The sequence below is a fragment of the Maribacter ulvicola genome (genome assembly GCF_900155985.1).
In the GTDB taxonomy this organism is placed as follows: Bacteria; Bacteroidota; Bacteroidia; order Flavobacteriales; family Flavobacteriaceae; genus Maribacter; species Maribacter ulvicola.
The window spans coordinates 1-115343 of sequence record NZ_FTMA01000009.1; the positions used below are offsets into that span (position 1 = coordinate 1).

General features: G+C 35.3%; 94 protein-coding genes (1 of these 94 running past the window's edge). 33 read left to right on the top strand and 61 right to left on the bottom strand.

The genetic code is table 11. The features are described from left to right. Positions 1 to 161 precede the first annotated feature (161 nt). The 17 genes from BW936_RS16990 to xerA form a co-directional block, all read right to left on the bottom strand. Positions 162 to 776: a hypothetical protein gene (locus tag BW936_RS16990; protein ID WP_076550594.1), complete on the bottom strand. Its 615-nt coding sequence runs from the start codon at positions 774 to 776 to the stop codon at positions 162 to 164. A 224-nt stretch (positions 777 to 1000) separates the two neighbouring features. Further along, positions 1001 to 1480 (bottom strand): hypothetical protein, encoded by a 480-nt coding sequence (locus BW936_RS16995; protein WP_143744211.1) that lies wholly within the window; start codon positions 1478 to 1480, stop codon positions 1001 to 1003. A gap of 159 nt (positions 1481 to 1639) precedes the next feature. Then, complete coding sequence (locus tag BW936_RS17000) at positions 1640 to 2251, bottom strand: hypothetical protein (protein ID WP_076550599.1); 612 nt, start codon at positions 2249 to 2251, stop codon at positions 1640 to 1642. 765 nt (positions 2252 to 3016) lie between these two features. Further along, positions 3017 to 3712, bottom strand: coding sequence for a hypothetical protein (locus BW936_RS17010; protein ID WP_076550603.1), 696 nt, complete (start codon positions 3710 to 3712; stop codon positions 3017 to 3019). Positions 3713 to 3886: 174 nt separating this feature from the next. Beyond that, entirely contained in the window at positions 3887 to 4384 is a 498-nt protein-coding gene (locus BW936_RS17015; RefSeq protein ID WP_076550605.1) for a hypothetical protein, read from the bottom strand. A gap of 574 nt (positions 4385 to 4958) precedes the next feature. Beyond that, positions 4959 to 5147 carry a hypothetical protein gene (locus tag BW936_RS19520; protein WP_143744212.1) on the bottom strand — a complete coding sequence of 63 codons (189 nt, stop codon included), beginning with the start codon at positions 5145 to 5147 and terminating at the stop codon, positions 4959 to 4961. 116 nt (positions 5148 to 5263) lie between these two features. Continuing rightward, entirely contained in the window at positions 5264 to 5608 is a 345-nt protein-coding gene (locus BW936_RS17030; RefSeq protein ID WP_076550611.1) for an immunity protein Imm33 domain-containing protein, read from the bottom strand. A gap of 3 nt (positions 5609 to 5611) precedes the next feature. Then, positions 5612 to 5839, bottom strand: a complete 228-nt coding sequence (locus tag BW936_RS17035; RefSeq protein ID WP_076550614.1) for a hypothetical protein — start codon at positions 5837 to 5839, stop codon at positions 5612 to 5614. A gap of 153 nt (positions 5840 to 5992) precedes the next feature. Then, positions 5993 to 6454, bottom strand: coding sequence for a lipocalin-like domain-containing protein (locus BW936_RS17040; protein ID WP_076550616.1), 462 nt, complete (start codon positions 6452 to 6454; stop codon positions 5993 to 5995). Between the two features lie 183 nt (positions 6455 to 6637). Beyond that, positions 6638 to 7159 (bottom strand): hypothetical protein, encoded by a 522-nt coding sequence (locus BW936_RS17045; protein ID WP_076550619.1) that lies wholly within the window; start codon positions 7157 to 7159, stop codon positions 6638 to 6640. A 163-nt stretch (positions 7160 to 7322) separates the two neighbouring features. After that, entirely contained in the window at positions 7323 to 7931 is a 609-nt protein-coding gene (locus BW936_RS17050) for a DUF2971 domain-containing protein (protein WP_076550620.1), read from the bottom strand. A gap of 149 nt (positions 7932 to 8080) precedes the next feature. After that, positions 8081 to 8935 carry a retropepsin-like aspartic protease family protein gene (locus BW936_RS17055; RefSeq protein ID WP_076550622.1) on the bottom strand — a complete coding sequence of 285 codons (855 nt, stop codon included), beginning with the start codon at positions 8933 to 8935 and terminating at the stop codon, positions 8081 to 8083. After that, the gene (locus BW936_RS17060; RefSeq protein ID WP_076550623.1) at positions 8936 to 9430 is read right to left on the bottom strand and encodes a hypothetical protein; all 495 of its coding nucleotides are present in this window, start codon (positions 9428 to 9430) and stop codon (positions 8936 to 8938) included. A 358-nt stretch (positions 9431 to 9788) separates the two neighbouring features. After that, positions 9789 to 14612: an AAA domain-containing protein gene (locus BW936_RS17065; protein ID WP_076550625.1), complete on the bottom strand. Its 4824-nt coding sequence runs from the start codon at positions 14610 to 14612 to the stop codon at positions 9789 to 9791. Positions 14613 to 14965: 353 nt separating this feature from the next. Next, positions 14966 to 15229: a DUF1871 family protein gene (locus tag BW936_RS17070; protein ID WP_076550627.1), complete on the bottom strand. Its 264-nt coding sequence runs from the start codon at positions 15227 to 15229 to the stop codon at positions 14966 to 14968. After that, a complete protein-coding gene (locus BW936_RS17075; RefSeq protein WP_076550628.1) occupies positions 15226 to 15483 on the bottom strand; it encodes a hypothetical protein in 258 nt (85 codons plus the stop codon). The genes BW936_RS17070 and BW936_RS17075 overlap by 4 nt, the downstream gene beginning before the upstream one ends. 82 nt (positions 15484 to 15565) lie before the next feature. After that, positions 15566 to 16693 carry a site-specific tyrosine recombinase/integron integrase gene (xerA, locus tag BW936_RS17080; RefSeq protein WP_244156255.1) on the bottom strand — a complete coding sequence of 376 codons (1128 nt, stop codon included), beginning with the start codon at positions 16691 to 16693 and terminating at the stop codon, positions 15566 to 15568. A gap of 83 nt (positions 16694 to 16776) precedes the next feature. Here xerA and BW936_RS17085 point away from each other — a divergent pair, with 83 nt between their 5' ends. Beyond that, positions 16777 to 17148 (top strand): hypothetical protein, encoded by a 372-nt coding sequence (locus BW936_RS17085; protein WP_076550630.1) that lies wholly within the window; start codon positions 16777 to 16779, stop codon positions 17146 to 17148. Positions 17149 to 17221: 73 nt separating this feature from the next. On the opposite strand, the gene BW936_RS17090 is transcribed toward BW936_RS17085, so the two are convergent. Both BW936_RS17090 and BW936_RS17095 read right to left on the bottom strand, forming a co-directional pair. Next, positions 17222 to 17848 (bottom strand): HmuY family protein, encoded by a 627-nt coding sequence (locus BW936_RS17090; RefSeq protein WP_076550632.1) that lies wholly within the window; start codon positions 17846 to 17848, stop codon positions 17222 to 17224. A 37-nt stretch (positions 17849 to 17885) separates the two neighbouring features. Beyond that, a complete protein-coding gene (locus tag BW936_RS17095; protein WP_076550634.1) occupies positions 17886 to 20000 on the bottom strand; it encodes a TonB-dependent receptor plug domain-containing protein in 2115 nt (704 codons plus the stop codon). Positions 20001 to 20116: 116 nt separating this feature from the next. Here BW936_RS17095 and BW936_RS17100 point away from each other — a divergent pair, with 116 nt between their 5' ends. The 4 genes from BW936_RS17100 (at position 20117) to BW936_RS17115 (ending at position 25520) form a co-directional block, all read left to right on the top strand. Next, on the top strand, positions 20117 to 21022 hold the full coding sequence (locus tag BW936_RS17100; protein ID WP_076550636.1) for a DUF6607 family protein: 906 nt from the start codon (positions 20117 to 20119) through the stop codon (positions 21020 to 21022). A gap of 4 nt (positions 21023 to 21026) precedes the next feature. Next, positions 21027 to 22529 carry an ankyrin repeat domain-containing protein gene (locus BW936_RS17105; RefSeq protein WP_076550805.1) on the top strand — a complete coding sequence of 501 codons (1503 nt, stop codon included), beginning with the start codon at positions 21027 to 21029 and terminating at the stop codon, positions 22527 to 22529. Positions 22530 to 22550: 21 nt separating this feature from the next. Further along, positions 22551 to 23036 (top strand): DUF2271 domain-containing protein, encoded by a 486-nt coding sequence (locus BW936_RS17110; protein ID WP_143744213.1) that lies wholly within the window; start codon positions 22551 to 22553, stop codon positions 23034 to 23036. Between the two features lie 288 nt (positions 23037 to 23324). After that, positions 23325 to 25520 carry a PepSY domain-containing protein gene (locus BW936_RS17115; protein ID WP_076550639.1) on the top strand — a complete coding sequence of 732 codons (2196 nt, stop codon included), beginning with the start codon at positions 23325 to 23327 and terminating at the stop codon, positions 25518 to 25520. A 108-nt stretch (positions 25521 to 25628) separates the two neighbouring features. Here the strand turns inward: BW936_RS17115 and BW936_RS17120 are convergent, their stop codons facing one another. From BW936_RS17120 to BW936_RS17130, 3 genes are all read right to left on the bottom strand, one after another. Beyond that, positions 25629 to 27596: a heavy metal translocating P-type ATPase gene (locus BW936_RS17120; RefSeq protein ID WP_076550640.1), complete on the bottom strand. Its 1968-nt coding sequence runs from the start codon at positions 27594 to 27596 to the stop codon at positions 25629 to 25631. 44 nt (positions 27597 to 27640) lie between these two features. Further along, positions 27641 to 28057, bottom strand: coding sequence for a Fur family transcriptional regulator (locus BW936_RS17125; protein ID WP_076550642.1), 417 nt, complete (start codon positions 28055 to 28057; stop codon positions 27641 to 27643). A 397-nt stretch (positions 28058 to 28454) separates the two neighbouring features. Continuing rightward, complete coding sequence (locus BW936_RS17130) at positions 28455 to 29426, bottom strand: succinylglutamate desuccinylase/aspartoacylase family protein (protein WP_076550643.1); 972 nt, start codon at positions 29424 to 29426, stop codon at positions 28455 to 28457. 258 nt (positions 29427 to 29684) lie between these two features. Here BW936_RS17130 and BW936_RS17135 point away from each other — a divergent pair, with 258 nt between their 5' ends. Further along, positions 29685 to 31811, top strand: coding sequence for a thioredoxin domain-containing protein (locus tag BW936_RS17135; protein WP_076550645.1), 2127 nt, complete (start codon positions 29685 to 29687; stop codon positions 31809 to 31811). 102 nt (positions 31812 to 31913) lie between these two features. Then, positions 31914 to 33107: a DegT/DnrJ/EryC1/StrS family aminotransferase gene (locus tag BW936_RS17140; protein WP_076550646.1), complete on the top strand. Its 1194-nt coding sequence runs from the start codon at positions 31914 to 31916 to the stop codon at positions 33105 to 33107. 11 nt (positions 33108 to 33118) lie between these two features. Here the strand turns inward: BW936_RS17140 and ribB are convergent, their stop codons facing one another. From ribB to BW936_RS17195, 11 genes are all read right to left on the bottom strand, one after another. After that, the gene (gene ribB, locus BW936_RS17145; RefSeq protein WP_076550648.1) at positions 33119 to 34255 is read right to left on the bottom strand and encodes a 3,4-dihydroxy-2-butanone-4-phosphate synthase; all 1137 of its coding nucleotides are present in this window, start codon (positions 34253 to 34255) and stop codon (positions 33119 to 33121) included. Between the two features lie 2 nt (positions 34256 to 34257). Continuing rightward, positions 34258 to 35697 (bottom strand): LptF/LptG family permease, encoded by a 1440-nt coding sequence (locus BW936_RS17150; RefSeq protein WP_244156256.1) that lies wholly within the window; start codon positions 35695 to 35697, stop codon positions 34258 to 34260. A gap of 74 nt (positions 35698 to 35771) precedes the next feature. Further along, positions 35772 to 36416 (bottom strand): outer membrane lipoprotein periplasmic chaperone LolA1, encoded by a 645-nt coding sequence (locus BW936_RS17155; RefSeq protein ID WP_076550650.1) that lies wholly within the window; start codon positions 36414 to 36416, stop codon positions 35772 to 35774. Positions 36417 to 36430: 14 nt separating this feature from the next. Continuing rightward, positions 36431 to 38818, bottom strand: a complete 2388-nt coding sequence (locus tag BW936_RS17160; protein WP_076550651.1) for an FtsK/SpoIIIE family DNA translocase — start codon at positions 38816 to 38818, stop codon at positions 36431 to 36433. A 63-nt stretch (positions 38819 to 38881) separates the two neighbouring features. Continuing rightward, entirely contained in the window at positions 38882 to 39247 is a 366-nt protein-coding gene (locus BW936_RS17165) for a diacylglycerol kinase family protein (RefSeq protein WP_076550653.1), read from the bottom strand. Positions 39248 to 39263: 16 nt separating this feature from the next. Further along, complete coding sequence (gene tpx / locus BW936_RS17170) at positions 39264 to 39767, bottom strand: thiol peroxidase (protein ID WP_076550654.1); 504 nt, start codon at positions 39765 to 39767, stop codon at positions 39264 to 39266. Between the two features lie 116 nt (positions 39768 to 39883). Beyond that, positions 39884 to 40144, bottom strand: coding sequence for a DUF6952 family protein (locus BW936_RS17175; RefSeq protein ID WP_076550656.1), 261 nt, complete (start codon positions 40142 to 40144; stop codon positions 39884 to 39886). After that, complete coding sequence (locus BW936_RS17180) at positions 40125 to 40439, bottom strand: thioredoxin family protein (RefSeq protein ID WP_076550657.1); 315 nt, start codon at positions 40437 to 40439, stop codon at positions 40125 to 40127. Before BW936_RS17180 ends, BW936_RS17175 begins: the two co-directional genes overlap by 20 nt. A gap of 73 nt (positions 40440 to 40512) precedes the next feature. Next, on the bottom strand, positions 40513 to 41157 hold the full coding sequence (locus BW936_RS17185) for a peroxiredoxin (protein WP_076550659.1): 645 nt from the start codon (positions 41155 to 41157) through the stop codon (positions 40513 to 40515). Between the two features lie 222 nt (positions 41158 to 41379). Continuing rightward, entirely contained in the window at positions 41380 to 42858 is a 1479-nt protein-coding gene (gene nhaC, locus BW936_RS17190) for a Na+/H+ antiporter NhaC (protein WP_076550660.1), read from the bottom strand. 75 nt (positions 42859 to 42933) lie between these two features. Continuing rightward, positions 42934 to 44154 carry an aminotransferase class I/II-fold pyridoxal phosphate-dependent enzyme gene (locus BW936_RS17195; protein ID WP_076550662.1) on the bottom strand — a complete coding sequence of 407 codons (1221 nt, stop codon included), beginning with the start codon at positions 44152 to 44154 and terminating at the stop codon, positions 42934 to 42936. 246 nt (positions 44155 to 44400) lie between these two features. Here BW936_RS17195 and BW936_RS17200 point away from each other — a divergent pair, with 246 nt between their 5' ends. Together BW936_RS17200 and lpdA are read left to right on the top strand one after the other, a co-directional pair. Beyond that, positions 44401 to 44862, top strand: coding sequence for an Lrp/AsnC family transcriptional regulator (locus BW936_RS17200; protein ID WP_076550663.1), 462 nt, complete (start codon positions 44401 to 44403; stop codon positions 44860 to 44862). Between the two features lie 201 nt (positions 44863 to 45063). Then, complete coding sequence (gene lpdA, locus BW936_RS17205; protein WP_076550665.1) at positions 45064 to 46470, top strand: dihydrolipoyl dehydrogenase; 1407 nt, start codon at positions 45064 to 45066, stop codon at positions 46468 to 46470. 84 nt (positions 46471 to 46554) lie between these two features. Here lpdA and BW936_RS17210 read toward each other — a convergent pair whose 3' ends face one another. Further along, the gene (locus BW936_RS17210) at positions 46555 to 47739 is read right to left on the bottom strand and encodes a heparan-alpha-glucosaminide N-acetyltransferase domain-containing protein (protein WP_076550667.1); all 1185 of its coding nucleotides are present in this window, start codon (positions 47737 to 47739) and stop codon (positions 46555 to 46557) included. A gap of 128 nt (positions 47740 to 47867) precedes the next feature. Between BW936_RS17210 and BW936_RS17215 the strand changes: the two genes are divergently transcribed. The 5 genes from BW936_RS17215 (at position 47868) to BW936_RS17235 (ending at position 55786) form a co-directional block, all read left to right on the top strand. Continuing rightward, complete coding sequence (locus BW936_RS17215; RefSeq protein ID WP_076550669.1) at positions 47868 to 48404, top strand: NADPH-dependent FMN reductase; 537 nt, start codon at positions 47868 to 47870, stop codon at positions 48402 to 48404. A 75-nt stretch (positions 48405 to 48479) separates the two neighbouring features. Then, positions 48480 to 49790, top strand: coding sequence for a tRNA lysidine(34) synthetase TilS (gene tilS / locus BW936_RS17220; RefSeq protein WP_076550671.1), 1311 nt, complete (start codon positions 48480 to 48482; stop codon positions 49788 to 49790). Then, the gene (locus BW936_RS17225) at positions 49787 to 51745 is read left to right on the top strand and encodes a protein-disulfide reductase DsbD family protein (protein ID WP_076550673.1); all 1959 of its coding nucleotides are present in this window, start codon (positions 49787 to 49789) and stop codon (positions 51743 to 51745) included. The genes tilS and BW936_RS17225 overlap by 4 nt, the downstream gene beginning before the upstream one ends. Before the next feature lie 109 nt (positions 51746 to 51854). Further along, positions 51855 to 54248, top strand: a complete 2394-nt coding sequence (locus tag BW936_RS17230; RefSeq protein WP_076550675.1) for a penicillin acylase family protein — start codon at positions 51855 to 51857, stop codon at positions 54246 to 54248. 2 nt (positions 54249 to 54250) lie between these two features. Then, complete coding sequence (locus BW936_RS17235) at positions 54251 to 55786, top strand: YifB family Mg chelatase-like AAA ATPase (RefSeq protein ID WP_076550677.1); 1536 nt, start codon at positions 54251 to 54253, stop codon at positions 55784 to 55786. 28 nt (positions 55787 to 55814) lie between these two features. Here BW936_RS17235 and BW936_RS17240 read toward each other — a convergent pair whose 3' ends face one another. Next, positions 55815 to 56378 (bottom strand): hypothetical protein, encoded by a 564-nt coding sequence (locus BW936_RS17240; RefSeq protein ID WP_076550679.1) that lies wholly within the window; start codon positions 56376 to 56378, stop codon positions 55815 to 55817. An 11-nt stretch (positions 56379 to 56389) separates the two neighbouring features. Beyond that, positions 56390 to 56836, bottom strand: coding sequence for a hypothetical protein (locus BW936_RS17245; RefSeq protein ID WP_076550681.1), 447 nt, complete (start codon positions 56834 to 56836; stop codon positions 56390 to 56392). A gap of 214 nt (positions 56837 to 57050) precedes the next feature. On the opposite strand from BW936_RS17245, the gene BW936_RS17250 reads away from it, so the two are divergent. From BW936_RS17250 to BW936_RS17300, 11 genes are all read left to right on the top strand, one after another. Next, the gene (locus tag BW936_RS17250) at positions 57051 to 58244 is read left to right on the top strand and encodes an Nramp family divalent metal transporter (RefSeq protein WP_076550683.1); all 1194 of its coding nucleotides are present in this window, start codon (positions 57051 to 57053) and stop codon (positions 58242 to 58244) included. A 3-nt stretch (positions 58245 to 58247) separates the two neighbouring features. Continuing rightward, positions 58248 to 58988 carry a 5-oxoprolinase subunit PxpA gene (pxpA, locus tag BW936_RS17255; RefSeq protein ID WP_076550685.1) on the top strand — a complete coding sequence of 247 codons (741 nt, stop codon included), beginning with the start codon at positions 58248 to 58250 and terminating at the stop codon, positions 58986 to 58988. Then, positions 58985 to 59722 carry a 5-oxoprolinase subunit PxpB gene (pxpB, locus tag BW936_RS17260; protein WP_076550687.1) on the top strand — a complete coding sequence of 246 codons (738 nt, stop codon included), beginning with the start codon at positions 58985 to 58987 and terminating at the stop codon, positions 59720 to 59722. Before pxpA ends, pxpB begins: the two co-directional genes overlap by 4 nt. Beyond that, on the top strand, positions 59715 to 60554 hold the full coding sequence (locus BW936_RS17265) for a 5-oxoprolinase subunit C family protein (protein WP_076550688.1): 840 nt from the start codon (positions 59715 to 59717) through the stop codon (positions 60552 to 60554). Before pxpB ends, BW936_RS17265 begins: the two co-directional genes overlap by 8 nt. 393 nt (positions 60555 to 60947) lie before the next feature. Further along, positions 60948 to 62624 carry a dihydroxy-acid dehydratase gene (gene ilvD, locus BW936_RS17270; protein ID WP_076550690.1) on the top strand — a complete coding sequence of 559 codons (1677 nt, stop codon included), beginning with the start codon at positions 60948 to 60950 and terminating at the stop codon, positions 62622 to 62624. Positions 62625 to 62715: 91 nt separating this feature from the next. Next, a complete protein-coding gene (gene ilvB / locus BW936_RS17275) occupies positions 62716 to 64449 on the top strand; it encodes a biosynthetic-type acetolactate synthase large subunit (protein WP_076550692.1) in 1734 nt (577 codons plus the stop codon). A gap of 16 nt (positions 64450 to 64465) precedes the next feature. Next, positions 64466 to 65044: an O-methyltransferase gene (locus BW936_RS17280; RefSeq protein ID WP_076550694.1), complete on the top strand. Its 579-nt coding sequence runs from the start codon at positions 64466 to 64468 to the stop codon at positions 65042 to 65044. Between the two features lie 62 nt (positions 65045 to 65106). Beyond that, a complete protein-coding gene (ilvN, locus tag BW936_RS17285; protein WP_076550696.1) occupies positions 65107 to 65625 on the top strand; it encodes an acetolactate synthase small subunit in 519 nt (172 codons plus the stop codon). Positions 65626 to 65665: 40 nt separating this feature from the next. Then, positions 65666 to 67141: a ketol-acid reductoisomerase gene (gene ilvC, locus BW936_RS17290; RefSeq protein ID WP_076550698.1), complete on the top strand. Its 1476-nt coding sequence runs from the start codon at positions 65666 to 65668 to the stop codon at positions 67139 to 67141. Between the two features lie 153 nt (positions 67142 to 67294). After that, on the top strand, positions 67295 to 68560 hold the full coding sequence (gene ilvA, locus BW936_RS17295) for a threonine ammonia-lyase (RefSeq protein WP_076550700.1): 1266 nt from the start codon (positions 67295 to 67297) through the stop codon (positions 68558 to 68560). A gap of 92 nt (positions 68561 to 68652) precedes the next feature. Then, on the top strand, positions 68653 to 70239 hold the full coding sequence (locus BW936_RS17300; RefSeq protein WP_076550702.1) for an NADP-dependent glyceraldehyde-3-phosphate dehydrogenase: 1587 nt from the start codon (positions 68653 to 68655) through the stop codon (positions 70237 to 70239). A gap of 32 nt (positions 70240 to 70271) precedes the next feature. On the opposite strand, the gene BW936_RS17305 is transcribed toward BW936_RS17300, so the two are convergent. Beyond that, positions 70272 to 70913, bottom strand: a complete 642-nt coding sequence (locus BW936_RS17305; protein WP_076550704.1) for a tetratricopeptide repeat protein — start codon at positions 70911 to 70913, stop codon at positions 70272 to 70274. Between the two features lie 110 nt (positions 70914 to 71023). Continuing rightward, the gene (locus BW936_RS17310; protein WP_076550706.1) at positions 71024 to 73177 is read right to left on the bottom strand and encodes a TonB-dependent receptor; all 2154 of its coding nucleotides are present in this window, start codon (positions 73175 to 73177) and stop codon (positions 71024 to 71026) included. Positions 73178 to 73424: 247 nt separating this feature from the next. Between BW936_RS17310 and BW936_RS17315 the strand changes: the two genes are divergently transcribed. Together BW936_RS17315 and BW936_RS17320 are read left to right on the top strand one after the other, a co-directional pair. Continuing rightward, a complete protein-coding gene (locus tag BW936_RS17315; protein ID WP_076550708.1) occupies positions 73425 to 74624 on the top strand; it encodes an MFS transporter in 1200 nt (399 codons plus the stop codon). Between the two features lie 204 nt (positions 74625 to 74828). Then, positions 74829 to 76097 (top strand): serine hydrolase domain-containing protein, encoded by a 1269-nt coding sequence (locus BW936_RS17320; RefSeq protein ID WP_244156257.1) that lies wholly within the window; start codon positions 74829 to 74831, stop codon positions 76095 to 76097. 75 nt (positions 76098 to 76172) lie between these two features. On the opposite strand, the gene leuB is transcribed toward BW936_RS17320, so the two are convergent. The 5 genes from leuB to recG form a co-directional block, all read right to left on the bottom strand. Further along, positions 76173 to 77228: a 3-isopropylmalate dehydrogenase gene (gene leuB, locus BW936_RS17325; protein WP_076550712.1), complete on the bottom strand. Its 1056-nt coding sequence runs from the start codon at positions 77226 to 77228 to the stop codon at positions 76173 to 76175. 158 nt (positions 77229 to 77386) lie between these two features. Next, positions 77387 to 78904, bottom strand: a complete 1518-nt coding sequence (locus BW936_RS17330) for an alpha-isopropylmalate synthase regulatory domain-containing protein (protein WP_076550714.1) — start codon at positions 78902 to 78904, stop codon at positions 77387 to 77389. 76 nt (positions 78905 to 78980) lie between these two features. Further along, positions 78981 to 79577, bottom strand: a complete 597-nt coding sequence (leuD, locus tag BW936_RS17335) for a 3-isopropylmalate dehydratase small subunit (protein WP_076550716.1) — start codon at positions 79575 to 79577, stop codon at positions 78981 to 78983. Positions 79578 to 79660: 83 nt separating this feature from the next. Further along, positions 79661 to 81079: a 3-isopropylmalate dehydratase large subunit gene (leuC, locus tag BW936_RS17340; protein WP_076550718.1), complete on the bottom strand. Its 1419-nt coding sequence runs from the start codon at positions 81077 to 81079 to the stop codon at positions 79661 to 79663. 105 nt (positions 81080 to 81184) lie between these two features. Then, complete coding sequence (gene recG / locus BW936_RS17345; RefSeq protein WP_076550720.1) at positions 81185 to 83290, bottom strand: ATP-dependent DNA helicase RecG; 2106 nt, start codon at positions 83288 to 83290, stop codon at positions 81185 to 81187. A 185-nt stretch (positions 83291 to 83475) separates the two neighbouring features. Here recG and BW936_RS17350 point away from each other — a divergent pair, with 185 nt between their 5' ends. Both BW936_RS17350 and BW936_RS17355 read left to right on the top strand, forming a co-directional pair. Further along, positions 83476 to 85572, top strand: coding sequence for a M1 family metallopeptidase (locus BW936_RS17350; RefSeq protein ID WP_076550722.1), 2097 nt, complete (start codon positions 83476 to 83478; stop codon positions 85570 to 85572). After that, entirely contained in the window at positions 85572 to 86486 is a 915-nt protein-coding gene (locus BW936_RS17355; protein ID WP_076550724.1) for a patatin-like phospholipase family protein, read from the top strand. Before BW936_RS17350 ends, BW936_RS17355 begins: the two co-directional genes overlap by 1 nt. 97 nt (positions 86487 to 86583) lie before the next feature. Here the strand turns inward: BW936_RS17355 and BW936_RS17360 are convergent, their stop codons facing one another. From BW936_RS17360 to BW936_RS17375, 4 genes are all read right to left on the bottom strand, one after another. Further along, on the bottom strand, positions 86584 to 87102 hold the full coding sequence (locus BW936_RS17360) for a DUF7935 family protein (RefSeq protein WP_076550726.1): 519 nt from the start codon (positions 87100 to 87102) through the stop codon (positions 86584 to 86586). Between the two features lie 83 nt (positions 87103 to 87185). Further along, a complete protein-coding gene (locus tag BW936_RS17365) occupies positions 87186 to 87956 on the bottom strand; it encodes a hypothetical protein (RefSeq protein WP_076550728.1) in 771 nt (256 codons plus the stop codon). 24 nt (positions 87957 to 87980) lie between these two features. Further along, positions 87981 to 89537 carry an FMN-binding glutamate synthase family protein gene (locus tag BW936_RS17370; protein ID WP_076550730.1) on the bottom strand — a complete coding sequence of 519 codons (1557 nt, stop codon included), beginning with the start codon at positions 89535 to 89537 and terminating at the stop codon, positions 87981 to 87983. A 5-nt stretch (positions 89538 to 89542) separates the two neighbouring features. Further along, positions 89543 to 90853: an amidohydrolase gene (locus BW936_RS17375; protein ID WP_076550732.1), complete on the bottom strand. Its 1311-nt coding sequence runs from the start codon at positions 90851 to 90853 to the stop codon at positions 89543 to 89545. 207 nt (positions 90854 to 91060) lie between these two features. Here BW936_RS17375 and BW936_RS17380 point away from each other — a divergent pair, with 207 nt between their 5' ends. After that, complete coding sequence (locus BW936_RS17380) at positions 91061 to 93388, top strand: ATP-dependent helicase (RefSeq protein ID WP_076550734.1); 2328 nt, start codon at positions 91061 to 91063, stop codon at positions 93386 to 93388. A gap of 46 nt (positions 93389 to 93434) precedes the next feature. Continuing rightward, positions 93435 to 94058 (top strand): L-threonylcarbamoyladenylate synthase, encoded by a 624-nt coding sequence (locus tag BW936_RS17385; RefSeq protein ID WP_076550736.1) that lies wholly within the window; start codon positions 93435 to 93437, stop codon positions 94056 to 94058. Between the two features lie 76 nt (positions 94059 to 94134). On the opposite strand, the gene BW936_RS17390 is transcribed toward BW936_RS17385, so the two are convergent. From BW936_RS17390 to BW936_RS17400, 3 genes are all read right to left on the bottom strand, one after another. Further along, positions 94135 to 94989: an OmpA family protein gene (locus BW936_RS17390; protein ID WP_076550738.1), complete on the bottom strand. Its 855-nt coding sequence runs from the start codon at positions 94987 to 94989 to the stop codon at positions 94135 to 94137. Between the two features lie 98 nt (positions 94990 to 95087). Next, the gene (locus BW936_RS17395; RefSeq protein ID WP_076550740.1) at positions 95088 to 96089 is read right to left on the bottom strand and encodes a glycosyltransferase family 2 protein; all 1002 of its coding nucleotides are present in this window, start codon (positions 96087 to 96089) and stop codon (positions 95088 to 95090) included. 12 nt (positions 96090 to 96101) lie between these two features. Next, complete coding sequence (locus BW936_RS17400; RefSeq protein ID WP_076550742.1) at positions 96102 to 96548, bottom strand: type I restriction enzyme HsdR N-terminal domain-containing protein; 447 nt, start codon at positions 96546 to 96548, stop codon at positions 96102 to 96104. 26 nt (positions 96549 to 96574) lie between these two features. Between BW936_RS17400 and holA the strand changes: the two genes are divergently transcribed. Beyond that, positions 96575 to 97576, top strand: a complete 1002-nt coding sequence (gene holA, locus BW936_RS17405; protein WP_076550744.1) for a DNA polymerase III subunit delta — start codon at positions 96575 to 96577, stop codon at positions 97574 to 97576. 3 nt (positions 97577 to 97579) lie between these two features. Here holA and BW936_RS17410 read toward each other — a convergent pair whose 3' ends face one another. From BW936_RS17410 to BW936_RS17445, 8 genes are all read right to left on the bottom strand, one after another. Further along, positions 97580 to 97957, bottom strand: a complete 378-nt coding sequence (locus BW936_RS17410; protein WP_076550746.1) for a DoxX family protein — start codon at positions 97955 to 97957, stop codon at positions 97580 to 97582. Between the two features lie 410 nt (positions 97958 to 98367). Next, positions 98368 to 100779, bottom strand: coding sequence for an alpha-ketoacid dehydrogenase subunit alpha/beta (locus tag BW936_RS17415; RefSeq protein WP_076550748.1), 2412 nt, complete (start codon positions 100777 to 100779; stop codon positions 98368 to 98370). A gap of 157 nt (positions 100780 to 100936) precedes the next feature. After that, positions 100937 to 103786, bottom strand: a complete 2850-nt coding sequence (locus tag BW936_RS17420; RefSeq protein WP_244156258.1) for a M1 family aminopeptidase — start codon at positions 103784 to 103786, stop codon at positions 100937 to 100939. A gap of 8 nt (positions 103787 to 103794) precedes the next feature. Beyond that, positions 103795 to 104481 (bottom strand): LOG family protein, encoded by a 687-nt coding sequence (locus tag BW936_RS17425; RefSeq protein ID WP_076550751.1) that lies wholly within the window; start codon positions 104479 to 104481, stop codon positions 103795 to 103797. 41 nt (positions 104482 to 104522) lie between these two features. Next, complete coding sequence (uvrA, locus tag BW936_RS17430) at positions 104523 to 107354, bottom strand: excinuclease ABC subunit UvrA (RefSeq protein WP_076550754.1); 2832 nt, start codon at positions 107352 to 107354, stop codon at positions 104523 to 104525. 117 nt (positions 107355 to 107471) lie between these two features. Then, positions 107472 to 108308 (bottom strand): universal stress protein, encoded by an 837-nt coding sequence (locus tag BW936_RS17435; protein ID WP_076550756.1) that lies wholly within the window; start codon positions 108306 to 108308, stop codon positions 107472 to 107474. A 68-nt stretch (positions 108309 to 108376) separates the two neighbouring features. Then, complete coding sequence (locus BW936_RS17440) at positions 108377 to 109429, bottom strand: response regulator (protein ID WP_076550758.1); 1053 nt, start codon at positions 109427 to 109429, stop codon at positions 108377 to 108379. Positions 109430 to 109432: 3 nt separating this feature from the next. Continuing rightward, on the bottom strand, positions 109433 to 110944 hold the full coding sequence (locus tag BW936_RS17445; RefSeq protein ID WP_076550760.1) for a sensor histidine kinase: 1512 nt from the start codon (positions 110942 to 110944) through the stop codon (positions 109433 to 109435). 96 nt (positions 110945 to 111040) lie between these two features. Between BW936_RS17445 and BW936_RS17450 the strand changes: the two genes are divergently transcribed. Beyond that, a complete protein-coding gene (locus BW936_RS17450) occupies positions 111041 to 111442 on the top strand; it encodes a hypothetical protein (RefSeq protein WP_076550762.1) in 402 nt (133 codons plus the stop codon). Here the strand turns inward: BW936_RS17450 and BW936_RS17455 are convergent. From BW936_RS17455 to BW936_RS17465, 3 genes are all read right to left on the bottom strand, one after another. Beyond that, positions 111439 to 112920 (bottom strand): mannitol dehydrogenase family protein, encoded by a 1482-nt coding sequence (locus BW936_RS17455; RefSeq protein WP_076550764.1) that lies wholly within the window; start codon positions 112918 to 112920, stop codon positions 111439 to 111441. The genes BW936_RS17450 and BW936_RS17455 overlap by 4 nt on opposite strands. Before the next feature lie 2 nt (positions 112921 to 112922). After that, complete coding sequence (locus BW936_RS17460) at positions 112923 to 114641, bottom strand: purine-cytosine permease family protein (RefSeq protein WP_076550766.1); 1719 nt, start codon at positions 114639 to 114641, stop codon at positions 112923 to 112925. 280 nt (positions 114642 to 114921) lie between these two features. After that, a protein-coding gene (locus BW936_RS17465) for a hypothetical protein (RefSeq protein WP_076550768.1) crosses the window boundary here: on the bottom strand, positions 114922 to 115343 show its 3' portion. Its footprint extends 394 nt past the window's final position; the window shows 422 of its 816 coding nt (coding positions 395-816); its start codon lies beyond the right edge, outside the window — the gene reads right to left on this strand; the stop codon is at positions 114922 to 114924.

A 115343-nucleotide genomic window follows, 5' to 3' on the forward strand; every position in this document is an offset into this window, starting at 1 on the left:
GAAACTTACGTTTCCGTATTGCCTAGATAAATAGCGGATAAATTGAATAAAAAAAAGCTCAAGAATCTGTTTTTTGAATCTATGAGCCTAGAATACTATTGTCTCAGATTAAGGAAGAATTTGTTTGTTTTTTACCTCAGTTCTTTGTTAGCAGCTGCTTTTTAATCAAACTCAATTTGTTCTTTATTCTGTTCAGCCCAGTCAGTAATCAAATCCTTAATTCTTGACTTGTCTTCTTTTTTTAATTCCGATTTGGTAGGTAAGCACCAATGAGTTTCAGCCTCAAACCATAATCTTATACCTCCAACTTCTAATTCCCATTCGAACTCTATTAGCTTGCCATTTTCTACATAATAGATATATCCATTTCTTCCTTTATTCGAGAAATGAATTCCGTTTTTTGTCAGTAGTTTTTCAATTCCGTCTTTTTTTCTTCGTTCCGTTTTCCATTCTCCATTTAGTTTTTCAGAAATATGTACTTGAAAATTATTCTCACTTATTTTATAGGTTGTCCAACCAAGAGGTAATTTATAATCCAAATCTTTTAAATTTTTTTTCGACTGCTTTTTACAATAAGAAGCTACTTTATCCATTTCCATCATATTGGCGGATTTAGCTAATTCAGTCCAAAATTCTTCTGAAAAATAATGTTCGGTTTCATCTGCTAATTCAACAAGGCTTTCCAAAGCAAGTCCAAATTCATTTTTCTCGTAAAATTCAATGCTGTTTTGAAATTGTCTTTGGTTTTTATAGAATTCTGGAATATAGTCAATCATTCGCTTTATTATCTTTTTAGGCGATGATTCTACTCGTTTTTTCTTTATGAAACTAAATATTCCCAATGTTCGTTTTAAGTTGCTGCTAACGTTTATGTATAAGGAAAGTTGCGTGTTTGTGTGCGAGGATTTTCCGAAGGAAAATCAGATGCCAGCAAACGAGCAACTAACTTTGGTTTAGCTAAAACTAGCAATTTTTTTTATACTGTGTTGTAACACGTTTTTTATTCATTCAGTGCAGTTAATATTTGTTCAGTAAATTCGTTGTCTTCTTTGTTCAAAAAAATCAATGTCGGTCCGTAATCATTATTTATGGCGAGTAGACCATAATCCGAATTAAATAAGATTGGTCCAGTTCCATCCGTAACAAGGTTTTCTAATACGTAAAATTCAAATCCTAAATCACTTAGTTTTTTATTCCGATACGATTCCTTATCCGCTTTTAAAAACTTTTCAAATCCGAATAGAAGAGAGTCAGATTGAATAATTTTTCTAATCAAAATAGTTTTTGATGTGTCTATTTGATTGACATATTTATAATTCAGAGAATTGTCCGTTTTATCGAAAGTCAAATTGAACTTTTCATTTTTCGATTTTGCACCAAAGAATATAGTTGCATTTATTTCAGATTTCCGTTTCGTGTTTTTTTCAGAACATCCGAGACAAAAAGTGAATATCAATATGTATGTTAATAGTTTTCTCAAAATGTGTTACAACGTTTATGTATAAGAATAGTTGCGTGTTTGTGTGCGAGGATTTTCCGAAGGAAAATCAGAAGCTAGCAAACGAGCAACTAACTTTGGTTTAGCTAAAATTAGCAATTTTTTTTATACGGTGTTGTAAGTAGTGCTTTTTTCATTATACTATTCTAAATAATTATTTTCTTTCAAGTATTTCAACAATTCACTCAGTATCTTAAAAGACTCAATACTTTTTTTATCTACTTCTGGATATGCTTCTTTCGTTTTCTTTACTTCAACTTCATTTCGTTTATCAGGTGTGTATGATGTGTTATTATCCGAATAAAGTATTCTTGATGCTTTTTCGTGAAATTCGTCTAAACTTAATCTCAACTCCTGTATGTAATTATTCAGCTTTTCGTCCGCTGTTTTATAATTTATTAAACGAGCTTTTTCGCAAAAGTCAAAGGTATTCTGCATTGCAGTTTTTTCATAGCCATACCAAGAGCTTTGTTCACTAATTTTATCTTGAAATGAAATTACGTCTAAAGTTTTGAGAAGATTTTTAATTATTTTTTTGTCACTTTCTTTAGGAATTGAGTTCAGTCTTTTATTCTCTTTTTTTAGTATTATGAATTCATAAATGGCAATGAAGTTGGTAATAATTAAAGTTCCAATAATTGTAAAATTCCAATTCTTTAACAGAATAGGTAAATCAAGTTTTGCTGTCGTTAAATTCATAATTATTGGAAGTAGTATTAATCCAATATACCATCTATCTAATACTTTTTTCATTTCTTCTTCTGTTCAATTTGGAATTCGGTTTTTGCATTACTTACAACGCCAAAGCTATGAGTAGTGCGTTTGAGAAATCCGACGGATTTCCGGAAACGCTCTGAGCTAAAGCTTTTGGTTTTGATTTGTTTTTTGTTTTGTCCAAAGCTAAATCCAACAGATTTAGCGACCTTATAAATATAGCCAAACCATTTTATAAAACCCCAAGCCACGCATTACTTATAGGTCATGTTAGCGGCATTAAGCAGCGCAAACCAAACCCCAAAGACATGTGAAACGGACAATACCCGTAGTTTTGCCGCTTTTTCCATCCACCGACAGACTTTGGCAGACATAGATATAGTTTAGAAGGCTTATTGAACTTAAACAAATAGTGACAATACATTAGTCCGACTACATAACGATTGCGCAGAGATTGCGTGCTGGCGGCAAAAGGAAATGCCCCGAAAGCTGCTCTTTTTTTAAGCCCGAGCCACAAGAATTTGACTTACTTAAAATACAAGAACCGTAGATTTTTTGCTTTTCAGATAAACGTTACTACTTACGAACCGAGAAGAAAATATAGGGTAAAAAGCAAAAAATGGGAAAGTCCCGAAGCTGCTTTATTTTTTTAAGAGCTTATTGCCGTTAACGTGTTTGTGTATGATTTCGTTGCGTATTTAAGCACTAAAGTTAGCAAATAAATCACAGATAGAAAGTCCGCGAGGACTTCCGTATGTAAGCTATAACTAGCAATGAATTATACACGGTGTTAGGTAGCGTATTTTATTCTTCTCCTATGAAGTTTTCATACTCATTGGTTGTCATAGTTGTCGATTGATATGGTGCTATTTCTTCAATGTCTTTTTCGTTATATTCTTCAAACATTTTATCTATTAAATCTACTTTTATTGCATTCGGTTTTTGATCTGCGAAATAATAGAGTTTCCTTTTGTCAGCAATAATAATTAGATTGCTTTTCTGTTTTTTAGAATAGTAATTAACGAATTGGGTTGATTGTTCAACAAGTTCAAATGTTCCGTTCTCTAATATGTCATTTTCAATTCCGCAACCGTGCTCTTTTAGATTAAAATCAATTTTTTTTGGAAATTCAAATGGATTTTTTACAGGAATATTAAATTTAATATCAGTAGAGTAGCAGTCAGGTGCTCCGCAATCAAACCCGTGAAGATTGAAAGGAAGTTTAAACTTAAATTTATCATCTTCTTGATTTACAAGTCCTCTAATATATAATTCTTGTAAAATACTCGATTTTAGATTATTGTTCGTTTTAGATTTTAAAAGTTGTTTTCGTAAAGAATCTTGAATTTCTTCAAAAGTCAATTCCAGATTAGTTAATTCGTTATTCTTTGTAATTTTTTTTTCAATTATGATTTCAGTCGGTTCATTAATTTTCTTCTTTTTTTCTTTAGAAGAACAAGAGATAATTAATAGACTAAAAATAAAAAATGTAAGTTTCATAGTTCTGTTTTCGATGGTTTTGTCATATGCTACCTAACGTGATTGTATAAGAATAGTTGCGGGTTTGTATACGAGGATTTTCCGAAGGAAAATCAGACGTTACAAACCCGCAACGACCTTTTGATTAAGCACTAAACCGCAATTATTTTTATGCGGTGTTGGCAACTGGCTTTTTTATTCCGTTAAATGACTAATATCAGAAGTCGCATAAAAATAGGCTAATCCAGTTCCATCTCCGCCCATTGATTCACTATCGGCTATCGTTATTTTTAATTTTGATAAAAAATAATTTCCTTTTTCTGTTTCCGAGTATTCAGTTCCAGTTTTTTTAAACTGTTTAATTAAGTCAGTAATTTCTGTTCCAAAATCAAGTCGGATATTGTCAATTAATATGTCAAAACCATAATGGACTTCTAAATCTCTTAATCGATTATCCTTGTCGTAATTCAGAAACAGCATATCTTTTTTCGAATACAGATTTTCATAAACATCTCTCTTTTGATGAATATTCATACTTTCATCTCCATCAAAAAATTCAGCGACGTCAATTATTTTGTCTTCTTCCTTATGTTTCATTCCTAATTTTTCTCTAACCGAATTTCGTTCGTTATTCCATTCAAATTTGAGAGAATTAAGTATAAAACCTTTATTTGGTAAATATTCTATGTCCATTTTTCAGCTTGTTGCCAACGCCAAAGCTATGAGTAGTGCGTTTGAGAAATCCGACGGATTTCCGGAAACGCTCTGAGCTAAAGCTTTTGGTTTTGATTTGTTTTTTGTTTTGTCCAAAGCTAAATCCAACAGATTTAGCGACCTTATAAATATAGCCAAACCATTTTATAAAACCCCAAGCCACGCATTACTTATAGGTCATGTTAGCGGCATTAAGCAGCGCAAACCAAACCCCAAAGACATGTGAAACGGACAATACCCGTAGTTTTGCCGCTTTTTCCATCCACCGACAGACTTTGGCAGACATAGATATAGTTTAGAAGGCTTATTGAACTTAAACAAATAGTGACAATACATTAGTCCGACTACATAACGATTGCGCAGAGATTGCGTGCTGGCGGCAAAAGGAAATGCCCCGAAAGCTGCTCTTTTTTTAAGCCCGAGCCACAAGAATTTGACTTACTTAAAATACAAGAACCGTAGATTTTTTGCTTTTCAGATAAACGTTACTACTTACGAACCGAGAAGAAAATATAGGGTAAAAAGCAAAAAATGGGAAAGTCCCGAAGCTGCTTTATTTTTTTAAGAGCTTATTGCCGTTAACGTCTCGGCTATGGCAAGTAGGGCGGTAAGGAAACTTTTCGTTTCCGTCTGCGCTCGTAGCCAGAGCTTTTTGTTTTGTAATTATTTTTTCTTTTTTAATTGCCAAATCCAAAAGATTTGGCGGACTTTGCAAACACGCCCAAGCCTTTAAATTTCGCACTTTTCGCCCTATTTGCTATAGCCATTGTTACCCAACGTTTTTTCCGTCCGAGTAAGCTTTTCCGTTTGAGTTTTAAGTCCATCTGCGCAACAGTTGCTTCTGAGTAAGAAGTCCATTTATTCCAAACGAGTAATTTTTTCGTCAAACCAAACATCTTCATAGCCCTTACTATCAATTTGAAATCTAAATCCGATATCAAGACCTAGATATTTTGATATTTCAGGTTGCATTTCAATTAAATGCTCAATACAAATCGGTTTAAAGAAATCATCAGAATCAGACCATTCTCCACTCCAAATATACCACCCATTCATTGTTCCGTGTTCAGGATGGCGTAATCCATTTATTGGTTCAAACTCTAAATCGGTTCCTATTCCAATAAATAGTTGGTCATCTAAAGGTTTAAATTCCGAATTATATTTTTTACAAATTGATTTTTGAGATTCGATATTATTTTTCAATTTTCAACTCTTTTTAGTGAATTCTTCAAAATCATTAAATCCGAATTCGGAAGTTTTGATTTGGAAAGCATCAGCTTGATTTTCAATTAAATCAATAATAGAATGATAACCAAATTCTATTCCACTATGAAAATCATCATTTTTATTTTCTGCTTTTAATTCGGCTTGCTGCTCCTTTATTATGTAGACCAAATCTCTTAAATAATGTTGAAATTTTTCTTGATTTTTCATTTTTTGCAAAATGTTGGGTAACGTGTTTGTATATGGTTTGTTGCGTGGTTAAGCACGTAATTTAGCAAATAAAAACCGAATAGAAAATCCGCGAGGATTTTCGTAAGTAGGCTAGAACTAGCAATAAATTATATACGGTGTTGTAAACAGTTATTATTCAACTCTTACTAATTCCGTATAATAATGTGAAGGTAAATTTCCACCATCACAAGGGTCATTTGGGTCGGCATCATAATATCCAATTCGTAGTACATTATTACTCAATTCAAAGAATGTCGGATTATTAGTTTCTCCTTCTGTTGTTACCGTCAAATTATTACCACTCAATGACCAAGTTCCAATTGCACTATAATATTGTTCGCAATTTCCATTTTCTAAATCATATTCGGTAATACTTAAAGTTCCATTTTCAGAAAATATTGTTCTTCCAGTTTGTTCACAAGAGTCAAAGTCATAAACATCTTCGTTTCCTGTTGAACAAACATCAACTTCTTTTATAGCTTTCCACGTTCCAACAATTGAGTTAGAATCAGAGTTTGAATCATCGTCGTTCGAGCAAGATGAGAAAATCATAAGTCCGATTAAAATTCCGCAAAATAATTTCATTTTTTTCATTCGTAATAATTGTTTTTAAAGTTCAAATTGGTTTTTTTAATTGTTTACAACGGTTTCGTATAAGAATAGTTGCGGGTTTGCATGCGAAGAATTTCCGAAGGAAATTCAGACGTAGCAAACACGCAACGACCTTTGATTAAGCACTAAACCGCAATTATTTTTATACATTGTTGTACACAGTTATTATTTGTAGTAGTCTTTTTTACCTAATCCAACTGTCCAAAAATACTTTGCTTTTTCTTTGTCAGCCAAAACCCATTCTTCATTTTCAGAATATTCTCCGTTTTCTTTTAATTCAGTTATCATTTCGTCAATATCCGATTCACAAGAATCTCTGTAAATTCCAATTGAAGATTCTAGAAAAGCGAAACAATAAGGTTCTTCGCTCAAATCTATTTCTCCATTATTGTTTTCAGTCAGTAATTCAATTAAGTCAGAACTGTTCGTTTTGAAAGGGTCAATTCCATAAAGTTCGATTTCCGTTTTTTCAGGAAAAGGTCCATAAATGAATTCAATAAATTCTATATTTTCAGAATTATCAAGGTCAATTCTTAATTCCAAATCGTCATAAAACATTTGCTTGTCATTTCCGCTTGATGGCTTACCTAAACTCTTGATTATTTCAATTTTAGAAGTCCCAAATTCCAACGTTGCTTTGGTTTCAAGTTCGATTCCTTTTAATGGATGTAAAATAATTTTCTTCATTTTCTCTGCGTCTCGCTAATTGTGTACAACGTTTATGTATAAGAATAGTTGCGGGTTTGTATGCGAGGATTTTCCGAAGGAAAATCAGACGTTACAAACACGCAACGACCTTTGATTAAGCACTAAACCGCAATTATTTTTATACGGTGTTGGCATTAGTTTTTTATGTCAGAATTGGGTCTAACATTGTAATTCCTTTTACTTGATTTAAAATATCTTCTCCAAATTTTTCTTTTAATTGATTATAATTACTTCCGTGAGGCATAATTATTATTGCTTCTCCGATGTCAAATTCAAAATCATTCTTAATCCTCCATTCTCTTTCGTGAGTCCAGTCGATTATTGAGTTTTGATTTGATAAGTCATAATTTACAATTCTCCACCATTCATTTTCGGGTAAAACACCTTTAGCTATATTTTTTTGTTCATACAAGACAGGTCGTCCACCTTTCCGAAATATATACTCTTTCTCAAATGTTAATCCAATTGGTCGGTACCTTAAGGAACCTCCTAATTCAGCTCTATTTACTTGCTCGTGAAATGTGTTTTGACAAACTCCATACAAAGGAATATCTTGAAAGCATACTGCTCGGTCATTTCCAATCACATAACCATTTTGATTACTTCCGATTATTTTTCTTTCGGTTAAAATTTTTCTTAAAACCTGAAACACACTTAATCCTCCATTTTCTTTTGTGAGATGTGTTATATATAATGAAATATCAGACCTATTTCTATGTCTTTTTTTCCAAATTTCTTTCGTGTACGCCATTTTCTTAAATTAATGCCAACGGTTTTGTGTATGGCGCGTTGCGGGAAATCCGCGAGGATTTTCCGCCGTAAACCGAAGATAGCAAATAGCAATGAATTCCGATAAGGAATTCAGCCGCAATGAGCTATACACGTTGTTGCCACACGTTTTTATTGTTTAATTAATATCTCTTCGAATTTTTCTTTACTTGGATTATTGCCTATGTCAATTAGTTTTTTTGATGCGATTGCATAAATTAATTTTGTTTCTTTTCTCGCCAATATAAAATCGTACATAAAAGCAATAATTTCAATACCAGAACTTTCTATTCTTTTGAGGAAAACTTGATTGTTTTGATTAATTATTTTGGTTTGCAGAAATGCATAATCCTTGCTCATTTGCTCATATTCCTCAATTGTCGGTTCAAAATAATCGTAATTAGGTTCTTTTAAGCTGACTATTGTATGAAGTCCCAAAAAATTTTCTTTAAAAATGCAGTTTGCAATTGTTGTTGAATCTTTAAAATTTAAGGCTTTTGTTAAAATAGCTTTAGTATTTTCAAATATCTTTTCTTTGCTTAAATGATTTGAATTAGGATAAATTTTTAAAATTTTATTTTCTAAAACTACTTTTCCAATCTTATTTAAAGCTGAAAGACCTAATAAGAGTGGGGCACCTTGTTCATAAACAATTTGTGCGGTTACATTTTTGATAATGTAACCTTCAATTTCAATTTCTTTTAAGTTAATTTTAGTCCCTTCCTTGACTTCTCCATTGGCAATTTGATACCTAACAGTTTCTTTTATGTCTGTTTTATCCAACAATCCGTTTTTAAGTAAAAATTTGGCTTCTGTAATTGAAATTGAAACATTTGTAGCTCCTGTATCGAAGATGAATTCTAAAGGAACACCATTTACTTTACAAGGAATTAGATAAACTCCGTAATCTTCATTAATGCTAAACTCTATCTGCGAAAATGACGACAAGCTTATTAGAAAAATAAAAAAGGTAAGAGTTTTTCTCATTTACTTCTTTTTTAAAATTCTGTAAAAACCATTTTTGTTCATATTTGAAGATAAGTCTTTGAGAGCTTTAACGTCAATTGAAAAATTATGTTTTATATATTTATAATCTTTAGTTTTTGTGATAAAGTTTAGATTTATGTTTTCATATTTTGCTTTATCGCTTATGGTTTCCATTAAGTCACTTTGTGAAATTTCCGATATTATTGTGAATGCAAATTCTTTTGATTTTTCAACAAGTATTTGAGGTTCATTTATCTCATTTATTTCTGTCATTGTGAGGTCTATATTGAACTCTAAATCGAGGTTTAAATCTTTGTTATCATTATATGCATTAAAAGTTTTTTCATTATCATCTAAATAGTAAGAATTTAAAGATTGTTTTACTACATTTTTATATACTGTCTGTGGTAAATCTTGAGAAAATAAATTTGTTGAAAATAAAACAGTTGAAAGTAGCAATATTCTCTTTAGATTTTTGAAGTGGGTTATTTCCATAGTTTTTGTTTAAATGTGTGGCTAACGTCTCCGTATATGAAACGTAGCGTGTAAATAAACACTTTCGTTTCGGATTAAATACAAGCCGAATTTTTAATTTTTATGTTTATTTTTTTTATAAATATAACCAAATTAAAAATTTGGCGGACTCAATTAATAAGCAAAAACCTTTGGGGAAGCCTATATTAGCTATGTTTTATATACATTGTTGTGCATAGTGCTTTTCACGTTCAGCTTGGTTTTCCGATGTTTGTTTTTTAGTTCGGAACTGAGCGTTGGCAAGACATACTCTTTTGCAATTTTGGGCTTGTGTGTCGGCTGTAGCGAATTGCAAATGTGTATGGCTTTGTGCGTTGGCTTAATTCAATATCTCAAGTATTTCTACATAATTATCTAAATTCCCAATCTTTACGGTTTCTCCCTTTACTTTGCCTAACAATGAAACTCCTAAAGGTGATTTTATATTAATTTTTTGTACTCCGTTCGTTTTTTGATTTACCGAAACTTGGCTGTCAATTAAGTGAACTTTTATATCTTTTCCGTTATTCAAATATTTAACTTTTACCTTACTATTAAGCTTTATCTCATCTTTAAAAAGTTCAGTTTGGTCATTTTTTGGTTTACTTATAGCTTTAATTGTTTCCTCCAATGCAGTTTCTGTAATTGGCGATTCTCTTACAATTTCATTCTTAGCAACTATAATGTTATCAGTAAATGCTTTTCCAGTATTTGATTTATCCTCAAAAATTGAAGGATTACTGTTCTCTATACTTTTTATGAAGTTCACAAGATTTTCAGTTTCCTTTTTTGGATTTCTCCACCAATTTGTGCTCCAAATACGATGAAACACAAAACCGTGTCCTTCTAATATCTTTTGTCGATGTCTATCGTGTAAATATGCTTCTCTGCTCGAATGATAAGCAGCTCCATCACATTCTATTGCAATTTTAGGAAGTCCAATATGCTTTGTGTCATAAACCATATCAATTCTAAAACCAGCAAATTGTAATTGTGGTATAATTTTATCTTCGCTGAAATGTTCTGCTAAAGCTTGATAAACTTCTTCTTCAAATGGCGATTCTAAATCTTCATTCAAAATATCGATTGTTTCCGATTTAATTGAATTTTCGGCAAGAGCATTTAAAACAGCTAAACGAGATTCATCATCTTGTTCACTCACAGCTTTACAGTATGCTAAATATGAAAAGAAAGCTGCTCTACGATTGTTTGAGCCTTCAATTCTCAAATGTTCTCGATAGTTTAAAAATACTTCCTCAGGAATTGACGAACACACATAAACCTTGTATTTTGCTCTTGTTACGATAACATTTAAAAGTTTATAGCCTTTCTTATGATTTATTGGTCCAAATCTTTGAGCAAATTTGCCATCTTTTGTGTAACCATAAGTTGTTGATAGAATTATAACGTCTCTTTCATCTCCTTGAATATTCTCTAAATTTTTGACAAACAATCCATTTTCTTCGAGTTCAAGTATTTTTTCGTTGAAGTCAGAATATCTATCGAATTTCCTACGTTCAATTATTTTACTCTTTATCAAATTACGTTGTGCAATATTAAAAGTAGCAATACCAACAGTAGGATATTTTCCATTTGGTAAACGACTTATATTTTTATCAATAATAGAAAGTATTGTTTCTGCTTCTGTGTCGTTTGTATGGTCTGAATACGTTCCGTTTGTTGGTATATACTTTATAGGTACATAATCAAATTCATTTGGAAGTGGTTTTAGCCTTTGATTGTAGAAAGCATAATTAGAAAAGTCAATTAAATACGGATGTCTTGACCTGTAATGAAAATCTAAATGTTTTTTCTCGAAACTAAGTTCTGATGCAAAATCAAGAAGTGATTCACAAGATAAAAGTATGTTATCTCTATCAACTCTTATTTCGTCTTCATCTTCAAAATCATCTTCATCCTCAATATCTCCATCAAATATTTTGCTGAAATAGTTTGAAGGTGGCATTTGGTGTTCATCGCCTGCTATAACGATTTGTTTACCTTTAAGAAGAGCAGGTAAATTATCCTCTAATTTTAACTGACTTGCTTCATCAAACATTACAATATCAAAATATTGGTTTTTGCCTTTAAAAAGATTACTGCAAACATCTGGTGTTGTCAAAATTATCGGAAACATTGTTGTGAATAAATCAATATCGAATTTCACAATTTGCCTTAGAGATAATCGCTTGTGTCTATTACTACTTCTTTTATTATAAAGGTTCTCAACTGAAAGATTTGAGTTCTGCTGGTCAAACTGACGAGTTGCATCTATTTGTTTAGAAAACCAATATTCTCTAATATATTTTATTTGTTCCCTTTCTATTTCTGAAAGTGATTTACCTAATTCTATGTGGTCATTATCATCAGTTGGTAAATCCATATCAGCAGAGTTGACCAACATTGAATTTAAATAATAAATCAAAAATGTTTTCTTCCAATCATCCTTGTTTTTCAGTTCATCAATAACGTTTTGATGTAATTTACTCAGCGAATTATAATATTGAAACCATTTGAATTCAATTGAAAATAAATCTTCTTCATTTTCGTAAAAGTTATCGTAGCTTTCAAAAAGGTTATTAAATTTCTCGTAAAATTCTTTTTCTGTTTTGAATGATATTTTTTTTCTTGTCCAATTATGTTGGTCAAATTTTGCTTTTAATGAACCAATTGCTTTTTGAGCATTTACTAAACTTTCAGTTCTATAAATTGGCTCAATATCATTTAATACATCAATGTTTTTAGTTTCTTCATTTAACTTTAAAATTAACTCGTCAGCCATTTTTGAAAAGCTGTCTTCAAGGTTTAATAATTCATTTTTTCTTAAATTTAAACTCGATGAAAAGTTAAGTGATTTTAAATCTTTTGCTTTATTTGAAAACTTTGATAAATCATTGAATTCATTCAAAATCTTTTTCTCAATATTAATGAGGTCATTTTGACTTTGCTTTAAAAATCCCTTATAAGTTGTTGAAATTTGTTTGCTATTAACATTTAATCCAATTTCGGTTATACAGCTTTGAGAGTTAATTTCTCCATCTAAAAATGTCTCTAATTTGAGTGATTTTAGTTCATTATCATTTATGTTTGAGAAACTTGATTTAGTGTCTTCCAGATATTCTAAAAAATTGTAAAAATCTCTTTTCTTTTCTGTTAGATTTGAATTAAACTGATAATTGTTAAGGTCATTACATTCAAAAAGAAGTGATTCAATTTTAGAAACTTTATTGGTAATGGTTTGACTTGCTTTTTTTAGCTCTTTTAAATTTTTTGAAAAAACCGATTTTAGCTTAAAAGAAAATGAATTTAGTTCTTCTTCGTTAAGTAAAGTTTGGTTATCACTAAACTCTTTGTATAAATTTTTTACTTCTGAAGTCTCTTTCTCGATGATTTTTATTTGATTATCAAAATCTTCTTTTCTTATTCTTAAATGATTTTTCTTAATGTTGGAAATTAATAAATCAATATCTGGATATGTTTTATTTATTTGACCTACCAATACACCATATTCCTCAATTTGGTCAGCAATTTCATTTTTTCTAATATCAAAATATGATTCGTGATATTTAGAAACCTTTTCTTGTATCTCTGCTAAATCACTTCTATATTTTTCAAAATCTGATTTAATCTCTTGTTCTATAGAAAAAGGATTATTACCCAAATATTTTTGAGAATTGAATATTGATAAAGCACGATGTGGTTTATAATCACTATATAGATTTTGGGCTTTTCGGATTATTTCAAGAAACTCATTTAATTCAGAAGATTCATAGGTAAACTCTTTGTTTTTTAAATCAAGATTATATGGTTCTGAAGTGTTTTTTAATTCAGATAACAACCAACCAACTGTATGTGTCCAATTCTTGTTACCTACTATTTTTTCACTTAGTTTTTTATGTTTTTTGTTTATTGAATCGATAAAACCTTTTGATTGCTCAATTATATTGTCAAGTGTTTCTTTTGAGTGATTGTATCTATATCTTTTATAAGAGGAATTATCTACTCTATCTCTTACAGAATCAACAGCAGCTCTTCTGTCTTTTACAATGTCTTTTAATAATACACATTGATAGTTAAGACCTTTTTCATTTAAAGAATTATGTAAAACTTCTAAAGCAGTTCTTTTTTCACAAACAACTATTGTTTTCTTTTTGTTTTCTAAAGCATTTACTAAAACAGCAGTTAAGGATTGGCTCTTCCCTGTTCCTGGCGGTCCTTGAATCAATATATTTCTTGAACTTTCTAAAGAATGTAGGATACTTTGTTGTGATGGGTCAGTTTCAACAGAAGAGATTGGTTGAAATGTATGTTCATCCATATCTGAAAGGTCAATGTCCGTACCTTCAAGGTCAAGCAAATTTCCGTAATCGTGAATTATATTTTGTTTTTGAACTTCAAATATTGAAAACAAACCTCCAAAGTCAATAAATGAGTTGTTAGAATTTAAAGGAAGTTTTTCGTAATGCTTTTTACTTGGGATTGGCTTTACTTCTTGAATTTTTTTCTCAAAAGTATCTCTTAAATCGTTTGGTGTTTTACTATTTATAGATGTTATAAGATTTACACAAATATCTAAAAGTTCATCTTTGTCTATAAGTCCATCATCGAGAAATTCTGACGAAATTTGTTCGATTTCTATTTTAGAATCACTCTGCAAGTGATTTATTAAAACCTCATTTATATAAATTGGGTCATCTTCTCCTCTTAGAATTTCCCAAGTATTAAATTCTTTAGTTCGTCTTATTCTTAATGACCAAATTAGAATTGGTGCGACTGTTAATTTATTATCTGATTGGTCTCGTCTTGCGAGAATCGGATATCCAAATCCAAATGTATTTATACCTTTCTCGGATTCAATTGCATCTGTTTGATTAATAAGGTTTTCAAATGATTTAGTGATTTTGACAAGTTGTGCTTGGTCTTCTTCAAATAATGAGTTCAAGTCAGGTACGTTGTCTTTCCAACTAATTTTGAATTTTAGCGGTTGGTCAGTCAATAAGGCGTTTATGAAATTTATCGGTAAATTTTCCTCAATGTGAGACAACCGAGTCAAATCAAATTTATATCGTGAGCGTGCAGGAATTGCATTTAAGTGAACTCCACGACGATTTCCTACTTTTAGTCGGTTTTGAAGTTCAAGCAGTAGTTTTTCGGTTATCTGCATAAATTTTGGTCAGTTATTTTGGCATATAAAATACGTACATTTTTTTAATTCGTATTCTGGTTTTCCTCATTCGTTGAGCGCGAAGGCAAAAAACAGCTCTTTTGGTTTTTTCAGCGTTGGCTTATGTGTCGGCAAAAAACCAAATGTGCTGCTTGTGCGGCTGGCTTTTTTATTTCAAATGTTGAATTTCAGCACGATTTTCGCATTATGCACAACGTTTATGTATATGGAAAGTTGCGTGCTTGTGTGCGAGGATTTTCCGAAGGAAAATCAGAAGCTAACAAGCAAAGCAACTAACATTGGTTAAGCACAAAACAGCAATTTTTTATATACGGTGTTGTGCTTTCGTGCTTTTATTTTTCGTTTAAAATTGAATGTATTTGTTCCCCAATAATTTTACATTTAATAGGATCCACATGTATTCCGAAAGCTTGACTCAAAACAGTATTTGTTATTTTATTTATCTGGTCAACTGTATTGGTCTCTTTTACATGCCATAGAATATCCGTCGCTTCAGTTTCATAGTTATTCAAGTCGGTTATCTGAACGGACAGTTTTCCTAGAGGATTCCATTCAGTTAATAAAACTTGTACTTTGTTTATATGTTCTTTATTCATTTTATGTTAGATACGAACTGTGATCGAGCTTTTCCGTCAATTTTTAAATTCCTATTGGAACAGTATATTTTTAATTTATCCAAATCTACTATAAAATTGTTTACAATAAAACCTTTGGAAATCAAACTGTGCTTTGTTTTTAAAAATGATTTGTGCCAATCATTCCAAGAGCCATGCATTGAATCTTTATCGTCAATCAATTTTAAGAATTTTTTCCAATCTTTTCTGCGATAATATGCCAAATTTACTTCCATAATAAATTTTTATCTCGTTTTTAGGCATGAAGCACAACAATTGTGTATGTGCACAATTGCACATATTTCTACTTTAATTACACTAATCTAGTAGATTTTTTATTGACTTAAAAGTATTTGTTGCAACATGAGTGTATATTTCTGTTGTTTTGCTGGAGCCATGACCTAATAATACCTGAATTTGTCTAAGGTCTACATTAGATTCTAATAAATGTGTCGCAAAACTATGACGAAGCGTATGTGGCGTTACCTTTTGTAGAATTCCTGCTTTATCGGCGGCTTGCTTAACTATTTGTATTACACTTGCTGCACTGTATTTGCTACCTTTACGACCTTCAAACAAAAACTCCTTAGGATTCCATTCTTTAAAATAAAGCCGTAAATCTTTTAGTACTGTTTCAGATAAGAGGGTTAACCGGTCCTTATTCCCTTTGCCACATTTTATGTAAATGAGCATACGCTTGCTGTCTATATCCTTAATCTTTAGGTTTAAAAGTTCGCTTCTACGTAAACCGGCACTGTATAATAAGGCTAAAATACATTTATGTTTTAGGTTTGTTGTACAATTGAGCATGGCAATAACCTCTTCTTTTGAGATTACGGTAGGTAGCTTATGTACCTTTCTTGGTCTTTCAAGGTCATAAAAACGATTGGGCATGCCAAGTACGGTCTCATAATAGAATTTAATAGCATTTATAGTTTGATTTAAATACGAGTTGGATACGTTTCTTCGTATTAACTTTTGCAGATATGACCTTACATCACTTTCGTTAAGCGTTGTAATATCTTTATTCTTGAAATGATTAATGAACATTTCAAAAAAGTTGACATATGTTTTTACGGTGCTATTTGCGTATTTTTTTAGTTCAAGTTTTAACAGGTATTCTTCAGGACAGACCCTATAGTCTTTAGGTGTCTTTCTTTCTCTGAACCACTGTACATCTACAATTTCGTTATTTGTATTGATGGGTCTGTTGCTTAAAAATTTATTATAGTTGATCCAGACAACTCCTTTAAATGTGTTGAATATAATACCTAGGTTTTTCTTTGTATTGTTAATATAAGCCATATGGTACTTACTGCTCCACCTAGGGTCGGGAAGCCCTTTAATCAGGTTCTGTATAAGCTTATCTTGGGTAAATTGTATGCCAATCATCTTTTGATCTTTTATCATTAGATGATGTAGTGTAATGGATTTTGGTGTGTTCATGATGTCAAGTGTAGTAATAAATAAAACAATTAGTCGAATATTATACGTATATTATTCGCATAATATTCGATTAATTAGTTTACATGAAAAAAACATGTCCAGAATGTAATAGTGAGGTTATTGGTAGAACAGATAAAATGTTCTGCTCTGTAAAATGTAAGTCTATACATCAATATGAAAAAAGTCAGAAAGAAAATACCTTCTATTTTTCCGTAGACAAACAGTTGAAAAAAAATAGAAAAATATTAAAGCGCTATAATAAGTCTGGATTTACCACTGTAAGACACACCATACTTTTAGAGGAAGGTTTTAATCCAAAATTTTTTACTCATTATTGGAAGAATCAAAAAAAAGATGTTTACCTGTTCTGTTATGATTTTGGATTTTTAAAAATTACTAAAAATGGTACAACTAAATATTTAATTGTACAGTGGCAAGATTATATGAACGCGTAGCTTTTGGTTTAAGGACAACGGAAAAGGGCAACCCTAAAGTTGCCCTTTTCTCTGTTTTGTACTTAAAATACATCTACTCAAAAGAAGTTTCACCTTCGTTAGGGTTATATATGTAATTAAAAGTGTAGTATGGTGTAGCATCTGTAAGTATATCTGGCTCCGCAGGGGCATCTTCATAGTAGCTAATTAGCTCTACTTTGGCGTAGTTGCCTGTTGTGGTTCTAAAAACGAAAACTTTGCCCGGTATAGGCGTAATTAAATGTGTTGGTGATCCTGCGTAGTTGTACCAGCCGTTATCACTACCGGTTGCAATGGCAAAGGCAGCATCTGCATCTTGTTTAAAGGTGAGCCCGTCTGCCGTGGTTACACTTGCCAAGGTTCCTGTTACTTCTGCTACACCAACATTTCCGTTTCTTTCCGGCTCATCTGCAGTACCTGTTTTTACACCCCCGTTAATGGCAATGGTACTACCCCTAAAGGCTATGTCCCAGTCAGTTTCGCTCGTTGTTATGGCGCCTGTTTCAAAATCGAACTTGGCAAACTCTCCACCTACGGGCTGTCCTTGACCTCCTGTTTGTGGTGCATATAGATTACTTATGGTTTCTGCCTGCACTGGATCTAATGGTGTACTGTCATCATCGTTGCTACAAGAGGCAAATGCCACTGCTAAAAATACTACTGTTAAAATGTTCTTTGTCATGGTTTTTGTAATTAAAACCTGCGCGTTGTCAGGTGGGTTAAAATTGATAATTAAGTTTTACGTATCCTTGAATTCCGGGCATTGTGGGGATATTGTTATCGGTATAGTCCAATAGGTTATTGGCACCTACCTGTAAAGTGAAATCAGAATAAAAGGTTTTGCTCACTGCCGCATTTACGGTAACGAAACCATCTATGAAACTGGTGTCAAAACTATCTATGAGTCCGTTACCATTGGTATCATATTGCGCATATTTACTTCTATAAAGTACACGCATATTTATATGGGTATTGGCAGACGGTATATCATAATACACCTTAAAGTTTGCGTTGTGGCGTGAACGGTTTACCAAACCGAAATAGGCTGATTGTGCTAGTGCTACGGACTGCCCATTTTCAGCATCGCGTACAAATACTTGGTTGTCCTTTACATCTTGTTTGTTCTGTTTGTCAAAAGCAAATAACAATTGGTATCCGGCACTAATGTTCAGGTGATCTGTAAGCTTGTAGTCTGAATTTATTTCAAAACCAGTGGTATATATCTCATCAAAATTCATGTAACTGAATACGTTTTGCCCATTGGTCTTGCTCGCAATAATACGTGTATCGATCAGGTTCTTAAAATCGTTTCTAAAGAAATTGACATCCGTAGTACCTCTGCCATGTTTTAAGTTGAAACCTAGGTTGTAGCCAACAGAGCTTTCCGCTTCCAATGGTTTACTTAGGTCATCTTCAGAAACTACAACATTCAATATCTGCCTTTGTTCTTCTAATTCTTGCAACTTGTCTAAGGCCACATTGTAGCCAAGTACGGTATAGCCAACGGCAGAGTTGGTAAAGTCAAAATACAACTGCCTAAAATCTGGTGCTTTAAAGCCGTATCCTACCGATCCTTTTATAGCTAGGTTCTCGTTTAACTGGTAGCGTAATGCCAATTTAGGGCTGAATTGATTGTTGTATTCAGAGTGATTGTCAAAGCGGGCACCTGCAATAACATTCAGTTTTTCAAGAGGGTTAAAATCATACTGCGCATAAACATATTGAGAGGTGAAATTTATGGTTTCATCAAAATAGGTCCTGTCCAATTCATCTACCTGTAAGCCGGCACCGGCAGTTAAGGTTCCGTTTTGTAACCCTATGTTCTCGTTATTGTTTTGTGCAAATGTATAGCTGCCTCGTATCTCTGGCCTAAATAGCTTTTGGTCAAAATCGCTATCGCTTAAAACATCGGTAGAAATGGGGTCTGCCAATAATTCCTTTGCCAGGTAATTGGTATAATACAGTTCATAGGACATGGTAAGATTTGGGGTCCATTTATGGTCTAATCTGGTATGTGCGTTCCATTCACGTTCCTTGGTGTCTCCTTCATACTGAATATCGTTTAGGGTAAAACCGGCATCTTGATTCTGATCATAAAACCGTCCGGATGTAAAAAGGCTTAGTTTGTCATTAAAATCATAGTATACCCTACCATTTAAAGTGTAGTTGGTGAACGGATTTACAGTTTGCCCTTCCACATCTTCATTAAGGTCATATCCGTTGGATGAAAATCGGTTTACGAAAAATCCGTAGCGAAACTTTTTAAACCCTTGTTTTAAATCTAGATTAATGTCCTGCTGTGTATAGCTTCCTATACGGTAAGATGCATTACCGATCAATTCTTTGGTCGTTGGTTTTTCTGTGATGATGTTTATAACACCACCTAAGGCTTCAGATCCATATAAACTGCTTGCAGGACCCTTTACTACTTCAATTTGTTTAATGTTTCCTACGGTAAGTCTGCTTAAATCAAAATTTCCGGCACTTCTACCTACTAACGGAACCCCATCAATTAAAATAAGGATATAGTCTGATGCTATACCTTGTATCTGTACGCCTTGAAATCCGCTTTCATCCGTTACTGTTATAATACCTGTTTGCTCGTTCAGTATTTCATTTAAACGAACGGTGCCAGAGGTTATGATCTGTTTCCTGTCTACCAATGTAACGGGTAGCGGTAGAGATGACAACTGGCGCTCTGTTCTGGTTGCGGTAACAATTACCTCATCTAATTGTTGAGACAAAATTGTGTCCTTAGTGTTTTTTACCTGACCTTGTGCATAAAGTAATTGGCCGGTAATAAGAAGTAGTATAGGAGCAGATTTCAATCTCATTATATTTATTTAGACTAATTATGAATAAGAAAACAAATATATAAACAATTCTTATTTAGAATAAATAAAAATAGTTATTTTTGTCGTCGAACTATAAAAATCCATATACCTGTAAAATGAAGACAGTAATACCTACCATAATGGCACTGCTGATATCTATAAGTGCTACCTCACAGAGAGCCAAAAAGAAAAATGACCAAGAAGCTATTAAAAGCATGTGCGGTTGTTTTGAAGTAACATTTAATTTCACGGAGACTTTTAATTTTAGTACAGACTCATTATATAAACCATCTAAAACTAAAGTAGATAAAGGTTTGGAGTGGGCAACGTTAATAACTGATGAGAACAATAAAATCTCTATTCAACATTTATTGCAAGTAGGTAACCCTGCAGAGCCACATATTGTAAAGCACTGGAGACAAGATTGGTTGTATGAGAATACGGATCTATACGCTTACAATGCAGATAATACATGGACATTTTCAAAATTACCTGCCAATCAGGTAAAAGGACAGTGGACGCAAAAAGTATATCAAGTAGATGATAGTCCACGGTACGAGGGGTCTTCTACGTGGGTACATGTAGATGGTAAGAGTTTCTGGGAAAACACTGCAGATGCACCGTTACCTAGAAGGGAATATACTACAAGAAGTGATTATAATTTAACCGTTCGTGGTAACCGTCATGAGGTAACGGATTATGGATGGTTACATGATCAGGATAATACCAAGATAATTCGTGAAAAGGGTAAAGAAGATAGTATCATTGCAAAAGAAAAAGGCTATAATACTTATGTAAAGGTAGATGATAGCAGGTGTGCCGCAGCAGCTGCATGGTGGAAAACCCATACCGATAAATGGGCTTTAATACGTACTAAGTGGGATGATGTTTATGGTAGAGACCAAGACCTTTCTTTGGAAGAAAAGGTAAATAATAAAGTATTGTATAAATATCTTTTTGATGATGCATATGATCAAGAAGAGGAAATTGAAGAAGTAATTGAATCATTTGTTAAAAAATAAGAATATGAAAACCGTAAAACAAATAGCCTTAACCGCTTTATTGTTTGTAAGCTTTACTGGTATTGCACAACAGAAGAATGAACTTTTAGACCGTAATTTCTGGAAAACTAACCCAGATGTTGCCACCGTTAAGCAGAAAATTGCTAAGGGTAATAGTCCCACGGAAACTTCTGATAATGGCTTTGATGCTACTACATTGGCTATCACCAGTAAGTCTAATATAGAAGTTACCAAATACTTATTGTCGTTAGAGGGTAATCCTGTACATAAGAAAACTCATGACAGCCGTATTTATTTGCATTGGGCAAGTTATGCCGGTAACGTTGAGTTGGTTCAGTTTTTATTGGATAAAGGTTCATCGGTTACGGCATTGGATAGTCACCGTTACACGCCACTTGCATTTGGAGCAAATGCGGGGCTTACAGATCCAGCAGTTTATAATGCTTTTGAGGCCAAAGGCGTGAATTTGGTTGAAGAGAAAAATGAACATGGTGCCAACCTTTTGTTATTGGCCGCACCTTCTCTAAAGAATAAAGCAGATTTAAAATTTTTCTTGGATAAAGGTTTGGCTTTAGATAGTAAAGATGAAGACGGTAACGGAATTTTTAATTATGCTTCTAAAAAAGGTAATATAGATTTTCTAAAATTGTTGGTTAAAAAAGGGGTTGATTATAAGTCGTTGAACAATAACGGAGGTAATGCTTTTATGTTCGCGGCGCAAGGCGGTCGCGGATTCAGCAATGGCCTACCGGTCTATATTTACTTAAAAGGTCTAGGTTTGGAACCTAATGTTGTTGAGAAAAATGGTAGTACGCCATTGCACCGTTTGGCTTTTGGTAACAAAGATGTTGCTATTTTTAACTTGTTCTTAAAAGCAGGTGCAGATGTAAACCAGGCAGATGAAAAAGGGAATACACCGTTCTTAAATGCTGCAGCTAGAAATGAATTGAAAATAGTACAGCTATTGGCTAAGGATGTGAAAGATGTTAATAACGCAAATAAAGATGGGGAAACGGCTTTAATGCGTGCCGCTCATGGTAATAAAGCAGCTGTTGTTGATTTTTTAATTAAAAAAGGTGCTGATATCAACGCTGAAGATGTTGACGGGAATACTGCCGCTTTCTTCTTGGCAGATGCTTATAGTAGTAGAAATGCAGCTGATTTTGATGCTAAGTTGGCTTTGTTAAAGTCTAAAGGTTTAAAATTGAATGCCGTTCAAGGGGAAGGTAATACCTTGTACCATGTTGCTGCTAAAAAGAACGATCTTCAATTATTGCAAAAAATAGCAGACTTTAATATTGATGTAAACGCTAAAAATGATGAGGGTATGACTGCTTTACACGTAGCGGCCATGAAAGCGGAAAATGATAAACTACTTAAATTCTTAATAGCTAAAGGTGCCGATACCAATAGCACAACAGATTTTGAAGAAACAGTATATGATTTGGCTAGTGAAAATGAAAAGTTACAGCAAGAGAATACATCACTGAATTTTTTAAAAAAATAAAAGATCAAACCAAGTATAGAGATGAAAAGATTTTTAAAACTAATGCCGGCATTAGTATTGATCGGGTTATTGTTATCAGCATTTACCATAGTAGATAGAACTGCGGTAAAGTGTTTAATTCAATTAACGAACTATTCTGGTGAAGGTGCTTATTTAATAGTGTCTATTGTTGATGCGGATAATGAATATGTAGAGACCTTATATGTTCAAGGGAAAGATAGTGAGTGGTACAGTGAAATTACCGAGTGGTGGAAATTCTATGGAAAAAACCGCCCAAATATAGATGCTATTTCAGGAGAAACGATCAGCGGAGGAGAACGTGCAATAAATGTTTTGCAAATACCTAATGATAAAATAGATAAAGGATACCACCTTAGGTTTGAAACCTCTGTGGAAGATCAAGGGTACTTTGCAGATGATATTCAGTTTCCATTGACTACAGCAAACTTAAAAACAAAAGTAGAAGGTAAGGGATTTATACGTTACGTACGTATGCTTCCTCAATAAGGAATATTTAAAGGCCTTTACAAGAAGCCATTTGCAATAAGGCAATCTGCTGCATAGTGCAGGTGATTTCATTTTTTTCGTAATGACATTTTATTTAATTACGTTTATTTTACAATCAAACTTCCAGAATTCATTTTATTGATATTCTGGAAGTTTTTAAATAGTAAAAGATTACAAAACTACTCGATCATCGAGATTTAAATGCTCTGACGCTTGCGTCAACATATTAATTATGTTTTCAATTCAATGTCTCGCAGGTTTGTCCCGAGATTATTTATTTTTCATAGTATGACAATTTCTATTTGGCGCTATAGTCACCTTACGCTTGCCCTAGTTTCTTCGTTATTTTTGATAGTAGCTTCGGTTACAGGAATTATTTTGGCTATTGAGCCTATGTCATATCAAGCAAAAGGATATGCAGTAGAGAATCTAGAAGAAGTTTCTTTGGCTACTACCATTGAGGTCTTAAAGAATTCATATGATGAAGTTTTAGGATTGGAAGTAGAAGCATCAGAGTTTGTGAAAGCTTCGGTACTGACCATGGAGATGGAAACTTTAGATATGTATATTAACCCCATAACAGGCGAGCAACTTGGAACGGTTGAAGAGCGGCCGTATATATATACTTTTGCCACCAATCTACATCGTTCCTTATTTCTAAAAAGTATAGGTCGTTTTATGGTGGGGCTTATTTCCTTACTCTTATTGATCATTGCTTTTACGGGTTTACTTTTGTTGGCCAAGCGCCAAGGCGGATTTTTTAAGGTATTCTCAAAGGTTCAAAAAGATTATTTTGAGCTACGTTACCATGTGGTATTAAGCCGTTGGTTCTTTGTACCTATTGTAATTTTAGCATTTACGGGAGTCTATTTATCCGCAGAAAAATTCAATTTGCTGCCAGAAGCTGAAGTTCAACAAAAGGAACAGGCTGTAAACAAAACCGCTCAGCACTATGAAAATATAACCGATATTCCGTTTTTTAGGGAAACTACATTGGCGGATGTACGCCAGGTAGAATTTCCATTTTCAGATGATCCGGAAGAATACTATCTCATTGCTTTGCAGCATAGGGAAGTAGAGGTAAATCAACAAACGGGTGAGATCGTACGTAGTGGCAATTATCCTTTTGTCACCTTAGCTTCTCGTCTTAGTTTGGAATTGCACACAGGAGAAGGAAATGTTTTGTGGTCCATTGTGCTCTTGCTTGCCAGTGCCTCTATGTTGTTTTTTATGTATTCGGGCTTTGTGATGACCCTTAAGCGAAGAAAGAAAGGAAAGCGCATTGCCCAAATGGCAGATAAAGAGGAGTGTGAGTTTATCATATTGGTAGGATCGGAAAATGGTGCCACATTTGATTTTGCTCAACGGTTCTATAACGGATTAACACAGGTGGGTAAAAAGGTCTATTTAACAGAGCTTAATAAGTATACAGCCTATGCAAATGCAAAACAAATAATCGTATTCACATCTACTTACGGTAAAGGAGAGCCACCTACCAATGCACGTAAATTTTTAACCTTGTTCTCAAGTATACAACAACCAAATACTATTAATTTTTCTGTGGTTGGTTTTGGTTCTTTAGATTATCCGGATTATTGCGAGTTCGCCATTGAATTAGATGGTCTAATGAAATTGGCAACGGGCTTTAAGCAACAACTCCCCCTTTTTAAAATTAATAAGTCCGATTTTGATTCTTTTGAACTATGGATAAATCAGTTTGCAGAAGAAGTCCAATGCAATATTCCGGTAGAAAGACCACTAATTAAAAAAAGGAAGTATAAGAAAGTGGCATTTGATGTTGTTGAGCGAACGGATTTAAATGTGGATGATACGTTTTTATTGCGTTTACAGCCTACAGCGCATATTGAATTTACTTCTGGAGATTTGTTGGCAATTTTTCCAACCAATGCTGATACCGTTCGTCAATACTCTATAGCAAAAATTAATAACGATGTTTTGCTAAGTGTAAAAAAACATGAAATGGGAAGGGGTTCTAACTATCTCTTTAATTTAAATGTTGGAGATACAATTAAGGCCGCCATAGATAGCAATATGCATTTTCATTTGCCTGAAAATTCAAAAAATACAATTTTCATCTCAAATGGAACCGGTATAGCACCTTTCCTAGGGATGATCTCAGAGAACACAACTCAGAATATTGCTATGTTCTGGGGAGGAAGGGAAAAGGCTTCTATGGAGATTTATAATTCGGTTTTGGAAAGAGAGATTTTAAATCGCAAAAATATACATGTATTTACTTCTTTCTCAAGAGAGGGAAAAAAGCAATATGTCCAAGATGCTGTTTTAGCACAAAAGGATTTGGTTTTAGAAACTATCAATTTAGGTGGTACCATCATGATTTGTGGTTCACTTGCTATGCAACATAATGTGTTAGATGTCATAGAGAAATTGTTAGTAGGCAACCAAACCATTTCTTTTGAAGCTTTTGAGCAAAGTGAGCAACTAAAAACAGATTGTTATTAAACGAATTGCGATGAGCTTTTCGCGGCCGGACAATCTGCTTAAATTACTAAATTAATGGAGATTTAGGTTGCTAATAAACGGGAGACTTCACTTTGTTGGTAATGAAAGTTAATCCCACTGCATCTTTTGCAAACGCACTGCATTCAAAATTGCTAAAAGTGCCACGCCTACATCTGCAAAAACAGCTTCCCACATGGTAGCTAATCCGCCGGCACCCATGGCAAGGACTATAAGCTTTACTCCAAAAGCCAATAAGATATTCTGCCATACAATTTTACGTGTAGAATTGCCAATCTTAATAGCTGTAGCAATTTTAGAAGGCTGGTCATTCTGTATGATGACATCTGCGGTTTCTATGGCAACATCACTACCTAATCCGCCCATGGCAATACCTACATCACTAATTGCAAGAACGGGAGCATCATTAATTCCGTCGCCCACAAAGGCTATTTTCATGTTCGGGTTCTTTTTAAGTTTCTCAACTTCTTCCAGTTTTTGCTCCGGTAGTAATCCGCCTTTTGCCCAATCAATACCCAATTCATTAGCTATTTGTTGGGTGATGGAATCTTTATCTCCGGATAGCATTATAATGTTCTCTATTCCCGCTTTGCGCATATTTGCAATGGCAGTTAACGCATCGTCTTTTAATTCATCGGATATGGTAACATAGCCGGCGAATTTTCCGTCTATGGCCATCATAACTATAGATGCTACAATAGCCTCGGTTTCTGTTGGAACTTCAATTTTGTTTGCAATCATCAAAGCTTTATTTCCTACTAAAACCAATTTTCCGTTGACTGTTCCTTTTATTCCTTTACCGGCAATTTCGGAGACATTCTTTGCTTTATATGGAGTGTATTCAATCTTGTATTCCAAAATTGCCTTTGCAATTGGGTGTGTAGATTGTGTTTCGATCGCGATCAAGTTCTTCATGAATTCCTCTTCGGTAAAATGCTGATCTTTAACGAGATTATTAATTTTAAAAACCCCTTTGGTAAGCGTGCCCGTTTTGTCCATAACTGCCGTATTTACTTTAGTTATAGTATCTAAAAATGAGGCCCCTTTAAATAATATTCCGTTACGTGATGCAGCTCCTAGTCCGCCAAAATAGCCTAGTGGAATGGAAATCACCAAAGCACATGGGCAAGAAATTACCAGGAATATTAAGGCACGATATAGCCAATCTTGAAAAATATAGTTCTCAACAAAAAAGTAAGGCAAAAAAGTCATTGCTATTGCCAGATAAGTAACGATGGGTGTATATACCTTTGCGAATTTTCGGATAAACAATTCGGTCTTGGATTTTCTGGCTGTGGCATTTTGGACCATATCTAGAATACGGGCAATAGAGCTATCCTTGAAAACCTTGGTGGTTTTTATTTCAATAACCCCGTCTAAGTTAATGCTACCTGCATAAACTGCATCTCCTTTTTTAAGGGTATCCGGCTTGCTTTCTCCAGTTAACGCAGCCGTGTTAAAAGAACCTTTGTTGGAGTGTAAAATGCCGTCTAGTGGTACTTTTTCCCCAACTCTAACTTGAATGATTTCCCCTATTTTGACCTCTTCTGGTGAAACTGGAACAACATTATGATCACGGAAAACCATCGCTTGATCCGGTCGTAGATCAAGTAATGCTTTAATACTGCCTTTAGCTCGTTGAACCGCAGCACTTTGAAAAAGTTCGCCCACAGCATAGAACACCATAACTGCTACACCTTCAGGATATTCGCCAATACCGAATGCGCCAATTGTGGCAACGCCCATCAAAAAAAACTCAGTAAAGAAATTCCCTTTTTTAATGCTTTCCCAGCCTTCTTTTAGTACAGGTAAACCAACAGGTATATAGGCAATTATGTACCACGCCAATCTCACGTAACCTTTAAAGAGTGGCGTAGCGTTAACATGGTCTATCACCATACCAATGACCAGCATGCTGAAACTGATAATGGCAGGTAGGTATATTTTAATATTCAATGAATGTTCTGGTGCTTCATGCGTATGTTCGTCACCACAGCAATGACCACATGAACTTTGCGGAGCTGTAGCTGTCTGGAGATCTGTTTTCTTCTTTTTCATAATACCTGCAAGGTCTGAAAAGAGACCATGCAACAGAAGTGCATTTAATGGGCGCTACATGAATCGCAAACTCCTTTAATGACCAAATTGGCATCTTCGGCAATGTAACCGTGGGGTAAATTGATGTGCGGAATTTTATGCTCTGTTAAACAAACAGTTTTGTCGCAATGACTACAATGAAAGTGTAGATGAAGGTCTTGGTCTATTTCGCAGTTGCAACCAGGTTGGCACAATGCAAACTTTGAAATATTGGTTCCATCATCAATTTGATGAACAATGCCTTTTTCTTCAAATGTTTTTAAGGTTCTGTATAATGTGGTACGCTCGGCTTTCTCAAAGGCATTCTCAATATCGGTCAATGCAACGGCCGTATTTTTGCTGGCCATAAATTTGTAGATAAGTATGCGCATTGCGGTTGGTCTTACACTTTTGTTATCTAATGTTCTTTCTACTTCTGTCATGCAAATACGGGGTTTGTAGATACGCTTAATACTAATGTAATCAATGTTTTAAAAGATTTCAATTCTAGGTGATCTTTAACTTTAAATTGGCTATTTGGTTAATGAAAATGAATTGCTATTTTTTATTGTAATAGGTTGAAAATTATAACTTTAGTCTGTTATGGCTTTAATTATCAAAAGTTTACCGTTCTATAAAAGATATGCAATATTAGTGTAGGCATTTTTAGGATAGTAAACATATTTCAGCGTTATTTTTTGTAGCTGATTTTTAGTTTTTTAGGTGGATTTGTGTGAGTGTGCTAAGGATCCTTAAATCAGTGTTATAGCTGTATTTAATTGTAGGTGATCTTTAACTTGTTTAGGTCTAGGGAATGATGGAGTGCGCTTGTAAAAATAGTTATTCTACATCGTAGGCAATATGGAAAATTGCGTCGCCTTGGTTTACAATTGGTGATTGGTTGATGCAAATAATAAATCCGCTCTCTTTGGCTTTAATCTTCCTTTCAAAATAGCCAAACGGTCCAGAAATACTTCCTATTTCATCACCCTTTTTTATAGCTTGTCCTACCTTGGTCTCTGGATGAAACATACCGGAGTGTTTTGCCCGTACCCATTTAGAGGCGTGCACCAATTTTGGAACGGTTTCTTTTAAAGCATATTCCCCTAGTTCTTTTTCAAAATTGCGTATACCTAAATGATGCATGATACGTAAGGCGCCAACAACACCGTTATCTGTTATTTCGCTGTTTATATGAAGTGATTTTCCACCCTCGTATAATAATACTTTCTTATCTAATTGATGCAAGGTTTCACGGAACGATTTTTCACGTCCTGCAGATTTTACAATGAATTCTGCTCCAAAAACCTTCGCTAAGGCCAAACCGTCCATATCATTCTTGTCAATTCTAATCTGTGGGGCGTTAAAACGACTGTCACCGCCGGTATGGTAATCTATACAATAATCTATTACCGGGGCAATATCTTTTACCAAGTGGTAGGCAAACCTACTTGCTAGTGAGCCCCGTAGGCTTCCTGGGAATACTCTATTTAAGTCCCTGCCATCGGGAAATTGACGTGTCTGGTTCAAAAATCCGAATATGTTTACGACAGGAATGCAAATAACCATACCGCATTCTGGCTTATTATATTTTTTGGAGACTATTTGTCTCACAATTTCAACACCGTTAATTTCATTACCGTGAATACCACCGGTAATCAACAGGGTGGGACCGTCCTTTTTACCACGTTGTACAATTACCGGAACCTCTATTTTAGTTCTGGTATGTAATTTTGCAATATCTAAATTCAATTGGGCGTCTTTTCCTTTTTGAATGGTTTCTCCTAAAAGAGTATATTTTTTATTGAACATTATGCCTGTCTGTACATTAATTTCTACAATTACCTAAAACTTTATCATCTGGTAAATTATAATCGGTAAAATTAGTGTTTAATAATACATGTGTTATTTAAAAAGAAGTTTGCTAGATAGACTTGACCGAGGCAATCATATTTTTATTTTAATGATACTGATTTTTAATTCGTTAGCTAGTGTTATATCGGTGCAGCAAATCGTTAAAATAAAATTTATCTTTGAATGGTTAATTTTATCACAATTTTTAATAATCATATGAAGGTTAATAGCTTAGTTTTTGTTCTTGTTAGTATATTGATTTTAGGTTCTTGTAAAGAAAAAAATAAGAATGAAAGTGATGGTGTAGCTCAAGATAGCCCTGAGTTCACCAATGACTTAATTAATGAAACCAGTCCGTACCTTTTGCAACATGCACACAACCCGGTAGAGTGGAAACCATGGTCAGATGCTGCTTTTAAAAAAGCAGCTGATGAAAATAAATTAGTGGTGTTAAGTGTAGGGTATTCTACTTGCCACTGGTGTCATGTAATGGAAGAAGAATCTTTTGAGGACGCTGAAGTTGCCAAGTTGATGAACGATAAATTTGTCAGCATTAAAGTGGATAGGGAAGAACGACCAGATCTGGATATGGTGTATCAAACCGCTTTGCAATTGGTGAATGGTACCGGTGGATGGCCAATGAACGCAATTATTATGCCTGATGGTAGTCCTGTTTTCCTTGGTACCTATCATGAAAAAGAGGAATGGAAAAATATTCTTTTAAAATTTAGCACAGAATATGAAGAGAATGCTAAAAAAATGAAGGAATATGCTAGGATGTTGGCAGATGGTGTACAAGAAGTGTATGCGGAACCTGCAAAACAAAAAGCGAATGCCATTACTCCTGATAAAATTGAAAACGGTATAGCAACGTGGTCTACCATGTGGGATTTAGAATGGGGAGGCAATACCGGTCAGCAGAAGTTTATACTACCTGCAAATTTGACGATGCTTTTAGATTATGCGGTATTGCAGCAAAATACAGCATCAAAAAATCATGTATTACATACCTTGGATAAAGTGATTAATGGTGGGATTTATGATCACATAGATGGCGGATTCTTTAGGTATAGTACGGACAATTCATGGAAAGTACCGCATTTTGAAAAGATGTTATATGACAATGCGCAACTTGTAAGTTTACTTTCTAAAGCATATAAACTAACGGGTAAAAAAGAATATAAAAATAAAGTAGCCGAAACCTTGGCATTTTTAAAATCAGAAATGAGAAATGAGGATGGGGGCTATTTTAGTGCTATGGATGCCGATACCAACGGAGAAGAAGGCGTCTATTATGTTTGGAAGACGGCAGAATTGAAATCATTGCTAACCGATGATTTTACAATGTTCGCCAAATATTTCAATATTGAAGATGGTCAAGTTTGGGAAGATGAAAATTTTGTACTGAACAACACGGTTTCCAAAAACGATATTTTAAAAGATTTCAATGTAAGTGAAGAACAATTGGATGAGAAGATGGCGCACTGGAAATCTACCTTATATCAAGCGCGTCAAAAAAGAGAAAAACCGACCAAAGATTATAAGATTTTAACATCCTGGAATGCACTTCTTGTAGACGGGTTGCTGGAAGCTTACAAAGCCTTTGGCGATGATCAGTATTTAAGAGAAGCAATAGCTGTGTTTAATTATTTAAAGCAGCATAATTATGCCAACGGTGAATTGGTACATTCGTATACTAAGGATAGTAAACAGAAAGAAGTGTTTTTAGAAGATTATGCTTTTTTGGCTAAAAGTGCATTCGCGCTTTTTGAGGTTACCTTAGATACGGCCTATTTAGATATTTCTAAGAACCTGATGAACATTGCAGCAGAAAAATACAAGAGTAATTCTGAGTTGTACTATTATAACGTATCAAGCGAATTAGTGCCAAGAATTATTAATACTTCTGATGGTGTAGTGCCTTCTGCAAATGCTATAATGGCGCAGAATTATCTTCGTATCGGTCATCTGGAATACAATACGGAATTTTTAAAAAAAGCTGAGGTTATGGGCTCTTTGATTACTTCAGATTTCCAAAATCATGCGGTAAGTTATGGAGCATGGGGAACTTTATTGTTAGCACAGGCATTTCCTTTTTATGAGGTTGTTGTTGTAGGTAAAGATGCTAAAGAACTTATAAACGAAATACATAAGACCTTTTTAGTAAATTCCATAGTAGTAGGTGCTACTGCAGAAAGTGATCTTTCACTTTTTAAAGATCGCTTTATTGAAGATGATACCTATATTTATGTTTGCCAGGACAATACGTGTAAATTACCTGTAAAAACCGTAAGGGATGGTTTTGAGCAAATGAAGTCTTTTGGTTATCAAGGTTTTAGGTAGAATTATTGACGGTTGATCTTTAATGGTTTCAATACAGGCTATAAAACCTTGGTTTTACCAATAAATTAAATAAGATTTGTAGTATAATATAAAATAGTTAGCATGCCAGGTTTTGAGTTGTTCGGTGAGAGTGAAAAAAGTCAAGTTCAAGATGTTTTGGATTCCGGTGTTTTAATGCGGTATGGTTTTGACGGAATGCGTAATAACCATTGGAAGGCATTGGAACTAGAAGAAGCTTTGACCAAACGAATGAACACAAAATATGCACAATTAGTAAGTAGTGGCACGGCTGCTTTAACGGTGGCTTTAGCTAGTGCAGGCATTGGAGCAGGGGACGAGGTAATTATGCCGACCTTTACTTTTGTAGCTAGTTTTGAATCTATTTTGGCAATTGGTGCAATACCTATTTTGGTTGATGTAGATGAAACGTTGACCTTGAATCCAGCAGCTGTAGAAAACGCTATAACCGATAAAACAAAAGTAGTGATGCCGGTGCATATGTGCGGTTCTATGGCAGATTTAAAAGCATTGAAGGCTATATGTGATAAGTATAACTTACTGTTGTTAGAAGATGCTTGCCAGGCTATAGGTGGTAGTTTTGAAGGAAAGCCGTTAGGAAGCTATGGAGACCTAGGTTGTTTTTCTTTTGATTATGTGAAAACGATTACCTGTGGTGAAGGTGGGGCAATTATTACCAATAATGAAGAATACAAAACAAATGCCGATCATTACTCTGATCATGGGCATGATCATGTTGGTGATAATAGAGGGGCGGAAAGGCATCCGTTTCTAGGTTATAATTTTAGAATATCAGAATTACATGCAGCAGTTGGGTGTGCTCAAATAGAACGGTTAGATGATTTCTTAACTATCCAAAAAAAGAATTATACCGTTTTAAGAAATGCCTTATCGCCACTTTCAAATATTACCTTTAGAAAGGTACCTAATGGCGGAGTAGAGAATTATTCATTTTTATCTTTCTTTTTACCTACACAAGAAATAGCCAAGAAAGCACACACGGCGTTAGGTGATGCGGGTGTGGATGCCTGTTTTTATTGGTTTGATAACAACTGGCATTACTACAAAGAATGGGAGCATCTAACTTCTAAGAAATCTTTAGGTAAATTACCACAAGAGGTTGTTGATCAGTTGCCCGACTATGCTAAATCTGACTTCTCAAAATCTGATGCATGGATCGGTAGAACCGTTTCTTGCCTCATAAAACTAAGCTGGACAGAAGAACAGGTTGCTGAACGTGCTGCAAAAATGAAAGAAGTACTTGCTAAATTTTCTTAAATATAGGTTGGTTAGTAGGACACGTATTCAACAATTTCTAATCCGTAACCTATAATTCCTACGCGTTTTCCTTGGGTGCTATTGGTCATTAGTTTCATTTTGTGAATACCTAAGTCATGTAGTATCTGTGCTCCAATTCCGAAGTCACGTTGGTCCATTTCAATTTTAGGGGCTTTGTGTATGCCTTGTTTTTGTAGTTCTTTCAGCTCTTTTAATCTAGAAAGTAGGTTCAATGATTCTGAATCTTGATTAATGAACACAATGGCTCCCTTGCCTTCTTCATTGATTTTCCTGAACATATCCTCTAATTGCTCATCTGGGTTATGGGTCAAGGTTCCTAAAATATCATTGTTGATTAAAGTAGAGTTGATTCTGGTTAGAATTTTATCCTCTGATGACCATGAACCTTTAGTCAAAGCAATATGGATATGATTATTAGTAGTTTGTTTGTAGGCTCTAAGTCTAAAAGCACCAAAACGTGTGGTAATTTCAAAATCAGTTTCCTTATCAATTAAGCTATCATGCTCCATTCTATAGGCAACAAGAGACTCTATTGATACAATTTTTAAATCGAACTTTTTAGCTACTTCTACCAGTTGGGGTAATCGGGCCATAGTACCATCCTCGTTCATGATTTCAACGATGATACCTGCAGGTTGCAATCCTGCTAAACGAGCAAAATCAATGGCAGCCTCGGTATGTCCAGTTCTTCTTAAAACGCCACCTTCCTTGGCTACTAAAGGAAATATATGTCCTGGTCTTGCCAAGTCATGAGGTTTAGTATCGTTCTCAGTTAACGCAATTACAGTTTTAGACCTGTCACCGGCAGAAATACCAGTGGTAACTCCTTTCCCTCTTAAATCTACGGATACGGTAAATGCTGTTTCTAAAGGATCGGTATTGGTACTGACCATCATATGTAAGCCAAGATCTTTACAGCGACCTTCGGTCAAAGGGGCGCAAATAAGACCTTTGCCATGGGTAGCCATAAAATTGACCGTTTCTGGTGTTGCGAGTTCTGCCGCTGCCAAAAAATCCCCCTCATTTTCACGATTTTCATCATCAACCACAATAATTACTTTACCGGCGCGAATATCTTCGATAGCCTCTTCTATGGTATTCAGTTGTATAGTACTAAGATCTGTCATGGTTATGAATCAGCTTTATCTTTTTTCTTAAATAGTTTTTTGAAGAAATCGGCTATAAAACCAAAATCCATCATTCCCTTGTCTTCCGTAGCTCTCTTTGTTAATATAACCCCTAGAGGTAGCATGATAAGCGTTGCTAGCCAAGCACCTAACATTGGGTGTATATTACCTTCTTTGGCATAGTTTCCTGCAAAAACGCCTATGAAATAATAAATGAGGAACAGTACTATGGCGATTACCATAGGCAAGCCTAATCCGCCTTTTCTAATAATGGCACCTAGCGGAGCACCCACAAAGAAAAGAATGATACAGGAAAATGCTAAAGCATATTTCTTATGTAAAGAAAGAATGTGCATATTGTATATTTTATACCGCTTCTGCATTTCTTCTTTCTTTCCACTAACGGTACCAAGAATACTTTTAGTAGCATTTTTGGCACTGTTTAAAATTTGTATTTGTTGCCAGTCTGGAAATAGGACAAGAAAATTCTTGTTTATAGAGTCTTGAAGGGCCGTATTTTGCTTAGCTAAAACTGCCTTTGACGCTATAATAGAATCTTTTTTAGTTACCATATTCGCCTTGGTAGTATCTTTATTTTTGATTACCAATGGGATAAATAAACCTGTTCTTCCTTCAATATTCTTAGAAAAAGCACGAACAATACGGTAATTGTCGCCTCGTAAAGAATCAATATCTTTTGTAAGACGAGATATGTTCTTCATTTTATCCGTACTAATATTTCTTTCTTCTTCTAATTCATCATTGTTGATTTCAGGAATTTCGATATTCATCGTATACGTATCAAAATCAGCCTGAGCAAAGGGGAACTTCATTTTTTTGTCATTGCTCTTCGTTTCCACATCTTGGTACATGTGTCCGTCCTTCAAGACTAATTGTATTACGTCGGAATCTTTACTGCTGATCAGTTCACCAGACTCAGATTTGATAACCCTAGTGTTAATATTGTTGGCTGATTTTGTATGGATGATAACGTTTTTAAGGAAACGATCGTTTTCTCCATATTTCTCATCCACTTTAATATTCATACCTTCAAAATCACTAAAAACACCCTCAGAAACTACAGCAGCGGGTTTAACCTTAGCAATATTTCTACGTAAATTGTAAATTTTACGTTGAGATAAGGGAATGACGTTGTTGGCAAAGAAGAAAGTGACTCCGCCTAAAATGGTAACAAATATGATCAAACTCAACATGGAACGCTGTAAAGAAATGCCTGAAGCCTTCATTGCGGCAAATTCGTAATTCTCCGCTATGGATCCAAAGGTGAGAATGGAAGATAATAGCACTGTCAAAGGGAGTACTTTTTCAGTAAGGTCTGGCATTAGATAGAACAGAAACTTACCAATGATGACGATATCAAGACCTTTGCCCGCGAGATCATCAATAAAAAGCCAAATCGTTTGGAATATGAAGATGAACATCAATATTACAAACGAACTGACAAAATTAAAGACGAACCTTGATAGGATATATCGGTCTAGTATTCTCAATAGTTCTAATTTCTTAGAATGAAATAATCTTCATTCTTGTATTTGGCTTCATCAAAAGTAAATAAGGTTTTGGACAAAGTTTGATCTGTTTTAAAAGAATTAACAGTGATCGTAGTTTTTGTTCCGTTCTTACCTGTCTCAATAAGCTTATAAATATGTTTTGTACCCATATCTATACCTAATAATCTTGATTTTATTTCGGTATCAGAATCTATAGGGGTCAATTTAACGTATTGTATTTTTCTGCCCTGTACATCTTGTAATATGTCCCAGGCATAATTGTGTCCTTCTTTGTAAAAAGTCAACATCTTTGAAGGTGTCATGGCATTTTCATCGTCTGACTTATCTTCAATGGTTACTTCTTCATTTTCGGGAACTATGGTATATACTTTGTTACCGTCAAATATTTGTTGAGAACCTAGGTAATTGAACATATACTTGTTTCCTGCTAACGTAACATCTCCTCTTGTTTCTTGGTTTATTCCTGCTTCAGTATTTTTTAAATCAAATTTAAAGTCTACAAATATGTTGTCATAACTTTGCACTTTGTTATAAACCTCATCTAATAAGCTTTTTGCTTTTTCAGAACCTTGTGCGTTGGCAAAGGCTGTAGTAAGCATAATGGTCATTACAATAATAATCTTCTTCATCTCTTTTTTTAATATTATTCGTTATCCAATATTTGCTGAAGGGCAACCATATCTGCCACATATACTTGTCTGGCCTTACTGCCCTCAAACGGACCTACAATTCCTGCTGCTTCTAATTGGTCTATAATTCTACCGGCTCTATTATAGCCTAATTTCAATTTTCGTTGAATTAATGAGGCTGAACCTTGTTGTGCAATTACAATAACTTCAGCAGCTTCACGGAACTTAGCGTCTCTCTCAGACACGTTATTATCAAGACTCGTGCCAGAATCTTCACCAACATATTCAGGTAATTCGTGAGCATCTGGATAAGCTCTCTGACTACCAATGAATTCTACTATTTTGGCTACTTCTGGCGTGTCTACAAAGGCACATTGAATACGGGTGACATCATTACCTTGTGTAAATAACATATCTCCTCTACCGATTAATTGATCTGCGCCTGCGGTATCTAAAATGGTTCTTGAATCTATTTTAGAAGTTACCCTAAATGCCAACCTTGCAGGGAAGTTGGCTTTAATGATACCTGTAATAACGTTTACAGAAGGTCTTTGCGTGGCAATGATCAAATGTATACCAATAGCTCTTGCCAATTGTGCCAGTCTGGCAACAGGCGTTTCTACTTCTTTACCGGCCGTCATGATTAAATCTGCAAACTCATCAATAACCAATACAATGTACGGTAAGAATTTATGACCGTCGTTCGGATTCAGTTTTCTGGCCTTGAACTTGGTGTTGTATTCTTTTAGGTTACGTACCATTGCCAATTTTAGCAACTCGTATCTATTATCCATTTCAATACAAAGGGAATTCAGTGTGTGAATAACTTTGGTATTGTCGGTAATAATGGCTTCGTCAGAGTCTGGAAGTTTTGCCAAGAAATGACGTTCTATTTTATTATAAAGCGTAAGTTCCACTTTCTTAGGATCCACCAAAATGAATTTTACTTCTGCCGGATGTCTTTTGTATAGTAATGAGGTTAATACCGCATTTAAACCTACAGATTTACCTTGACCGGTAGCGCCAGCCATTAATAAGTGAGGCATTTTTGCTAGATCTACCACAAAGGTTTCGTTACTAATAGTTTTACCAAAAGCAATTGGTAATTCCATTTCCGCTTTCTGAAACTTACTTGAAGCAATTACCGAACGCATAGAAACTATTGAAGAATTCTTGTTAGGTACTTCAATACCTATGGTTCCTTTGCCAGGAATAGGAGCAATGATGCGTATACCTAAGGCTGCCAATGACAAGGCAATATCATCTTCAAGGTTTTTGATCTTTGATATTCTAACGCCCGCTTCCGGTACTATTTCGTATAAGGTTACCGTTGGGCCAATGGTTGCCTTAATTTGGGCAATACCAATTTTATAGTTTTTTAGAGTTTCAACAATCTTATTTTTGTTTTCCTCTAATTCTTCTTGGTTAATAGTGATACCACCCGTTGTGCCGTGCTGATCTAAGAGGTCTATGTGTGGGAATTTGTAATTTCCTAACTCTAAGGTTGGGTCAAATTCACCAAAATCATCTACCAGTTTGTTGGCAAGAACATCAACTTCTTCTGGTTCTTCAATAACCGACTCTACCTCCATAGCCAATGTTTCTTCAGGCTCAGGTTCAGGAACGGTAACCTCAAAATCCTTTGTTTTATCTTCTTTTTCTAAATGAGGGATTTCTGCTTTATGAGTGTAAGTATCTAAAATAACCGGCGTTTCTTCCTCTAGGGAAGTGGTAGGCATTTCTTCTTGCTCTTTTTGTTCTTTCTTTTTGCTGGCCTTACGTTCTTGGTTGGCCTTGAATTCTGTGGATATCGCCTCTTTTCTAGATTTAAAAAAGGAAGAGATTCCCTCAGGAGTAACATCGAACAATCGTACTAGAATAAATATAAGTCCGAACACCAATAATAGCAATACCCCAATTTTACCGGTGTAATCTTGTAAGAAGTCGTTCATTTCAAATCCTACCAATCCTCCTAATAGTGGGCTAGAGGTGGCAAAAAAGCCTAAGGCTATAGAAATCCAAATTATAAACAACAAACCCCAAATCCATTTTTTGAACAACGCCTTTAGAGGCATTCCCAAAAAGAGATATATTCCTGTAATGCATACAAGAAACGGAATGATCAAAGAAGCAAGACCGAAGCCCTTGTACATAAAAAAGTGGCTTATGCTTGCTCCAAATTTGTTCAGTAGGTTTTTTGCTAGTTCATTACGATTCTTAAACTCGGTCAGTAGACTTTGGTCGTCTTGCCAATTAAAGTAAAACGATATAAAAGAAAAGAACAACGCAATACTAAAAAGCATTAACAAACTACCCAAAATGATTTTATTTTGTTTGGATAATTTAAACGGTACTCGTTTTTTAGTAGGTTTTGGCTTTGATTTAGATGCCTTTTTTGCCATTAATGCTTAATTCTGATGCTAAATTACAAATTTACGATAAGCTAGGGAAAACTACCGACTATACTATAAAACCTTTGGTAAGTAAATGATAAGACCAATAATGGTAGATGCGATAGAAACCAGCATAACGGCACCAGCAGATATATCCTTTATGAATCCGATTTTGACATCAAATTCTGGCTGAATATAATCTGCAATTTTTTCTACCGCCGTATTCATTCCTTCAATTCCTAAAACAAGTGCAATTGCAAAAATTTGTAGAATCCATTCGGTACTTGAAATGTCAAAGTAGAAACCTGCGGCAGTCATTATTATAGTAATGAAAACCTGAATTTTTATACTTGCTTCGGTCCGTATTAAAAGGAAGGCACCTTTTAGGGCAAAGCCAACACTTTTAATACGATTTACCAAAAAGGATTCTTGCGGCATAATGAGTCGTTTGTTTTTAGTTCATTAACGCCTCTAACGCTGCTTTGTAGTTTGGTTCTTCTGTAGTTTCTGCAACCTGTTCCGTATACAATACATTACCTTTTTCGTCTACAACAACAACGGCTCTTGAAAGTAGCGGGGCTAAAGGACCGTCTGAAAATGCTACGTGGTAACCTTTTCCAAAATTACCATCTTTAAAATCTGAAAGCATTTCAACATTCTCTATGCCTTCAGCACCACAAAACCTAGCTTGTGCAAATGGTAAATCTTTAGAAATGCAAAGTACAATAGTGTTGTCCAATTCAGCAGCCTCTTGGTTAAACTGGCGAACAGACTGTGCACAAGTGCCTGTATCAACACTTGGGAAAATATTTAGTACTACTCTAGAACCTTCATAGTCTGAAAGTTTTACGGTAGATAAGTCATTCTTAGTTAATTGAAATTCTGGAGCTTTTTCGCCATTTGCAGGTAAAGATCCTATTGTGTGTATTTCGTTTCCTTTTAGTGTAACCGAAGCCATAACTTTTTCTTTTTATAATTGAGATTGTGAAATTATAAAATATATAGCTGAAACGAGCGGGAATATGATAAAAAAAAAGTCCTTTCAAAACTGAAAGGACTTTGTATTTTTTAAAGCTATGATTTGTCTATGGAGCCTAAAACCCGCTGCATAAACTGATTCATAGCATCCTTCTTTGGTGTGCCTTGTTCTATGCTGTTCGCAACTTCAATGGCACCGTACATGTTAGAGATGAGTTCGCCGATGACATCAAGCTCCTCATCTTTTAATGAAGGTAGTTCTGTAAGCGCTTCTAAAGTTTCTATGGTCTCTAGAACAAAATCGCTATCTTTTTCTTCAATGAACTCTGTCAGTAATTTAATTATGGGTAATCTCACTGATCAAATCTTTTAATAGGTCATACTTATTAGTCTGAACCTGGTTTTTAATTTTCCCTTTCTCGAAAGAAGCGAAGGTAGGTAAATTGCTTACGTCTGCTAGCTTTCTGGATTCAGGAAATTTCTCTGCATCTGCCAATACAAATGTAATGTTCTCATTTTGTGAAGCTTCTTTTTTGAATTTAGGCTTCATAATCCTACAGTTACCACACCATGTTGCAGAATATTGAACTACAACATTTGCATTATTATCTATGATTTCCTGTAAATTATCTTGTTCTAATTCTAATAACATAATTAAGTTATTTAAAGATTAATAAAATGAACATGAAGCAATTTTACTTCATGTTCACTATAGTTTGTTCTACTTAGTTAGCGTGTGCAGAAAGGTAGCTGGCAACACCATCTCTATTTGCAGACATAGCTTCTTTACCTTCTTCCCAGTTTGCAGGGCAAACTTCACCTTTTTCTTGAACGTGGGTTAGGGCATCTACTAAACGTAAATATTCGCCAACGTTTCTACCTAAAGGCATGTTATTAATGCTTTCGTGTTGTACAACACCTTCTTCATCAATAATATAGGTTGCTCTGTAAGTAACATTGTCACCTTCAACCTGAACAGTTTCAGTTTCTTCGTCGTACACTTCGTTTTGGATATCCAAAATACCTAAAACGCTAGATAGGTTACGGTTGCTATCTGCTAGTATTGGATAAGTAACACCTTCAATACCACCGTTGTCCTTATCTGTGCTTAACCATGCAAAGTGTACTTCTGGAGTGTCACAAGAAGCACCGATTACTATGGTGTTTCTTTTTTCGAACTCACCAATGGCCGCTTGAAAAGCGTGCAGTTCTGTTGGGCATACAAAAGTGAAATCTTTTGGGTACCAGAAAAGAACCACTTTTTTATTATTCTTTTGAGCTTCTTCTAATACATTAACTTTAAAAGTATCGCCCATGTCGTTCATTGCGTTTACACTAATATTTGGGAATTTTTTTCCTACAAATGCCATAATATGTTTTCGTTTTATAATTTATTGAAACACAAAATTAAGACTTGAAAGAAGGATTAGAGACTTTCTAAATTAGAAATTTCAATGCAAGAATAACTATTTTGAATAGCTAAAGAAACAGTGTTGTTTTGGTGAGAATAATCTAGATGTTACACTTTAAAATTGTGAAATTAGCAGTATTATATCAATATAATGGTGATATGTTGAAACTGTTATTTGGCTTTATTTTGAAGTTAGCCTTTTGATCTTGATATTGAATCCGGCAAATATGAACGTCATTATAGGACTTAGCCAATTAAAGATCGCATAGACAAAGTATTCTGCTACACCAACCCCTAAAACGCCACTGTGATAGGCTCCGCAAGTGTTGTAAGGAATTAATACCGATGTTACCGTACCGGTGTCTTCCAATGTTCTGCTTAAATTTTCTGGAGCTAGACCTCTATCCTTAAACGCTTTGGAAAACATTTTTCCTGGTACAACAATTGCTAAATATTGATCAGAAGCAGTACCGTTTAAGACGATACAGCTAATACCCGTACTAAAGAATAGACCAAATGTTGATTTTGCCATTTTAAGCAAAGACTTTGTTATTCTTGACAAGGCACCTATGCCGTCCATTATTCCGCCAAAAAACATAGCACAGATAATTAACCAAATGGTACCTAACATACCTGTCATTCCTTTAGAAGAAAATAAATCGCTCAATGCTTTGTTATCTGTAGGTACGTCTGTACTAACGGTGATAGCTTTTAATATTCCTTGATAGCCAGATTGAAACGTTAATTCTGATGCGCCGGTAATACCAGCAACTACGTTAGGTTGAAAGATTAAAGCAAAAAAAGCAGCTAGTAAAGTACCTATTAATAAGGCCGCTAACGGAGGCGTTTTTTTGACTATTAATGCTATAACCGCAATTGGTACAAGAAACAACCAGCCGTTTATGTTGAAAGAAGAATCTATAGATGCTAAGATGGCATCCACGTCAGCATTTCCATTAGTCTCTAGGCTAAAACCTATAATTAGAAATACTATTAAAGTAACCGTTATAGTTGGCACGGTTGTCCACATCATGTATTTAATATGTGAGAACAATTCTCCTCCTGCCATGGCGGGTGCTAGATTTGTGGTATCGCTTAAAGGAGATAGTTTGTCGCCAAAATATGCGCCAGATAAAACGGCACCGGCGGTCATGCCCAAAGAAATTCCCAATGCTTCTCCAATACCTATTAAAGCAATACCTACGGTAGCAGAGGTTGTCCAGCTGCTCCCTGTTGCCACGGAAATGATCGCGCAAATAATTACACATGCCGCTAAGAATATTGTTGGATTAAGAATTTGTAGCCCGTAGTAAATCATTGCGGGAATGATCCCGCTAACCAACCAAGTACCCGCCAAAGCGCCTACCATTAAAAGTATAAGAAGCGCGCCTGTGGTAGATTTAATATTTTCTTCTACTTCGGCGATCATTTGCTTATAGGAAATCTTGTTCATAAAGCCAACAATCACGGCAACTGCGCCACCTAATAAAAGTATGAACTGATTAGAACCACTTAAAGCGTCATCACCAAAGACATAAACATTGTATGCCAACATAGCAATCAGGGCTATAACGGGGATTAAAGCGGCTAAAATACTTAATTCTTTATTGTCAACGATATGCTCGTTTTCCCGGTGTTCATTGGTATTTTGGTCTGACATTAAAAAAGAGTTTGGTTTCTACGTAATATTACGATTTCTGTTACGGATGTGCAAACCCATTTTAAAATTGAAAGATTAAGGCTTTATGTTTTTAATAGACAGTATGTTAAGGTCTTCTAGGCATTTTTTCATTAACAGGTAGGTTCTTTGGATATCATCATCTAAACCTATAGAAAATCTAATGAGTCCGTTGCCAAGTCCCATTTTCTCTTGTTCCTCTAAGGGAATTTCAGAAGATGTAGAGCTTCCAGGTGCACTGAATAATGTTTTGTAAAATCCAAGGCTTACTGCCAAATATCCTAATTTTCTTTCTTGCATTAATTCCATAAGAGCATTGGCATTGTCTAAGTTTCCTACGTCCATGGTTAGTAGTCCTCCATAACCGTACTCCGGATTCATCTGACCTTTCATTATCAGATGTCCGCTATGTGTAAGTAATCCTGGGTATACCACTCTTAGACCATCTTTTTCAAATTTTTCAGCTAAGAACTGGGCATTCTCACTATGTTTTTTCATGCGAATATGTAACGTGCGCATATTTTTTAGAATGGATGCTGCACGTAGACTATCTAAAGTGCTACCTAATAGCATTCCGGCACCGTTATTTACATCTTTAAGACTTAGGCAAAATTCCGTTGTCCCACAAACAACACCTGCAACGCAATCACTAGTTCCGTTAATGAATTTTGTAAGACTATGAATAACGATGTCCGCTCCTAATTTTGCCGGTGAAATGGTTAATGGTGAAAATGTATTATCAACGACTAGGGGTAATTCGTTTTTTTTGGCAATACATGAAAGTGCAGAAATGTCAGCAACTTCTAAAAGCGGATTACTTACACTTTCACAATAAATCATTTTAGTGTTTGGTGTAATAGCTGCGGCTACCGCGTCAAGATCTGTAATGTCTAGAAAGGTAGTTTTAATTCCGAATTTGATTAAGAAGTTTTTCATGAAGGCATATGTGCCTCCATAAATAGTTCTACTGCTGATAATATGATCGCCGGCGTTACATAATTGTAGAATTACCGCTGTAATTGCGCCCATACCGCTTGCGGTCACATTCGCACTTTCGGTACCTTCTAATGCAGCTAATGCCTCACCTAAATATAAATTGGAAGGTGAAGAATGTCTGCTATACAAATAACAACCTTCTGTATTACCTTCAAAGGTATCGAACATTGTTTTTGCCGAAATGAAGGTGTATGTTGATGCATCTGAAATGGAAGGGTTTACACCGCCGTATTCTCCAAAATATTGTAAATCCTGTAAATTATTGCTGTTTTTATGGCTCATGGTATATTAAATTAAGTGAACAGCCTGGGGGAAAACTAGCAAGGCATTGAACTGAAAATCTAATTTTGATCCAGGCGCAGGCGTTCATTGTGCTTTTAAAAATAGTATCTAGTAAATATAATTTTTGACTGTAAGATTGTCAATAAGAAGTTGATTAATCAGCATCTAAAACTAATAAAAACTATATTTTAGATTTTAATTCTATTATTTTGTAATTTTAATGTAACTGTTAGAATATCAATCATTATGAAATTAGATCAGACGGATAATAGGCTTTTAGAGCTGTTGCAGACAGATAGTAAAAAGACGACCAAGGAATATGCTTTAAAATTAGGACTTTCAACTACCGCTATCTATGAACGTATTAAAAGGTTAGAAAGGGTGGGGGCCATTAGAAGTTATGTGGCTTTGGTTGATAAGGGCGTTGTTGATAGAAATTTTACCGTATTCTGTCATGTAAAGCTAGTACAGCATGTAAAGAATAATATTGCACAGTTTGAGGCACAGGTGATGCGTTTGCAAGAAGTGGTTGAATGTCACCATTTAAGTGGCGACAATGACTACCTATTAAAGATACACGTTAAAGATATGGAGGCCTACCGAAATTTTATGGTCAACAAATTAACGACTATGAGTCATATAGGTAGTACCCAAAGTTCTCTTACCATAAAAGAGGTGAAACATTCTACGGCTATACCGCTGTTGTAACTTGTTTCAATTTAATTGAGAATTAGCGTTGTAGTATTTTATGAAAGTATTTAGGTTTTTGATGCAAATGCCTTAATAAAAGATTAAAAACGGTAATAAACTGTTATAAAAGCTAACATTTTAGCTTCTAAACAATATATGAAAATGAGTTCTAAAACTAAAAATAGTATTAATTTTGTAAGACATTAGAAAATAAAATTTATGGATCAATATGATGTAGCCATTATTGGCTCAGGACCTGGAGGATATGTGGCAGCTATACGTTGTGCGCAACTAGGAATGAAAACTGCAATAATTGAAAAATATTCCACTTTAGGCGGAACATGTTTAAATGTTGGGTGTATTCCTTCTAAGGCGATGTTAGATTCTTCTCATCATTATGAAGATGCTATTAAACATTTTGATCAGCACGGTATTGAAATTCCTGGTGAGATAAAAGTGAACTTGGAAAAAATGATTGCCCGTAAGCAAGGCGTTGTTGATCAGACCACTAAGGGCATTGAGTTCTTAATGGATAAGAATAAAATTACCGTTTATGAAGGTGTGGGTAGCTTTAAAGATGCTACGCATGTGAATATTAAAAAGAACGATGGTAAAACAGAAGAAATTGAAGCAAAAAATATCATTATCGCTACAGGTTCTAAACCTTCAACATTACCTTTTATAAAATTAGATAAAGAACGCATCATTACTTCTACCGAAGCTTTAGAGCTTAAAGAAGTGCCAAAACATATGATTGTTATTGGTGGCGGTGTAATTGGTCTTGAATTGGGTCAAGTATACAAAAGACTTGGTGCAGATGTTACTGTAGTAGAGTTTATGGATCGCATAATTCCAGGAATGGATGCTGCACTTTCTAAGGAACTTACCAAGGTGTTGAAGAAGCAAAAAGTAAAATTTGCCTTGTCGCACAAAGTAAAGTCTGTTGAAAGAAAAGGAGATCAGGTAATTGTAAAGGCAGATAACAAAAAAGGAGAAGAGGTTGTTTTTGAAGGTGACTATTGTTTAGTTGCTGTGGGTAGAAAACCATATACTGACGGATTAAATGCTGATGCCGCGGGTGTTAAGCTTGATGAAAGAGGTAAGGTAATTGTTGATGGGCATTTGAAAACAAATGTTGATAATATTTATGCTATTGGTGATGTAATCAAAGGTGCTATGTTAGCTCACAAAGCTGAAGAAGAAGGTACTTTGGTTGCTGAGATATTAGCAGGTCAAAAACCACATATAGATTATAACTTAATACCTGGTGTAGTTTATACTTGGCCAGAGGTTGCTGCTGTTGGTAAAACAGAAGAAGAATTAAAAGAAGCAGGTGTTGAATATAAGGTTGGTCAATTCCCAATGCGTGCATTAGGTCGTGCTAGGGCAAGTATGGATACCGACGGATTTGTAAAGATTCTTGCAGATAAAAAGACAGATGAAGTTTTAGGTGTACACATGGTAGGTGCACGTTGTGCCGATTTAATTGCTGAAGCGGTAACTGCGATGGAGTTTAGGGCGTCTGCCGAAGATATCTCTAGAATGAGCCATGCTCACCCAACGTATGCAGAAGCCATTAAAGAAGCGGCATTAGCGGCTACTGATAATCGTGCATTACATATATAGGTAGAGAAGAAAGTACTATTGATAAAGGCAGCCAAATGGCTGCCTTTTTATTTTGTAATAAGCTAAAATTTTAAGGAGTATTGGTTAATTTTTGATCAATCCTAGCACACGCAATACTTTTTCTGTCGCTGTCCTTAATACTACAAAAGCAATAATTGCAAATTGCTCTAAGTAAATTCTTGTAGTGGATAAAACTGAGCGTATGTTAAATTTGATTTCTACTTTATGGTCTTCATATTTTAAAGCTAAATAGGTGCTCGAAAACATGAAAAGTATTGCGCCTAAAACCACAAAGTACGGATTCAGTGAATGATGAAAGAATCGGTATAGGCCTACACCGGTAAAACTACCATATAAAATAATAAAATGTATAATGTATATAGATAGGGTGCTTTGGCCAATTCTAAGCCAAGTAGCATTCATCAAGAATTTTCTTAAAACTATAAATATGGAGAAAACTATGAACACATCACCTAAGCGAATGAATAAATAGTTGTTGCTGAAGATGGATTTAAACAATTGAATTCCCGTGGTATCATAAACAGAAAGGAAAAAATCTGAAGAAAGGAATATTAATGTTAGTCCGGTTGCTATGTACGCAGGTACAATATAATTATATAAGTTTTTATTGTCCTGATACTTAGAAAATAACACCGACATAAAACTACCTATAGTTGCATAGCCTAACCAAGGTATGATCGTAAATACAGAACCATTTGTTTTCGTAAAATAGTTAGCCAATATTTGTGGTAAAAACTCAAAGCTAGATGCTTTATAAATGGGTTCTAAAACAAATAGCAAAAGGGTCGTAGCTGCCAGTATAGTAGGGAAAATCCATTTTTGTTTTGCAAAAGTTAGCATATAACCCCCAATAATAAACAGCAGTGAAAGTCCTATGCAGTGCAACACATCCACCACATAAAACGAATCATAAATTTCACCTTTGAACAGCCCAAAAATATTGATACGTAAAAGGTAGGCGATGACCAATAATTCTAGTCCGCGTTTAATACCTTTTTTAACACTTGGGTTTGACCAACCCGTTTGCTTTGATCGAATTAGTAAGTATGTAAATATGAATCCTGATACGGTAAAGAATACCGGCGCAGTAATTCCTCTAAAATATTTCCATGTACTGAACAGTATGTTAGAGTTGTCTCTGAAGGCATTATCCAACAAGCCATCAATGAAATGACCCTGAAGCATCATTAAAATTGCCCAAGCTCTTATGGCATCTAAAAAAAACAATCTTGACGTAGCTTTGCTCATTATCACAATTATATCCTATATACCTATAAAACAGTATGTTTAGATGTTTAAAGGCGCAAAATTAGATAAAATATTCTAAGGTTCGCTGTAATTAAATTAAATTCGCAATTACACATTAAAATAGGTCTATGAGTTATGTTTTAGCATTTGCAGGTAGCAATTCTTCCGTATCCATTAATTATAAATTGGTAAAGTTTACTGCTAGTTTAATAAAGGAAAGAGAAGTGAAGTTGAGGGATATGTCCAAGTATCCATTTCCTATGTATAGTCAAGATATAGAAAATGAAAACGGATTTTCCAATTCATTGGTAGAATTTAAGAATGAAATAACCCATGCAAAAGGATTGATTGTCGCTGTAAATGAGCACAATAGCTACCCTTCTGCATATTTTAAGAATACGATGGATTGGTTATCTAGGTTAGATGTTAAGTTTTTGGCGGATAAGAAAATACTATTAATGGCTACCTCATACGGTGGTCGTGGAGCAAGTGGAGCGTTAGAAATTGCGGAAAAGATGCTTGCTAGATTTCAGGGTACCGTAATTGAATCTTTCTCATTACCTCGTTATAGTGAGAACTTCAATGAGCAAAAAGGTATAATTAATGACGAGTTGTCCAAAGTTCATGCAGAGAAAGTCATCTCTTTTGTAAAAGCTATTTCGTAAGTTGGCCCCTATGTTTTAAGTTAAATTATTCTTAGCCTCCCTGTTTAAATTATAGGACTTCGTTACCTTTGGTTTGTGTTAAAGGCTTTTAAAAAACATATTGAAGATTCTTTTCCAGAATTGCTAGATGTTCACTTCATCATTGCTTGTAGTGGAGGTCTTGATAGCGCCGTGCTGGTAGAATTATGCCATAGAACAAACTTAAAATTTTCTATAGCACATTGTAACTTTAGGTTACGAGGAAAAGCCAGTGATGGTGATGAACGTTTTGTACGTAAGTATGCTCAAAAGATAGATAAAGCGTTTTTTGTAACTCATTTTGATACCCTTGGTTATGTAAATAAGCATAAGGTCTCTGTGCAAATGGCAGCACGTGAATTGCGTTATGCTTGGTTTTCTCAGTTACTTAAAGAGCATAGCAGTTCTTTTCTATTAACGGCACATCATGCAAATGATAATTTAGAAACTTTTTTAATCAATTTATCCAGAGGTACCGGTATTGATGGTTTAACGGGGATTCCCGCTAAAATAAATGATATACGAAGACCATTGTTGCCATTTACAAGGCAAGAATTAGAGTTGTTCGCAAAAGGGCAAAAAATGGAATGGCGCGAAGATGCCAGTAATGCAGATGCCAAGTATTTGCGCAATAAAATTAGGTTGGAGATAATTCCTAAATTGCATGAACTCCATCCTACTTTTACAGCTAATTTTAAAAATACGCAGGACTATTTACAGCAAACGGAAACCATTGCCTCGGCATATCTTCAGCACTTGAAAGAAGAACTGTTTGTAGAAAAAGATGGCAGAATAGAAGTGGAAATTTCAAAATTGAAAAAATTACAGCCTTTATCCACTTATTTGCATGGTTTATTTAGAGTTTACGGATTCAAGGAAATGGATAATCTTAAAGCACTGTTAGATGGTCTTAGTGGCAAACAATTGGTGTCTAATTCTCATGTTTTGGTCAAAAACAGAGATGTATTGATTTTGTCCAAAATCATGGAAAATGAATTGAATACTCAAGAGTATCTGATTACGGAAGAAAAGGTACCTTTGAACCTTCCGGTGGACATAAAGTTTTCTGAGGTTTCTGAGCGTCATGATAATACGGATACAGTAATTTTTGTTCAAAAGAAAGCATTAAAATATCCGTTGACAGTAAGAAAATGGAAAACGGGCGACTATTTTTATCCGATTGGATTAAACCGTAAAAAGAAATTATCAAAGTTTTTTAAAGATGAGAAAATAGATGTCTTGTCTAAAGAAGCAACTTGGTTGTTGTGCTCAGGTGAGCAAATTATTTGGGTTATTGGTATGCGTGCGGATCATCGTTTTAGGGTTACGGATACCGCTCAAGAGATTTTAAAAATAGAATTTACATGATTAGATTTTTTACTTTATTACTTTTAATTGTTTTGCCGCTTGGTACTTTCGCACAAACAGAAGATAATCCCGTAGTATGGGAGCAACAAATCAACAAGATTTCAGAATTGGAATATGAATTGGTGATGCAGGCTACAATCTTAGATGGTTGGCATATGTACTCTCAATTTACATCAGAATTTGGTTCCCTGCCAAGTGAGTTTACTTATAATGGAAATGGAACTGTTTATGAATTGATTGGTGGGACTACGGAGAGTGAGACAATAAAAGAGTATAGTGAAATTTTTGAGGTAGAGGAAACTTACTTCAAAGAAAACGCAACATTTACGCAGCGAATTAAAATATTGGATCCGGCAATTAATCAGATAGATGTTGACTTGTTTTTTCAGGTATGTGAAGAGGTTTGCATCCCTATGGATAAGAAATTCATCTTTACTTTAGATGGTACAAAAGCTGAGGTCATAACTACCGTTGATGATAGAAGTCTAGCGCTAGGGCAAGAGTTACGATTAGATTTAAAGAATAAAGAATTACTTACTCATGGCCAAGATACTATTGCGGAGACAACTAATATCTGGGTAATTTTTGGATTAGGTTTTCTTGGAGGTTTAATTGCACTATTGACTCCGTGTGTATTTCCTATGATTCCTTTAACGGTGTCATTCTTTACAAAGCATTCTCAAAACAAATCTAAAGGAATTTTAAACGCCTTGTTATACGGGTTCTTTATTATTCTTATTTATTTTTTACTAAGTCTGCCATTTCATTTATTCGATTCTGTTGATTCTCAAATTCTAAATTCCATCGCTACTAACGTCTGGTTGAATTTATTATTCTTTGTGATCTTCATATTTTTTGCCTTTTCCTTTTTTGGATATTATGAGCTAACATTACCAAGCTCTTGGGCAAATAAAATGGATGATGCATCCTCTAAGGTTGGCGGTGTGTTAGGCATCTTTTTTATGGCTATAACCTTGGCAATTGTGTCTTTCTCTTGTACAGGACCTATTTTAGGTGGTTTATTAGGAGGCACTACTTTGGCAGAGGGAGAAGTAGCTTCTAACCTTACCGCCGGTATGACCGGTTTTGGTGTAGCCTTGGCATTGCCGTTTGCGCTGTTTGCGCTTTTTCCGGCATGGTTAAATTCTCTTCCAAAATCTGGTGGGTGGATGACCACGGTAAAAGTAGTATTAGGCTTTTTGGAAATAGGTTTGGCGTTAAAATTCTTATCCAATGCAGATTTGGTTGGGCATTGGGGAATATTGAAGCGTGAGATATTTTTAGGTATTTGGATCGTGCTAGGTATAGCCATGACTTTATACTTATTTGGCTTATATAAGTTTCCACATGACGGTCCAATAAAAAAACTATCATTAAGTAGAAAAGTAGCTGCTTTTGTAAGTGGTGCATTTACTATATACATGATTTTGGGTGTTACCAATATCACCAATTTGAAATTGTTAAGTGGATTTCCACCACCTGAGTTTTATAGTGTTTTTGAACAAGAGACTGATTGTCCTTTAGGGATAGATTGCTATAAGGATTTTGATGAAGGTTTGGCTTATGCAAAAAAAGTTAACAAGCCAATCCTTTTAGATTTTACAGGTTGGGCATGTGTAAACTGTAGAAAAATGGAGGAAAATGTTTGGAGCGATCCAGAGGTTTTCCCAATCATAAAAGAAAACTATATACTTATCTCATTATATACAGATGATAGGGAAGAGCTACCTGAAGCTGAACAATTTAATTTTCAATTTGACAGTGGCCGCGTAAAGGAAATTAGCAATATTGCCCAAAAATGGGGCACTTTTCAAGATGTGAATTTTGGTTCTATTTCGCAGCCTTTTTACGTGTTACTTTCGCCAGATTTGAAAGTGCTGAATACATCTATTCAAAATTCTGATGTTCCTACCTATAAAAACTGGTTGTTAGAAGGATTGCGTAACAATAATTAATTTAAAGTTTTGTAAGATGTGGACTACTTGTCAATAAAAAGCAGATCTACGAAGTGTTTATTGTGAAAAATAGTTTTAACTTGGGGAAACAATACCTCCAAACCAAACTATGAGAACATTAAAAAGAATAGGAGTTTTCCTATTGGTTGTTATTACCCTTTTGATCGTTGTTGGCGGAATATTCGCATACACTTTACAGCCAGATTATTCAGGTGAAAAAGAACTTACGGACCTAACAAATGAGGTAAATGTCTTTTATGATGAATACGGTATTCCACATATTTATGGAGAGACCGAAAAAGATGCCTTTAGAACTTTAGGGTATGTTCATGCGCAAGATCGCCTATGGCAAATGGAGCTTCTTAGAAGAATTGCCAGTGGCGGTTTGTCAGAAGTTTTTGGTGCAGATTTAATTGGTACTGATAAATTCTTTTTGTCGCTAGGTATTGCAGATGCTTCTAAAGTGACAGCTGCTAATGCAGATGAGAACAATGAAGGGGTTGTTTTGGCTAAAGCCTATTTAGATGGTATCAATCAATTTATAAAGGAAGGACCAACACCGGTAGAGTTTTATCTAACGGGTATAGATAAGAAAGAATTTGTTTTGGAAGATATGTATAATACTATTGGCTATATGGCTTTTAGTTTTGCTATGGCCCATAAAACAGATCCTCTATTAACTACCATATATACCAAATTAGGACCTGAATATTTAAATGACCTACATGTAGGGTCTAGTATAGATACGGAATGGATTAAGAACTACAACCCTACGGCAACAGACACTATTCAAAACAACCTTACGGCTTCGGTAAACAAAGCTTTAGGTGCGTTAGATATTCCGTTGTTCGAAGGGAGTAATAGTTGGGTGATTGCCCCTGAGAAAACAAAGAACGGAAAGGTCATTTTTGCCAATGACCCTCATATAGGTTTTGCCCAGCCTTCGGTTTGGTTTGAAGCTCATATAGAAACCCCTACCTATTCTAAATACGGATACCACATTGCAGGTATACCATTTCCATTGTTAGGACATAATAGAAAAGTTGCATACGGATTAACCATGTTCGAGAATGATGATGTTGATTTCTATTTTGAAGAGAATAATCCTGCTAACGAGAATCAATACCTATCTGAAAATGGGTATGTGGACTATGAAATTATAACGAAGTCTTTTAAGGTTAAAGATTCATCTGAAGTTGAGTTTACCTATAAAAAATCGAACCATGGTCCAATTTTAAATGGAATAGCTGATCAACTACAGGGAGAAAGACCCATTGCTATGTCTTGGCTATACACGCAAATGGACAATAAGGTCATAGACGCACTTTTTGGTTTAAGTCACTCTAATGATCTTAAGGAGTTCAAGAAAGCCTTACCAAAAATTCATGCTCCGGGATTAAATATTATGTACGGTGATAGTGAAGGAAATGTGGCTTGGTTTGCCACAGCACAACTTTATAATATTCCTGATTCTGTGAATACCAAATTAATTTTTGAAGTAGGGGAGGGGCTTCCGGTAGAAAAAGAATGGATACCTTTTAATAAGAATCCGCAGGCTATAAATCCGCCAAGCAACTATGTTTATTCTGCCAATAACCAGCCAGATTCTATTGCTGGTATGCTTTACCCAGGCTATTATTTGCCAGAAAATAGAGGAAAGCGGATAGTTCAGTTGTTAGAGCCTAAAAATGATTGGGATTTAGATACGGCAAGTGACATGATTACGGACGTTATTTCTTCTGTAGACCCAGAAATAGTCACCAATTTGTCTCAGTATATTGATGTCTCTTTATTGAGTGAAAACGGATTGAAAGCAATTGATAGTTTAAAAATGTGGACCGGAGATTACAAGTTGTCTTCCATAGAAGCCACTATTTATAATAGATGGGCGTATTATTTTTTGGAGAACACGTTTGAAGATGAATTGGAAGAAGATTTATTCAATCAATTTATAAGTACCCATTTTGTAAAACGATTGATAGCACCGCTCTCTAAAGACGAAGAATCTGTATGGTTAGATGACGTAAATACTGCCGATATTCAAGAAAATATAACAAATATAGTAAATACATCTTTTATGGATGCCGTAGCTTCTTTAGAAAAGGATTTTGGTAATGATATGAGTAATTGGAAATGGGAAAAAGTGCATAGCATTGAACATCCACACCCTATTGGCCAGATAGCATCTTTACGTTCCTTTTTTAATGTAGGCCCATTTCCTGTTCATGGTGCAAGGGAAGTAATTAATAATATGGCATTTTCATATGATAAAACCGGATTTTATAAAACCACATCCGGACCATCTACCAGAAGAATTATAGATTTTTCCGATGTTGAAAACAGTATTAGTATTCTGCCAACCGGGCAATCTGGTAACCCGTTGAGTAAGCACTATCGGGACCAGGCAGAAATGTTTGTGAAAGGAGAATTCCGGAAAATGATGATGAACAAGGCTGATATTCAAAAGAGTAAAGAAATCCTTACTTTTAAGCCAAAGGATTGAAAATGCTTACAAAAGTTTATGGAAGTGCGGTATTTGGGGTTGAGGCTACAACAATCATTGTTGAAGTAAATATCAATAAGGGAATTGGTTATCATTTGGTAGGGTTGCCGGATAATGCCATTAAAGAAAGTAATTACAGAATAGCAGCTGCATTACAGAATAACGGATATAAAATTCCGGGTAAAAAAATTACCATAAATATGGCTCCTGCCGACCTTCGTAAAGAAGGCTCCGCTTATGATCTTACTTTGGCTATTGGGATATTAGCAGCATCCAGTCAAATAAAATCTGAAGATATAGAGAAGTATATTATCATGGGGGAATTGTCTTTAGATGGTAGCCTACAACCCATAAAAGGAGCTTTGCCAATTGCTATAAAAGCGCAAGAAGAAGGATTTACTGGTTTTATTCTACCTACTGCCAATGCTAAAGAGGCGGCAATTGTTGGAGATTTAAAGGTGTACGGAATTGATAATATCAAACAAGTTTTGGATTTCTTTGATCAAGGTACTCCACTTGAGCAAACCATCATAGATACTAGAGAAGAGTTCTATAAAAATCTAGATTTTCCAGAGTTTGATTTTTCTGATGTAAAAGGACAAGAGAGTATTAAGCGCTGCATGGAAATTGCCGCTGCAGGCGGACATAATATTATTTTAATAGGTCCTCCAGGTGCTGGTAAGACTATGTTAGCAAAAAGATTACCCTCAATTTTGCCACCAATGACCTTACATGAAGCTTTGGAAACTACCAAAATTCATAGTGTGGTAGGGAAGATTAAGAATATGGGTTTAATGAGTCAAAGACCATTTAGAAGCCCACATCACACCATTTCGGATGTCGCACTTGTAGGCGGTGGTGCATACCCGCAACCGGGAGAAATATCCCTTTCTCATAATGGGGTGTTGTTCTTAGATGAATTACCAGAATTTAAACGTGGCGTTTTAGAGGTAATGCGTCAGCCATTAGAAGATAGGGAAGTAACAATCTCTAGAGCTAGGTTTACCGTTACCTACCCAAGTAGTTTTATGTTGGTGGCAAGTATGAATCCTAGCCCGGGAGGGTATTTCAATGATCCAGATGCGCCGGTGACCTCGTCACCTGCAGAAATGCAACGGTATTTAAGTAAAATATCAGGTCCGCTTTTAGATCGTATAGATATTCATATTGAGGTTACTCCCGTACCGTTTGAGAAATTATCCGAGGAACGAAAAGGAGAGGGGAGTGTAGATATCAGAAAACGGGTGACCGCAGCAAGAGAATTGCAAACTGTCAGATTTAAAGATTTGGATAATGTGCATTACAATGCTCAAATGAATACGAAACAGATTCGCGAATATTGTAAGCTGGATGAGAAGTCTAAAGCCTTGTTGAAAAATGCTATGGAACGATTGAATCTTTCTGCCAGGGCTTATGACAGAATTTTGAAGGTGGCAAGAACTATTGCGGATCTAGGTGGTGCCGTGGATTTGGATGGGATTCATATCTCTGAAGCCATTCAATACCGCTCATTAGATAGAGAGGGTTGGTTGGGGTAAATTTATCAGTATTGATGGAGGATGTATTTTAAGAAAATAGTTCTTCATTATTAGCATCGTCTTCATTATTCTTGGGTGCAGTGAAAATATCTTTAAGTATGTAACTTGTAATAATGGTTAGTCCAAGGGTAAGTACAGGTATGGAGTAATCCCAACTTAACAAATGCATGAGTCCACCACAAATAAGCGTAATCACACCTATGCTCATGACAAAATTCCATATAATTTCAGTCATACTATTGTTTAGACTTCCATCTTTAGACATGAAATATGAAGTACCTTCCATTGCAAACCATATGATGAAGGTGAATGCCGTACCTATTTGAAAAAACAGTGTATGGGTAAAATCCAATATTGTCAATATGCCGTTGGTCGTCCAAAAAAGAACCAAAGCCATTTTAATTAAATCAACGATTTTTTTCTCTTTTTTCTTTAAAAAACGAAAAGCGTATAATACGAGTATGGCAGCAAAGGATATGAAAATGATTCCTTCAGAATAAGCCCAGTGAAGTATTTGCATTGCCATTCCAATTAAAAGGGTTGCAATTGCAGCTCTAATGGGGTTTCTAAATGCTTTTTTAGAATTTTCCATACCTGTTTTTTTTAGTTGATCACTTTTATATTGGCTTTAAGGCCTTGCATAATACCAATAATGTTATTTACAGTTTCATTTAAATAATAACGTACTACAATATGGGGAATTCTAATGGTGGTAAATCCATTTTTAAAAGAATGCATTGCTTCTTCTAAATTATTAATAGCTTCGTGTTCAGTGAGTTTTTCATATTCAGAATCAATTTCAATATTAAGTTTTACACGCGAAATGGCAATGTCTATAGACTTTTTACCATCCCACCATTCTAGCATTGAACTTACTCCTGCTGCTTTAAGGGCATAGTAAAGCTGAATGGCTTCTAAGGAAGTATTGTGTTTATTGATCAATAATTTTATTCGCTCATGATGTTTGGCACAAAGCTCTACACCTGCACTTTCCATTGCATTTTTGTGATCTAAATAACCGAGTTCTTTTTTACATTCTAAACAAATCATTAATAGGTTAAGTTTAAGGTTTGGGGATAGTTATAACCAAGTTATTTAAGGATTAGTATGTTTCCTCGGTGAATTACATATAAGTTTTAGATGAACTACACTATTTTAGATTAACTGCATTTTAAAATGTTAAAATTGTGGTAAAAATGATACAGCGGATAGTGAGCCATGTCATATTTACCAATTATATTTACATGAATGATAATTTTACTAAATGTTTAAGAAATTAGGTCCTGGTGTGCTAGTAGCTGCAGCGTTTATAGGTCCAGGTACGGTTACGGCGTGTACCTTGGCAGGAGTTGATTTTGGATTTAGTTTGTTGTGGGCCATGTTGTTATCAATTGTAGCAACTTATGTTTTACAGGAAATGTCTGCGCGGCTGGGGATAGTTACACAGAAGGGATTGGCAGATGTAATTAAGCAAGAGCTAAATAATCCATGGATTCGTAATAGTGTCATTGGTCTTATCTTTTCTGCCATTATAATAGGGAATGCTGCGTATGAAGCAGGTAATCTAGGAGGTGCCACCTTAGGTTTAGAAGCTTTGTTTGGTATGGAATATAGCAGTCTGTACCCCTTTATATTAGCAGGTTTAGCGTTTCTTTTGTTGTATCTTGGTAGTTACAAGGCTTTAGAGAAAGTGTTTATTGTTCTAGTATTTATCATGAGTCTTTCTTTTGTGATGACGGCTATATTGACCAAACCAGATGTGTGGGAACTGTTTAAAGGTCTTTTTGTACCTATAATACCTGAAAAAGGTATTCTCGTTATAATTGCTTTAGTGGGTACAACCGTTGTTCCATATAATCTCTTTTTACATGCAGCTTTGGTAAGTGAGAAATGGAAATCTAAAGAGGATTTAAAATTAGTAAAAAGAGATACCTTGGTTTCTATTATTTTAGGAGGTCTTGTTTCTGTTAGCATTATAATTTCTGCTTCTGCTATAAATTCATCTGAAGTAAACAATGTAATAGATATGGCAAAAGCTTTAGAGCCATTGTACGGTTCCGCAGCGTTATATTTTTTAGGAATAGGAATGTGTGCGGCTGGTATTACTTCGGCTATAACGGCGCCCTTGGCTGCAGCTTATGTCGCAAATAGTTGCTTTGGGTGGAAAGCAGGATTTAAAGATGCTAAGTTTAGAATGATATGGATGATTATTTTAGGGCTAGGTGTTTTCTTTTTATCCTTCGGAATTAAACCTATTGAGATTATTAAATTCGCCCAGATAACCAATGGATTGTTATTGCCTGTTATTGCGGTGTTCTTATTGTGGGTTGTCAATAGAACGGGAGTCATGGGGAAATATAAAAACTCTTTGTCGCAGAATATTTTCGGCGGACTAATTATTCTCCTTTCCGTTTTATTGGGTGCTAAAAGTATACTAACCGTTTTAGGTATTTTGTAGCAGATGAATAGAAGTATAGATATTAATTGTGATGTTGGAGAAGGTGTAGGTAATGAAAAAGACCTTTTTCCAATGATAAGCTCTTGCAATATTGCTTGCGGTGGTCACGCAGGTTCTAAAGAGACCATTCAGCTGTGTTTAGAACTGGCAAAGAAATATCAGGTAAAGGTTGGTGCCCATCCTTCATATCCAGATAAAGAGAACTTTGGTCGTGTAAGTATGTCAATTCTTAATGATGAGCTTGTTAAAAGTATTCAAACTCAAATGCAATTATTTGAAGCTGCGGGTAAAGAAATGAGTATACCGCTGCATCATATTAAAGCACATGGAGCTTTGTATAATGATATAGCAAAAGATGTACAATTGGCAGAAATCTTTTTAACTGCCATATTAGCGTATAAAAAAAGTGTGGTGTTGTATGTTCCTTTTGATAGTATTATTCAGAAAATAGCAATGAATAACGGATTTAAAGTTATGGTGGAAGCTTTTGCGGATAGAAATTATAATGATGATTTAAGTTTGGTGCCACGAAAAAAGCAAAATGCCTTAATCAACTCTGATCAAGAGGTATTGGATCACATTCTAAGGATGTATAAGGATAAGGAGGTAAAAACGATAACGGGCAAGCATATGCCTATTGAAGCTGATACCTATTGTATTCATGGAGATACTCCAGCTGCATTGCAAATTTTGACGTATCTTACAAATGAATTACCTCATCATAATCTACAAGTGAAATCGTGAATTCCCCCAAAATAAATATTAAACCTTTTGGAGTACACTCTGTCTTAATTGAATGGCCAAATGAGGTCAGCGAAATTATATTGGAAAAAATTTTACATTTCGAAAGATTTTTGACTAAAGAAGTATATACGAATAAAGAATGGGAGCTAGTTCCTTCTTACAACTCTCTTCTCATCATAAACAGGACAAAACAAATTGATTTCCAAAAGTTATCTTCTGATATTCATGATTGGTACAGGCAATTAAAAGAATCTCCTAAGCCAGCTAGGTATTTATGGCGACTACCTGTGTCGTATGATTCGGAGTTCGGTCTTGATTTAGAGGAAGTAGCAAATCAACTACATAAAACTAAAGAAGAGATTATCGCTCTACATACTGGTGCTACATATACCGTTTTTGGTATTGGGTTTTTACCTGGATTTATGTATTTAGGCGGAATTGATGCAGAACTGGAATTACCGCGTAAAGCTGTACCAAGAGCTAAAGTGATAAAGGGAGCTGTTGGTATCGCAGGAAAGCAAGCAGGTATCTATCCGCAAGAATCTCCTGGAGGTTGGAATATTATAGGAAACTGTGCGATACCTATTTTTGATGCATCCAAAGAAAATCCTTGCTTTGTAAGTGTAGGTGATAAAATTGAATTTTATAAAATATCTAGAGCGGAGCACAATCTTCGTAAAATAGAAGCTGAAGTTGGTATATATAAACCTGAAAAAATTAATATAGATGCTTAAAGTTCTAAAAGCAGGTTTTTATACCACGGTACAAGACGCAGGTAGATTTCATTATAGAAATAAAGGTGTGCCGGTGTCTGGTGTTATGGATGAGATGTCTGTATTTAAAGTAAATTCTTTACTTGAGAATGAAGAATCTGCTGCCGTGTTAGAAATTACCATGACAGGGCCAACGCTTTTATTCGAAAAAGAAACGTACATAGCTCTTGGTGGTGCAGAAATGTCTGCAACCCTAAACAATGCACCCATACAGAATAATAAAGTTTATAGGGTTAATGAAGAGGACCTTTTATCTTTTGGTAGATTAGAAAAAGGTTTTAGGGCGTACCTTGCTTTAAAAGGTGGCTTTACTTCTAAAGAAATATTGGGCAGTAGATCCTTTTACAAGCCAATTACGAAATTTAATAGATTGAACGAAAATGACGTTATTCCATTTTCAATACAAGAAAATTTTCAACCTAAAATTTCAGAGATCAAAGCTGCTTCATTTTTAGATAATACTGTACTAGAGGTGTATAAAGCGCCTGAGTTTGATTTGTTGAATGATAAGCAATTAGAAGAAATTTTCTCTAAAACGTTTACTGTTTCACATGAGAACAATAGAATGGCATATCAATTGTCCGAAACGGTATCGTCACATACTATTTCTATGCTTACCTCTGCAACAATACCAGGTACAGTACAGTTGACACCTGCCGGTAAGATGATTGTGCTGATGAAAGACGGACAAACTACTGGTGGTTACCCAAGGACTGTTCAATTAACCGACAAGGCAATTTGTATATTGGCACAAAAGAAAGGTGGGGATACTATTAGATTTAAATTGGTGTAATTTATTACTTTTTAAACTGATTTTGTTAAGGTGTTATTTATAACTAATTTTTTGCGTACTATTGTAGTATGAATTTATCAAAATTAAATAATGAACTAGTCATTGTCATTCCTAATAGGGGGTGATATAGCTTTTCTTTCATTTGGAAAAACCTGTATCGGATTTATTTGATACAGGTTTTTTTTATGATTATATGATAATAATAGATCAGTTTTGAAGTATTGAATATGATATAAATTAACTAGTTAAAATACTGGTTTTTAGTTTATTAAGTGGTTTTTTGATAGAATGAATTTGTATTGTCAATTATAGTTAAAAATAGAAATTTTTATAAACTTTTATCTTTGGTTTAACGGTATTAAGAAATCAAGATAAGCATACGAGAATTATATTATGGAGTTGAACAAACATAGTAAGAATGTAACCCAAGATCCAACACAACCAGCAGCACAAGCAATGCTTTATGCAATTGGTTTAACTGAAGAAGATTTAAAGAAGCCATTAATTGGTATTGGTAGTACAGGTTATGAGGGGAACCCTTGTAATATGCACTTAAATGATTTAGCGCAAGAGGTCAAGGTTGGTGTCAACGGTACTGGCTTGGTTGGACTAGTATTTAATACGATCGGTGTAAGTGATGGTATATCTATGGGTACATATGGTATGCGTTATTCTTTGCCTTCAAGAGATATTATTGCAGATTCTATGGAAACTGTGGTGCAGGCAATGAATTATGACGGGTTGGTTACTGTCGTTGGTTGTGATAAGAATATGCCCGGTGCACTAATGGCAATGATCCGTTTAAACAGACCTTCTGTTTTGGTTTATGGTGGTACAATTGCTTCGGGTTGTTTTAAGGACAAGACATTAGATATTGTTTCAGCTTTTGAGGCATGGGGAGAAAAAGTTGCCGGTACCATGAATGAAGATGACTACAAAGGTGTCATTCAAAATGCATGTCCTGGGGCAGGTGCCTGTGGTGGTATGTATACGGCCAATACTATGGCCTCGGCTATTGAGGCGTTAGGTATGGCAATGCCCTATAACTCTTCTAACCCTGCTATTGGTAAGGACAAGCAGAACGATGCTATAAATTCAGGTAAAGCATTAAGAACACTTTTAGAGAAGGATATTAAACCTAGTGATATCATTACCCGTAAATCTATGGAAAATGCTATTCGCTTACTAACCCTTTTAGGGGGTTCTACAAATGCAGTGCTTCACTTCTTAGCAATTGCAAAAGCTGCCGATGTTGATTTTACATTAGATGATTTTCAAAAAATTAGTGATACTACTCCGTTCCTAGCGGATCTAAAACCAAGCGGAAAATTTTTAATGGAAGATGTGCACCGTGTTGGTGGCGTACCTGCGGTTATGAAGTTTATGCTTGATAACGGAATGTTACATGGCGATTGTCTTACGGTTACCGGTAAAACTATTGCTGAAAACTTAGAAGAGGTACCTGGTTTATTAGAGCATCAGCAGGTTATTAAGCCGTTGAACAATCCTATAAAACCAACGGGTCATTTACGTATTCTTTATGGTAATCTGGCAACAGAAGGTGCCGTTGCTAAAATTACAGGAAAAGAAGGACTGTATTTCTCTGGTCCCGCTAAAGTATATAATGATGAGTTTCTAGCCAATGCCGGTATTGGTAGAGGTGAAGTGAAAAAAGGCGATGTTGTAGTTATTCGTTATGAAGGTCCTAAAGGTGGACCCGGTATGCCAGAAATGTTGAAACCTACTGCAGCTATTATGGGTGCAGGTCTTGGTAAAGATGTTGCTTTGATTACTGATGGACGTTTCTCAGGGGGTACACATGGGTTTGTTGTAGGTCACGTTGCACCAGAAGCACAAGATGGTGGTACAATAGGTCTGTTGGAAGATGGGGATATTATTACTATTGATGCCGAAAAGAATGAAATATCAGTAGATCTTACCGACGAACAATTAGCGGAAAGAAAAAAGAACTGGAAACAACCGGAACTAAAAGTAAAAAGAGGAAGCTTATATAAATACGCCCGTATGGTATCTTCTGCATCCAAAGGTTGTGTTACCGATGAATTTTAAATAAAACCGACTAGATTTTAAACAATTCTAGGTGGAATAATATCAGGTTGTTGTATCGCTTATATGCAATACTTGATTTAGATTATTAATTATGGAAACAGTAAAAGAGAAGAAAAAAAGTACGGATTCCAAGAAAACTATAAAAGTTTCTGGAGCAGAGGCATTAATTCATTGTTTATTGGCCGAAGGGGTAGAAACAATGTATGGCTACCCTGGCGGTGCTATTATGCCCGTCTATGACGAATTATATAAGTTTCAAGATAAATTAACACATATACTTACCAGGCATGAACAGGGAGCAACACACGCAGCTCAGGGGTATGCTCGTGTTTCAGGTAAAGTGGGTGTAGCTATAGCAACTTCTGGTCCCGGTGCTACTAATTTAGTAACCGGACTTGCAGATGCGCAGATAGATTCTACGCCTATGGTATGTATCACTGGGCAGGTAACAAGACAATTATTAGGTACAGATGCTTTTCAAGAAACTGATATTATTGGTATTTCTACTCCTGTTACCAAATGGAATTACCAAATAACCGAAGCTTCTGAAATTCCGGAGGTAATGGCGAAAGCTTTTTATATTGCAAAATCTGGTAGACCAGGTCCGGTATTGGTAGATATTACCAAAAATGCACAAATAGAAGCCTTTGACTTCTCATATGAGAAATGTACAGCGGTAAGAAGCTATAAGCCGGTGTCAAAACCGGACACCAATGCTATACAGGCGGCAGCTGATTTAATCAATAGTGCTAAAAAACCTTTTATTGTTTGGGGACAGGGTGTTATACTTGGAAAGGCAGAGGAAGAATTGAAAGCATTAGTTGAAAAAGCCGGTATTCCTGCTGCTTGGACAATTATGGGTGCGTCTGCCCTGGATACTGCTCATCCTCTAAATGTTGGTATGGTGGGTATGCACGGTAATTACGGACCTAACCTTATGACCAATGAATGCGATTTGTTAATTGCCATTGGTATGCGTTTTGATGATCGTGTAACGGGTAGGTTAGAAGATTATGCAAAACAGGCAAAGGTTATTCATTTTGAAATTGATCCTGCCGAGATAAATAAGAACGTTCATGCAGATGTTGCTGTTTTAGGAAACTCAAAAGAAACTTTAGGCTTGGTGCTACCTTTGATTAATGAGAATAGCCACCAGGCTTGGCATAATGGTTTTAAAGAAAAATATAAAATTGAGTTCGATACTATTATAAAGAACGATATTCACCCAACTAAGGATGGCCTGACCATGGGTGAGGTTATTGAAGAAATCAATTTAGCTTCAAATAATAAGGCAGTTATTGTGTCTGACGTTGGTCAACATCAAATGATCGCTTGTAGGTATGCTAAATTCTCACAATCTAAAAGTAATATTACGTCTGGCGGATTAGGAACTATGGGCTTTGCTTTACCAGCAGCTATTGGTGCAAAAATGGGTGCTATGGATAGGGAAGTGGTAGCTATAATTGGTGATGGTGGTTATCAAATGACCATTCAGGAATTGGGTGTTATTTTTCAACATAAAGTTCCTGTAAAAATTGTGGTGTTGAACAATGAACACTTAGGTATGGTACGCCAATGGCAAGAGTTGTTCTTTGAGAGACGATATGCATCAACGGTAATGGTGAATCCTGATTTTGTGAAAATTGCTGAAGGATATAGTATTGAAGCAAAAAGAATTTCTGAACGTAAAGATTTAAAAGCTACCATTCAGGAAATGATGGCTTCTAAAGAACCTTATTTCTTGGAAGTAAAGGTAGAGCAAGAAGATAACGTTTTTCCAATGATACCTTCTGGAGCTTCGGTTTCTGAAGTTAGATTGAAATAATAGCAATAATAACCTCATGAACGATACGAACATACAGGACATTCCTAAAATACATACGGAGATAGCCCGTAAATCTGAGGAAATAGGATTTACGATGCCGTCAGACCTGTACGTTGGTAGTTTTCTCAAAACATTGATCGCTTCAAAACCAAACGGAAGGTTTTTAGAAATAGGAACTGGTATTGGTCTTAGCCTTTCTTGGATGATAGAAGGCATGGATGCTAATTCTACATTGCTATCCGTAGATAATGATGAAGAACTCATTTCTATCGCTACCAGTTATTTTGGTAATGATGATAGGATAGAGGTGATTTGTAAGGATGGTACGGAATGGATCAAGGAATATTCTGGAACAAAGTTCGATTTAATTTTTGCCGATGCCTGGCCAGGAAAATACAGTGAGATCGATGAGGTTTTAGAATTGTTAAAAGTTGGCGGCTTTTACATAATAGATGATATGACAAAACAGCCCAATTGGCCAGAAGGTCATGAGGACAATGTAATAGCTCTTACAGCATATTTGGATCAACGTGAAGATTTACAATTGACCAAAATGAATTGGTCAACCGGTTTAATAATGGCCGTAAAAAAATAGTATAGATTAATTATAATGACACCATAAAGTCCTTTTGTTAAAGGAATAGGTAATTAAAGCTTATGGAAAATAAATGGTTTACAATATCGGTTTATTCAGAGAATAACGTAGGGTTACTGAATAGAATATCAGGTATATTTTTAAAGAGACATATAAATATAGAGAGTCTTAATGTCTCTAAATCAGAGATTGAAGATGTTTCTAAATTTACGATTGTAGCACATACAACAGAGAAATGGGTACATAATATCGTTGGGCAGATCGAGAAACAAATTGAAGTAATTAAAGCATATTACCATACTGATGATGAAACTATTTATCAAGAATCTGCTTTGTTCAAAATAGCATCGGGACTGCTGTTTGACGAGCGTCAAATACAGAACATCATTAAAGATAACAATGCACAGATCGTCACCGTATCAAGAGATTTTTTTGTCATCGCCAAAAGCGGTAGAAGAAATGAAATTGATGAAATGCACGATCAACTAAAACCGTACGGCATTATGCAGTTTGTACGTTCTGGCCGTATATCGGTTACTAAAGATGAAATGAAAATTTCAGCGATACTAAAAGAATTTTAAATAAAGAGTCTAAACAATAATCAAATAAAGTAAATACAAAATGGCCAATTATTTTAATACGCTATCATTAAGAGATAAATTAACGCAACTTGGAAAATGTCGCTTCATGGATTCGTCTGAGTTTGCAGATGGTGTAAATGCTTTAAAAGGCAAAAAAATTGTAATCGTAGGTTGTGGTGCACAAGGGTTGAACCAAGGTTTAAACATGAGAGATTCTGGATTGGATATCTCATACACACTGCGTGATGCTGCTATAAAAGAAAAAAGACAATCTTTTGTAAATGCATCTGAAAACGGATTTACAGTAGGTACCTACCAAGAATTAATTCCTACTGCCGATATTGTAATTAACCTTACCCCAGACAAGCAACATACTGCTGTAGTTAGTGCGGTTATGCCATTAATGAAAAAAGGTGCTACACTTTCGTATTCTCACGGTTTTAATATCGTTGAAGAAGGTATGCAGATTCGTGAAGATATTACCGTAATTATGGTTGCTCCAAAATGTCCGGGATCAGAAGTACGTGAAGAATATAAAAGAGGTTTTGGTGTACCAACATTAATTGCGGTTCACCCAGATAACGATCCTCAAGGTAAAGGATTAGAGCAGGCCAAAGCTTATGCTGTTGGTACCGGTGGTGATAGAGCAGGTGTATTAATGTCTTCTTTTGTTGCTGAGGTAAAATCAGATTTAATGGGTGAGCAAACTATTCTTTGTGGTTTGTTACAAACAGGTTCTATTCTTTGTTTCGATAAAATGATCGAAAAAGGAATTGATGCCGGATACGCTTCTAAATTAATTCAATACGGGTGGGAAACCATCACTGAAGGAATGAAATATGGTGGTATTACGCACATGATGGATCGTCTTTCAAATCCTGCTAAAGTAAAGGCATTTGAGTTATCGGAAGAATTAAAAGATATTATGCGTCCGTTGTTCCAAAAGCATATGGATGATATTATGACCGGTCATTTCTCAAAAACCATGATGGAAGATTGGGCAAATGATGATAAGAATTTATTGACTTGGAGAGCTGCCACAGGTGAAACTGCTTTTGAAAAAACGCCTGCTGGTAATCAAGAGATTACGGAACAGGAATTTTATGACAACGGTGTTTTAATGGTTGCTATGGTAAGAGCTGGTGTTGAATTGGCTTTTGAGGCCATGACAGAATCTGGTATTATCGCTGAGTCTGCATACTACGAGTCTTTACACGAAACTCCGTTAATTGCAAACACTATTGCACGTAAGAAATTGTTTGAAATGAACCGTGTAATTTCTGATACTGCTGAATATGGTTGTTATCTTTTTGATCATGCATGTAAGCCTTTATTAACTGATTTCATGAAGGGTATAGATACAGACGTTATTGGTACAAACTTCTCTGGAGATATTGATAATGATGTTGACAATGCACAGTTAATCGCTATTAACAAAGCATTGCGTACGCATCCGGTAGAAATTGTTGGTACACGTTTACGTGAATCAATGACAGCTATGAAGCCTATCGTATAGATTTATAATCTTTTATAGATATACCGATTGTCCGGTTAAGTGCACCCATAGAATTGCAATCCATTGTGGAATAACAGTTTTAAAGAGTTGCCCTTAAGCGGACAATTTAGGTTTTATACTAGTTTTAAAAAACAATAGCAGAATACAAAACATATGAAAGGGATAAAGCCGGCATATTTTCCAAAATTAGATGATGTTTTAAAAGCTGCACAGACCATTTCTGAAATTTCAGAGGTAACTCCGTTAACAGAAAGTATTCGTTTGTCTAAGCAGTATAATTGTCAAGTTCGTTTAAAGCGTGAAGATTTACAACGCGTACGTTCTTATAAAATTAGAGGAGCTTTTAACAAAATAAGCTCTTTAACCGATGAGGAACGGGAGAAAGGTGTTATTTGTGCCAGTGCCGGTAATCATGCACAAGGTGTTGCTTTTGCATGCTTTCACTTAAAAATTAGGGGTACTATCTATATGCCATCGGTGACGCCAAAGCAAAAGGTAGAGCAAACAAAATTGTTTGGTGGTGAATGGGTAGAAATTGTGTTGGAAGGCGATACTTTCGACGATGCTTCTTTAGCCGCTAAAACTTTCGGAGATCAAACAGGTAAAATCTTTGTACATCCATTTGATGATCCTAAAATAATTGAAGGTCAAGCTACCGTAGGTCTAGAGTTAATAGAACAGGCAAAAAAGTCTATAGATTATCTTTTTGTGTGTATTGGTGGTGGTGGTCTAGCATCTGGACTCATTAGTGTTTTTAGTCAGCTTTCGCCTACTACCAAGATTATAGGAGTAGAGCCAAAAGGTGCTCCTTCCATGAAAACGGCTATTGAATCTGGGGAAGTAGTTGCGCTTGATCATATTGATAAATTTATTGATGGTGCAGCGGTCAAAAAAGTAGGTAGCTTAACCTATGCCATCTGTAATTATTATTTAGATAATATGATTACGGTCGACGAAGGCAAAGCGTGCCAAACTATTCTAGATCTTTACAATAGAGATGCTATTGTGGTGGAGCCTGCAGGTGCTCTATCCATTGCTGCTTTAGATGATTATAAAGAGGAAATTGAGGGTAAAAATGTAGTATGTATTATTGGCGGAAGTAATAATGACATTACTAGAACGGCAGAGATAAAGGAAAGAGCGTTGCTATATGGAAAACTTAAGCATTACTTTATCATTCGATTCCCTCAAAGACCGGGAGCTCTAAAAGAATTTGTGGTTGATATTTTGGGACCTACGGATGACATTACCCATTTTGAATATTCTAAGAAATCCAGCAGGGAAAATGCACCTGCAGTAGTAGGTATTGAGCTGAAACATCCAGAAGATTTAAAGCCCTTGATCGAACGTATGAAAACTAACAATTTTTATGGCGATTATATAAATGACAAACCAGATTTGTTTGAATATTTGGTTTAACCTACTTTTAATATATCAGATTCAATTTCTAGTTAATTTTTAGAAATCAATCCTAAGTACAATTATCAATCATAGTGTAAAATAAAAAAGTAATGAGTGATATTAAAATTCCAGAAGAATTTCAGATTACCGCAACTATAGATCAAAAACAATATCTGGTCAACGGAGAACTAAAAGAGTGGAAAGGGAAAACTACCCAAGTATTCTCCACCATTTCTTCAACAGAAGAATACAAACCAACATTATTAGGTAGTATTCCAGATTTGCAGGAGGCAGAAGCATTAGATGCCTTAGATGGTGCATTAAAAGCATATGATAAGGGGCAAGGAGTGTGGCCTACAATGCACGTTAAGGACCGTATTGAATGTATGGAGGTCTTTGTTTCAAAAATGAAGACCAAAAGAGAAGAAGTAGTTAAATTGTTGATGTGGGAAATTGGTAAATCCTTACCAGATTCACAAAAAGAATTTGACCGTACGGTTGAATATATTGAAGATACTATTGAAGATTATAAACAGTTGGATCGTGATGCCGCAAAATTTCAAAAAAATGCCGGTGTATACGCTCATATTAAAAGAGGACCATTAGGTGTTGTTTTGTGCTTGGGTCCTTACAACTATCCGTTGAACGAGACTTTTGCATTGCTTATTCCTGCCATTATTATGGGGAATACCACCATCTTTAAACCGGCAAAACATGGTGTTTTATTGATTACGCCACTTTTAGAGGCTTTTCAAACGAGTTTCCCTAAGGGTGTGGTAAATGTGTTATTTGGTCGTGGTAGAACGGTTGCCGCACCAATTATGCAAACAGGTAAAGTGGATGTACTGGCTTTAATAGGTAATAGTAAATCTGCTAATGCGCTACAAGAACAACATCCAAAGAGTAATAGATTGCGTTTGGTATTGGGTCTAGAAGCTAAAAATCCAGCTATTATTTTGCCTGATGCCGATTTAGATTTAACCATAAACGAATGCTTGGCAGGTACCTTGTCCTTCAACGGTCAACGTTGTACTGCATTAAAAGTGGTGTATGTTCATGAAGAAATTAGTGCTGAGTTCAATAAGAATTTTGCGAATAAAGTAGATGAATTAAAATTTGGAAATCCGTGGGAAGACGGAGTAAAATTAACACCGTTACCTGAACCTGACAAAGCTGCCTATATTCAAGGTTTAATTGATGATGCGCTTTCAAAAGGTGCAAAAATCATCAACAAAAAAGGAGGTAAGCATTTTGATAATTACATATGGCCTGCAGTTTTGTACCCTGTAACTAAAGACATGCGCGTGTATCAAGAAGAGCAGTTCGGTCCAATAATCCCAATTGTGCCTTTTGCTGATATTGAGGAGCCTTTAGATGATATGGCAGAAAGTAACTATGGCCAACAAGTAAGTTTGTTCGGTAAGGATGTATATGCACTTTCTCCATTAATAGATACTTTGGTGAATTTGGTTTGTCGTGTTAATCTAAACAGTTCTTGCCAGAGAGGACCAGATGTGTATCCGTTTACCGGAAGAAAAGATTCTGCACAAGCAACTTTAAGTGTTCATGATGCGTTGCGTTCGTTTTCAATTAGAACATTTGTAGCCTTCAAGGACAATGAATTGAATACTGAAATCATTGAGAATTTATTAGAAGCTAAACTTTCTAATTTTGTGAGTACAGATTATATATTATAATAGTCTATCATTTAAACTATAAAAAACCTCTCCTATTTATTAGGGGAGGTTTCTTTTTTGCAGTTGGCGCTAATTTCCTGAGCTCTTTCTAAACCTGAGTACGGATAGAAAGGTATGGTTTGTTCTTCTGCTTTAAACAAAACAATTGCGCGGTCTATATCTTCGCAATAGGGAGCTGTAGATTTACCAAAGAATTTTGCGGTGCCCATATCCCATTCGGTTTTGTTCAATAAAACTCTAGGGTTATTCGGGGCGATCGCTAACGCTTTTTTATAGATGGCTACGTTTTCTCCAGAAAGTGTCATACCATATTTTGCGCCATCGAAAGCTATATAAGCTGTATTCAAAAGTGCGTAAGTAATTATTATTTCAGGATTGTTTTCTGAAATTGTAGATGCTTTGTCTAGAAAACCTTTTGCTCTGGTTAGTTTGGTAGTTAATAGTGCTTCATCTTTTAATCCAAAACTGCTTACTATTTCAATTAGTCCTGCATAATAGGGCGGTAACCAATTGTTGGTTTCTACAGAAGCTATTCTTTCAAATAGTTGTACGGCTTCTGTATTCTTTTGTTGCTCCCATAAGGCAAATGCCTCATTCATCCCTTTTTCATAAGGTGTTTGCGCAGTTAAGCTAAGTGTAAAAATGAAGGTGGCAATTAATAGTAGTGATTTCATGATGTATAGTTTTTTGATGTTATTTATTGTTATTCAAATATCTTTCTATTCCATTGTTTTTTATAAAATAGATGACCGAGTTGTAGGTTTTTTGTATTGAATTGTAATTTCTATAGGTTATCTAATTGATTGTCATTTTTGTTATCGCTGATCGTCCAAAAGAAACCAATAAAAAAGAAGCGGTCTGCTGCAGGTGTAATTGTTCTTCTATTAAACATTCCATCTGTATTGGCTTGGTTGGCGTATTGATATCCGTTTACATTTTTAGTTCCTAATACGTTACTTACGGATAGATATACTATTTTCTGCGGACTGATTAAATATGCATAGTTTGCATTTAACGAATTGAAGTTTTTTGCCTCTTCCGTTAAGAATCCTCCTTTGTTAGGGTTGGTATAGCTGCGACCAGATGCATAATTATAACTCAAACCTACTTGACTTTTCCAATTTTCTACCCAACGCTTTACAACTAATGATGCATTGTGTTTTGATGCAAAATCTGGGGTGGCATTTGTTGGATAGTTTTGATAATCTCTTTCAGTATCTAAATAGGAGTAAGACATCCAATATTCCGTGTTTTTAATGGTGTTATTATCTCTCCAGAATATATCCAAACCTTTGGCATATCCTTTTCCGTTACTGGTATAGGTAGAAGTACGTAGTGCGAACGGAGTATCATACTTCACTAAATTTCCATAATCTTTATAATACGCTTCGGCCCTAAATATCTGTTTATTTTTTACATATTGATAGTTGGCAATATAATGGCTAGTATTCTCGGCAGTGAAATCAGAATTATATTTTAAATAATCGTTCTTCGGATTTTGAAAAAACTCCCCGTATGCCAATGAAAATTGAGAGTTTGCCCCCGCTTTGTATGCTAATGATAATCTTGGTGAAATAGTAAACTCTTGTAATAGTTCAGCGTATTCTCCTCTAATTCCAATCTTAGTGGCGAATTTTTTGGAGAAGAAAATATCTGTTTCTACGAAACTGCTGAAAATATTATTATCGAATTCAAAATCATTTTCAAAGCTAACATCTTGGTAGTCTTCTGTAAAATTGGTTATGAAATATTCTGCACCAAAGTTGAGTTTGTAGCGACTAGAGAAGAACTTCTTAAAAGCGATTTTTAGATGTGCTGAGTTTTCAACATCTGTAATGTCAGAATCATTAAATTTCATTTCAGAACGGTCATTGGCAAAACTTACCCCTGTTGCTATGCTCCAGTCCTTTTCTAAGAAATCATGGTAAGAGGAGTTGATGTATAGATTTCTATTTTTTAATCCAAAACGAATGCCATCTGCTTCATTAATATCTTCCTGCGTCAAGTCAAAATTTACGGAACTGTAGGCACCATAAACCTTAAGTAATCCGTCGTTATTGAACTTATATCTATAGACGGCTTCACCTGCTACAGATTCTATGGGCTTGTGCCATTCGTTATTATCTGGATACAGTTTTTGATATGGTGCTAGATTAATATAAGATGTATTTAAACTTAAAGAACTTTTTTTCCATTTTTGGGTATTCCCTAATCCAAATCCAACGGTCATAATAGAAATTTCCGTTTTCTCTTCCTGTGGTTCACTTATACTATTTAAAAGTAAAACGCTTGATAGTGCCTGCCCGTATTCTGCTGAATAGCCACCTGTGGAAAATGTTATGCCTTTGAATAGAAATGGAGATAATCTTCCTCTTGAAGGAATATTGTTGGCAGAAGGGGAGTAGGGGGTAAATACACGCATACCATCAACAAAAATCTGAGTTTCTTCGGCATCACCACCTCTAACAAATAGCCTTCCGTCTTCGGCAACATTAGAGGTTCCAGGTAATGTTTGTAACGCTCCTACGAAATCTCCAAGTGCTCCTGCAGTAGTTACAATATCTAGCGGTTTTAATGCTGTCACCTTAGCATTGTCACCAGCTTTGAACGTACCTGCATTTACAGTAACGGCATCTAAGGTATTTACATCATCTTTTAGTTTGATGGTGATATTTTTGAAATTGGTAATATCGTCTGATTTTGAATAGGTTTCAAATGAAATGAAAGATGCTATTAATGTTTGTACAGCAGTTGTAGTTGTTTCAAAGGTGAATGTACCCTCTTCATTTGTAGCAGTTCCATTATAAGTGCCTTTTAAATAGACGTTTGCACCCATAATTGGTGTTCCCTGTTGGTCAATAACCTTACCGGAAATTGTTGATTGAGAAAGAAGATTAATATGTAAAAATGTGAGTAATAAAATAAATAACGTCTTCATTGTTGATTATAATTTGATTGATACCGCAAATATGAATCGTAATAGAAGATTTAAGTAAAATGTTTTTCTCAGTTGTCGAGTTTTTAAACTGAATTGTAATATTAACTTGTTAAGTTATTTAACAGAGTTAATTTATCACAGAAATGTGGTAATTAATGAGCGTTGTTAACGACATATGCGTTCTAACTTTGCCGTTTTAATTATGTGGGTTATATAAAAGGCTATAGAGAGAAATAAAACTTAAAGTATGGAGAACTTAAAATCAAATAAGAAAGCATTATTTGCTTTAGCCATCGGTGGTTTTGGAATAGGACTTACCGAGTTTGTTATCATGGGAATTTTGACTGAAGTTTCTGGAGCATTAGAGATAACCATTCCCCAGGCTGGTCACTTTATTGCGGCCTATGCTTTAGGAGTTGTAGTGGGAGCACCGTTGTTAACGGGTTTTGGTTCAAAACTTAGTCCCAAGAAAATGTTATTTCTTTTAATGATATGGTTTACGGTATTTAATACCTTATCTGGACTTGCCTCCGGATATAACAGTTTATTGTTTATGAGATTTTTATCAGGTATTCCTCACGGTGCATTTTTCGGTATAGGTGCTGTAGTGGCTACCAAACTAGCTAAAAAGGGAAAAGCGGCCCAAGCAATTTCAATTATGTTTTCTGGTCTTACGGTTGCCAATGTAATTGGAGTACCCATTGGTACCTATTTAGGACAACAGTTTAGCTGGAGCGTTTCGTTTTACCTTGTTGGCTTTGTTGGCCTGTTGGCTTTGGGAAGCATTTATTTATGGATGCCAAAAATTGAAGTAGAAGAACCGGAACAGCGGGTTAGTGTTGTGCAAGGGTTGAAGAATACAGAGCTTTGGGCTTTAATAGCATTGACTACCATCGGTACCGGCGGATTCTTTGCTTGGTACAGTTATGTTGCCCCGTTAATTACAGATGTTGCCGGGTTGCCAAACCATTTTGTTGGTTATGCTATGATGTTAGCAGGTCTTGGTATGGTAGTAGGTAATTTTTTAGGTGCAAAGATGGCAGAGCTGTTTTCCCCTTTAAAAGCGGTGATTATTAGTTTGTCCGTTATGTGCGGTATTTTACTGCTTAATATGGTAATTGCAACTAATCCGTATTTATTAATGGTATTGACTTTTGTTATTGGTGTAATATCCTTCACCGTAGCAACTCCAATTCAGATGGCAATAATTAATACCTCTAAAGGTTCTGAAATGTTAGGCTCTTCAATGAACCAAAGTGCCTTTAACATGGGTAATGCTTCTGGTGCATATTTAGCAGGTTTGCCTATTGCGTTTGGTTATGGTATTGTTTATTCTAGTTTGGTAGGTGCTATACTTGCTTTTTCTGGTGTAATCATTGCAGTTGCTATTTTAATAGTTAGAAAGAGAAAGGAAATCAAATATAAAAAAATGGCGATGAGCTGTTAGTCCTTATAAGCTATACAATGTCAAAAAGGAACTTGCGTGTCAAGTTCCTTTTTTTTGTATTAAATATTTAGGAGTCCCTAATATACTGATGTTGTTTTGTGCTAGTAATCAGCTTGTTTGGATGTTAAAATTTTTAAATTGTGCAGTTCATCGATAATTTTATCTGTTTTATCACGTTGTAACCAAAACTAAACCTACAATGTTGTGTTACGTGCCAAATTTTTCTTTGGAGCCATAATAATGGTTCTGTTACTATTTGTTCTTACGGCTTCTTCATTTAAGCCAGAACATTCAAAAGCAATGATTTCAAATTCCAATCCGATAAAAAATTTAGCGGAAAAAAAGGAAATCAAACTGTATAATACTCGTCAAAAAGCATTGAATGATGCCTTGACAAATTATTTCAATAAGGCAATATCTTCTGGTGATATTGTTGGCGCAGGAGTAAGTATTGTGAGCGGTGATTCTATTATTCTTTCTGATGGATATGGTAAAAGAAGTTATAAGGGAAGTAAATCTGTTGACGGAAAAACCTTATTTAGATTGGGGTCTATATCAAAAGGATTTACAGGCATATTAGCAGCCAACTTAGAGAGTGAAGGCAAATTACATCTAAATGATAAGGTGGTGGATTATTTACCAAATTTTCATTTTGGAAATCAACAGAATACACAGAAAATTGAGGTAGCGCATTTACTTTCGCACACAACCGGTACGCCGTATCATAGTTATACGGATTTAGTGGAGGCGGGACTTTCTATATCTACTATAAGCGAAAAATTTAATGCTGTGCATCCAATAGCTGCACCTGGTGCTCAATATAGCTATCAGAATGCAATGTTTTCTGTATCACAAGAAGTGATGCTAAAAGCAACCGGAAAAGATATTCAGACCTTATTGACAGATAGATTCTTTAAGCCTTTAGGTATGAATGCTGTTTCTATGGATCATGAAACGCTTATAAATACAAAAAATATTGCCTTACCACATGTTAGAAAAGGGCATAGTTGGCGAACTGATTTACCAAGAGATAATTATTATAATGCCATTGCGGCTGGTGGAATTAATGCCAATTCTGAAGATATGGCAAAGTGGATGCGTTTTTTGTTAGGTCATAATCCTGAGGTGATGTCCAAAGATGATATGGCTCAGGTATTTAAACCTTTTGTTGCATTAAAAGGTCATCGCAAGTACTATCAAAAATGGCCGGGTCACGTAAGTTCTAGTTACGGATTTGGGTGGCGAATACATACCGTTAAAGAGAATGATAATGCAGCTGAAGAAACGATTTGGCATCATGGTGGTAGTGTGAACAACTACAGAAATGAAATTGCTCTTTTTCCGGATGCTGATATAGGAATTTGTGTGTTGATCAACGGACCGTCTAAATTGGTGAAAACCGTAATACCAGATTTGCGTGCCATTGTAAAAAGTATTTATGAGCAAGAAATTGCAATAGCTACGAGTATATAAGATTACTGTAATTATTAGATATAAAAAATCCCTTTAATCATTGATTAAAGGGATTCTCATTTTTAAGTAACGTTCTTAAATGTTGCTAGCTAACCAATCACCAACTTCACTTGTTTTGTAACTTTTACCACCTTCGGCAAGGTCTTCCGTAACATACCCTTCTGCCAGAGATTTATTTACCACTCTTCTGATTTCTTCAGCTTCTTTTGTCATATTCATATCTTCAAAAAGCATAGCGGCAGAAAGAACGGTTGCTAACGGATTGGCAATGTCTTTACCCGCTGCTTGTGGATAAGAGCCATGGATAGGTTCATATAAAGATACTTTGCTACCTACAGAAGAAGAAGGCATAAGTCCCATAGAACCTGCAATTACAGAAGCTTCATCCGTTAAAATATCTCCGAAAAGGTTTGCTGTTATGATTACGTCATATCCTTTTGGCCATTGAATTAATCGCATCGCAACTGCATCAATAAACTCATAAGAAACTTCAACCTCTGGATAATCTTTTTCCATAGCCTGTACGGTCTCTCTCCAAAGTCTAGAGGATTCCAATACGTTGGCTTTATCAACACAACATAATTTTTTAGAACGCTTCATAGCAAACTCAAAGCCTTTTTTAGCTAATCTTTCTATTTCAAAACGTTGGTAGGTCATGGTGTCAAATGCGGTGTTGCCATCATCTTTTCTTCCACGCTCACCAAAATATACACCGCCAGTTAATTCACGAAGAATTATTAAGTCGGTACCCTCAATACGGTCTTTTTTTAGTGGTGACTTTTCTATTAATGAAGGAAAGGTGAAGGTTGGTCTAACGTTGGCAAATAACCCTAATTTTTGTCTCATCTTCAACAACCCTTGCTCTGGGCGAACTTTTGCAGAAGGGTCATTATCAAAACGTGGGTGACCTATAGCGCCAAAAAGAACTGCATCGGCATTTGCACAAATTTCATGGGTTTCATCTGGGTAAGGCTCACCAACGGCATCAATTGCTGCAGCACCAGTTAAAGCTGGTTTCCAAGTAATATGATGTTCGTACTTTTTAGCAATTGCATCACATACTTTTACTGCTTGATCAATAACTTCAGGACCGATACCATCACCGGCCAATAAGGCAATATTTAATTTCATTTGATGTGTTTGTATGTTGCTCGTATTTCGTCATTGCGAGGTACGAAGCAATCTGTTTAATTTATTCTCAATTTTAACTCGTATGTCAAATTTTGACTAACTTTTTAATGTTCTTTAAGTCCTAAAATACTTTTGCGCTCAGCGTCAAGTGCATAGCGTTATATTATATTCAACATCTTCTCTGTCGCTTTAATGGCACTAACCGTTTGGTCAGAATCTAAACCTCTTGATGTAAATTCCTTTCCATCCAATTCCCAAGTGATTACGGTTTCACATAAGGCGTCAGAGGTACTGCCTGGTGGTATTCTTACGGCGTAATCCGTTAATTTTGGTAACGCTATTTTCTTGGCTATATATACTTTTTTTAACGCATTCATAAAGGCATCATACTGCCCGTCTCCTTGTGCATGTGCCTCGATCACTTTACCATCTATTTCAACAGATAGGGTAGTGGAAGGCATTAAGCCCATGGCATGAGTTAATACATATGATTTTATAAAAACTTTCTGCTTATAATCTGCGGTATCCAAAACATCAGAAATAATAAAAGGAAGGTCATCTTTGGTAACGCGTTCTTTTTTATCTCCTAATTCAATAATACGTGCAGTAACTTTTTTTAGTTCCTCGTTATTCAAGGTTAAACCAAGTTCCAGTAAGTTTTTCTGAATGTTGGCTTTCCCTGACATTTTACCCAAAGCGTATTTACGTTTTCTTCCAAAACGCTCTGGCATAAGATCACTAAAATATAGATTATTTTTACTATCACCATCGGCATGAATACCGGCAGTTTGGGTAAATACATTATCACCAACAATGGGTTTATTGGCGGGTATGGTAAACCCTGTAAAGGCAGAAACCAACTTGCTTACTTTATATAGAGAGGTTTCGTTTACATTAATTTCAATTTCTGGTAAAAAATCATTGATAACGGCTACGGCACTTGCCATAGGTGCGTTACCTGCTCTTTCTCCCATGCCGTTTACGGTAAGGTGTAAGCCATGACATCCGGCTTTAACGGCCTCCATGATATTGGCAACTCCTAAATCGTAATCATTGTGTCCATGAAAATCGAAATGTAAATTTGGATACTTTTGTACTATTTCAGACAAATATGCATATGTTTCGCTATGCGTTAAAATGCCTAATGTATCTGGGAGTAATATTCTTTTTACATGCTGGGTAGATAAAAAATCTAGAAACTGAAATACATATTCTTTGGAATTTCGCATTCCATTACTCCAATCCTCCAAATAGATATTATTGATAATTCCTCTTTCGGTGGCTTGTTTAAAAGTTTCAGCAATTTCAGAAAAGTGCTGTTCGGGAGTTTTCTTTAGCTGGTACTTTAAGTGGTTCATAGAACCCTTGGTCAGTAAGTTCTGAGAAATGGCACCAGATTTCTGCATCCAATCTAAAGAAATACCGCCATCAACAAAAGTTAGTACTTCTACACGTTCTAAATACCCTTTTTCAGCAGCCCATTCGGTAATTTTCTGAACGGCATCTAGCTCTCCATCAGATACGCGGGCAGATGCAATTTCAATTCGGTCTACTTTTAGTTCTTCCAAAAGTAATTTTGCCAAGGTCAGTTTTTCCGATGCAGAAAAAGATACGCCCGAAGTTTGTTCACCATCCCTAAGGGTGGTATCCATTATTTCTAACTTTCTTTTTTTCATGTGTTCTAAATGCCATTTCTCAGTCAAAGAAATGGCATTGGGTTAGTTAAGGTAAATGCTTTGTACTTTTCTGATTTTATAAAGGAGTATTCTCTGCGAAAGTCTCAATATCTTTTTTGATGTTCAATAAGTAATCGATATCATCAAAACCGTTAAGCATATTGTTTTTCTTATAATCGTTAATGTCAAAAGATTCACTTTCACCTGTAGGCAATAATGTAATTTTTTGCTCTTGAAGATTAATTTCCAATTCAGTAGATGGGTCCGCTTCTACGGCATCAAATATTTTTTGTAGAAACTCAGCACTTACCTGTACCGGTAATACTCCAATATTTAAACAGTTACCTCTAAAGATATCTGCGAAGAAACTAGAAACTACACATCTAAATCCGTAATCATAAACTGCCCAAGCAGCATGCTCACGAGATGATCCTGAACCAAAGTTTTTACCACCTACTAAGATTTTTCCACTGAATTTATCTTGATTTAAAACAAAGTCTTCTTTTAAAGTATTGTCTTGATTGTAGCGCCAATCTCTAAATAGGTTGTCGCCAAAGCCTACACGCTCTGTAGCTTTTAAAAATCGTGCAGGTATTATTTGATCTGTATCTACGTTCTCTATTGGTAAAGGAACCGCAGTTGAAGTTAATATGTCGAATTTATCGTATGCCATTTTTCTATAGTTTTTCGTTGATAGTTGTTCGTTGTTGGTGAGTTCGCTTTTAATTGTAAAAATTTACAATCAACCAACAATCATTAATTAACAACCATTTCTTCCATTAATTCTCTTGGATCGGTTACTTTACCGGTAACGGCAGCTGCAGCAGCAACTAACGGACTGGCCAATAGCGTTCTTGATCCAGGTCCTTGTCTACCTTCAAAGTTTCTGTTAGAAGTACTTACGGCTAATTTACCTGCAGGAACCTTATCATCGTTCATTGCTAAACAAGCAGAACAACCAGGCTCACGAAGCTCAAAACCAGATTCGGTTAAAATATCAAGGATACCTTCTTCTTTAATAGCTGTTTCCACCTTGTGTGATCCAGGAACTAACCATGCCGTAACATTGTCAGCTTTTCTTCTTCCTTTTACGATAGAGGTAAAGGCTCTAAAATCTTCTATACGACCATTGGTACAGCTTCCAAGGAAAACAAAATCTATAGGTTTCCCCATCATACTATCACCTTCATTGAAATCCATATATTTCAATGATTTCTGGTACGTGGTAGCACCTCCCTGTACGGCATTTGCCATAGGAATATCGTTAGAGATTCCCATACCCATACCTGGGTTGGTACCATAGGTAATCATTGGTTCAATTAGTGAACCATCAAAAGTTAATTCTTTATCGAATATGGCATCTTCATCTGTGTATAAGGTTTCCCAATATGCCATTGCTTTATCCCAATCTGCACCTTTAGGAGTAAACTCGCGATCTTTTACATATTCAAATGTCTTTTCATCAGGAGCGATCATTCCACCACGGGCACCCATTTCTATACTTAGATTACAAACGGTCATACGACCTTCCATACTCATGTCCCTGAAAATATCACCAGCATATTCTACGAAATATCCAGTTGCACCAGAAGTCGTTAATTGAGAGATGATAAATAAGGCAACATCTTTAGGTGTAACCCCTTTGCTCATTTTACCATTTATATTAATACGCATTCTCTTAGGCTTAGGCTGCATAATACACTGTGTAGCCAAGACCATTTCAACTTCAGAAGTACCAATGCCAAAAGCGATTGCACCAAAAGCACCGTGAGTAGAAGTGTGTGAATCTCCACAAACAATAGTAGCACCTGGTTGGGTAATACCATATTCAGGACCTACAACGTGTACAATACCGTTTTTTGCATGACCTAATCCCCAATAAGAAATACCATATTCATTGGCATTTTCTTCTAACATTTTTAATTGGTTAGCAGAAAGTGGATCGGCAACCGGTAAATGTTGGTTAATAGTTGGTGTGTTGTGGTCAGCTGTTGCAAATGTTTTCTCAGGGTGCAAAACAGGAATATTTCTGTTCTTGATCCCTAGAAAAGCAACAGGACTTGTTACTTCATGAACCATATGTCTGTCAATGAACAGTACATCTGGACCATCTTGTATTTTATGTACTACGTGGGAATCCCACACTTTGTCAAATAATGTTTTTGTTGCGCTCATATTCTATATAATCTAAGTTCACAAATCTATTAAAAACAGGGGTTTCTTGGAAATTAACACAATTGAAAATTACGATGTTCAACGGGAAATGTGTTAAAAATAAAACTAACTAATATACGTCCAGATATTCTTGTGCTTAACTAATTGGGCATACATATGTCTAATAATTAGATTTTCTGGTTTGCTTAAAGATGGGTCTTCTTTTAGCAATTGTAATGCGTGGTATCGAGCAGATTTTAAAATGTCATTATCCTTTACAATATCGGCTATTTTAAGATTTAATAGTCCGCTTTGTTGCGTACCCATAATATCTCCGGGTCCACGCAGTTTTAAATCCACTTCGGCTATTTCAAAGCCGTCATTGGTAGCAACCATGGTTTCAAGTCTAGTTTTGGCTTCTGTAGATAATTTATGGCTTGTCATTAGGATACAAAAACTTTGATCTGCACCACGACCAACACGACCACGTAATTGGTGTAATTGAGATAGTCCAAAACGCTCCGCACTTTCAATAATCATTACCGATGCATTTGGTACGTTAACACCAACTTCAATTACGGTGGTGGCTACCATAATTTGAGTTTCGCCTTGTACAAAACGGTTCATTTCAAACTCCTTGTCCGCCGGTTTCATTTGTCCATGAACAATTGAAATCTGATATTTTGGCTGTGGAAAATCACGAGCTATACTTTCATAGCCATCCATTAAATCTTTATAATCCATTGCCTCAGATTCCTGAATTAATGGATAGACAACATATATCTGTCGTCCTTTATCAATCTCATCTCGTATAAAGCGAAAAACTTTTAATCGGTTAGCATCATATCTATGTACAGTTTTAATGGGCTTACGACCAGGTGGTAATTCGTCAATTACAGAGATATCCAGATCACCGTATAAACTCATGGCTAAAGTTCTAGGTATAGGTGTTGCCGTCATTACCAGTATGTGTGGTGGAAACTCGTTTTTATGCCACAATTTAGAACGCTGGGCTACACCAAAACGGTGCTGCTCATCAATAATTGCGATGCCTAAATTCTTGTATTTTACTTTATCTTCTAATAAGGCATGAGTACCTATTAAGATGTTTAGTTCTCCGTTTTCTAGTTGTTCATGAATAGGTTTGCGAGCCGATTTTTTGACGGAACCTGTTAATAGTGCGCAAGTAATCTCCGTTCCTTCCAGCAATTCAGAAATGCCTTGATAATGCTGATTGGCAAGAATTTCTGTGGGTGCCATTAAACACGCTTGAAATCCGTTATCTATTGCCAAAAGCATGGTCATTACCGCAACAATGGTTTTTCCCGAACCTACATCGCCCTGTAATAAACGGTTCATTTGGGCATTGCTTCCTAAATCTGATCGTATTTCTTTAATAACCCGTTTCTGTGCTCCGGTAAGCTCAAATGGTAATTTGTTGTTGTAAAAATCCTTGAAATATTCCCCGACCTCGCTAAATGGGAAACCCTTTATCTTTTTCTTTCGAGAAACGTTTTTGCCAATAAGTTGTAATTGAATATAAAAAAGTTCCTCAAACTTTAACCGCCATTGCGCTTTTGCCAATAATTCTTGACTTTTAGGAAAGTGAATATTGAACATGGCTTCGCTCTTGTTTATGAGCTTAAGATCATGCAGTAATTTATCCGAAAGACTTTCTGTAAATTTTCCGTTAATCTCAATAAAGAGCTGCTGCATCAATTTACTGATGACCTTATTGGTAATACCCTTATTACTTAACTTTTCAGTGGATGGATATACAGGTTGCATGTACATCTTTGTGCCTTGTTCATGGGCTTTTAAAGGCTCCATATCTGGGTGGGGCATTGAAAAAGTGCCATTGTACCAATTGCATTTTCCAAAAATGACATAGGGTACATTTAGTTTTAAATTTTCCCGTAACCACTTCTGACCACGAAACCAAACCAATTCTATTTCACCGGTATCATCTTTAAAACGGGCAACTAAACGCGATCCCTTTTTTTGTTCTACTGTTTTTAAGTGAACTACTTTACCAATTATCTGAACGTCCGCACTGCTACGTTGTAATTGACTTATTTTATAATATTGGGTTTTGTCAATGTATCTATTGGGGAAAAGATTCAGCAAATCTTGATAGGTATGCACCCCTAATTCTGATTTTAAGGTTTCGGCCCTGTTGGGGCCAACACCTTTTAAATACACAACGGGAGTTTGCAAGAAATTTGCGTTCATGGCACTAAAATAGGGATAAGCCCCTTAATCCCCAAAGAGGAAAATGTCATTACTGCTCTTGCAAATAATTTTCTATTGGTAACTTGCAAAATAAGTGTTGTTTAGCATTATATTCAATTTAGGCTATGGTTAGGGTAGTGCTCTCCAAAATATTAAATTTGCTCTCTTACCTGTTTATATTTTCTATGAAGAAATTAATTGTCACCCTATTTTTATTCTTATCCATCTGCACTTTTGGACAACATCAAGATAAAGTAGATTTTATTAAAGCAAAGATTTACTTAGGTCCTTTACCAAAAGAGAAAAAAATTAAAGGCGGAGTGGTCTATCGTTTTAATGTGTTACAAAATGTTGATTCCGTATTTTTTGATGCAAAGCATATGGATTTTTCAAAAGTAGAACTTGATGGGGAAAAAATAGATTTTACTGTCACGGAAAAGACAATTTCTATTAAACATAAGTTCAAAGAGGGTGAATCACATAAACTGATTATTGAGTATATAGCCAAGCCTAAACAAACGGTCTATTTCATAGGTTGGGATAATAATGTAGAAGACAATGAACAAACCTTGCCTGCCGGCAGGCAGGTCTGGACGCAAGGTCAAGGGAAGTATACCAGTCATTGGGTTCCTAGTTTTGATGACATGCAAGAAAAGGTAGAATTTGATCTTACAATAGAAGTCGATAAAAAATATCACGTAATTGCAAATGGAAATCTGCTTTTAAAAATTGAAAAGGAAGAGGAAGAAGATGCTATTTGGTTATTTGATATGAAAGAACCAATGAGTAGCTATTTATTGGCATTTGCTATAGGTAATTATGATAAACAGGTTTTAAAATCTGAAAGCGGCGTAACGATTGAAAATTACTATTACCCAAACGATAGCCTAAAAGTGGAGCCTACATACAGATATACTAAAAAAATATTTGATTTTTTAGAAAGTGAAATAGGTGTGGCGTATCCATGGCAGAATTATAAACAGGTTCCTGTGCATGATTTTTTATATGCAGGTATGGAAAATACAAGCGCTACTTTTTTTTCTGACGCTTATGTAATTGATTCTACTTCATTTATAGATAGAAATTATGTGAATGTTAATGCGCATGAATTGGCACATCAATGGTTTGGTAATTTGGTGACGGAAAAGAATAGTGAACACCATTGGTTACATGAGGGTTTTGCTACGTATTATGCATATTTGGCAGAAAAAGAAGTTTTTGGTGATGATTATTTTTATTGGAAGTTATTTGAAACTGCCAAGACACTGCATGAGATATCTGAAAAAGGGGAGGGGGAGAGCTTATTGAACCCTAACGCTAGTAGTCTTACTTTTTATGAAAAAGGTGCTTGGGCTTTAGTTATTTTAAAGGATAAAATAGGTGAGGAAAAATTTAAGACCGGAATTCAAAAATATTTGAATACTTATCAGTTCCAAAATGTAACTGTTGGCGATTTTATCAATGTGATGGAGGAGGTTAGCAATAATGATTTAAATGAATTTAAAGCAATTTGGTTAGATGGAGCTGTCTTCCCGATGGATGCTGCGAAGGCTTATTTAATAAAAAATAGTACTTCACATAAAATGTATTATGCTTTAAAAAATGACGATTCTAAAACCTTTACAACAACGGATATCTTAAAGAACCCAGAACTGTCAAGTGAATTAAGGTTAGAATTGCTTCAGCAAAAAGGTGATTTTTCTGAATTAGAACTTTCTTCATTAATTGCAGATGATGATATAAGAATAAGGCAATTGGCAGCTAAAAAAGTAGGAGAGATTCCTAATAGTTTAAGAACGTCTATAAAACCTTTATTATTAGGGGATAGTTACATGACTACAGAACTAATGCTTTACAAACTATGGTCTAGTTTTGGTTTTGATAAAAACCTGTTTTTAGAAAAAACCAAGGATATTATTGGATTACCCAATAAGAATGTTCGTTTGCTTTGGCTGACATTGGCAATGTTTACTCCTGATTATAATCCTACAGAAAGTGTTTATTATCATCGTGAACTTGTTGGTTATACAAGTGCTATGTACAACCCAGAAGTAAGACAAACGGCTTTTCAGTATTTGTTTGAGATTCAAGCTTTAAATGCTGATGCCTACGCTAATTTGATAAAGGCTACCAACCATCACTCATGGCAGTTTAGGAATTATGCAAGGCAACTTTTTGATACCTTGTGGAATAATGAAAATCAGAAAAAAGAAATTGAAAAGGTAGCAAATCAACTAAATTCATCAGATTTGCGTTATCTTAAAACGAAATTAAATTCATAATGAAAGCATTAGTTATTTCTGGTGGTGGTAGTAAAGGAGCCTTTGCAGGTGGCGTTGCACAATACCTTATACAAGAAGAAGGAAGAAAGTATGATATTTTTGTAGGTACTTCTACCGGTAGTCTTCTGATTTCTCATCTCGCTTTGGGGAAATTGGATAAAATCAAGGAAATTTACTCTAATGTCAATCAGAAAAGTATTTTCAATAACTGTCCGTTTTTAGTCAAAAATATTCGTGGTAATGAAGAAATTTCAATAAACCATTGGAATGTTTTAAAAAACTTTATGGTCGGTAAAAAGACCTTTGGTGAAAGCGAAAATTTACGCAAACTAATTGAAAACAGTTTAACCATTGAGGAATTTGAAACTCTTAAAAATGGTGACTCAGATGTTGTTATTACCGTTTCTAATTTATCCCTAAATCAGGTAGAGTATAAATCTATAAAAGATTGTACCTACGAAGATTATTGTGATTGGGTTTGGATTTCAGCAAATTACACACCATTTATGAGCTTGGTGCGTAAAAATTATTGTGAATATGCCGATGGTGGCTTAGGTAGCATTGTACCAATAGAAGAGGCCATAAAAAGAGGGGCAACAGAAGTTGATGTTGTTGTTTTACATACCGAAGTAAATTATATGAATAGGGTGGCATCACGTAATCCCTTCGAGCTGATTACCACTATGATGAGTTTTATTTTGGATAGAATTGAGAACCAAAACATCAGAATCGGAAAATTGGTTGCCAATCAAAAAAATGCAATCATCAACTTATTTTATACGCCTACAATTTTAACTACTAATTCATTAATTTTCGATAAGGCAAAAATGACATTGTGGTGGAAGAGAGGTTACCTATATGCCAAGAATAAGAACGAAGAAACAAATCCTATTGAACCTAACGAGCATGAGTAAAGCATTTTGTTCTGTTCCATTAGGGATGATATAAAATAAAAAATGCTTTCCATCTGGAAAGCATTTTTATACTTCTTCTTCAGGCTAATTTAATCACTTACCATAAATCACCAATCTCTTTTTTTACAAAAGATAGGGCAGTGGCAGATGGTGAAGTTTTCTCCATAGTTTCATTTAAGATATCTTCTCTTAATTTATCTGCAGTGTCCGTATTACTTAACGCTGCTTTCCTGATCATTTGGATTGTGGCACTTTTTGCGGCTTTAATAATATTCCAACATTCATCGGTCATGTAAATTTGCTGCGATAAATTATGATCAAACTCAGTTTCAATACTTTTGATCAATAAATTTTCATATGCATTTTTGTCGTCACTCTGTGGAGCTACACGTACTACCAAGCTAGGTATTGCAATGCGTTCTAAGAATAAAGCCATTCTTTCATAAGCTTGTAAACGAACCGGTAATGTGTCTTTTTGGGAATCTTTATGTAATAAAAAACGTCTTCTTCCTTCTTCATTATTGGTATGCATTCTAAAAAAATAGAAAGCTATGGCACCTGTAACTACTGAAGGTATTAAATACGCGAAAAGTTGAAAAATTTGGTCGGAGTTCATTTTTAAATTAGTTATTATTTACGAAACAAGAACGTCCAAATTTTTCAATTAGTATAGTGTATCATCGATGAAATACAAGTAATTTAATTTTTGGCATCGCCCTTTGCCATATCATAAAATGCTTTATAATCTGGTTGAAACTTTATCTGTAATGATTCACGTAAGCCGCCATCTTGACCTATAGCAATAATGCGCTCTCCGTTAACTCCAAAATCTTTGATTAAAATACTGGCAATTGCAGCAGCTTGTTGCAGGGCAATATTCATTTCACCTGTGATGTTTAAACTAGCAACGGTAATAACACTTGTAGGGTTGGCATTGGCGACTTTGGCCACATTTTCAATCCATGATCTAGATGCGCTAGAAGGCTCAACGCCAACACCATTGGTAAAGAAAAAATCTAGCTTTTCTGAAATTACAACCGTACCATCTGTTACACCAACTTTGGCATTTTCACCTAATACCTGTTTAGAATTGGTCAATATTGCAACGGCAGTAGAATCATTACTTGCAACGGCATTAGTAACGCCTTTTAGCTGTTTTTCTTTTCGTTCCAAAGCAGCCATTGTCTTGTTGATGTTCTTTGAATTTTGACTTGATAATGCGGCAAAACTATTTAAGTTTTTCAATAACGTGGCATTGGCATCTTGCAGTTCTGTAACTTGAGATTTATATTGTTCTGAACGTTGGTTCGCCAATTTTTCGTTTCGTTGAGATGTGTTTACCATTCTTGAAATGGAATCAAGCTTGTATTTTAAATCTTGATTCTGCTCGATCAATTCACTTTTTTTCTGGGCTTGGATTGTACTAAATCCTAAAAGGAATAATGCTGAACATAAAAAAAATCGTTTCATTGGAATATGCTTAAATAGGTTAAATTAATTTCTGCCGCCAAGATACGAACAGTCTTTTAATTCTTGAACTCCTGTGAACGGTACTTTTGCTTTATTATATCCATAAGTGGAAGCTAAACTTTTATTTAAGTCATTATCATCAACATTTACCTGAACATCGTCCATAGTAAATTGACTTGGGTGTTCATAACCGGCAGCATGAGTGATTTCTAAAAATTCTTTTCTGAATGTATTAAAGTATTGTGCCAAACGATCAGATTTTAAAGGAATATCAATACCCTTTTGCAACCATTTATTTTGCGTGGCAATACCTGTAGGACACGTATTGTTATGGCATGCTTGTGCTTGTATGCAACCAATACTCATCATAGCTTCACGGGCAACGTTTATACAATCTACCCCCATGGCGAAAGCCATGGCGGCTTTCGCAGGAAAACCTAATTTACCCGATCCTATAAAAACAATACGGTCAGTTAGATTTCTATTTAAGAACACTCTATATAGGCTGGAGAATCCGTAGACCCATGGCAAAGAAACGTGATCGGCAAATGATGGGGGAGCGGCACCTGTACCACCTTCACCACCATCTACGGTAATAAAATCTGGACCTCTTCCTGTTTCAAGCATTAAATCTGCCAATTCTTCCCATTGGTCTAATTTACCTATGGCTCCTTTAATGCCTACCGGTAAGCCTGTTTCTTCAGCAATATGCTCAATAAACGAAAGTAGTTCTTCTACATTTGAAAATGCTTTATGGGTTGCTGGTGATAATACATCTTTACCTATTTCTACACCTCTAATTTCGGCAAGCTCTGGAGTGATTTTTGCTCCTGGTAATACGCCTCCTTTTCCTGGTTTTGCTCCTTGGGACAATTTAATTTCTATGGCTTTTATGGAAGGATTGTCCGTTACTAGCTTCTTCATTTTTTCCATAGAAAAATTGCCGTCTGCCGTCCGTACACCAAAATAACCGGTACCAAAATGAAAGACGATGTCCCCACCGTGTTTATGGTAAGGAGAGAGTCCGCCTTCACCTGTATTATGGTAAGCTCCCGCTTTTTTTACACCTTTGTTCATGGCTTCCACAGCAGCTGCGGATAACGAGCCAAAACTCATGGCCGATACGTTCACAATGCTACTAGGTCTAAAAGGCTTTCTACGATTGTTATGCTGTCCCATTACCTTTGCACAAGGTAGAAAGTTGGGTGCTGCAATATTGGGGTGTCCTTCTGGAACCACATACCCCATCATTCTATTTTTTATGAAAATATGTTGATGCGCATACAAATCTCGGTCTGTGCCAAAACCTTCATAATTATTTTCCTTTTTAGCAGAAGCATAGATCCAGCCTCTTTCTATCCTATTAAAAGGTAGCTCTTCTCTATTATTGGCAACAAAATATTGACGCATTTCCGGACCTATACTTTCTAGCCAATAACGCAAATGGCCAACAACAGGGAAGTTATGCTTAATAGTATGTCGCTTCTGAATAAAAATATCATAGATAGCAACTATGAAAAGAAACAAAAAAATCCAAGTCCACCATGGTAGACTTGGAATGGTATTGAAAAAATCGTTCATTAAAATTATCCTTTTGGTTTAATATCTAAAAGTGGCGTTTTATCGCTGTTCAAATAATCGATACTCATTTCCGTTAGTGCCCTAACCCCTAAAAGTAGGTCACTATCATCAATTAAAAAATCTGGTGTGTGATGTGGAAATGATGCTGTATTCCCAGGAGTCATTCCTCCTAAGAAAAAGAAGAATCCTGGAGCTTTTCTCTGAAAATAGGAGAAATCTTCTGCTCCGGTTACCGCTTTTTGTGTTTGTACATTTGCTTCACCAGCAACTCTTTTTATGGTAGGCAGCATCTGCTCTACTAATTCTGGATTGTTGTATGTTATATCTGTAGCATCTTTGATAACGCACGTAGCTTCACCGCCATATGCCTTGGCAATATCGCGAACCATTTCTATCATTCGTTTATTGAGTTTATCTTTCATGTCATAATCCAAAGTCCTAATTGTACCGATCATCTCGGCTGATTCTGGTATAATATTAAACCGGACGCCACTTTTGATTTTACCAACAGTAATTACCGCTGCTTCATTGGTAAGATTAGTTTCTCTACTGATAATTGTTTGTAGACCGTCTATAATTTTAGCGCTGATGAGAATTGGATCTACACCGGACCATGGTTGAGAACCATGAGATTGTTTTCCTTTAACATTGATGGTAAATTCTTGTGCTGCTGCCATAGTTCCGCCAGATTTGTAACGTATGGTTCCCACGGGAGTTTGAGAATTAATGTGAAGCCCAAAAATTGCATCTACTTTAGGGTTATCCATAACTCCTTCTTTTACCATTAAAAGAGCACCGCCTTCTTCTCCTGGTGGTGGCCCTTCTTCTGCGGGTTGAAAGATAAACTTTACAGTTCCCTTAATCTTATCTTTATTTTTGGACATTACTTCTGCAACGCCCATTAAAATGGCAGTATGCGTATCATGACCACAAGCGTGCATTACACCAACCTTTTCTCCCATGAACTCTGAAGTGACATTAGATTTGTAAGGTAAGTCGTTTCTTTCTGTTACAGGTAGTGCATCTATATCTGCTCTAAGTGCTACCACTTTACCTGGTTTATCACCTTTTAAAAGCCCAACAACACCGGTATGTGCAACACCGGTCTGTACTTCAATACCTAATGACTTTAAGTGCTTTGCTATTTTTTCCGCTGTTTTAAACTCACGGTTTCCCAACTCTGGATTCTGATGAATTTCTCTTCTCCAATCAACTACCTTACTTTCAATAGCTTTGTAGTCTTTTTCAAGATTTGGTCCTTGTGCCTGAACGGAAAATCCGAAAAGAACAAGGGTTAAAAAGCCTATTTTTCTCATAATCAGCGTTTAATGTTAGTTCATTCTAAGTGTTTTTGTTGATCATTAAGAATAAAATGTATCAACAGGTGTATTTTCTATGCGGAATTAAAGTTTAAATATATTCAAAATGAAAAGAAATACCATCTATTGTTCACAAATCTAAAACACTTCACTTTTACTATCCCTCAATAATAGCTAAATTTACAGCACTAAAAGAAAGAAAATTTGAGCTCATTTATAGATGAATTGAACGAAGCCCAAAAAGCTCCTGTTTTGCACAAAGACGGACCTTTAATGGTTATTGCTGGCGCAGGATCGGGTAAAACTCGTGTACTTACATATAGAATTGCACACCTTATGGCGCAGGGTGTAGATTCTTTTAATATACTATCCCTGACATTTACCAATAAAGCGGCACGTGAAATGAAAGCACGTATTGCCACTATTGTAGGTAATGCAGAAGCAAAAAATCTATGGATGGGAACTTTCCATTCTGTTTTTGCCAAACTGTTACGTATTGATGGGGATAAACTAGGTTACCCTGCCAATTTTACAATTTATGACACGCAAGATTCTCAGCGTCTATTAGCCTCTATTATTAAGGAAATGGGACTTGATAAGGATATCTATAAATACAAGCAGATCCAAAACAGGATTTCTTCATTTAAAAATAGCCTAATTACGGTAAAAGCGTACCGTAATGATCCAGATTTGGTAGAGCAAGATGCTATGGCAAAAAAGCCAAGGACAGGTGATATCTACGAAAACTATGTAGATAGATGTTTTAAGGCAGGTGCAATGGATTTTGATGATTTATTATTACGAACCAATGAGCTTTTAACTCGCTTCCCAGATGTATTAGCAAAGTATCAAGATAGATTTAGATATATTTTGGTAGATGAGTACCAAGATACCAACCATTCTCAGTATTTGATCGTAAAGGCTCTGGCCGATCGCTTTCAGAATATATGTGTGGTGGGTGATGATGCACAAAGTATTTATTCTTTTAGGGGAGCGAATATTAGTAATATTCTAAACTTTCAGAAAGATTATGAAAATGTAGGAATGTACCGTTTAGAGCAAAATTACCGTTCTACACGAAATATAGTAAACGCTGCCAACTCTGTAATTGGTAATAATCAAAATCAGATAGAAAAAGTAGTTTGGACAGATAATGATGATGGTCCTTCTATTAAAATTCATAGAAGTACTACAGATGCCGAAGAGGGTAGGTTTGTGGCAAATTCTATTTGGGAACATAAAATGCAGCAACAAATGACCAATGGTCAATTTTGTATATTATATAGAACAAACTCCCAATCTAGGGCTATGGAAGATGCCTTGCGTAAAAGGGATATTCCATATCGTATTTATGGCGGACTCTCATTTTACCAACGTAAAGAGATTAAAGATGTGTTATCTTATCTGCGTTTGGTCATCAACCCAAAAGACGAAGAAGCTTTAAAGAGGGTCATAAACTTCCCTGCAAGGGGAATTGGTGGCACTACGCTAGATAGGTTAGTGGTAGCGGCCAATCATTACAACCGTTCCATTTTTGAGGTAATGGAGAATATTGATAGGATCGATTTAAAAATAAATGCGGGTACTAAACGTAAATTGACAGACTTTGTAACCATGATCAAGAGTTTTCAGGTCATGAGCGAAACTGTAGATGCCTTTGCATTGTCTGAGCATGTAGCCAAGAAAACCGGAGTTCTTTTAGAGTTTAAGAAGGATGGAACTCCCGAAGGTATTGGTAAAATGGAGAATATTGAAGAACTTTTAAATGGTATAAAAGATTTTGTTGAGGGCCAAAGAGAGATTGATGAAGCAACAGGAAATATTAGTGAATTCTTGGAAGATGTTGCTCTTGCTACAGATTTGGATAATGACACCGGAGATGATGATAGAGTAGCATTGATGACCATTCACTTGGCTAAGGGGCTTGAATTTCCGTACGTGTATATTGTAGGTATGGAAGAAGATTTGTTTCCGTCCGGTATGAGTATGAGTACGCGTAGTGAGTTGGAGGAGGAACGTAGGTTATTCTATGTAGCTTTGACCAGGGCAGAAAAACAAGCGTATTTAACCTATACTCAAAATAGATATAGATGGGGTAAATTAATTGATGCAGAACCTAGTCGTTTCTTAGAGGAAATAGATGAGAAGTATGTAGAGAACCTTACACCTGTTGATGGTGGTTATAGGTATAAATCGCTCATAAATGCCGATATTTTTGGTGAAGTTGATAAGAGTAGATTGCGTCAAGAAAAACCAGTAAGAGGTACACCGCCAATTATAGGTCAGCCCAATACGGGACAACTTAAAAAATTACGAAAACTAAAACCACAACTGTCAGAGCCTGTAGTTAATACGAATAAAATTGATCCTAACCTTACGGAGGGATCATTAATAAACCATAGCCGCTTTGGTCGTGGTAAAGTAGTGAAAATTGAAGGTGCCGGTAATGATAGAAAGGCAGAAATAATGTTTGATAAAGGAGATATCAAAAAACTATTACTTCGCTTTGCCAAGTTAGAAGTATTGGGATAGTTTTGGTATATTTAATATCAATACGGTTTTTTAAAACCAATTTGCTATGGCAGAATTTATTAGAATATATGAAGAAAACCCTAACCCTAAAGAAATAAAAAGGGTAGTGGAAGTATTACGTAAAGGGGGCTTGGTTATATATCCTACAGATACAGTTTATGGGTTGGGTTGTGATATAACCAATACAAAGGCGCTTGAAAAAATTGCACGCATTAAAGGTATAAAGCTCGCAAAAGCCAATTGGTCTTTTATATGTACCGATCTAAGTAATCTGTCAGACTATGTACGACAAATAGATACGGCCACTTTTAAAATATTAAAAAGAGCTTTACCAGGACCTTATACTTTTATATTGCCTGGCAATAATAATTTGCCTAAGGAGTTTAAAAAGAAAAAGACGGTTGGTATTCGTGTGCCGGATAATAGTATTGTTAAAGCTTTGGTTGAAGAATTGGGCAACCCTATAGTTTCAACTTCTATTCGTGATGAAGATGATGTTCTTGAATATACTACTGATCCTGAGTTAATTTTTGAAAAGTGGAATAATCTTGTTGATGTAGTTGTTGATGGAGGGTATGGTGGTAATGTAGCTTCTACAGTTGTAGACGTATCTACAGGTGGCTTACCCCAAGTAATTCGAGAAGGTAAAGGAGACTTAAATATTATATAATAAATTTTATACTAAGTTTAAAGCATAAAAAAAGCGGCTCATTGGAGCCGCTTTAATTTTATATGCGAAACAGTAATTATTTGTTGATTGCAGGATCTTTCATTCCTTCTTCAATCATGCTGTAGAACTGATCGATTTTTGGAAGAACAACGATACGAGTTCTTCTGTTTTTAGATTTTTCAGTTGTAGAAACCGGTACATACTCTGCTCTACCTGCCGCAGTCATACGCTTAGGATCTACATTGAAATCTTTTTGTAAGATACGTACAACCGCAGTGGCACGTTTAACACTTAAATCCCAGTTATCCAATAAAGAACCATTGCTTCTGTAAGGTACATTGTCTGTATGACCTTCTACCATGAATTCAAAATCAGGCTTATTGTTAACCACTTTTGCAACTTTGCCTAGAACCTCTTTAGCGCGTCTAGTAACATTGTAGCTACCACTACTAAATAACAACTTGTCTGAAATAGATACGAAAACAACACCTTTTTCAACGCTAATTTCGATATCCTCATCATCTAAATTCCCTAAAACACCTTTTAAGCTTTGTACCAAAGAAAGGTTTACAGAATCTCTACGAGTAATAGCATCATTTAACTTACGAATAGTTAAATCCTTTTCTTGTAAGCTCTCTAATGACCTCTCTAGGTTCTCAGCACCTTTGGTAGTCAAAGTTGTCAAGTTGCCCATGTTGTTGATCAACTCTTGGTTGTTCGCCTTTAAAAATGCATTCTGGTCCTCTAATGTTTGAAGTCTAGATGAAGCGGTTGCTTTTTCTTCTAAACAGTCATTTAATTTAACAGTTGCAGAATTCAATAAATCCTGTGCACTTTTGTGTTTTGCTTCTAGATCTGCATACTTCTTTGATGATACACAAGAAGAAAGTAAAAGCGTTACTCCAAGACATCCTAATAATACTTTTTTCATAATTTGATTCTATTATAATGATTTAGTTAATTACTCAATTTCGCATATAAGCGACTTCAAAATTATATAATTACAAAGTCAATTATATGAGTTGTTAGTTAATCTTTTACTAAAATGTTAAAATTGCTTATTCTATTTACAAAGTAAGACCATACAATGGACTTAGTTGCATAGTATTTTCTAAGAAACTGTGTTTTTTCTCTTTTTTTATACATTTTTCTAAACTGTCTATAAAAGCTTAAATGAGCTCTAAAAATAGCTAAAAAGTGTTTAAAACGAAATTGAAAAAGAAATCGTAAGGCCGCAATACCGTCTAATAACAATCTTAATAAAATTATGATGAATGCTTTTCTTCGGGGTAGGTTTTTAGTAATCGAAAATAACGTGTTCCTAAAATTTAGGTACGTTTTTTTCGGATTCATATTACTTAATGTAGAACCACCTAGGTGATATACCTTTGCGGTACCTACATAAAATATCTTGTAGCCATGGTTTTTTGCACGCCAACATAAATCTACTTCTTCTTGATGCGCAAAATAATCTTCGTCAAACCCATTTAGTTCCTGAAACACTTCTTTTTTAATGAACATACATGCGCCCGTTGCCCAAAAAATCTCTGAAATGTCATTATATTGTCCAGTGTCTTTTTCTAAAGTTTGAAAAACCCTACCTCTACAGAACGGATAACCTAATTGATCAATAAAGCCACCAGCTGCCCCTGCATATTCAAAATGATCTTTTTTAAGTAAATCAAGAATTTTTGGTTGTATTATTGCGGCTTCAGGTACCTTGTTAAAGGTTTCTATTATAGGGGTAAGCCAGTTAGGGGTAACTTCTACATCTGAATTCAATAAGCAAAAGATATCGGCGTCTACATGCGCCAAAGCGTCATTGTATCCTTTAGTGAAACCACCGTTCTCTGAGTTTTGAATTATTTTAACTGTAGGATAATTGGCGGTAACGAATGCTACAGAGCCATCTGTTGAAGCATTATCGGCTACATAGATATCTGCATCGTTAGAATAATTGATGACAGAGGGTAGGTACCTTTCTAAAAGGACTTCACCATTCCAATTTAATATGACTACGGCTATCTTCAAAACGATCGCAAATTAACGGCTAAAATCAGGAATTTCCCTCATAAATTCATATTTTTCCTCAACAAGGTCTGTTTGGCAGTAATAATGAGAGAGTCCGTTCGTAACCATTAAGTATGTAGCATTCAATTTAAAATTGTACTGTGCTATTTGATCGAAGGTCATTTGAGATATGGAAACTTCAGGTGCTTTACATTCTACAAGTATATGCAGCTGACCGTTAGGTTTGAACACGACCACATCATATCTTTTCTTTAAACCGTTGAGAGTAATTTGTTTTTCTACATTAATATGACTTATGGGATATTTTTTTTCTTGAATAAGATATTGAACTACATGCTGGCGAACCCATTCTTCTGGAGTAAGAACCAAAAATTTTTTACGTATAACGTCAAATATTAAGGTTCTATTTTCGCTATTTTTGACCCTGAAAGTGTAGTTAGGGAAATTTAGTGGCTGCATTATACAAAGTTGATGATTTTTTCTGAATGGATGAAGCTGTACAAATAGTCAATGCAATTAAGAAAGGGCAGATAAGCCCTATTTATTTCCTTTATGGGGAAGAAGCTTATTTTATTGATAAAATTTCCGATTTTATAAGTGCTAACGTGTTGACCGAAGATGAAAAAGGTTTTAATCAGATGGTGCTGTATGGTAGAGATGTTTCTGTAGAGGATATTGTAGGCAATGCCAAACGTTATCCTATGATGGCAGAAAGGCAGGTAGTCATAGTGAAAGAAGCGCAACACTTATCTAGAACTATAGAAAATCTTTGTTCGTACGCAGAAAATCCGCAGCAATCTACAGTACTTGTAATTTGTTATAAATACAAGAAGTTAGATAAGCGTAAGAAGCTACATAAAATTATTAAAAAGAGCGGCGTAATTTTTGAAAGTAAGAAGTTATACGAGAACCAGGTTAGTGATTGGCTTAGAAAACACTTGGTAAGCCGTGGATATACCATATCTCATAAAGCTGCTTTGTTATTGGTAGAATACTTGGGGACGGACTTAGGTAAAATCAGTAAAGAACTTGATAAACTAAAATTAGTTTTACCAAAACAAACAGAGATCAACCCTCAGCATATAGAAGAGCATATAGGGATCAGTAAAGACTATAACAACTTTGAGTTAAAAAGAGCTATTGGTGATAGAGATATTGTTAAGGCTACTAAGATTATCAATTATTTTGCCCAAAATCCAAAAGACAATCCGTTTATATTAACGATCACCTTATTGCATTCATTTTTCACGCAGCTTTTACAATATCACGGACTTACTGATCACTCGCCAAAAAATGTTGCCAGTACATTACGTATAAACCCTTATTTTGTGAAAGAAATACAAATTGCGGCCAGAAATTATCCAATGAAAAAAGTTAGTGGAATTATTTCTAGTCTACGCGAAATGGACTTAAAAGGTAAAGGGGTTGGGGCTACCCCAATGAATGAGGCAGACCTATTGAAAGAATTGCTGTATAAAATTATATAGCGATTACTTTTTATCTATACCGAATTTACCAGGTCCCAATAATGAAATTGTAATGAAAGCTACTAAGTAAAACAGTGCTTTTTCTTTTGTGTTAAAATCATCGGCTCCATGAATTACAAATGCCGCAACTGCCATAGTTATAGCTGTGGGTATTGCTGCTAGGCGTGATTTAAATCCAATAATAATTAAGATAGGACAAATAAATTCACCAATTACCGCTAAAAATAGAGAAGGTGCTTCTCCCATACCAAAAGGATCTGCAAATTGAAAATTACCTGAAATAAGTTGTTGAAACTTTGGGAGACCATGGGTCACCATCATAACTGAAACTGCAATTCTAAAAAAAGCTAAGCCGAGATCTTTTAATAAGGTGTTTTTCATTAGTAGGAATTATTTCCCTTAAAAGTATCATTTTTTTTTTGTTTTTACAGAAGATAACGGTCTAACTTAAGATGTTAAATGCTCATGTTTCTTAATGAAATACAGAGGTGGCTTAGTTTTCAGTAGGTTAGGTGGGTTATTGTAATTGTTAAAATTTCAAATGAAATATTCAGGAATTTTAGTGTTAATATGGGTGCATAAGTTTTTTCTTACCTATTATGATCAAGAATTATAATTTGAACGATAATCTAGATGTAAATGTCCTAATGTTTACATTCAAATTTAATAAAACTCTCCATGAAATGCTTCGTAGGCTTGCCTTAAAGTTGTTTGCTGCAATTTTGTGAACCAAAGTCAAAAAAGGAGCATTTAAAAGAAGCTCTTTTTTTAGCTATTATTGCTTCGATGAATTATCTCAATTTTGGATAATCACTTGGATTAACTTCATGCATTATGGCATACACCTTTTCAAAAATATCTTCTCTGTTAGGTTTGGAGAAATAATCACCATCAGAACCATAAGCGGGTCTATGCGCTTTTGCGCTTAAGGTTTGTGGAGCACTGTCCAGATATTTAAATGCACCTTGTTTCTCTATGATTTCGTTTAAAAGATAGGCAGAACACCCTCCTGGCACATCTTCGTCGATTACCAATAAACGGTTTGTTTTCTTTACACTTTCCAATACGTCCATTTCTATATCAAATGGTAATAATGTTTGTGCATCTATTACTTCTGCATCAATACCAACTTCTATTAATTCTTTGGCTGCCTTTTCTACTATACGTAGCGTAGAGCCGTAAGAAACCAAAGTGATGTCATTCCCTTTTTTAATAGTTTCTACCTTGCCTATAGGGGTGCAAAATTCACCAAGGTTTTTTGGTTTTTTCTCCTTTAAACGATAACCGTTTAAACTTTCAATGACCAATGCGGGCTCATCACTTTTTAAGAGTGTATTATAAAAACCGGCAGCTTGTGTCATGTTTCTAGGTGCCAAAATATACATGCCTCTAAGTAAATGTATCAATCCGCCCATTTCAGAGCCAGAATGCCATATGCCTTCTAGTCTGTGACCTCTTGTTCTAATGATTAAAGGAGCTTTTTGTTTTCCGGCTGTTCTATATAGTAAGGTCGCTAAATCATCGGTTAAAGTGGATAATGCATAAAATATATAATCCAAGTACTGAATTTCGGCTATGGGTCTAAGGCCTCTTAACGCCATTCCTATACCTTGACCAATAATGGTTGTTTCACGAATACCGGTATCGGCAACACGTATTTTACCATATTTATCTTGCATTCCTTCAAGACCTTGGTTTACATCTCCAATAGCACCTGTATCTTCACCAAAAATTAAGGTATTGGGGTATTTTTCAAATAGCTTGTCAAAATTGTCCCTAAGAATCACCCTGCCATCAACTTCTTCGTGATTATCACTATATTCTGGTATAATGGCGGTTACGTTTGTTGCTTTATTGTCATTTTCGCTGTACAGGTAGGAACTGTACTTGTGTTGAGAATTTTCTAGAAAGCTAGCTGTCCAATTGATAAGATCTTGCTTTTCTTTTGTGTTTTCACCAAGTAAATAGCGAAGCGATTTTCTTGCTGAAATAGCTAAATCTTTTTTAACGGGCTCTTCGGTGGCAATTAAGTCGTTCTTTAATTTATTTAAGAAGTTCTTGTTCGCGCTTTTAGTAGCAGCTTTTTCTATTAGAAGTACCAGTGTTGCTTTTTCTGATAGATTGTCCTTTAAATACTCGTCCCAAGCTTGTTTTTTAGCTTCTCTAACGGTTCGTTTAATTTTCTTCTCAATAGATTCTAATTCGTTAGAAGTTGCAATACCAGAATCTAAGATCCATTCCTTAAAACGTTTATTGCAATCGTGATCACGTTCCCATTCTAATCGCTCATTATCTTTATAACGTTCATGTGATCCAGAAGTAGAGTGGCCTTGTGGTTGTGTTAATTCTTTTACATGAATTAATACTGGTACATGCTCTTGTCTGGCAATATCTGCCGCGTTCTCATATACATGCATTAACGCAGTATAATCCCAACCGTTTACTTTTAAAATCTCATATCCCTTTTCGTTTTCACTTCTTTGAAAGCCAGATAGAATTTCTGATATATTTTCTTTTGTAGTATGAAATTTTGCAGGTACGGAAATGCCGTATTCATCATCCCAAATACTAATGACCATAGGTACTTGTAGAACACCGGCCGCATTTATTGTTTCAAAAAACATTCCCTCACTAGTGCTGGCATTGCCAATGGTGCCCCACGCTATTTCGTTACCATTTACGGAGAACTTGGCACTATCCAGGCCTTCTTGGTTTCTATATACTTTAGATGCTTGCGCTAATCCTAATAGCCGTGGCATTTGCCCTGCAGTACATGATATGTCCGCGCTGCTATTTTTTTGTTTCGTTAAATCTTTCCAACTGCCGTCTGCATTTAAACTATGGGTTAAAAAATGACCGCCCATTTGCCTACCTGCACTCATAGGTTCCTTTTCTATATCTGTTGTTGCGTATAGAGCATGAAAGAATTCTTTGGGCTGTAATAGGCCTAAGGCCATCATGAATGTTTGATCTCTATAATAGCCACTTCTGAAATCACCATTTTTAAAAGATCGGGCCATGGCTAATTGAGGTAGTTCTTTTCCGTCACCGAAAATGCCGAACTTAGCCTTGCCCGTTAGCACTTCTTTTCTACCTAATAAACTACAGGTTCTGCTTAAAAAAGCGATTTCATAGTCATTGATAATTTGCTCTTTGAAATCTTCAAAAGAAATGTCGTTGCTAGTTTTAGAAGAAACATCCATGTATTAAACGTGTTTATACAAAATTACCGAATCAAGTACTTTTTAGCAACGCTACAACTAGTTAATTTATTCCATATTTTTCAACAAATTTGATATTTCCTTAAAAATATCTGAATTTTATCGAATTTTTTTAGGAACCGTATTGAGATTTGTCAATTTAAAACCATTTTCTTGTAAATAGTCCTGTTAAGGTTTTAGGACTCACCGTTATGATAAAACGTATTTTTTCACCATAATTGGGTTGTGAAACTTCCCAACCGTTATTGGAGTGTACAGGTAAGTAAAGTTCAAAGTAATCTGTCACTAAATTTAATCGTACACCAGAATCATAAACGAACTTGCCATCGCGATCATTATTTTTGACCCATCCGGCATCACCATATAATTCAATCCATTTCCAAAGATTAAAGCTGCCATTCACAGTTGCTATCCAATCGTTAGAAAATCTGTAGCTTTGGTCTAAGAAAGATTTAAATCCGCCTTCGGCAATAATAATCTGTTGGCTATAGATACCAGAATCTTCCGATCTTCCTAAATACCCATAATCAAAAAGATAATCTGTTGGCCTATCCAGGGCAAAGCTGAAAAAATCTGTCTGAGTTTTATTGCTAAGAAATTTACCGGCAAAAAATCTTAGATTAAGCTGCCTATTGTTTTCAAATAATTTTCGGTATTCGTATTCAAACGATAGTTTGCTGAAATTACCCGCTAATTGAAAATCAACGAACCATGAATTATAATCTAATATACCGTTATTTCTGTTAGAATAACGTGCATTGAAAACACTGTAGTCTGGATTTTCCGGATCATTTGCCAAGCTAATAAGTGCAGGGTCAAAGTCCCTAAAAATGTTAACATACCTAAATGATAGAAACTCTCTTTTGTTCGATAATAAATCTGCTGGTCGAAAACCAAAACTTAGAGAGGGGGTTATAGAAGAGTATCTAGAATTTTCATTAAAGTGAGAGGTGCCTGCACCTATATTGTATTGGGCAACATACAACCCGCTTTTACTTAAGTATTTTCTGTAACTAAATTTCCCCGATCCTACAAAAGCTTTTTCTTTAAAAGAGTAGGATGGTGAAAAATCATATACAAATGGTCTTTCTAGCAAGGTTTTGTTATATAATCGCATTCCGGGTGTCCAGCCATCATACACATTAAAACTTAGTACGGGTACGTAGAAAACCTGATTGTAATATGGGTTTTCGGCATCCTTAAAAAAGGTGAACTTTAACTTCTTGTTGCTAGATAAAAAACCTTTTAAAGATTTCCAATTATCGCGTTGGTTGAATTCTGGTATCTTTTGATCATAATTGAGTACCAGACGATCCTCCTCTTTATTGGCAATAGTAAAAGTTTCTTCTAGTTCAATATCTTTGAACCAATATTCAGAGACTACAGAATCTTTTTTAAGACCGAACACTGAAATAGGCACATTGGTGCCCTCTTTGTTTTTAATAGTTACATGTAAGGAATCTGTTTCTTTCTTTACTTTTTTAATTTTGAAATCAATTTTACGATCTGTTGAAACATAATCTCTAAAAAACCAATTGATGTCTTGGTTGGTAGAACGTTTTAAGATGGATTCAAAATCAGCAACCTTTACGTTATTTAACTTATAATATTGAAAGAAGGTTTTAATACTTTGATCTACATGTTCTTGGCCAATATAGTCTGCCAAATAAGCCAAGCCTAACCCAGCTTTATATTTGTTGGCTATTTTTTGATTGAACTTTATAAGAGAATCGTTTGAGGTTTCTAGCGCTTGATCTAGATTTTTACGAGCAGTAAGATTATATAAAAAAGCATACTGGTCATTAAAATCCATCTTTGCCAACTCAAAACTTCTAAAGCCCCAAATACTAGAAAGTTTACCCATTAATTTTTGATCGGGGTAATATTTTTCTACATAGGCGATCATTAAGTAATTTGCTATAGCGCTATTTAACCATTGTTCTTTTCTAGGGTTTAAGAACATGGTTTCTCTTAAAATGCTGTTGATTGCCGTTTTTAAGAACTTCATTTCAAACTGAAACTGTTCTTGGTAAGGGCGAATAAAAGAAGGAAGCTGATTTATACCGTATAGGGGGTCTTTGTTGTAATCAAGCTCGCTAACCAAAATTTTATTATGCGGGTAGTCACCAAGATTAGTGTGAATGAAATTGGCTACTTTATTTATGGACAAACCTTGACCTATAGGACTGTATCTTGGGGCGCTAATGTCAGTCAAAAATGTCATGTAAGGCGTTTTGTGCGTGTAGAATTTTTTCTGGGTATTCAGAATAATTTCTCCGCCCCGCTGCAAGTTTCCTTTTAATTGGGCAAACTGTCCATTAGGAAAGTTCGATTTGGTATAGAGGTCAAAATTAGACGCAAGGAACAAGCTATCCGGGTATTTAAAGTTTATGGTAGTATTGGTTTCATTCATATAAAGATCCTCAAGATTTTTATTTGAATACAAGTGCCATTTACCGTCATATACAGCGGGCGTTAAATACCAATCTTTTAAATAATAGTCTCCACGGCTACCGTAACCGTAAGGAGTGTATTTGTTTGGTGGTAATTTTACTTTATAAGTGATGAAGATTTTGGTTGATGTGTTTGGCGGTAATATATTGTCAAGCGTTACCTTTAATATATCTTTTCCTTCTGTACGGCTCCACTCAAGACCATTATAAGAGGCATCTACAACACTGATTATAGTAGTTTTTCCGCGTTCGTCCGCTTTTGCTAGATGAAGCGATTTTTTGAACTCTTGAGCAAACCTTTTTGCTAGCCCTGTATTTTTATCTGAATACGCATTTGCCCAATCATTAAAATAAATGACGCCTAGGTTGTAGTTAGAATTGTTGTAATAAGTGAACTCTTGACGAATATCCAACTCTTTGGTATACTCGTTTAAACTAACGGTAAGGTCAGTTTCATACTGTGCATAGCAATTAGTAACATTGGCAACGATTGTTGCTGTTAATAAATAGAAAAGTAATTTTAAATTTTGTCTCAAGGCTTAAATTAAAAATTAGGACTCATACTGTGGCCTTTGTAAAATGAATCTATAATTTCAACAACCTCTTCTTCTGTATCTACTATTTTAATGAGATTTAAATCCTCGGGACTAATATTTCCTATTTTAAGCATGGTGCCTTTTATCCAGTCCATAAGTCCGCTCCAGAACTCACTGCCCACCAGAATAATTGGAAACTTACCAATTTTATGAGTTTGAATAAGGGTGATGGCTTCAAAAAGCTCATCTAAAGTTCCAAATCCGCCAGGCATTACCACAAAGCCCTGAGAGTACTTTACGAACATGACTTTTCTAACAAAGAAGTAATCGAAATCTAAACTCTTGTCATTATCAATGTACGGATTATCATGTTGCTCGAACGGTAAGTCAATATTTAAACCTACAGAGGTACCACCGGCAAGATTAGCACCTCTATTACCAGCTTCCATAATACCTGGCCCACCACCGGTAATGACTCCGTAACCAGCTTCTGCAATAGATTTTGCGATAGCTATTGCTAATTTGTAATATGGATCCTCTTCTTTTGTTCTGGCAGAGCCAAAAATAGAGACACATGGTCCTATTTTGCTCATACGTTCAAAACCGTTAACAAACTCGCCCATTATTTTAAAAATGGCCCATGAGTCGTTCGTTTTAATTTCGTTCCAGCCTTTATGATGTTTCTCTGATCTCATATTTAACGTACTATTCTATTGTTCTTAAATGACTCAAATTGTTATTTCAATTCTCTTTTTAGAAATTTTGCGGTGTAACTTTTCTTATCCTTGGCAACTTGCTCCGGAGTACCTTTTGCTACTAATTGTCCACCAGAACGCCCGCCTTCATAACCAATATCAATGATGTAATCTACCATTTTAATTACATCCATATTATGTTCAATAACTAAAACAGTATTTCCTTTGTCCGCTAATTTATTCAAAACTTCCATTAAAACACGAATATCTTCAAAATGAAGTCCGGTTGTAGGTTCATCTAAAATATAGAAGGTATTCCCTGTATCTCTTTTAGATAGTTCCGTAGCTAATTTAATTCTTTGTGCTTCACCACCTGAAAGGGTAGTGGATTGCTGCCCAAGAGAAATGTAACCTAGGCCCACATCTTGTATGGTCTTTAACTTACGATGTATTTTAGGAATAAGTTCAAAAAATGATACCGCTTCATTAATGGTCATTTCCAAAACATCTGAAATAGATTTGCCCTTATAGCGAATTTCTAAGGTTTCTCTATTGAATCTTTTACCGTTACAGGTTTCGCATTCTACATAAACATCTGGTAAGAAATTCATTTCTATGACCCGTAAACCACCACCTTGGCAAGTTTCGCAACGACCACCTTTTACATTAAAACTAAATCTACCCGGTTTGTAACCTCTAATAGATGCTTCTGTAGTCTTTGCAAATAACGAGCGTATTTCGCTAAACACGCCTGTGTATGTTGCCGGGTTTGATCTAGGGGTTCTACCAATGGGAGATTGGTTAATATCAATTACTTTATCGATGTGCTCTAGCCCCGTAATTTTCTTATACGGCATTGGCTTTTTAACGCCATTAAAATAATGGGCGTTCATGATGGGATAAAGCGTTTCATTAATTAGCGTAGATTTTCCACTACCTGAAACTCCCGTAACCCCTATCATTTTTCCTAAAGGAAACTTAACCGTTATATTCTTTAAATTATTTCCTGTACAGCCAGATAATACTATTTCATTGCCATTACCAGGTCTTCTTTTCTTTGGCACTTCAATCTCCTTAACACCGGTCATGTAATCGGCAGTAAGGGTATGAACATTCTTTAATTCTTCTGGTGTACCTTGAGATATAATCTCGCCACCATTTTTACCGGCCTTGGGTCCAATATCAATAACATGGTCTGCACGCTCTATCATATCTTTATCGTGCTCCACAACAATTACCGAGTTGCCTATGTCTCTAAGAGATTCTAAGGACTTGATCAACCGCTCATTATCACGTTGGTGTAAACCTATACTTGGTTCATCTAAGATATATAATACACCTACTAGTTGAGAACCTATTTGCGTAGCTAGTCTAATTCGTTGTGCTTCACCACCAGAAAGCGATTTTGAACTTCTGTTCAATGATAAATAATCAAGACCTACATCTAATAGAAACTGGATCCTAGTACTTATTTCTTTTATAATTTCTTGGGCTATCTTAAGCTGGTTACCGCTAAGATTTTTATCCAGACCCTTAAAGAATGCCGCAAGTTCAACAATATCCAAATTAGCCAGTTCTGCTATATTCTTTTCTTCAATTTTGAAATAAAGCGATTCTTTTTTAAGACGAAAACCTGTGCATGACGGACAAGTAATCTTGTCCATGTATTCTTTTGCCCATCTTTTTATTGTGGTAGAAGCAGCTTCTTCAAATTGATTTTTTATGAAGTTAGAAATACCTTCGTAATCAATTTTATAAGTGCGCTTAACACCTAAAGATTTAGAATCTACCTCAAAACTTTCTTTGCCTCCGTTCAATAGAATTTCAATAGCTTGGGCAGGTATTGTTTCTATGGGGTCGGTAATTTGAAAATTATAACGTTCCGCAATGGTTTCTATCTGTTTGAAGGCCCATGATTTCTTATAGTCGCCCAAAGGTGCAATACCGCCTCCTTTAATAGATAGTTTTTTATTTGGAAATATTTTCTTTTCATTTACCTCATAAACATGCCCCAAGCCTTTACAATTGGGACACATGCCTTTTGGTGAGTTGAACGAAAAAGTATTGGGCTCTGGAGTAGGATAGGAGATACCCGTTGTAGGACACATAAGATCTCTACTAAAATATCTAGGTATATCCGTACCTTCTTCTAATACCATTAATACATTGTTGCCACTGTACATGGCTGTATTTATACTTTCAGATAATCGCTTGTGAAAATCCTCACTCTCGGCAACTTTTAGACGGTCAATAACAATCTCTATATCGTGGGTCTTATAGCGATCCACTTTCATTCCTTTAACAATATCCTTTACCTCACCATCAACCCTGACTTTTACAAATCCTTGTTTGGCAATTTGCTCAAAAAGTTCGCGATAATGCCCCTTTCTAGATTTAATTACCGGAGCCAGGATGTTTATTTTTTTATTTAAGTAAGATGCAATGATCAAATCTTTAATTTGTTCATCGCTATAGCTTACCATCTTTTCATCCGTATTGTAACTATGTGCATCTGCGGCACGGGCATAAAGCAGTCTCAGAAAATCATAAATTTCCGTGATCGTACCTACCGTAGACCTTGGTGATTTAGAGGTCGTTTTCTGTTCAATGGCAATTACAGGAGATAGTCCGTCAATTTTATCCACATCTGGGCGTTCTAATCCGCCTAGAAACTGTCTTGCATACGCAGAGAACGTTTCAATGTAACGTCTTTGACCTTCTGCATAAATGGTGTCAAAAGCTAAAGAGGATTTACCACTACCAGACAAGCCGGTTATAACAACCAATTTTTCTCGGGGAATGGTAACATCAATATTTTTAAGGTTATGTACGCGTGCGCCCTTAACTTCTATATTTTCTTCAAAATTAATCATGTATATTCATAGCAAGGTTGCAAAAGTACGATTTTGAAGCCTAATTACATATGCTAAGTTATTGTTAGAATTGTTGTAGAAACATAAATTTTAACCCAAATCCTTAAAAGGTAGTCTTTACTCATGCATTACCAATAGAGGTACCGTAGAATGGTAACTTAAGTGTTCTAAGGAGTTGTTGAAGAACAACTGCTGAAACAAATTTAAATTTTTAGCGACCATGGTTAGCATTTCAATTTTATTTTCAGTGATATAGGTAACTATTACTTCTCTTGTGTTCTTACCTAGTATATGCTCAAAACTATGGGTTTCTGAGCATATTTCTTTTAAATAATCATGTAGGTATGCCTTGTTGATTACCTGTGTGTTAGAAAAATTAGGTCTTGATTGCGACATGTGAATTACCTCTAGCTTTGCGTTAGAGATTTCAAGTATTTCCGTTATAGAATTTAATATAGGATAGGTGTAGAATAGATTAAAATCTGTAGGAAAAGCTATTTTTGAAGGCTTTTTAGCAATAATAGCATCAGGTATTACAAGTACGTTACAGGCTATTTTTGTAATTACGTTTCCTGTATTGCTACCCATTATACTAGCTTTTAGGCCAGAAATGCCTTTTGTGCCCATAACTATTAAATCTATCTTTTTCTCCTCTATGGTTTTTTTTGTAATATCAATGAAGTTCCCGTATTCTTCAAGAGAAATGAATTTATGTTTAGGGTTTGGGTTACATGTACCTATTCGGTCAATAGTCTCATTCAGTTTATCTCTAGTACTATATTTTTTTTGTGCATTTAGTGTCATAAATGAATTGCCGGTAATGTCAGAATTGCTTAAATTATTTACATGCAATACATAAAAAATGCATTGTTTTTTTTCAAAAAAACACGCAGCGTATTCAAGGGCGTTCCAAGAGTTATTGGAAAAATCAGTGGGAATTAAAATGTGTTTCATTCATGTGACTTACGCTACAAAAGTAAATCCATATAGAAACTTAATAAATGATATATATCAGATTAGGATTAGTTTACATATTGTAAAGCTTTGAGTTCCATAATTTGTATGTTTCTTCCTTCAATGGTAATAAGTCCTTCTTTTTTAAAGCCTGATAATGTTCGTATTAAACTTTCAGTGGCTATACCTGCAACACTTGCCAAATCATTCCGTGAAATTTTAATAGGTTCATCTGGCTTTGTATTCATAATATCAGCAAACTGTAGTAAAGTTTGTGCCGTTTTTCTACGTACAGAACTGTATGCCATTTGTAGCAATTGCGCTTTAATGTTAGAAATATTAGCTGATAATAACTCCATTAGTTCTAATGAAATGGTCTTGTTCTCATTTAATATTTCTTTTAAGTTTTCTTTTGATATGCCTGCCAATTCAACGTCTACAAGTGCTGTAGCAGATTCTTGATAAGGTTCATTGTTCAAGAAAGATGTAAAGCCTAAAAAATCATCAGCTTTAGATAGTGATGTAATTAATTCTTTACCGTCTGGGTCCATATTGTAGCATTTGACAAGCCCTTCTAAAATTAGGTAGATTTTATTTGAACGAGCACCTTCTTCGTAAATGATTTCTCCTTGTTTAAAATTAGAAGGTTCACCATTATCATCAAAAAAGTTTTTAAGTTCATGAATGGTGCGCATTTCATTTTCTGAAACACCGTGTTCTTTAGATGTTTTGTCTTGCATACGTTTAAGAAGTTCAGCTTTAGCCAATCTACTTTCAACGGCACTCATTAATTCTTCTTCTTCAAATGGTTTGGTTAGGTAGTCATCTGCCCCTAAATCCATTCCTTTTCTTATTTCTTTGTGTTCTGTCTTTGCAGAGAGAAAAATGAACGGTATCTGTTTTGTTTTTTCGTTGTTAGATAGGTTTTCCAAAACTCCATAACCATCAATCACCGGCATCATAATATCACATAAAATAATATCGGGTAGATTTTCATTTGCAGCTTCAATACCAATTTTACCGTTTGGGGCAGTTATTACATCATAACCGGATAATTCTAGAAGTTCTTCAGTATTCTCACGCAAGGCTTTGTCGTCCTCAATCAATAAAATTCTTTTCATCTTCTAATTGGTTTTTAGTTTAGGAATAAATAAAGTAAACGTTGACCCATTATTTTCTGCACTTGTAAACTCAAGACTGCCTCCTAAATTTTCAATATGTTGTTTCGCAATATTTAGACCTATACCCGTTCCTTGGGTCAATAAAGCATTCTCTGCTCTAAAATAACGATTAAAAATGTGTTTTTGCTCTTCCTCAGGTATGCCTATGCCTTGATCAATGACGTTAATGGAATAACCGGTATCTGGTAGTTCTACTTTAATGTCTATGGTAGTATCTTCTGGTGAATACTTAATGGCATTGTGTATTAAATTTGATAATGCCAACTCTAATGTTTTTTCATCAAAATTAATATTTAGCTCATCTATGTTGTCAGGGTAACGAATCTGTTGACCTGATTTAAGTAGCATATTACTATTATACACTACTTCATTGACAATTTTACTTAAAGGAAATTCAACTATTTTATAATTGACCTTACCAGACTCTAAGCGCTCAACAGATAGAAAATCGTTTAATATAGTGTCTAAGTATTTTACTTTATTCTTAATGGTGGTAATGTGTTTGTCTCTTTTTGGCTGTTGCGCTGTTTCAGTGTATTTGCCAAGTAAGGTAATAGAGGTTAAAATGCTACTTAGTGGTGTTTTAAATTCGTGAGACACTAAAGATAAGAATCTGGTCTTTAGCTCATTAAGTTCTTTTTCAACGGCTAATGCTTCTGTGAGCTGTTGTGTGCGTTCTTCAACTGTTTTTTCTAGATTTTCAGTATAATTTTTTCGTTCTGTTATATCTAATATAAATGCTACATACACTTTATTTTCACCTAAAGTAGATAATTGTAAGTGTACTTCAACCGGGTATGTAGTGCCGTCTTTTCTACCGTGCTTGGTTTCAAATTTAACTTTAGCGGTCTCATCCTTTAATAATGGAGCTATTAAGGCTTGGAATCGAGAAATGGTCATTTCCGGTTTAATGTCAACCGGGGTCATGTGATATAATTCATCAATTGAAAACCCAATATTCCTTTGTGCTTCTTTATTAACGTTCAGGAATTTAAAAGTTTCGGCATCAAACACAAAAATTTCATTTAATGACTCATCAAAAATACTTGCCCAATGGCTTAATTCTTTTTCTCTGTTCTTACGGTCAGTAATATCAATAACCAACGCCATAACGTAAGTAGCGCCATAAAACTCGAACGGATTTAACCCGGCCTCTACAGGGAATTCCTTGCCATCTTTACAGATTCCGTACAGGTTTCTGCCATGGCCCATTTGGCGCTTATCACTTTTTGCAATAAACTTTTCTACATGGGCATCATGACCGGCGTGGTATCTTTTAGGAATGAGTACATCTAAGGGTTTTCCTAACAGTTCTCCCTTTTCATAACCAAACATTTGTTCTGATGAAGTGTTGGTAGCCACTACAATTTGATTGGCGTCTACCACGATAATTCCCTCAGATACTCCTTCTGATAGTAAGTTAAAAATGTCACTGTTTTTTTGAAAATCCTGCATATATCAAATATATTAATTACACTGATTATTATCATATAAAAAGTGCACTCTATATTTTAATTTTATCTTTAAATCAACTTCAAAAAAAACAATACAATGGAAAATACTGCGAAAACAATGAACGGACTCTATGAAAATTTAGGAAAGCTTTTTTATGCCGTTGCCATAAGTGACGGTACCGTTCATAATAATGAATGGGAAAAAGTTAAAGAGCTTGTAAAACAAGATTGGTTGTATTTAGATGACTTTACCGACCGTTACGGTACAGATGCCGCCAACCAAATTGAAATTGTATTTGATGTGTTAATGGAAACTACCAAAAGTAGTAAGGAGTGTTTTGATGCGTTTAAGGATTTCTATAAACTACATCCGCACGCATTTTCTGAGCAAATAAAAACCTTGACCAAAAAGACGGCCAAGGCTATTGCAAGTTCTTTTTCAGGAAATAATAAATCTGAATTAATTATGCTGGCAAAAATTGATCTGCTTTTAGATTAAAGCTGTATCATTAGTTTTTTTATATCTGGATCTGCATATATTTTTTGAACCAAATCACTATAAATACGAGTAAATCTTTCTTCGTTGATTAAATTACCGAATAAAGATTCTTGTCTTATAAATGCCAATGGATCAGACTGGGTTTTGCTGGCAGCTTGGTGCAGTTGATCTTGCATGGCATCAATAATCGCTATAGAGTTTCCGTTCTTGTCTATTCCTTTGTCACTATAATAACACCATGCGGCAATAACTAAAGTGGCAAATTTAATACTGCCGGCGTTTGCTAAATTATCTTGGATTGTGGCTATTAAAAATTTTGGCAATTTTGCAGAACTCTCTGAGCAAATACGGCTTACGCTATCTTTAATATTTGGGTTGGCAAAACGTTCTTGTAAGCTGTCTTTGTAAGCTGTTAAATCAATGCCTTCTAATTGATCTAAAATTGGTGTGGCTTCTTCGTCCATGAAAGCTCGTAAATAGGTTACGAACAAATCATCTTCCATGCAAGCGTTTATAGTTGGGTGACCATGGATGGCACCCAAAATACCAAGAACGGAATGACCTGCGTTTAAAAGGCGCAATTTCATTTTTTCATATGGCTTTACGTCTGGTACAAATTGCACTCCAACTTTTTCAAATTCTGGTCTACCATTAGAGAAATTATCTTCAATGACCCATTGAATGAATGGTTCACAAGTAACTGGCCATTCATCTTTAAGTCCGTATGTATTTTCTAAATAATTAATATCTGCCTGTGTAGTAACGGGAGTAATACGATCTACCATACTGTTAGGGAAACTTACTTCCTTTTCAATATAAGCAGCCAATTCTTCATTCTGCTTTTTTGCAAATGTCAGCAGCATTTCTTTGGCAACATCACCATTATGTTGAATATTGTCACAAGACATTACCGTAAAGGCAGGTAGCCCTTGTACTTTTCTTTTTTTGATGGCAGCGGTTAAAAATCCGTATATAGTTTTAGGGTCGTTCGGATGTTGTAATTCATGCTGTATATCTGCATTTTCAAAATCGAATTCACCCGTTGCCGGATTAAAATTGTACCCTCCTTCAGTAATGGTCAGGGATACTATTTTTGTATCAGGATGTGCCATTTGATCAATTACAACATCAGGCGTGTCATATCCTAATTTGAAGTCGATGATAGAACCTATTATTTGAGAATCTATTCTACCGTCCGGATGCTTTATGATCAAAGTATACATGCCGTTTTGTTTCTGTAAGATGTCATGAATTTTTTGATCACCCTCTCGCAGTCCAATACCGCAAATTCCCCATTCAGAAGCATTTTCTTTTTCTTGTAACAAATGGGTGTAAAAGGCCTGGTGGGCTCTATGAAAACCACCTACACCAACGTGCACCATACCTACTTTAAGTGATTTTCTATCAAATGTAGGGGTAGGTATTTGTTTGCTTATTTCTGCTAAATTATTGCTGTTCAGCATTACTTCTTTTATCATTTTTAGCTCAATTTTTTAGATTTTCCTCGTAATAAGGCCCAATAGGCGGTAACGAAGTAGGTTACCGTACATATAAATGCATAACGGTAAAAGGTTTCTCTATTTTCAACATAGCTATTTTCGTTAGCACTGTCAAATAACACTATACCAGCCAATATCAAGGTGATTATAAGAGCAGTAAGGGAAACCAGTTTTATCACTTTTGATAAGGGAGTGGTGTCTTTCTTAGGTGTGGTTTCTAGTTTACTTTTCTCTTCTTGGTATGCTACAATTTTTTCATTGCGTAGTCTTTCTTTTTCTTCAGCTTGTGGGTACTTATTTTTAGCTCCGTATTTACCTGCTAGAATTGTGTATACAATAATAGTGAACATCCATGTAGGTATGAACAGGTAGAAGAAAGACATCACGTTCAGTGCATTTAAACCAAAACCGAAAACCAGTCCTAATCCCCAGGAAATTATTGCAGGAGAGCTAAAAGTGAGATTGCGGTAAGAAGACCAATAGCGGGTGTATCCAATTTTTGGAAATATTTGATGTTCTGCAAATACAATTCCACCTACAGGAACTACCAATAAACCTGCATAGGTCAACAGTGGTAAAATCTGTGAGAATACAAAAGGGAAACAAGCTATGGCTATAGTAATTAAACCCACTACTATGGTCGTCTTTTTTCGTGAATGGTTATAAAAAATTGCTTGTGCCGCTAATCCTGCTCTATATAGATTAGTGATTGCCGTTGTCCAGCCTGCAACGATTACTATTACAAAACCAGACCAACCTAAAGCATAAAAAGCAACATCGCCGGGGTCTAGTTCAACAATTGTTTTCCCTATAATTACCGCAGCTCCAGCTCCCATAATACCGGCAGCGATCCAGGCAACATAGTGCCCAAACATCATACCTGTACTGGTTGCGAGTCCGTAAGATTTCTTTTTGGCAAAACGTAGTAAAGCCATATCAATTAAGCCGAAATGGGTAATGGTGTTTGCGGCCCACGCGAACCCGATGACTTCAACAAGTCCGATACCGGGTTCTCCTGCGCTATCAACTCCTGTCCATATCGATCGGTCTCCAAGCGATATCAAATCATTCCATCCGTAAGGTAATGTTGTTCCTAATACATCTAAAGATAAAGCTGGTAATAATACCATTGCACCACTCGTGAACATGACAAAAAGCCAGGGCGCACATATTCCTGAAAATTCAGAAACTGCATTAAATCCGTATAAAGCAATAGAAACCACTACGAGCCCAACACAAAATACGATGATTACAAACCACATGTTGGTGGGGTACCAGTTCAATTGTGCGGGAATATCAAAAGCAAAACGCACTGCTGTAGCGGACACGGTGATCATAGCTGCGGATATCACCGAGAAAATAATAACGTTTGCCCAATTGTAGAGCTTAGTCATGGAATCTCCTGCAATTTTGTTTAGGTAGGTGTATAAGCTTAACCTTGTTTCTACGGCAATTGGCGAGGTAATGAAGGTCCAGCTAAGTACTGCCAAAATATTACCGATCAATAGACCTAAAATAATGTCCATTGTTTTGGCTCCTAGTGCTACAAACGTAGCACCAATTACAAACTCTGTTGCTGCTACGTGTTCTGCGGCGTACAAACCTGCAAAATGGGTCCAATCATGTAGCTTATGTTTTGCAACGGGTAGTTGTTCTTCGTTTAAATTTTCGAACGCGGCATAGTCGTTGTTTTTTGACATAAGTTGAGTTGGTAATGAGATTTTTTATATTGTTACAATTGAGTACTGATATTAGACATACAATGTGTCTAGTTTAATTTTTAATCAGATTTGAAAGTATTTAATTTTTTAATAACTCGTATTAAAATTTGTTAATCTTCCATTTTTTAAAAATATAAAAAAAATACGAGTAGTTATTATCAACGGTGTTTTTGGCTAATAGATATTACTAACTTTAGGTATTTAAGGACAATCTAACCTTATGTAAATTGTTCGTTTTATAAGCTATAAACGTGGTTCTTTACTTTTTAAACTCCCTTTTATTTAAAGCGTTATTGAATTTAATGTTAGACCAGTTTACCGTTGTCCATGGGGCATCGTTTACTGCTGCTTTCCAAGTAGATTTCTTGTATTTTCGCTTTGTTGGTAATAGCATCCCATCAACTTCTTCATATTTTAATGTCATTAAATACGGGGTTTCTACAACTGCAAAGTCTGCAACCGTGAATAGAAATTGATCCACAAGAGATGTATTTTTATTAATATAAAGCTGATAAATATCGGTAGGTTTGGATTCCCCAAAATTGAACGATATTTTTACAACTTCATAAGCAATATCGTTTAAGGTTTCTTCGCCTAAATATTTATAGGTAACACCTTTGTCCATTAACTTCTGAAACATGGTAAACCAATAGAAATTGGTAGGTCTGTTAAAAGCAACTT

Excerpts from the sequence above, each read along its gene's own strand:
- BW936_RS16990 (WP_076550594.1), bottom strand. The coding sequence starts at position 776 with ATGATTGACTATATTCCAGAATTCTATAAAAACCAAAGACAATTTCAA.
- BW936_RS17000 (WP_076550599.1), bottom strand. The coding sequence starts at position 2,251 with ATGAAAAAAGTATTAGATAGATGGTATATTGGATTAATACTACTTCCA.
- BW936_RS17010 (WP_076550603.1), bottom strand. The coding sequence starts at position 3,712 with ATGAAACTTACATTTTTTATTTTTAGTCTATTAATTATCTCTTGTTCT.
- BW936_RS17015 (WP_076550605.1), bottom strand. The coding sequence starts at position 4,384 with ATGGACATAGAATATTTACCAAATAAAGGTTTTATACTTAATTCTCTC.
- BW936_RS17035 (WP_076550614.1), bottom strand. The coding sequence starts at position 5,839 with ATGAAAAATCAAGAAAAATTTCAACATTATTTAAGAGATTTGGTCTAC.
- BW936_RS17040 (WP_076550616.1), bottom strand. The coding sequence starts at position 6,454 with ATGAAAAAAATGAAATTATTTTGCGGAATTTTAATCGGACTTATGATT.
- BW936_RS17045 (WP_076550619.1), bottom strand. The coding sequence starts at position 7,159 with ATGAAGAAAATTATTTTACATCCATTAAAAGGAATCGAACTTGAAACC.
- BW936_RS17050 (WP_076550620.1), bottom strand. The coding sequence starts at position 7,931 with ATGGCGTACACGAAAGAAATTTGGAAAAAAAGACATAGAAATAGGTCT.
- BW936_RS17055 (WP_076550622.1), bottom strand. The coding sequence starts at position 8,935 with ATGAGAAAAACTCTTACCTTTTTTATTTTTCTAATAAGCTTGTCGTCA.
- BW936_RS17060 (WP_076550623.1), bottom strand. The coding sequence starts at position 9,430 with ATGGAAATAACCCACTTCAAAAATCTAAAGAGAATATTGCTACTTTCA.
- BW936_RS17065 (WP_076550625.1), bottom strand. The coding sequence starts at position 14,612 with ATGCAGATAACCGAAAAACTACTGCTTGAACTTCAAAACCGACTAAAA.
- BW936_RS17070 (WP_076550627.1), bottom strand. The coding sequence starts at position 15,229 with ATGAATAAAGAACATATAAACAAAGTACAAGTTTTATTAACTGAATGG.
- BW936_RS17075 (WP_076550628.1), bottom strand. The coding sequence starts at position 15,483 with ATGGAAGTAAATTTGGCATATTATCGCAGAAAAGATTGGAAAAAATTC.
- xerA (WP_244156255.1), bottom strand. The coding sequence starts at position 16,693 with ATGAACACACCAAAATCCATTACACTACATCATCTAATGATAAAAGAT.
- BW936_RS17085 (WP_076550630.1), top strand. The coding sequence starts at position 16,777 with ATGAAAAAAACATGTCCAGAATGTAATAGTGAGGTTATTGGTAGAACA.
- BW936_RS17090 (WP_076550632.1), bottom strand. The coding sequence starts at position 17,848 with ATGACAAAGAACATTTTAACAGTAGTATTTTTAGCAGTGGCATTTGCC.
- BW936_RS17095 (WP_076550634.1), bottom strand. The coding sequence starts at position 20,000 with ATGAGATTGAAATCTGCTCCTATACTACTTCTTATTACCGGCCAATTA.
- BW936_RS17100 (WP_076550636.1), top strand. The coding sequence starts at position 20,117 with ATGAAGACAGTAATACCTACCATAATGGCACTGCTGATATCTATAAGT.
- BW936_RS17105 (WP_076550805.1), top strand. The coding sequence starts at position 21,027 with ATGAAAACCGTAAAACAAATAGCCTTAACCGCTTTATTGTTTGTAAGC.
- BW936_RS17110 (WP_143744213.1), top strand. The coding sequence starts at position 22,551 with ATGAAAAGATTTTTAAAACTAATGCCGGCATTAGTATTGATCGGGTTA.
- BW936_RS17115 (WP_076550639.1), top strand. The coding sequence starts at position 23,325 with ATGACAATTTCTATTTGGCGCTATAGTCACCTTACGCTTGCCCTAGTT.
- BW936_RS17120 (WP_076550640.1), bottom strand. The coding sequence starts at position 27,596 with ATGAAAAAGAAGAAAACAGATCTCCAGACAGCTACAGCTCCGCAAAGT.
- BW936_RS17125 (WP_076550642.1), bottom strand. The coding sequence starts at position 28,057 with ATGACAGAAGTAGAAAGAACATTAGATAACAAAAGTGTAAGACCAACC.
- BW936_RS17130 (WP_076550643.1), bottom strand. The coding sequence starts at position 29,426 with ATGTTCAATAAAAAATATACTCTTTTAGGAGAAACCATTCAAAAAGGA.
- BW936_RS17135 (WP_076550645.1), top strand. The coding sequence starts at position 29,685 with ATGAAGGTTAATAGCTTAGTTTTTGTTCTTGTTAGTATATTGATTTTA.
- BW936_RS17140 (WP_076550646.1), top strand. The coding sequence starts at position 31,914 with ATGCCAGGTTTTGAGTTGTTCGGTGAGAGTGAAAAAAGTCAAGTTCAA.
- ribB (WP_076550648.1), bottom strand. The coding sequence starts at position 34,255 with ATGACAGATCTTAGTACTATACAACTGAATACCATAGAAGAGGCTATC.
- BW936_RS17150 (WP_244156256.1), bottom strand. The coding sequence starts at position 35,697 with ATGTTCATCTTCATATTCCAAACGATTTGGCTTTTTATTGATGATCTC.
- BW936_RS17155 (WP_076550650.1), bottom strand. The coding sequence starts at position 36,416 with ATGAAGAAGATTATTATTGTAATGACCATTATGCTTACTACAGCCTTT.
- BW936_RS17160 (WP_076550651.1), bottom strand. The coding sequence starts at position 38,818 with ATGGCAAAAAAGGCATCTAAATCAAAGCCAAAACCTACTAAAAAACGA.
- BW936_RS17165 (WP_076550653.1), bottom strand. The coding sequence starts at position 39,247 with ATGCCGCAAGAATCCTTTTTGGTAAATCGTATTAAAAGTGTTGGCTTT.
- tpx (WP_076550654.1), bottom strand. The coding sequence starts at position 39,767 with ATGGCTTCGGTTACACTAAAAGGAAACGAAATACACACAATAGGATCT.
- BW936_RS17180 (WP_076550657.1), bottom strand. The coding sequence starts at position 40,439 with ATGTTATTAGAATTAGAACAAGATAATTTACAGGAAATCATAGATAAT.
- BW936_RS17185 (WP_076550659.1), bottom strand. The coding sequence starts at position 41,157 with ATGGCATTTGTAGGAAAAAAATTCCCAAATATTAGTGTAAACGCAATG.
- nhaC (WP_076550660.1), bottom strand. The coding sequence starts at position 42,858 with ATGTCAGACCAAAATACCAATGAACACCGGGAAAACGAGCATATCGTT.
- BW936_RS17195 (WP_076550662.1), bottom strand. The coding sequence starts at position 44,154 with ATGAGCCATAAAAACAGCAATAATTTACAGGATTTACAATATTTTGGA.
- BW936_RS17200 (WP_076550663.1), top strand. The coding sequence starts at position 44,401 with ATGAAATTAGATCAGACGGATAATAGGCTTTTAGAGCTGTTGCAGACA.
- lpdA (WP_076550665.1), top strand. The coding sequence starts at position 45,064 with ATGGATCAATATGATGTAGCCATTATTGGCTCAGGACCTGGAGGATAT.
- BW936_RS17210 (WP_076550667.1), bottom strand. The coding sequence starts at position 47,739 with ATGAGCAAAGCTACGTCAAGATTGTTTTTTTTAGATGCCATAAGAGCT.
- BW936_RS17215 (WP_076550669.1), top strand. The coding sequence starts at position 47,868 with ATGAGTTATGTTTTAGCATTTGCAGGTAGCAATTCTTCCGTATCCATT.
- BW936_RS17225 (WP_076550673.1), top strand. The coding sequence starts at position 49,787 with ATGATTAGATTTTTTACTTTATTACTTTTAATTGTTTTGCCGCTTGGT.
- BW936_RS17230 (WP_076550675.1), top strand. The coding sequence starts at position 51,855 with ATGAGAACATTAAAAAGAATAGGAGTTTTCCTATTGGTTGTTATTACC.
- BW936_RS17235 (WP_076550677.1), top strand. The coding sequence starts at position 54,251 with ATGCTTACAAAAGTTTATGGAAGTGCGGTATTTGGGGTTGAGGCTACA.
- BW936_RS17240 (WP_076550679.1), bottom strand. The coding sequence starts at position 56,378 with ATGGAAAATTCTAAAAAAGCATTTAGAAACCCCATTAGAGCTGCAATT.
- BW936_RS17245 (WP_076550681.1), bottom strand. The coding sequence starts at position 56,836 with ATGATTTGTTTAGAATGTAAAAAAGAACTCGGTTATTTAGATCACAAA.
- BW936_RS17250 (WP_076550683.1), top strand. The coding sequence starts at position 57,051 with ATGTTTAAGAAATTAGGTCCTGGTGTGCTAGTAGCTGCAGCGTTTATA.
- pxpA (WP_076550685.1), top strand. The coding sequence starts at position 58,248 with ATGAATAGAAGTATAGATATTAATTGTGATGTTGGAGAAGGTGTAGGT.
- BW936_RS17265 (WP_076550688.1), top strand. The coding sequence starts at position 59,715 with ATGCTTAAAGTTCTAAAAGCAGGTTTTTATACCACGGTACAAGACGCA.
- ilvD (WP_076550690.1), top strand. The coding sequence starts at position 60,948 with ATGGAGTTGAACAAACATAGTAAGAATGTAACCCAAGATCCAACACAA.
- ilvB (WP_076550692.1), top strand. The coding sequence starts at position 62,716 with ATGGAAACAGTAAAAGAGAAGAAAAAAAGTACGGATTCCAAGAAAACT.
- BW936_RS17280 (WP_076550694.1), top strand. The coding sequence starts at position 64,466 with ATGAACGATACGAACATACAGGACATTCCTAAAATACATACGGAGATA.
- ilvN (WP_076550696.1), top strand. The coding sequence starts at position 65,107 with ATGGAAAATAAATGGTTTACAATATCGGTTTATTCAGAGAATAACGTA.
- ilvC (WP_076550698.1), top strand. The coding sequence starts at position 65,666 with ATGGCCAATTATTTTAATACGCTATCATTAAGAGATAAATTAACGCAA.
- ilvA (WP_076550700.1), top strand. The coding sequence starts at position 67,295 with ATGAAAGGGATAAAGCCGGCATATTTTCCAAAATTAGATGATGTTTTA.
- BW936_RS17300 (WP_076550702.1), top strand. The coding sequence starts at position 68,653 with ATGAGTGATATTAAAATTCCAGAAGAATTTCAGATTACCGCAACTATA.
- BW936_RS17305 (WP_076550704.1), bottom strand. The coding sequence starts at position 70,913 with ATGAAATCACTACTATTAATTGCCACCTTCATTTTTACACTTAGCTTA.
- BW936_RS17310 (WP_076550706.1), bottom strand. The coding sequence starts at position 73,177 with ATGAAGACGTTATTTATTTTATTACTCACATTTTTACATATTAATCTT.
- BW936_RS17315 (WP_076550708.1), top strand. The coding sequence starts at position 73,425 with ATGGAGAACTTAAAATCAAATAAGAAAGCATTATTTGCTTTAGCCATC.
- leuB (WP_076550712.1), bottom strand. The coding sequence starts at position 77,228 with ATGAAATTAAATATTGCCTTATTGGCCGGTGATGGTATCGGTCCTGAA.
- BW936_RS17330 (WP_076550714.1), bottom strand. The coding sequence starts at position 78,904 with ATGAAAAAAAGAAAGTTAGAAATAATGGATACCACCCTTAGGGATGGT.
- leuD (WP_076550716.1), bottom strand. The coding sequence starts at position 79,577 with ATGGCATACGATAAATTCGACATATTAACTTCAACTGCGGTTCCTTTA.
- leuC (WP_076550718.1), bottom strand. The coding sequence starts at position 81,079 with ATGAGCGCAACAAAAACATTATTTGACAAAGTGTGGGATTCCCACGTA.
- recG (WP_076550720.1), bottom strand. The coding sequence starts at position 83,290 with ATGAACGCAAATTTCTTGCAAACTCCCGTTGTGTATTTAAAAGGTGTT.
- BW936_RS17350 (WP_076550722.1), top strand. The coding sequence starts at position 83,476 with ATGAAGAAATTAATTGTCACCCTATTTTTATTCTTATCCATCTGCACT.
- BW936_RS17355 (WP_076550724.1), top strand. The coding sequence starts at position 85,572 with ATGAAAGCATTAGTTATTTCTGGTGGTGGTAGTAAAGGAGCCTTTGCA.
- BW936_RS17360 (WP_076550726.1), bottom strand. The coding sequence starts at position 87,102 with ATGAACTCCGACCAAATTTTTCAACTTTTCGCGTATTTAATACCTTCA.
- BW936_RS17365 (WP_076550728.1), bottom strand. The coding sequence starts at position 87,956 with ATGAAACGATTTTTTTTATGTTCAGCATTATTCCTTTTAGGATTTAGT.
- BW936_RS17370 (WP_076550730.1), bottom strand. The coding sequence starts at position 89,537 with ATGAACGATTTTTTCAATACCATTCCAAGTCTACCATGGTGGACTTGG.
- BW936_RS17375 (WP_076550732.1), bottom strand. The coding sequence starts at position 90,853 with ATGAGAAAAATAGGCTTTTTAACCCTTGTTCTTTTCGGATTTTCCGTT.
- BW936_RS17385 (WP_076550736.1), top strand. The coding sequence starts at position 93,435 with ATGGCAGAATTTATTAGAATATATGAAGAAAACCCTAACCCTAAAGAA.
- BW936_RS17390 (WP_076550738.1), bottom strand. The coding sequence starts at position 94,989 with ATGAAAAAAGTATTATTAGGATGTCTTGGAGTAACGCTTTTACTTTCT.
- BW936_RS17400 (WP_076550742.1), bottom strand. The coding sequence starts at position 96,548 with ATGCAGCCACTAAATTTCCCTAACTACACTTTCAGGGTCAAAAATAGC.
- holA (WP_076550744.1), top strand. The coding sequence starts at position 96,575 with ATGGATGAAGCTGTACAAATAGTCAATGCAATTAAGAAAGGGCAGATA.
- BW936_RS17410 (WP_076550746.1), bottom strand. The coding sequence starts at position 97,957 with ATGAAAAACACCTTATTAAAAGATCTCGGCTTAGCTTTTTTTAGAATT.
- BW936_RS17415 (WP_076550748.1), bottom strand. The coding sequence starts at position 100,779 with ATGGATGTTTCTTCTAAAACTAGCAACGACATTTCTTTTGAAGATTTC.
- BW936_RS17425 (WP_076550751.1), bottom strand. The coding sequence starts at position 104,481 with ATGAGATCAGAGAAACATCATAAAGGCTGGAACGAAATTAAAACGAAC.
- uvrA (WP_076550754.1), bottom strand. The coding sequence starts at position 107,354 with ATGATTAATTTTGAAGAAAATATAGAAGTTAAGGGCGCACGCGTACAT.
- BW936_RS17435 (WP_076550756.1), bottom strand. The coding sequence starts at position 108,308 with ATGAAACACATTTTAATTCCCACTGATTTTTCCAATAACTCTTGGAAC.
- BW936_RS17440 (WP_076550758.1), bottom strand. The coding sequence starts at position 109,429 with ATGAAAAGAATTTTATTGATTGAGGACGACAAAGCCTTGCGTGAGAAT.
- BW936_RS17445 (WP_076550760.1), bottom strand. The coding sequence starts at position 110,944 with ATGCAGGATTTTCAAAAAAACAGTGACATTTTTAACTTACTATCAGAA.
- BW936_RS17450 (WP_076550762.1), top strand. The coding sequence starts at position 111,041 with ATGGAAAATACTGCGAAAACAATGAACGGACTCTATGAAAATTTAGGA.
- BW936_RS17455 (WP_076550764.1), bottom strand. The coding sequence starts at position 112,920 with ATGATAAAAGAAGTAATGCTGAACAGCAATAATTTAGCAGAAATAAGC.
- BW936_RS17460 (WP_076550766.1), bottom strand. The coding sequence starts at position 114,641 with ATGTCAAAAAACAACGACTATGCCGCGTTCGAAAATTTAAACGAAGAA.